The 115,343-nt window shown below is 34.3% G+C and carries 107 protein-coding genes (2 of these 107 cut by a window edge); 52 read left to right on the forward strand and 55 right to left on the reverse strand.

What is annotated here, in order from left to right; genetic code table 11:
* Positions 1-126, forward strand: the final stretch of a protein-coding gene (gene dcm, locus Y10_RS00455) for a DNA (cytosine-5-)-methyltransferase (protein ID WP_281763387.1). The gene continues 1,119 nt to the left of window position 1, outside the view; only the last 126 of its 1,245 coding nucleotides appear in the window; its start codon lies off the left edge, out of view; the stop codon is at positions 124-126.
* On the opposite strand, the gene Y10_RS00460 is transcribed toward dcm, so the two are convergent.
* The 6 genes from Y10_RS00460 to Y10_RS00485 form a co-directional block, all read right to left on the reverse strand.
* Complete coding sequence (locus Y10_RS00460; RefSeq protein WP_281763388.1) at positions 102-866, reverse strand: Eco47II family restriction endonuclease; 765 nt, start codon at positions 864-866, stop codon at positions 102-104. The two genes, dcm and Y10_RS00460, sit on opposite strands and share 25 nt — an antisense overlap.
* A 43-nt stretch (positions 867-909) precedes the next feature.
* Positions 910-1,092 (reverse strand): CPXCG motif-containing cysteine-rich protein, encoded by a 183-nt coding sequence (locus tag Y10_RS00465; protein ID WP_281763389.1) that lies wholly within the window; start codon positions 1,090-1,092, stop codon positions 910-912.
* 35 nt (positions 1,093-1,127) lie between these two features.
* On the reverse strand, positions 1,128-2,795 hold the full coding sequence (locus tag Y10_RS00470) for an MBOAT family O-acyltransferase (protein WP_281763390.1): 1,668 nt from the start codon (positions 2,793-2,795) through the stop codon (positions 1,128-1,130).
* Positions 2,788-4,080 (reverse strand): GDSL-type esterase/lipase family protein, encoded by a 1,293-nt coding sequence (locus Y10_RS00475; RefSeq protein WP_281763391.1) that lies wholly within the window; start codon positions 4,078-4,080, stop codon positions 2,788-2,790. The genes Y10_RS00470 and Y10_RS00475 overlap by 8 nt, the downstream gene beginning before the upstream one ends.
* A 3-nt stretch (positions 4,081-4,083) precedes the next feature.
* Positions 4,084-5,634 carry a GDSL-type esterase/lipase family protein gene (locus tag Y10_RS00480; RefSeq protein ID WP_281763392.1) on the reverse strand — a complete coding sequence of 517 codons (1,551 nt, stop codon included), beginning with the start codon at positions 5,632-5,634 and terminating at the stop codon, positions 4,084-4,086.
* A gap of 64 nt (positions 5,635-5,698) precedes the next feature.
* The gene (locus tag Y10_RS00485) at positions 5,699-7,615 is read right to left on the reverse strand and encodes an ABC-F family ATP-binding cassette domain-containing protein (RefSeq protein ID WP_281763393.1); all 1,917 of its coding nucleotides are present in this window, start codon (positions 7,613-7,615) and stop codon (positions 5,699-5,701) included.
* Positions 7,616-7,680: 65 nt separating this feature from the next.
* Between Y10_RS00485 and Y10_RS00490 the strand changes: the two genes are divergently transcribed.
* Positions 7,681-8,079: a DUF983 domain-containing protein gene (locus Y10_RS00490; RefSeq protein WP_281763394.1), complete on the forward strand. Its 399-nt coding sequence runs from the start codon at positions 7,681-7,683 to the stop codon at positions 8,077-8,079.
* Here Y10_RS00490 and Y10_RS00495 read toward each other — a convergent pair.
* The 10 genes from Y10_RS00495 to Y10_RS00540 form a co-directional block, all read right to left on the reverse strand.
* Positions 8,069-9,130, reverse strand: coding sequence for an NAD(P)/FAD-dependent oxidoreductase (locus Y10_RS00495; RefSeq protein ID WP_281763395.1), 1,062 nt, complete (start codon positions 9,128-9,130; stop codon positions 8,069-8,071). The genes Y10_RS00490 and Y10_RS00495 overlap by 11 nt on opposite strands.
* A gap of 70 nt (positions 9,131-9,200) precedes the next feature.
* On the reverse strand, positions 9,201-10,103 hold the full coding sequence (porN, locus tag Y10_RS00500; protein WP_309297811.1) for a type IX secretion system ring subunit PorN/GldN: 903 nt from the start codon (positions 10,101-10,103) through the stop codon (positions 9,201-9,203).
* Between the two features lie 31 nt (positions 10,104-10,134).
* Complete coding sequence (locus tag Y10_RS00505) at positions 10,135-10,713, reverse strand: GldM family protein (RefSeq protein ID WP_281763396.1); 579 nt, start codon at positions 10,711-10,713, stop codon at positions 10,135-10,137.
* A gap of 18 nt (positions 10,714-10,731) precedes the next feature.
* Positions 10,732-11,688 (reverse strand): type IX secretion system motor protein PorM/GldM, encoded by a 957-nt coding sequence (gene porM / locus Y10_RS00510; protein WP_281763397.1) that lies wholly within the window; start codon positions 11,686-11,688, stop codon positions 10,732-10,734.
* A gap of 64 nt (positions 11,689-11,752) precedes the next feature.
* Positions 11,753-12,409, reverse strand: a complete 657-nt coding sequence (gene porL, locus Y10_RS00515) for a type IX secretion system motor protein PorL/GldL (RefSeq protein ID WP_281763398.1) — start codon at positions 12,407-12,409, stop codon at positions 11,753-11,755.
* A gap of 50 nt (positions 12,410-12,459) precedes the next feature.
* Positions 12,460-13,815 (reverse strand): T9SS ring complex lipoprotein PorK/GldK, encoded by a 1,356-nt coding sequence (porK, locus tag Y10_RS00520; RefSeq protein WP_281763399.1) that lies wholly within the window; start codon positions 13,813-13,815, stop codon positions 12,460-12,462.
* 158 nt (positions 13,816-13,973) lie between these two features.
* Positions 13,974-15,131, reverse strand: coding sequence for a formimidoylglutamase (locus Y10_RS00525; protein ID WP_281763400.1), 1,158 nt, complete (start codon positions 15,129-15,131; stop codon positions 13,974-13,976).
* 3 nt (positions 15,132-15,134) lie between these two features.
* On the reverse strand, positions 15,135-17,639 hold the full coding sequence (gene topA / locus Y10_RS00530; protein WP_281763401.1) for a type I DNA topoisomerase: 2,505 nt from the start codon (positions 17,637-17,639) through the stop codon (positions 15,135-15,137).
* A gap of 86 nt (positions 17,640-17,725) precedes the next feature.
* Positions 17,726-18,487 (reverse strand): hypothetical protein, encoded by a 762-nt coding sequence (locus Y10_RS00535; RefSeq protein ID WP_281763402.1) that lies wholly within the window; start codon positions 18,485-18,487, stop codon positions 17,726-17,728.
* Between the two features lie 47 nt (positions 18,488-18,534).
* Positions 18,535-19,416, reverse strand: coding sequence for a lipid A-modifier LpxR family protein (locus Y10_RS00540; protein WP_281763403.1), 882 nt, complete (start codon positions 19,414-19,416; stop codon positions 18,535-18,537).
* A 111-nt stretch (positions 19,417-19,527) separates the two neighbouring features.
* Here Y10_RS00540 and miaB point away from each other — a divergent pair, with 111 nt between their 5' ends.
* The 8 genes from miaB (at position 19,528) to Y10_RS00580 (ending at position 27,658) form a co-directional block, all read left to right on the forward strand.
* Positions 19,528-20,973, forward strand: a complete 1,446-nt coding sequence (gene miaB / locus Y10_RS00545) for a tRNA (N6-isopentenyl adenosine(37)-C2)-methylthiotransferase MiaB (protein WP_281763404.1) — start codon at positions 19,528-19,530, stop codon at positions 20,971-20,973.
* 91 nt (positions 20,974-21,064) lie between these two features.
* The gene (locus Y10_RS00550) at positions 21,065-22,336 is read left to right on the forward strand and encodes a sigma-54 interaction domain-containing protein (protein ID WP_281763405.1); all 1,272 of its coding nucleotides are present in this window, start codon (positions 21,065-21,067) and stop codon (positions 22,334-22,336) included.
* 14 nt (positions 22,337-22,350) lie between these two features.
* Positions 22,351-22,851 (forward strand): LptE family protein, encoded by a 501-nt coding sequence (locus tag Y10_RS00555; protein WP_281763406.1) that lies wholly within the window; start codon positions 22,351-22,353, stop codon positions 22,849-22,851.
* 6 nt (positions 22,852-22,857) lie between these two features.
* The gene (locus Y10_RS00560) at positions 22,858-23,724 is read left to right on the forward strand and encodes a hypothetical protein (RefSeq protein WP_281763407.1); all 867 of its coding nucleotides are present in this window, start codon (positions 22,858-22,860) and stop codon (positions 23,722-23,724) included.
* An 11-nt stretch (positions 23,725-23,735) separates the two neighbouring features.
* Complete coding sequence (gene secG / locus Y10_RS00565; RefSeq protein WP_281763408.1) at positions 23,736-24,080, forward strand: preprotein translocase subunit SecG; 345 nt, start codon at positions 23,736-23,738, stop codon at positions 24,078-24,080.
* A gap of 158 nt (positions 24,081-24,238) precedes the next feature.
* Positions 24,239-24,517, forward strand: a complete 279-nt coding sequence (locus Y10_RS00570; RefSeq protein WP_281763409.1) for a co-chaperone GroES — start codon at positions 24,239-24,241, stop codon at positions 24,515-24,517.
* 23 nt (positions 24,518-24,540) lie between these two features.
* Entirely contained in the window at positions 24,541-26,172 is a 1,632-nt protein-coding gene (gene groL / locus Y10_RS00575; protein ID WP_281763410.1) for a chaperonin GroEL, read from the forward strand.
* A 685-nt stretch (positions 26,173-26,857) separates the two neighbouring features.
* Positions 26,858-27,658, forward strand: coding sequence for a 5'-nucleotidase, lipoprotein e(P4) family (locus Y10_RS00580; RefSeq protein ID WP_281763411.1), 801 nt, complete (start codon positions 26,858-26,860; stop codon positions 27,656-27,658).
* A gap of 539 nt (positions 27,659-28,197) precedes the next feature.
* On the opposite strand, the gene Y10_RS00585 is transcribed toward Y10_RS00580, so the two are convergent.
* The 13 genes from Y10_RS00585 to Y10_RS00645 all read right to left on the reverse strand — a co-directional run bounded on the left by Y10_RS00585 (position 28,198) and on the right by Y10_RS00645 (position 44,596).
* Complete coding sequence (locus Y10_RS00585) at positions 28,198-32,760, reverse strand: MG2 domain-containing protein (RefSeq protein WP_281763412.1); 4,563 nt, start codon at positions 32,758-32,760, stop codon at positions 28,198-28,200.
* Between the two features lie 4 nt (positions 32,761-32,764).
* Positions 32,765-35,491 (reverse strand): carboxypeptidase-like regulatory domain-containing protein, encoded by a 2,727-nt coding sequence (locus tag Y10_RS00590; RefSeq protein WP_281763413.1) that lies wholly within the window; start codon positions 35,489-35,491, stop codon positions 32,765-32,767.
* Between the two features lie 224 nt (positions 35,492-35,715).
* Complete coding sequence (locus Y10_RS00595) at positions 35,716-36,078, reverse strand: hypothetical protein (protein WP_281763414.1); 363 nt, start codon at positions 36,076-36,078, stop codon at positions 35,716-35,718.
* 273 nt (positions 36,079-36,351) lie between these two features.
* Entirely contained in the window at positions 36,352-36,777 is a 426-nt protein-coding gene (locus Y10_RS00600) for a DUF5675 family protein (protein WP_281763415.1), read from the reverse strand.
* Positions 36,764-37,201, reverse strand: a complete 438-nt coding sequence (locus Y10_RS00605) for a phage holin family protein (RefSeq protein ID WP_281763416.1) — start codon at positions 37,199-37,201, stop codon at positions 36,764-36,766. Before Y10_RS00605 ends, Y10_RS00600 begins: the two co-directional genes overlap by 14 nt.
* 40 nt (positions 37,202-37,241) lie before the next feature.
* On the reverse strand, positions 37,242-37,955 hold the full coding sequence (locus Y10_RS00610) for a LamG domain-containing protein (RefSeq protein ID WP_281763417.1): 714 nt from the start codon (positions 37,953-37,955) through the stop codon (positions 37,242-37,244).
* Positions 37,948-39,243 (reverse strand): hypothetical protein, encoded by a 1,296-nt coding sequence (locus Y10_RS00615; RefSeq protein ID WP_281763418.1) that lies wholly within the window; start codon positions 39,241-39,243, stop codon positions 37,948-37,950. The genes Y10_RS00610 and Y10_RS00615 overlap by 8 nt, the downstream gene beginning before the upstream one ends.
* Positions 39,240-39,758 carry a DUF6712 family protein gene (locus Y10_RS00620; RefSeq protein ID WP_281763419.1) on the reverse strand — a complete coding sequence of 173 codons (519 nt, stop codon included), beginning with the start codon at positions 39,756-39,758 and terminating at the stop codon, positions 39,240-39,242. Before Y10_RS00620 ends, Y10_RS00615 begins: the two co-directional genes overlap by 4 nt.
* Positions 39,739-40,884: a hypothetical protein gene (locus Y10_RS00625; protein ID WP_281763420.1), complete on the reverse strand. Its 1,146-nt coding sequence runs from the start codon at positions 40,882-40,884 to the stop codon at positions 39,739-39,741. Before Y10_RS00625 ends, Y10_RS00620 begins: the two co-directional genes overlap by 20 nt.
* 34 nt (positions 40,885-40,918) lie before the next feature.
* Complete coding sequence (locus Y10_RS00630; protein ID WP_281763421.1) at positions 40,919-41,440, reverse strand: hypothetical protein; 522 nt, start codon at positions 41,438-41,440, stop codon at positions 40,919-40,921.
* A complete protein-coding gene (locus Y10_RS00635; RefSeq protein WP_281763422.1) occupies positions 41,440-42,042 on the reverse strand; it encodes a hypothetical protein in 603 nt (200 codons plus the stop codon). The genes Y10_RS00630 and Y10_RS00635 overlap by 1 nt, the downstream gene beginning before the upstream one ends.
* Positions 42,043-42,152: 110 nt before the next feature.
* Positions 42,153-43,214, reverse strand: coding sequence for a hypothetical protein (locus Y10_RS00640; protein WP_281763423.1), 1,062 nt, complete (start codon positions 43,212-43,214; stop codon positions 42,153-42,155).
* A gap of 176 nt (positions 43,215-43,390) precedes the next feature.
* Positions 43,391-44,596: a hypothetical protein gene (locus Y10_RS00645; protein ID WP_281763424.1), complete on the reverse strand. Its 1,206-nt coding sequence runs from the start codon at positions 44,594-44,596 to the stop codon at positions 43,391-43,393.
* A 308-nt stretch (positions 44,597-44,904) separates the two neighbouring features.
* Here Y10_RS00645 and Y10_RS00650 point away from each other — a divergent pair, with 308 nt between their 5' ends.
* The gene (locus Y10_RS00650; RefSeq protein ID WP_281763425.1) at positions 44,905-45,672 is read left to right on the forward strand and encodes a hypothetical protein; all 768 of its coding nucleotides are present in this window, start codon (positions 44,905-44,907) and stop codon (positions 45,670-45,672) included.
* Positions 45,673-46,104: 432 nt separating this feature from the next.
* Here the strand turns inward: Y10_RS00650 and Y10_RS16925 are convergent, their stop codons facing one another.
* Positions 46,105-46,632, reverse strand: a complete 528-nt coding sequence (locus tag Y10_RS16925) for a GIY-YIG nuclease family protein (protein ID WP_309297812.1) — start codon at positions 46,630-46,632, stop codon at positions 46,105-46,107.
* 498 nt (positions 46,633-47,130) lie between these two features.
* Here Y10_RS16925 and Y10_RS00660 point away from each other — a divergent pair, with 498 nt between their 5' ends.
* The gene (locus Y10_RS00660) at positions 47,131-47,610 is read left to right on the forward strand and encodes a HEAT repeat domain-containing protein (RefSeq protein ID WP_281763426.1); all 480 of its coding nucleotides are present in this window, start codon (positions 47,131-47,133) and stop codon (positions 47,608-47,610) included.
* A gap of 97 nt (positions 47,611-47,707) precedes the next feature.
* Here Y10_RS00660 and Y10_RS00665 read toward each other — a convergent pair whose 3' ends face one another.
* From Y10_RS00665 to Y10_RS00720, 12 genes are all read right to left on the reverse strand, one after another.
* Positions 47,708-48,973 carry a porin family protein gene (locus tag Y10_RS00665; protein ID WP_281763427.1) on the reverse strand — a complete coding sequence of 422 codons (1,266 nt, stop codon included), beginning with the start codon at positions 48,971-48,973 and terminating at the stop codon, positions 47,708-47,710.
* A gap of 82 nt (positions 48,974-49,055) precedes the next feature.
* Positions 49,056-49,247: a hypothetical protein gene (locus Y10_RS00670; RefSeq protein WP_281763428.1), complete on the reverse strand. Its 192-nt coding sequence runs from the start codon at positions 49,245-49,247 to the stop codon at positions 49,056-49,058.
* Between the two features lie 29 nt (positions 49,248-49,276).
* Positions 49,277-49,534, reverse strand: coding sequence for a hypothetical protein (locus Y10_RS00675; protein WP_281763429.1), 258 nt, complete (start codon positions 49,532-49,534; stop codon positions 49,277-49,279).
* Positions 49,535-49,579: 45 nt separating this feature from the next.
* Positions 49,580-52,480, reverse strand: coding sequence for a hypothetical protein (locus tag Y10_RS00680; protein WP_281763430.1), 2,901 nt, complete (start codon positions 52,478-52,480; stop codon positions 49,580-49,582).
* A 2-nt stretch (positions 52,481-52,482) separates the two neighbouring features.
* The gene (locus tag Y10_RS00685; protein WP_281763431.1) at positions 52,483-53,058 is read right to left on the reverse strand and encodes a hypothetical protein; all 576 of its coding nucleotides are present in this window, start codon (positions 53,056-53,058) and stop codon (positions 52,483-52,485) included.
* Positions 53,059-53,085: 27 nt separating this feature from the next.
* Entirely contained in the window at positions 53,086-55,113 is a 2,028-nt protein-coding gene (locus Y10_RS00690; protein WP_281763432.1) for a hypothetical protein, read from the reverse strand.
* Complete coding sequence (locus Y10_RS00695; protein WP_281763433.1) at positions 55,091-56,212, reverse strand: hypothetical protein; 1,122 nt, start codon at positions 56,210-56,212, stop codon at positions 55,091-55,093. The genes Y10_RS00690 and Y10_RS00695 overlap by 23 nt, the downstream gene beginning before the upstream one ends.
* 998 nt (positions 56,213-57,210) lie before the next feature.
* Complete coding sequence (locus Y10_RS00700; RefSeq protein ID WP_281763434.1) at positions 57,211-57,690, reverse strand: hypothetical protein; 480 nt, start codon at positions 57,688-57,690, stop codon at positions 57,211-57,213.
* On the reverse strand, positions 57,683-58,117 hold the full coding sequence (locus tag Y10_RS00705; protein ID WP_281763435.1) for a hypothetical protein: 435 nt from the start codon (positions 58,115-58,117) through the stop codon (positions 57,683-57,685). Before Y10_RS00705 ends, Y10_RS00700 begins: the two co-directional genes overlap by 8 nt.
* Positions 58,086-58,724: a hypothetical protein gene (locus tag Y10_RS00710; protein ID WP_281763436.1), complete on the reverse strand. Its 639-nt coding sequence runs from the start codon at positions 58,722-58,724 to the stop codon at positions 58,086-58,088. The genes Y10_RS00705 and Y10_RS00710 overlap by 32 nt, the downstream gene beginning before the upstream one ends.
* Positions 58,725-58,819: 95 nt before the next feature.
* The gene (locus Y10_RS00715) at positions 58,820-60,037 is read right to left on the reverse strand and encodes a phage terminase large subunit (protein ID WP_281763437.1); all 1,218 of its coding nucleotides are present in this window, start codon (positions 60,035-60,037) and stop codon (positions 58,820-58,822) included.
* Positions 60,000-60,452: a hypothetical protein gene (locus Y10_RS00720; RefSeq protein ID WP_281763438.1), complete on the reverse strand. Its 453-nt coding sequence runs from the start codon at positions 60,450-60,452 to the stop codon at positions 60,000-60,002. The genes Y10_RS00715 and Y10_RS00720 overlap by 38 nt, the downstream gene beginning before the upstream one ends.
* A 491-nt stretch (positions 60,453-60,943) precedes the next feature.
* Here Y10_RS00720 and Y10_RS00725 point away from each other — a divergent pair, with 491 nt between their 5' ends.
* The 18 genes from Y10_RS00725 to Y10_RS00810 all read left to right on the forward strand — a co-directional run bounded on the left by Y10_RS00725 (position 60,944) and on the right by Y10_RS00810 (position 81,004).
* Positions 60,944-61,474, forward strand: a complete 531-nt coding sequence (locus tag Y10_RS00725; protein WP_281763439.1) for a hypothetical protein — start codon at positions 60,944-60,946, stop codon at positions 61,472-61,474.
* Positions 61,475-61,513: 39 nt separating this feature from the next.
* Positions 61,514-61,879 carry a hypothetical protein gene (locus tag Y10_RS00730; RefSeq protein ID WP_281763440.1) on the forward strand — a complete coding sequence of 122 codons (366 nt, stop codon included), beginning with the start codon at positions 61,514-61,516 and terminating at the stop codon, positions 61,877-61,879.
* A 104-nt stretch (positions 61,880-61,983) separates the two neighbouring features.
* A complete protein-coding gene (locus Y10_RS00735; RefSeq protein ID WP_281763441.1) occupies positions 61,984-62,787 on the forward strand; it encodes a hypothetical protein in 804 nt (267 codons plus the stop codon).
* Between the two features lie 48 nt (positions 62,788-62,835).
* Positions 62,836-63,471: a hypothetical protein gene (locus Y10_RS00740; protein ID WP_281763442.1), complete on the forward strand. Its 636-nt coding sequence runs from the start codon at positions 62,836-62,838 to the stop codon at positions 63,469-63,471.
* A 24-nt stretch (positions 63,472-63,495) separates the two neighbouring features.
* Positions 63,496-64,149 (forward strand): signal peptidase I, encoded by a 654-nt coding sequence (lepB, locus tag Y10_RS00745; RefSeq protein WP_281763443.1) that lies wholly within the window; start codon positions 63,496-63,498, stop codon positions 64,147-64,149.
* A 51-nt stretch (positions 64,150-64,200) separates the two neighbouring features.
* On the forward strand, positions 64,201-64,638 hold the full coding sequence (locus Y10_RS00750; RefSeq protein ID WP_281763444.1) for a hypothetical protein: 438 nt from the start codon (positions 64,201-64,203) through the stop codon (positions 64,636-64,638).
* 63 nt (positions 64,639-64,701) lie between these two features.
* Positions 64,702-65,481, forward strand: coding sequence for an enhanced serine sensitivity protein SseB (locus Y10_RS00755; protein WP_281763445.1), 780 nt, complete (start codon positions 64,702-64,704; stop codon positions 65,479-65,481).
* A 49-nt stretch (positions 65,482-65,530) separates the two neighbouring features.
* Entirely contained in the window at positions 65,531-66,160 is a 630-nt protein-coding gene (locus tag Y10_RS00760) for a hypothetical protein (protein WP_281763446.1), read from the forward strand.
* A 129-nt stretch (positions 66,161-66,289) separates the two neighbouring features.
* Positions 66,290-69,181 carry a sensor histidine kinase gene (locus Y10_RS00765; protein WP_281763447.1) on the forward strand — a complete coding sequence of 964 codons (2,892 nt, stop codon included), beginning with the start codon at positions 66,290-66,292 and terminating at the stop codon, positions 69,179-69,181.
* Positions 69,178-69,930, forward strand: coding sequence for a LytR/AlgR family response regulator transcription factor (locus Y10_RS00770; RefSeq protein WP_281763448.1), 753 nt, complete (start codon positions 69,178-69,180; stop codon positions 69,928-69,930). Before Y10_RS00765 ends, Y10_RS00770 begins: the two co-directional genes overlap by 4 nt.
* A 111-nt stretch (positions 69,931-70,041) precedes the next feature.
* Positions 70,042-70,623: a leucine-rich repeat domain-containing protein gene (locus Y10_RS00775; RefSeq protein ID WP_281763449.1), complete on the forward strand. Its 582-nt coding sequence runs from the start codon at positions 70,042-70,044 to the stop codon at positions 70,621-70,623.
* Positions 70,624-70,818: 195 nt separating this feature from the next.
* Entirely contained in the window at positions 70,819-74,229 is a 3,411-nt protein-coding gene (locus Y10_RS00780; protein WP_281763450.1) for a T9SS type A sorting domain-containing protein, read from the forward strand.
* A gap of 248 nt (positions 74,230-74,477) precedes the next feature.
* Entirely contained in the window at positions 74,478-76,691 is a 2,214-nt protein-coding gene (locus tag Y10_RS00785; RefSeq protein ID WP_281763451.1) for a BspA family leucine-rich repeat surface protein, read from the forward strand.
* Positions 76,692-76,872: 181 nt separating this feature from the next.
* The gene (locus tag Y10_RS00790) at positions 76,873-77,376 is read left to right on the forward strand and encodes a hypothetical protein (RefSeq protein ID WP_281763452.1); all 504 of its coding nucleotides are present in this window, start codon (positions 76,873-76,875) and stop codon (positions 77,374-77,376) included.
* A 66-nt stretch (positions 77,377-77,442) separates the two neighbouring features.
* Positions 77,443-78,102: a hypothetical protein gene (locus Y10_RS00795; protein ID WP_281763453.1), complete on the forward strand. Its 660-nt coding sequence runs from the start codon at positions 77,443-77,445 to the stop codon at positions 78,100-78,102.
* A gap of 107 nt (positions 78,103-78,209) precedes the next feature.
* Positions 78,210-78,644 (forward strand): hypothetical protein, encoded by a 435-nt coding sequence (locus Y10_RS00800; RefSeq protein ID WP_281763454.1) that lies wholly within the window; start codon positions 78,210-78,212, stop codon positions 78,642-78,644.
* Positions 78,645-78,680: 36 nt separating this feature from the next.
* A complete protein-coding gene (locus Y10_RS00805; RefSeq protein ID WP_281763455.1) occupies positions 78,681-80,420 on the forward strand; it encodes a VanW family protein in 1,740 nt (579 codons plus the stop codon).
* A gap of 122 nt (positions 80,421-80,542) precedes the next feature.
* Positions 80,543-81,004, forward strand: a complete 462-nt coding sequence (locus tag Y10_RS00810) for a hypothetical protein (RefSeq protein WP_281763456.1) — start codon at positions 80,543-80,545, stop codon at positions 81,002-81,004.
* 291 nt (positions 81,005-81,295) lie between these two features.
* On the opposite strand, the gene Y10_RS00815 is transcribed toward Y10_RS00810, so the two are convergent.
* A complete protein-coding gene (locus tag Y10_RS00815; protein ID WP_281763457.1) occupies positions 81,296-81,499 on the reverse strand; it encodes a hypothetical protein in 204 nt (67 codons plus the stop codon).
* A 225-nt stretch (positions 81,500-81,724) separates the two neighbouring features.
* On the opposite strand from Y10_RS00815, the gene lspA reads away from it, so the two are divergent.
* The 5 genes from lspA to Y10_RS00840 are packed head-to-tail and all read left to right on the forward strand — an operon-like array spanning position 81,725 to position 84,546.
* The gene (gene lspA / locus Y10_RS00820) at positions 81,725-82,228 is read left to right on the forward strand and encodes a signal peptidase II (protein ID WP_281763458.1); all 504 of its coding nucleotides are present in this window, start codon (positions 81,725-81,727) and stop codon (positions 82,226-82,228) included.
* Between the two features lie 60 nt (positions 82,229-82,288).
* The gene (locus Y10_RS00825) at positions 82,289-82,693 is read left to right on the forward strand and encodes a hypothetical protein (protein ID WP_281763459.1); all 405 of its coding nucleotides are present in this window, start codon (positions 82,289-82,291) and stop codon (positions 82,691-82,693) included.
* Entirely contained in the window at positions 82,693-83,346 is a 654-nt protein-coding gene (locus Y10_RS00830) for a hypothetical protein (protein ID WP_281763460.1), read from the forward strand. The genes Y10_RS00825 and Y10_RS00830 overlap by 1 nt, the downstream gene beginning before the upstream one ends.
* 59 nt (positions 83,347-83,405) lie before the next feature.
* Positions 83,406-83,939, forward strand: a complete 534-nt coding sequence (locus tag Y10_RS00835; RefSeq protein ID WP_281763461.1) for a hypothetical protein — start codon at positions 83,406-83,408, stop codon at positions 83,937-83,939.
* 55 nt (positions 83,940-83,994) lie between these two features.
* Complete coding sequence (locus Y10_RS00840; RefSeq protein WP_281763462.1) at positions 83,995-84,546, forward strand: hypothetical protein; 552 nt, start codon at positions 83,995-83,997, stop codon at positions 84,544-84,546.
* A gap of 214 nt (positions 84,547-84,760) precedes the next feature.
* On the opposite strand, the gene Y10_RS00845 is transcribed toward Y10_RS00840, so the two are convergent.
* A complete protein-coding gene (locus tag Y10_RS00845) occupies positions 84,761-85,627 on the reverse strand; it encodes a pseudouridine synthase (protein ID WP_281763463.1) in 867 nt (288 codons plus the stop codon).
* Between the two features lie 877 nt (positions 85,628-86,504).
* On the opposite strand from Y10_RS00845, the gene Y10_RS00850 reads away from it, so the two are divergent.
* The 3 genes from Y10_RS00850 (at position 86,505) to Y10_RS00860 (ending at position 91,256) form a co-directional block, all read left to right on the forward strand.
* Entirely contained in the window at positions 86,505-88,427 is a 1,923-nt protein-coding gene (locus tag Y10_RS00850; protein ID WP_281763464.1) for a transglutaminase-like domain-containing protein, read from the forward strand.
* 12 nt (positions 88,428-88,439) lie between these two features.
* On the forward strand, positions 88,440-90,608 hold the full coding sequence (locus Y10_RS00855) for a DUF3857 domain-containing protein (RefSeq protein ID WP_281763465.1): 2,169 nt from the start codon (positions 88,440-88,442) through the stop codon (positions 90,606-90,608).
* A gap of 150 nt (positions 90,609-90,758) precedes the next feature.
* Positions 90,759-91,256 carry a hypothetical protein gene (locus Y10_RS00860; RefSeq protein WP_281763466.1) on the forward strand — a complete coding sequence of 166 codons (498 nt, stop codon included), beginning with the start codon at positions 90,759-90,761 and terminating at the stop codon, positions 91,254-91,256.
* 50 nt (positions 91,257-91,306) lie between these two features.
* Here Y10_RS00860 and Y10_RS00865 read toward each other — a convergent pair whose 3' ends face one another.
* Together Y10_RS00865 and Y10_RS00870 are read right to left on the reverse strand one after the other, a co-directional pair.
* Positions 91,307-92,368, reverse strand: coding sequence for an LptM family lipoprotein (locus tag Y10_RS00865; RefSeq protein WP_281763467.1), 1,062 nt, complete (start codon positions 92,366-92,368; stop codon positions 91,307-91,309).
* A 56-nt stretch (positions 92,369-92,424) separates the two neighbouring features.
* The gene (locus Y10_RS00870; protein ID WP_281763468.1) at positions 92,425-93,000 is read right to left on the reverse strand and encodes a hypothetical protein; all 576 of its coding nucleotides are present in this window, start codon (positions 92,998-93,000) and stop codon (positions 92,425-92,427) included.
* A 329-nt stretch (positions 93,001-93,329) separates the two neighbouring features.
* Between Y10_RS00870 and Y10_RS00875 the strand changes: the two genes are divergently transcribed.
* The 6 genes from Y10_RS00875 to Y10_RS00900 all read left to right on the forward strand — a co-directional run bounded on the left by Y10_RS00875 (position 93,330) and on the right by Y10_RS00900 (position 99,804).
* Complete coding sequence (locus tag Y10_RS00875) at positions 93,330-95,081, forward strand: hypothetical protein (protein WP_281763469.1); 1,752 nt, start codon at positions 93,330-93,332, stop codon at positions 95,079-95,081.
* Positions 95,082-95,187: 106 nt separating this feature from the next.
* Positions 95,188-95,805, forward strand: coding sequence for a hypothetical protein (locus Y10_RS00880; protein WP_281763470.1), 618 nt, complete (start codon positions 95,188-95,190; stop codon positions 95,803-95,805).
* Positions 95,806-96,335: 530 nt separating this feature from the next.
* The gene (locus tag Y10_RS00885; RefSeq protein ID WP_281763471.1) at positions 96,336-96,755 is read left to right on the forward strand and encodes a hypothetical protein; all 420 of its coding nucleotides are present in this window, start codon (positions 96,336-96,338) and stop codon (positions 96,753-96,755) included.
* A gap of 164 nt (positions 96,756-96,919) precedes the next feature.
* Positions 96,920-98,383 (forward strand): sensor histidine kinase, encoded by a 1,464-nt coding sequence (locus tag Y10_RS00890; protein ID WP_281763472.1) that lies wholly within the window; start codon positions 96,920-96,922, stop codon positions 98,381-98,383.
* Positions 98,380-98,787, forward strand: a complete 408-nt coding sequence (locus Y10_RS00895; protein ID WP_281763473.1) for a response regulator — start codon at positions 98,380-98,382, stop codon at positions 98,785-98,787. Before Y10_RS00890 ends, Y10_RS00895 begins: the two co-directional genes overlap by 4 nt.
* A gap of 87 nt (positions 98,788-98,874) precedes the next feature.
* Complete coding sequence (locus Y10_RS00900; protein WP_281763474.1) at positions 98,875-99,804, forward strand: AraC family transcriptional regulator; 930 nt, start codon at positions 98,875-98,877, stop codon at positions 99,802-99,804.
* Positions 99,805-100,383: 579 nt separating this feature from the next.
* Here Y10_RS00900 and Y10_RS00905 read toward each other — a convergent pair.
* Positions 100,384-101,010: a HEAT repeat domain-containing protein gene (locus tag Y10_RS00905; RefSeq protein WP_281763475.1), complete on the reverse strand. Its 627-nt coding sequence runs from the start codon at positions 101,008-101,010 to the stop codon at positions 100,384-100,386.
* A gap of 542 nt (positions 101,011-101,552) precedes the next feature.
* Here Y10_RS00905 and Y10_RS00910 point away from each other — a divergent pair.
* The 3 genes from Y10_RS00910 to Y10_RS00920 all read left to right on the forward strand — a co-directional run bounded on the left by Y10_RS00910 (position 101,553) and on the right by Y10_RS00920 (position 103,745).
* Positions 101,553-101,957, forward strand: a complete 405-nt coding sequence (locus tag Y10_RS00910; protein WP_281763476.1) for a hypothetical protein — start codon at positions 101,553-101,555, stop codon at positions 101,955-101,957.
* A gap of 62 nt (positions 101,958-102,019) precedes the next feature.
* On the forward strand, positions 102,020-103,207 hold the full coding sequence (locus tag Y10_RS00915) for an erythromycin esterase family protein (RefSeq protein ID WP_281763477.1): 1,188 nt from the start codon (positions 102,020-102,022) through the stop codon (positions 103,205-103,207).
* A gap of 13 nt (positions 103,208-103,220) precedes the next feature.
* Complete coding sequence (locus tag Y10_RS00920; protein WP_281763478.1) at positions 103,221-103,745, forward strand: hypothetical protein; 525 nt, start codon at positions 103,221-103,223, stop codon at positions 103,743-103,745.
* Between the two features lie 13 nt (positions 103,746-103,758).
* Here Y10_RS00920 and Y10_RS00925 read toward each other — a convergent pair whose 3' ends face one another.
* The 4 genes from Y10_RS00925 to Y10_RS00940 form a co-directional block, all read right to left on the reverse strand.
* The gene (locus tag Y10_RS00925) at positions 103,759-104,949 is read right to left on the reverse strand and encodes an FtsX-like permease family protein (protein ID WP_281763479.1); all 1,191 of its coding nucleotides are present in this window, start codon (positions 104,947-104,949) and stop codon (positions 103,759-103,761) included.
* A 3-nt stretch (positions 104,950-104,952) separates the two neighbouring features.
* The gene (locus Y10_RS00930) at positions 104,953-105,549 is read right to left on the reverse strand and encodes an ABC transporter ATP-binding protein (protein WP_281763480.1); all 597 of its coding nucleotides are present in this window, start codon (positions 105,547-105,549) and stop codon (positions 104,953-104,955) included.
* A gap of 51 nt (positions 105,550-105,600) precedes the next feature.
* Complete coding sequence (locus Y10_RS00935) at positions 105,601-107,217, reverse strand: DUF4836 family protein (RefSeq protein ID WP_281763481.1); 1,617 nt, start codon at positions 107,215-107,217, stop codon at positions 105,601-105,603.
* A gap of 205 nt (positions 107,218-107,422) precedes the next feature.
* Positions 107,423-109,594: an erythromycin esterase family protein gene (locus Y10_RS00940; RefSeq protein WP_281763482.1), complete on the reverse strand. Its 2,172-nt coding sequence runs from the start codon at positions 109,592-109,594 to the stop codon at positions 107,423-107,425.
* A 189-nt stretch (positions 109,595-109,783) separates the two neighbouring features.
* Between Y10_RS00940 and Y10_RS00945 the strand changes: the two genes are divergently transcribed.
* Positions 109,784-110,410, forward strand: coding sequence for a rhomboid family intramembrane serine protease (locus tag Y10_RS00945; protein WP_281763483.1), 627 nt, complete (start codon positions 109,784-109,786; stop codon positions 110,408-110,410).
* A 3-nt stretch (positions 110,411-110,413) separates the two neighbouring features.
* Here Y10_RS00945 and Y10_RS00950 read toward each other — a convergent pair whose 3' ends face one another.
* The 3 genes from Y10_RS00950 to Y10_RS00960 form a co-directional block, all read right to left on the reverse strand.
* Positions 110,414-111,604 (reverse strand): hypothetical protein, encoded by a 1,191-nt coding sequence (locus Y10_RS00950; protein ID WP_281763484.1) that lies wholly within the window; start codon positions 111,602-111,604, stop codon positions 110,414-110,416.
* 63 nt (positions 111,605-111,667) lie between these two features.
* Positions 111,668-112,273 carry an outer membrane beta-barrel protein gene (locus tag Y10_RS00955; RefSeq protein WP_281763485.1) on the reverse strand — a complete coding sequence of 202 codons (606 nt, stop codon included), beginning with the start codon at positions 112,271-112,273 and terminating at the stop codon, positions 111,668-111,670.
* Positions 112,274-112,408: 135 nt separating this feature from the next.
* Positions 112,409-113,137, reverse strand: coding sequence for an XRE family transcriptional regulator (locus tag Y10_RS00960; protein WP_281763486.1), 729 nt, complete (start codon positions 113,135-113,137; stop codon positions 112,409-112,411).
* Between the two features lie 111 nt (positions 113,138-113,248).
* Here Y10_RS00960 and Y10_RS00965 point away from each other — a divergent pair, with 111 nt between their 5' ends.
* The 3 genes from Y10_RS00965 (at position 113,249) to Y10_RS00975 (ending at position 114,196) form a co-directional block, all read left to right on the forward strand.
* The gene (locus tag Y10_RS00965; RefSeq protein WP_281763487.1) at positions 113,249-113,632 is read left to right on the forward strand and encodes a hypothetical protein; all 384 of its coding nucleotides are present in this window, start codon (positions 113,249-113,251) and stop codon (positions 113,630-113,632) included.
* 2 nt (positions 113,633-113,634) lie between these two features.
* On the forward strand, positions 113,635-113,877 hold the full coding sequence (locus tag Y10_RS00970) for a hypothetical protein (RefSeq protein WP_281763488.1): 243 nt from the start codon (positions 113,635-113,637) through the stop codon (positions 113,875-113,877).
* 67 nt (positions 113,878-113,944) lie between these two features.
* Positions 113,945-114,196: a hypothetical protein gene (locus tag Y10_RS00975; protein WP_281763489.1), complete on the forward strand. Its 252-nt coding sequence runs from the start codon at positions 113,945-113,947 to the stop codon at positions 114,194-114,196.
* A 76-nt stretch (positions 114,197-114,272) separates the two neighbouring features.
* On the opposite strand, the gene Y10_RS00980 is transcribed toward Y10_RS00975, so the two are convergent.
* Complete coding sequence (locus tag Y10_RS00980) at positions 114,273-115,160, reverse strand: tetratricopeptide repeat protein (RefSeq protein ID WP_281763490.1); 888 nt, start codon at positions 115,158-115,160, stop codon at positions 114,273-114,275.
* A 145-nt stretch (positions 115,161-115,305) separates the two neighbouring features.
* Between Y10_RS00980 and Y10_RS16940 the strand changes: the two genes are divergently transcribed.
* A protein-coding gene (locus tag Y10_RS16940; protein ID WP_408733611.1) for a hypothetical protein crosses the window boundary here: on the forward strand, positions 115,306-115,343 show its 5' end (the start). It continues 91 nt past the right edge of the window; 38 of the gene's 129 nt are visible here — the first part of the coding sequence; it begins with the start codon at positions 115,306-115,308; its stop codon lies off the right edge, out of view.

Consider the following 115,343-nt stretch of genomic DNA (forward strand, 5'->3'; position numbering starts at 1 on the left):
TCGGGCTCAGTTGCTCAACAATACAAACAAATTGGCAATGCTGTTCCTGTTAACTTGGGCAAAGAAATAGGATATTCTATAATTAAATTTCTTAACGAATATTATAATTCATCAAAACCTAAATAATAACTATAATTTTCAAAAGTAATTTGGTCAAGAATAGTTCGCTCACTATTCTCTATACCTTCTTTGATTTCCGAAATAGCAGAATTATCATTATTCTGCTTATCGGTTTTTGCTGTTATCAAAAAATCATCAATTGCTATCGGCAAAGCCTTATATAGTTCATACAATGCTTTTTCTCTTCCCGTAAGCAATGAATAAAATTGATCTCCAGAAATTTTGAAAACTCTACTATGACTATATTCTTTACCATTGATATCACCCACCCAGTGTTCACTAAAACTATTTTTAGCTAAAATTTGCACCCAATAACATTTAGCCTTCTTATAATCATCTGCATATCTTGCAAGTTTTTGAAAAAGCGCCTCTGCAGAACTACTATTCATTGTATTATGCTTATTTTTTATATCAGCAAACAATGTATCATCATTCGCTTTTATATCAAAACCACTTAAATTACCTTTCTCATATCCAGATATCCCTCCCAAAACTTCTTCATGAAAAGTACCAATTGAATTATTAATCGACTTATCAACTTGTCTAAGTATTTCTGCTTCAATAATCTTTTCCTGATTAAGATTATTGAATTTTGAATCAAATGTCAATTTAATCGTATCTACTTTATTACTGTAAAGCTTCTTTTTGGATATCTTTTCCTTAGCTTTTACATACGATTTATGCAGATTTGATATACAATTAAGCAAATGTTCATCTGAGATAAACTCTACATATTTATTTTTCATACGGTAATATTAAGATTTCTCTTTATTTGTAAATATAAAAAAATTACTGTCCAATTTCTTGGGCATTGAACTCGGTTAACTCTCCATCCTCAAAACCGGCGGTAATTTCAATAGGGTTGCAACATACCTCACAGTCTTCTACGTAGGTTTGTTTGCGCACAGAAGTATCAAGCAACATTGATATTTCTTCCCAACAATAAGGACACTGAAAAAAATGTTCTTCCATGATAATTTTTATCGAAATATACAGAAATTAAACATTTAAAACTGGAAGTAAATAAACGGCTGAAAATCGGTAGAGAAAGCTTGGTAACAAATAACACCTACAACAGCTGCTAAGACAACCTTTACAGGTGCCGGACTTTTACCATACAACTCTTCAATTTTATCTTTTGTGCTATATGGCAACCAATGCGCTATATACCCCAACAGCATCACCCAAAACACCATCTGATAGTTTACTAGAATATCCCATGCATGTACCCAATCCATGTTATTGGCTACCTGGTGGTACCAACGCTGAATATGATCCATACTCTCCCCTCTAAAGTAAATACGTGTAAAGGTGATAAACAGAAAGGTAAAAAACACCTTCCAAGCATGTACTAACCAATGCTTACTGTTTTCATACGGACTAATCTTTCGCCAGAATTTATAGGTTACAATACCCACACCATTAAGGCCTCCCCATATTACAAACTTCCATGAGGCTCCGTGCCACAACCCACCTATAAGCATGGTAAGCATTACATTGATATTGGTATTAATATGATTTCTTATGACTGGTGAAACATACGCTGCAGCCACTGCAGCCAATACCAGGGTAGGAATCATTATATAAACAAACGTATTACCAAAAGCCAACATGACACCTCCTAGAATAATAGCTATAATAATGTACGTAGCAGTAGTTCCTTTTCGGTTTCCTCCCAAGGGTATGTACAAATAATCTCGTAACCAAGTAGAGAGTGATATATGCCAACGCCTCCAGAAATTACCAGCACTAGTAGCCTTATAAGGCGAATCGAAGTTTTTAGGTAATTCAAACCCCATTAACAATGCCAAACCAATGGCTATATCTGTATACCCAGAAAAATCACCATAAATCTGTAACGAATAGCCTATCATAGCCATTACATTGGCAAAACCAGAAAACATTTCCGGTGCATCAAACACACGGTCTAAAAAATGCATAGCTATAAAATCGGCAAAAATCATTTTTTTTATAAGCCCTTTTAAAATCATAAAAGTACCCCTATTAAAATCTGATACCGATACCTCTGTTGGCTTGGTTATTTGTGGTACAAAACTTTCTGCACGCACAATAGGCCCGGCTACTAACTGTGGAAAGAAACTCACAAAAAAGCCAAAATCTACAATAGATTTAAGCGGTTTTAAATTACCTCTGTAAATATCTACGCTATAACTTATGGTTTGAAATGTATAAAACGAAATACCTACTGGAAGAATTATTTTATCTACAGTAAAGTAACTTTGACTAGCAAAACCATTACCCCAATGTGCCAACCAATTAAACACCTTTAAATCACTATGAAATAGGTAATTGAAAGAATCGGTAAAAAAGTAAGCATACTTAAAATAGCAGAGTACCAGTAAATTTATACACACACTGGTTACCACCAACACCTTTCGCTTTACATTACTTTTACTGTTGTAGATGGTTCTACCTATAAAAAAATCTACTAGCGTACTAAAAATTAGAATACCAATAAACAACCCACTTGTCTTGTAATAAAAGAGCAAAGATATTGCAAACAAGTAAGCATTTCTGAGTGCTATTTTTTTATAAATACTAGCGAATATAACATACACCCCAGTAAAAAATAACCAGAAATCTACCTGCGTAAACATCAAGGGAGATTCCCCATAAAAATTGAAAAATTCAAGGAATCTTTGTAGTCTATTCATCTAAAGTTTTAAAATGAGTTAGTAAACTTTCTTCTGGTCGGTTGGTTGTTTTTTCCCATTGGCGCACCATAGCACTTAATAGTAAATCTGCTTTAATGCTATACCCCAAATGGGTGAAATGAATGCGGTCTCTAGGCATTAGGTGTTTTCTATACCAATTCTGAGAAGACCCTAAGCCTCCCATTACCGAATAAAAATCCCACACTGCCATCTGATATTGTTGTGCTAATTCTAAAATAATTTTCTGCTCTCTTTGCGTATTTTTATTAGCATACTTTCTTTTAAAATAAGAATCATTAGGTACCGTTAAAAGTATAGCACATTCTGGGTTTACGCGCTGAATCATTTGTATAAATGCTTCGTAGTTTTCACGAAACTTATCATCATCAAAATGATAGGTATACCCGTCATTTGTACCTAGAGAAATAATAAACAAATCTGGCTCATACAACTTCAGTTGCTGCTCAAAATAAGCACAACGGTTATACGATTTAAAGCTAGCCCCGTTAACGCCAATACTGGTATATTCTATACCTGGCTCATCATTCATAAACTCCATTCCCATTAAATGAAAACTGGTATGATTTTGCCCTACTCTATCTGGTTTTAAACGTACTTCTACAGCCACTGAGTCTATGTCTGTTTTAAAGTTAAACTGTGTGTAAGAATAGATGCTGTCGGTAAAGGATTCTTGCACCAAATTTTCTTCTATAATACGTACCTCATAATCATCATCCCAAGTATTATAAAAAACACGTAGTTTATCGTAGCAATAGTCTTTATCGGTATAATTTTTATAATTCGATTTTACAAAAATAGTATCTACTTCATCTTTAAAAACAGCCGTTATCCCTGCTAATCCCCAAGGCACACTATCTCTTCTAGAGCATCTGTATCCTTTCCATTTCTCATTATCGGCCTCTATACGGTAATTTGTTGGGTTATTAGTATGTGCTAAATGGTACGGAAATACAAACCCACGCTGACTAATACTTACATCATTCATATTTTGTAAATAGGTGCGCAGCTTATTAGAGTAAATGTCCGCTTGTATATGAGACCCCCCTATATGAAACACGTGTAGCTTCTTTTTATCTCCGCTATACAAACTATCTAATTGACTAAAAAAGTAAGCAAAATACGGTGAGTCATCTGCAAACTTTAGCGTATTTTCATTAAAATCTATAAGCTTAGGGTCTGCTTCTTTAATACTATCCAATACATAATGTTGTGCATAACTAAAGGTACATATACCCATAAGCAGCACTGCTAAAATCTTCTTCATATATTACGTTCCGTTTTCATTTATTTGCTCTTTCATTTCGCTAGCCTGTGGCTCACTGCCAGATAAGTCTAAATAGAGTGCTATAAAAAACAACTCCGATATAATTTTGGTCCCCTTAGGCGTAAAGTGGGTATAATCTGTTCCTGCCAAGCCTTGGTCTACCCAGTGCTCCATCGCATTTTCGCCACCCATGGCATGAAACATATCCCAATAGGCAATATCATTAGAAAGGCATGTTGCCTTTAATTTTTCATTTAGATAAGGTAACAATTCATAGGTGAAAAATTCTCCGTCTTTAGAGGTCGTCATATCAGAAGGCCCTATGAATAAAATACTAGCCTCGGGTGCTTTTCTTCGTACCCAGTTTACATTGGCTAATACATACCTACAATAATTAGTTACCCCAAGTGAATCTTTTAAATAAGGCACCGTATTTCCTCCGTATTGAAAAATAAATACATCCGGATTCAAATTGTTTACCATACTACTGTAGTTAGGCTCTGATAACTTTGTAAATACAGTACCAGAAGCACCTCGCATTGCTACATTATCTAACGTAACCCCTGTAGGACTATCTAAGGTTAATCCGTAAAAATCTGGACTAACCTTCCCAGTAAATTCAAATCGTAAATTGGTAGGTGTTTGTTTAAGGTTAATGGTTAACGCATGGTATAACGAATCTACTTTTAAAGAATCTTGTTTAATAAGTGTATCATTATTAAACACCTTTACACCTACTGGCATCACGGTATTTCCATAGTGCACTGTAACTTTAGAGAACTTTCTAAAATTAGCATACGTACGTTTAGAGTACCCTACTTTAAAAGAAGCCGCCACTACTGGCAAGCTATCTACATTAATACTATCTAAAGGAACTGTTAGCGGCTCTGTAAATCTAGATAAGGTAGTAAACACCCCGTACTTCTTATGCTCAAAACGAGATTGAGTGGGGTCAAAAGCTGCATAACGCAACCAATTATCGGTACATGTTACATCGGCACTTAATTGGTGATATACTTGTTTAATAGGAATAAACCCAGGACCATTACCGCCATAAATACCTTGTAAACGGTTACGCACGTAACCAGAAATACGGTCTCCTTCCAACTGCGAATCTCCATAATGAATTATACGCGTATGTGATTTTTTAAACTGTTCCTTTAGCTTCGCTAAAAACTCAGTCTTATTTTCAGGGTAGGCAATTCGCTGTATTTTAGAAGTATCTATTTTAGAAAAGTCGGGCACATTCACTTTTTGTACTGTAGTATCCACCACCACTTCTTCTGCTGTTTCTTCTTCCGGAAGGTCTTCTATATCGGCAACAATAGTTTCAATAGAGGTTACTATACTATCTATCTGCTTATTATCTTTCTTTTTCTTTGTTAACTTACGTTTGATATACGTTTCGGTAGTTGGATATTTAATGGTTACCCCCATTACTTGAAACCCTTCTGTCTCTTCTCCATTACTCATCACCTTTGTACTTAAAGCTGTAATGCCAAGCATTACCAGAAGTACAGCTACTACATAAAGGACTATTATTTTTGGTTTCATTGGTTTTCTTACGCTAAAAATCTAAAATACATTATTGCTAAAATACTAAGTAATTTTGAATGAATTATATAGATGCCTCTTCTATTTCTTCGTGTAGCGTTTCCCAGTCTACCATGAGTTGTTCCAAGGTATCTTTTTTCTTTTGATAGGTATCAAAAAAGCCAGGCTTAGAAACGGTTTCATCATAATTTACCGCTAGTTCTACATCTATTTCAGCTATTTCCTTTTCAAGGTCTGCAATAGAACTTTCTACCTTACTAAGTCTATTTTTTAGCGATTTTAATTTCTTCTGAGCTTCGTATGACAGAGCAGCTTTGGTTTCATCAGGTTTGCTTTCCTTTACTTCATCTTTCTTTTCTATAGCTCTAAAGTTTTCGGCATTACGTTGCTCTAAATAATCGTTTACATCGCCTAGGTACTCTCTTATCTTCTTATCCTTAAACTCATACACCTTATCCGTTAGTCCTTGTAAAAAGTCCCTGTCGTGAGACACTAATAATAAGGTACCTTCAAAATTCTGTAAAGCTTGCTTTAAAACATTCTTAGATTTAATATCTAAGTGGTTGGTAGGCTCATCCATTACCAACACATTAAAAGGCTGCAATAACATTTTTGCCAAGGCCAACCTGTTACGTTCCCCACCCGAAAGTACTTTCACTTTCTTATCTACATCATCACCCCTAAACAAAAACGAACCTAAAATATCTCTTACCTTCGTTCGGTTGGTATCATTAGCAGCATCTAGCATTGTATCTAAAATAGTAATTTCCCCATCCAGGTATTCCGCCTGATTTTGGGCAAAATATCCCAATTGTACATTATGCCCTAGTTTTATGCTACCCTTGTAATTTATTTCCCCTACTATCATTTTAGCAAGAGTGGTTTTACCTTGTCCGTTTTGCCCAACAAAGGCTACTTTACTTCCTCGCTCAACCAGTAAGCTCAATCGGTCTAAAATGTGTTTCTCTCCATAACTTTTAGAAGCTTCTTCAACTTCTAAAACCACTTTACCAGGTGTAATGGAAACAGGAAACTGAATATTCATTACCGCATTATCATCTTCATCTACTTCAATGCGGTCTATTCTATCTAACTTTTTAATTAGCGACTGCGCCATAGAAGCCTTAGATGCCTTTGCTCTAAACTTCTCTATCAGCTTTTCCGTTTGTTGAATTTGTTTCTCTTGATTTTTTTGCGCTGCCAATTGCTGCGTACGCATTTCTTCGCGCGTTACTAAATATTGAGAATAAGGTTTATTATAATCGTATATTTTACCTAATGATATTTCAATGGTACGATTGGTTACATTATCTAAAAACATCTTATCGTGCGAAACAATAACTACCACTCCTGTATACCCTTTTAGAAACTGCTCTAACCAAATAATAGATTCAATATCTAAGTGGTTGGTAGGCTCATCCAGTAACAAAACATCGTTATTTTGAAGTAACAACTTAGCCAACTCAATACGCATACGCCACCCACCAGAAAAGGTATCCGTTACACGCTCAAAATCTTCACGTTTAAAACCAAGCCCCAATAACACTTTCTCTGTTTCTCCCTGATAATTGTAACCTCCTAATATTTCATAACGGTGTGTAACATCGGTAAGCCTTACCATCAGTTCATGGTATTCTTCACTCTCATAATCGGTTCGGTTGGCTAACTGATGATTAATTTCATCCATAGCGAGTTCCAATGCCTTAATTTCTTCAAAGGCTTGATAGGCTTCTTCTAAAACGGTTCTTCCTCCTACAAAGTCAATATCCTGTTTTAAAAAACCAATTTGAACATCTTTATCTGAAGCTATCACCCCTGTGTCTGCCGACATTTCTTTAGACAACAGTTTTAGCATGGTTGATTTCCCAGCTCCATTTTTCCCTACCAATCCAATACGGTCTCCCGCATTTAACCTAAAAGAAACTTCTTCAAATAAATATACCCCACCAAAGGATACCGATAAATTATGTATGTTCAACATGATTTGTGACTATAGTTACATTATTCTATGTGCTTATTTTTTACTTTTACATAAAAATTTGAAGCATGTTTAGCAAAGGAACAAAATTAAATAGCATTTTTAAAGGTACTTGCCCAAGATGTCAGGAAGAATCTATGTACATTACTAAAAATCCGTACAATTTATCTAAGTCTTTAGAAATGCATGAGCATTGTTCTCATTGCGGGCAAAAATACAAAATTGAGCCTTCTTTTTTCTATGGGGCTATGTATGTAAGTTACGGGTTAAGTATTGCCTTTTCTGTAGCTGCATTTATCATCAGCTTTTTGTTTTTTGGCTCCACGTTATTAACAGCTTTTATTGCTATTGCTGCTACCTTGGTATTCTTTTTCCCTATAATCTTGAGGCTTTCCAGAAATATATGGATAAACTTTTTCGTGAAGTACGACCCTGAAGCTACTCAAAAGCACCAACTTAAGCATTAGCCTTTAGCCAACGTTTCTTAAATCTTTTAATATCTATTTCAGTATCTAGTGCTGTCTGGTGTTCTATATTCTGTATTAGCTTATCAGCTACGTACGGACCTATCATTACACCACGAGTACCTAAACCATTAAGGATATACATATTTTTATGAGCAGGATGCTCTCCTATTAGCGGCCGTCTGTCTGCTACTGTAGGTCTAACTCCGGCAAGCTGGTCTACAATTTCAAAATCGCACTCAATAAGACCTTTTATCTTATCTAAAAGCTCTGCCCTACCCTCTGGTGTAGGCGTGTTATTCTTATCGGTGTGTTCATAGGTAGCACCTATTTTGTAAAGATCGTTACCAATGGGTATCATAAACCCAGCAGACTTAATCACTTTATCTACTTGCAACTCTGGTGCTTTAATAACTAAAAGCTGTCCTTTGGTACCACGAAGCGGTAAATAATTAAAATAAGGGTTTTGCTCTAGCCCAAAACCTTCACAAAAAATTACCTTACCAACATGTATATCTTTATACGTATAGCCCTCCTCAAGAGCCTTTAATTCGTCATATTTAAAGCTATCAGAAAAGAACATACCCCTATTTAAGTAATATGCCTTAAAACTAGCTATAAGATCCCCTATAGCCACTCTACCGGTGTGTAATACTTCACCAAATTTAAAAGGTGCATTGATAGCATCATAGGTATTCTTCAACAATGCGGTACTCATATAAGTTGAAAGATTAGGCTTATCAGCAGCCTCAAACCACATATTTTGTTCTTCTATGCTAGCAAACTTACGTAACACGGGTTGCTCCTCTATTAGAGATATGTTGAAAAGATGCTCGTAAAAGGAAAAGGTACTATGCATTTTATCTAATTGCTCAGCTGCTTTCCAAACAGGTGTAAACCGTTTTAATATCACAGGATTATACAGGGCACCTGCTACCTCTGATGAACGTTGAGATTCATCGGAAATCATTACAAAACTCTTATTTCTTGCTAACAATTCTTTAGCAAAAGAAATACCTGCTAAACCGCATCCTACAATTAAATAATCTACCATAGGTCAAAAATAAAAAAAGCGTCTTTTACAAGACGCTTTTTAATATATTATTCTGAATTGGATGTAAAAACTAGTAGGTCCACATATCCTGCTCCATATCACGAATCTGTTCTTTAATTCTATCAGATTCTAATAATTGGAACAATGCGTTATCTTGAATATACTCCTCAATTTCTCTATCACCATATACGTTTTCTACTTTATAAATAGTAGCATTAAAACGTCTGGAGTTTAACAAGTGGTCAAAAGAAATTGGTGTTGCAGAGTTACGCTCATTAAAGGCCTTAGAGTCGTACATAATTTGTCTTGCTGTAGGATACCATACCCAGAACAACTCAACAAAAGTACCATCTTCAGCATCTAAGAAGTTAACGTCTCTAGATACAGGACAAATACCTTTTAAACGATATTTTAATTCACCTTGTTTTTTATCAAAATACCAAACACCCATGATTTTGTACCCTTGAATATCAGATGGCTTCACATTAGTTTCTACCACATATCCTTCAGGTAACGGCTCACCAGGATTCGCATTCATAAAATCGAAAGCAACATCAAGCGTATCTTTCTTTTTAAGTCTGTACTCTACTTCATTATAGTCTTCTAACTTAGTAGTAAAATAAGAATCATCATAAACATCTAGCTTACCTTCTTTAAACCCATTAACAAGCACGCTAAATAAAGCACGTCTGTTAGTACCAATTCTCATAGTATCGGTTGGGTAATATAAAGGAAAATTTACACGTTCATCTAAATCGATGAATTCCCAAACTCTTTTCTGCCAAAGTACATCTCTAGCACTAACATACCCATAAGGAATTGGCTTGTTAGAAGAAATACTATCTTCTGCAGACAATTTACCAAGATCCTCAGGCTTTTCAGCGTTTAAGATATTTATTTGTGCAGTAGCATATTGCGCTCCAAACGCAACAAACGCTAATACAGCTAAAACTGTTTTTTTCCAATTCATCATTATTCAGTAATTTATTAAGATTTAGGTTTTATTAATTTTGAACCTCAATTAAAATTGGCGATACTGTTTTAATTCTAACAGTAGAACCATTTGTAGGCTTCGCTTTGATGTCAAAAATTTGAATCATATCACCTCTTCTAGCCTTAGCAATAGCAGCTTTTGCTCTTGCATCCATTCTACTACCGTTAACGTTAACAGAAGCTTGACCTGGCACAGAAACTTTAAAAGATGTTACTCCTAATGGTAAATCAAAATCGAAATCTTCAAAAATAGCCTTTACTTCACCAACAGAAATGTTAGCTTTTGGTAATTTAATACCATCAGTTTTACCTAAGAACTCACCAGTAGGTTTTGGTAAATCTTTAATTCTAAACTTAGCTTGATCACTAACAGGCTGACCTCCAGGTAATGAACCATTAACTTTAATCACAACCTCGCTACCTGATGTAGGCTCCATAACGTATTTACCATTTCCTAATTTATTTAATCCAGGTGCACTAGCACTAATTTTATCAGATGATACACCTGCAAAGGTAATAGTCATAGGATTTTTAACCCCACGGTAAACAACATTCATTTTATCCGCTGCAATTGTAGCAGAATTAGGCATTGGAATTACAGTATATTTTTAATCTACTGCAACTATTTGCTCTTCACCATCTCTTAAGAACATTAATTCTCCTTCTATTTGGTGTTCTCCTACATTACCAGCAGTAACATTTAATTTAACCTTACCATCAATAATTTCATAATCTCCATCACTTAACGGCCTACCATCTAACTTAAGGGTTACTTTGTTTGGTTTGGTTTTAGCATCAGTTTTACCTAATACAATAGAACCATCAAACTTGTCAGATGAGAAATAAGCTGGTTTTGGAGTTTCCATGATTGTTGTAAAGTTATTCATGTTAGCCTCCATCTTTAACTGACCTTGTAACATTGCAGATAAAACCTCAGATTCTGTAGATTCAATATCAGCTTGTAACTGAGTTAATTTAGTCTCACTTGCTACCATTGGAACACCTTCATAATGATAGTTCATCCAATTTTGCTTAGTACCATCACTCAACTGAACCTTATCAGTATTAAACTTATGCTCAACACCTTCAGCAATAGTAGGATAATCAGTTTTGATTGCCTCAATTACAGATTCTCTATAACTTTCAATCATTTCTAAGAATTTCTTTCCTTCTGGTTTTAACCCAGCAGGACTAAAGAATTTTTGATCTAAGAAATCTGGCTTATCTTTTACTTCGTATTCTTTAGGGTTTTCAACAGTTGCATTCATTTCTGCTTTCAACTTAGTTATATAATCATATAACTCATCCCCATTATCCTTAATAACATGTGCTTTTGCTACTAAAGGCTTATATTTCTCAGGCTCTTCATCTACTTTCAACTCTAGACTAGCCATGAACTGATCATTTCTAACCTCAGCATCTTTATTTGAAGCCTCGATTTTTTCGGTCATTGCACCGAAAGCCACAAGTATTTCTTTACCTATATTAAGCGCCAACATAGCGATGAAAACTAAGTACATCAAGTTAATCATCCTTTGACGCGGTGACAATTTTCCTCCTGCCATTTTCTTCTAATTAATTTTAATATTAAATAATTGAATTAACAAATAACTGATTAGTATACACTAATTAGTTTCTGTTCATTGCAGAAAGCATTCCACCATAAACACTATTTAAAGAAGAAAGGTTAGATGTTAACGCAGACATTTGGTTTTTCAACTCACCAGCGTTAGCAGCAACTTCTTCGTTAATAGCAGCTTGCTTAGAAGCACTCTCTAACTGTACCTTGTAAAGACTATTTAAAGACTCTAATTGGTTAGCAGCAGTTTGCATTTCTTCGCTATATTTTTTAGTTGAAGAAACAGCATCTACAGTTGGAGCTATATTTTTAGCAGCACCTTCAAAGTTTTTAATGCTAGTTCCTAAGCTTTGCATTAATTGAGCATCAATCTTAGCTTCTTTCAACATATCATCTAATTTCTTAGATAAAGCTCCTTGAGCTTCTACAGCCTCAACTTCAGTAGTTTTAGCTTTTTTAGCAGTTGCTTGACCACCTGCTAATTCAGGATAAACTTTCGTCCAATCTAATTCGTCTTCTACTGGTTCAAACGCAGCGATGGCAAAAATAAGTGCCTCGGTAACTAATCCAATAGCTAACATTAAAGTACCATTGATTGGTCCAAACTCCCAGTGTGTAATTTTGAATAATGCACCAATAATTACAACTGAAGCTCCTAGTCCGTAGACCATGTTCATAATTTTCTTTCCTGCTTTAGACTTTGCCATAATAATAAAAATAATTTAGTTTAAGTAATAGTTGTTTTTTTCTAGATGGTTTAATTATAAACTACATCTGTTCCCATGTAATCTTGTACAGTTCTGAAACCAATGTAACTTCTTGCTGAATCTTGGTATTCCCAATCTCTGGTACTTACTTGTAACATATATGCTACATCTTTCCAAGACCCACCTCTAATTACCTTTTTACGGTTTGTACTATCAATTACGTTAGGACTCATTGTAGATTCGTATTGGTATGATTCAGGATCATAAGTAGAGTTAGTCCACTCTGCAACGTTACCTGACATGTTGTATAATCCAAAGTCGTTAGCCTCAAATGACTCAGCTTCTACAGTATATAATGCTTGGTCAGCAGCATAATCACCTCTTAAAGGCTTAAAGTTTGCTAAGAAACACCCTGTACTGTTCATCATGTAAGGACCACCCCATGGATACGTTCCAGACTCTAGACCTCCTCTAGCTGCATACTCCCATTCTGCTTCAGTTGGTAATCTGAATTTGTTAACAGGTTGCATACCTTTTTTCGCATTGTAGATATTCTTGTATAAGAATCTCCACTCACAAAAAGCTTTTGCTTGTTTCCATGTAACTCCTACTACAGGATACTCATCATAAGCAGAGTGCCAGAAGTATTCGTTATGCATAGGCTCGTTGTAAGCATACTCAAAATCTTTAACCCAAACTGTAGTATCAGGATATACATTTACAGTTTCAGTTTTTATAAAGTCTTTTCTTGTTTTATCCTTGTCTTTGTTTTTAGCAGCACCTTCAATATCCATCCAAGTATATCTAAAGTTTAAGATATCACTTTTCACAGTAGCCTGCCCATTGAAAGCTTCTTCAACTGGAATATAAACACTATCCACCATAATTTCAGTGTAGTATTCATCTGGATAGTCATTATGATCCCAAATAAGATCAACATCCCAATTCAATCTTCTTCCTGAATAATCATCGCTTAACATAGATTTCTCCATGATATACTTTTCATATTCATTTAAGTCAGTAGTATCTACGTCACTATACGCATAGTCACCAATACCACCTTCTTCAGGAGTTAATGAATTTAATTCTGCAAAATCTGCAAGTTTTACTCTTACAACAGAATCTCTAACCCATTCAACCATTTGACGGTACTCACTATTTGTGATTTCAGTCTCATCCATATAGAAAGAAGGCACAGTAACAGTTTTAGTTGGAGCATTCATTGTATTAGCTAAATCATCGTCAGACTTACCCATAATAAAAGACCCACCCGGAATTAGTGCCATTCCGTAAGGCTTCTCAGAAAACCATCTTTTCCCCTTGGATCCGACAAGCTCACCACGGTCATTTTTACCACAGCTACTTAAGAAGGTAATTGCAACTGCTAACAGCAATAGTTTTTTCATAAACTTGAGGTTAAATTTGTTGTAAATTTTAAGGTCGTAAACCTATCTAATTAATTTTAAAAAAACAATTTTTTATTGAAAATTCTATAAATATCAATCTTAAAAACGTTTTATTGTTGAGTTTTAAATAACTTTATGTTAACAAAGGTAAATTTTAATTAATTTACACTTTTTCGATAAATGCGCCACCATCGTTCTGGGATGTTTTGTTGCGTTGCATCTATATAATCTTGCTCCGTACACGGTATTAACGTCTCTTTAACAAAATTATTATACGAATTTCCAAAATTCGTAATTTCTATCCACCATCTTCCAGATACGTTACTTTTATAAAAAATAAGTTCAGTATCATCTACCGGAACTATATACTTTAAAAAGTCTTCTTTAGTACCAAAAGGATACTCATGAAACCTATAATTAACTCCCTCTATAAAGTACCAAATTACCTGAGCAGTTAATTGATAGCATTTTTCAGTTGACACCATATTATATATACCATAGCAACTTACTTTATCACTAATACCAGCATACCTAGCCAAACCACATATCTCTCTAGAGTTAAAACCATTAGGATATGTACCCGGCGCATTCCCCAAATCAGTTCCCTGCACCACTTTCATATCTACCGAAACTAAATCGGCATTTCTAAACACAGGCTCCATAGTGTTCATTGCATTGGTAGCTTCACCCAAACGGTAATATTCAAAAAACAATTTCTCCATCAAATCTACAGCCTCCTGAGAATTGTAGTACACCTGATACCCTATATTAGCATAATCACTAAGGTTAGGCGGATTTTCTTGTATTACACTATTCAAAAAAGACCTCTCATGCAACCCTTCATCATTAAACACTAAATCAAAAGAACTATCTATCGCTACCAAGTTCACCATCTGATCTAATTGATCATAAGCTCTATAAGTAGCATAGGTTAAATCTTGTGTTCCTCCTAGTACAATAGGTGTAATGTGTTGTTTTACCAAAGCAGCCGTTACTTCTTTCAAAGCAAAATAGGTATCCTGTACGCTAGCTCCTGGTTCAATATTCCCTAAGTCTGCTATCGTTACATTCCAGTTCCCTGGAAATAATTGATAAAATTGCCGTCTTAATTCTTCCAGATTAGAAGGATCTGAAATTGTATATTTTGCTCCTCTATATTCTGGCACCCCCACTAAAGCAACAGTAACCCCCTCTAAGTCAGGAATCCCGTGCTCTTGTGTATGCAATACCATTTTAGAACCTATAGTATAAACGTTTAATGCTGCCGCATATTGCACAACATCTTCATTTATAGGAGTTAAAAACTCGAGCCCCATTTTTTATTTTGATTTTGCCTTTGCTTTAGTTTTTGTTTTTGCAGTACTCTTTTTAGCCTTACTAGGATATTTCTGCTCTATCAACGCCTTCACCTCATCCAAACTTAAAGCAGCTGCATCTACATCTTTACTAAGCTCTACTTTTTTTGTTCCTTTTTTAATTACTGAACGCCCCCATCTTGCCTTTTCTACTCTAATATTCTCCTCCGGCCACTCGTTCAATAATTTCTCCGCTTCTTTTTTCAACTTATCTTCTATCAAGAAAGCCACATCTTCTTCCGATAAATTATCAAAATCGAACTTCTTATTTACATTAATAAATATTCCATCCCACTTAATAAACGGTCCAAATCTACCTTTTCCTTTGGTAACATCTTTTCCTTTATAAGTTGTAATAGGCGCATCTGCTTTTTCTTTAGCCTTCACTAATTCTATAGCACGTTCTTTGGTAACCCCCATTACATCTTCTCCTTTATCTAAAGAGATATATTTTTTACCATGCTTTACGTACGGACCAAAACGCCCTACGTTCACTTGCAATTCCTCACCTTCATAAGTCCCTACAGTACGTGGCAACTTAAACAAATCCATAGCCTCTTCAAAGGTAATCTTATCCAAAGACTGATCTGGTAATAAACTTGCAAACTTTGGCTTCTCCTCATCTTCAGAAGAACCTATTTGCACCATAGGACCGAAACGACCTAAACGTACACTCACCGGTTTACCTGTTTCAGGGTCCTCCCCTAAAATACGCTCTCCGGTTTCTCTACCAGCATTCTCCTCTACTTCTTTTACATGCGGATGAAAATCTTGATAAAAACCTTTCATCATGGCTTGCCAATCTTCCACACCCTCGGCTATATTATCAAAACTCTCCTCTACTTTTGCAGTAAAGTTATAATCTAATATATTTTCAAAATTATTTACTAAGAAATCATTTACAATCATTCCTATATCGGTAGGTACTAACTTCCCTTTATCCGCCCCAACAGTTTCTGTCAACTTCTCTTCTTTAACAGCCGCATCAGTCAAAGTTAACTTATAGTAAGAACGCTCCATTCCTTCTAACGCACTACGCTCTACATACCCCCTGTTTTGAATGGTAGAAATAGTAGGTGCATACGTAGACGGACGCCCAATACCAAGCTCTTCCAACTTCTTCACCAATGATGCTTCTGTATATCTGTATGGCGCTCTGGTAAAACGTTGCGTAGCATCCATTACCTTATTAGCTAAAGGCTGCCCCACTTTTAACGGTGGTAACATTCCTTCTTCTTGCTCTTCCTCGTCATCGGTTCCTTCCAAGTAAACTTTTAAGAAACCTTCAAACTTAATAATCTCTCCATTAGCACTAAACACCTCATCGTGAGTACTTGCTTCAATTTTCACATGTGTACGCTCCAACTCAGCCTCACTCATTTGCGATGCTAATGTACGTTTCCAAATAAGATCATATAATCTTGCTTGGTCACGCTCTATATTTACCGAATGTTTAGACATATCGGTAGGTCTAATTGCCTCGTGAGCTTCTTGTGCTCCTTTAGATTTTCCTGTAAAGTTTCTTGGCTGACTATATTCTTTACCGTAATAACTTTCAATTTCTTTTTGAGCCGCACTAATAGCCTCACCGGATAAGTTTACACTATCCGTTCTCATATATGTAATCAATCCTGCCTCATACAAACGTTGTGCAAGATTCATTGTTTTTGATACCGAAAAATATAACTTTCGAGACGCCTCCTGCTGCAAGGTAGACGTAGTAAATGGTGCCGATGGCGACTTTTTAGCAGGTTTTTTATCTAAATTACCCACCTTAAACTCAGCATTAGCATTTTCTTGTAAAAAGGCTTTAGCTTCTTCTAAAGTATTAAAACTCTTAGGCAGCTTAGCTTTTACCGCCACACCTTTATCGGTAGTAAATACAGCAGATACTTTAAACGATGCCTCAGGTTTAAACTCTTGAATCTCACGCTCTCTTTCAACAATTAAACGCACCGATACAGACTGTACTCTACCTGCAGACAAACCTCCTTTTACTTTTTTCCAAAGTACAGGAGAAAGCTCATACCCAACCAATCTATCTAACACTCTACGTGCCTGTTGGGCATTCACTAAATTATAATCTATAGTTCTTGGTGTTTCTATAGCTTTTAAAATAGCATTCTTAGTAATGGAGTTAAAAACTATACGTTTTGTTTTGTCTTTATCCAGTTTTAAAGTTTCCGCTAGGTGCCAAGCTATCGCCTCACCCTCGCGGTCTTCATCACTAGCTAACCAAACAACCTCTGCTTTTTTCGCAAGATCTTTAAGTTTCTTAACCAGTGTTTTTTTATCACTTCCCACTACATACTTCGCAGAAAAATCACCCTCAACATCAACCCCTAACTCCTTGGAAGGCAAGTCGGCAATGTGTCCAAAACTAGACTCTACCTTATAATCCTTTCCGAGAAATTTCTCAATGGTTTTTGCTTTTGCTGGTGACTCTACGATCACTAAATTTTTGGCCATAGTTATTTTTTAGATAAATGCAAAAGTATGAGTTTTTTTTAAATTCTTTTTTTCTTCAAAGTTATTAACACATAAATTACATAAAATTAAAACTTTTCTACCACTAGTTTTTCCTCATCAAAACCAACAGCATCTTTATATATATAGTATAAAGGTATAACTTGTAAACATGCTGTAAAGAAGATACCTATACCACATGCTAACGCCCCTAAACTAGCTATCATTCCTAAAACAAGGGTTAATCCAAAAATAAGAATCCAATATTTATTACCCAATTTAAAACTAATCTTAATAATTTCTGAAACACTTAATTCAGGATTAAAAGCAAAAATCACAAGAAATAAATTTATAGGAACCGCTACATAATACGCAGGTAAAATACACATCATCAAAGCTATCAAGGAAATCCCAGCTGCTGCAAGTCCTAATACAAAGGTTTTTCCAAAATACCTAGCCTTGCAATAATAAAACAAATCTGAGGTATCTGCATTCCCGTAATAATCAGCATTCTTACACACCCTCAAAAAACCAGCAATTAAGGCATAAGTTATAAAAGACATAAATATAACCATAGCTAACCCTGCTAAAAACGCCCAAGATAAAGTACTAAATATAGCTATAGGTTCTATCGCATCACCAACCTCTGAAGCCTCAGCAAAAGCACTTAACCCAGCCATAGGCAACATTACCACAACCATAAACGGAATCATAATTATAAATACACAGGCTATCATTAAAAAACCTTGCCACCAAACTTTTTTATACAAATCAAAAGTTCTTGAAAAAATATCGCCAAAATCTGGGCTTGCACTTCTTTCAATGCGAGAAGAAAGTTGAAAAAAATCCATAAAAGTTAAATTGGTTAGTTGAGTAAAAAACCAAATGTACATTTTTTCTACAAACGAAACTGAAAAATCAAGGTACCATACGTATGATTTTGCGCTTTTTCTGTTCGTTTAGTAGTTGTATTAAACACATACTGCATAGAAAACCCTTTACCTAACCAACCTACTCCCAACTTACAAAACAACATATTTCTACTAGGGTCGCGGGTTAATGGCGCATCATTATTCCACACACTCCCTTGCAACAAAGCATCGTACCCTACCAACCTATAATCTGCCCCTACCATTAAAAACCATTTAGGCGTAGTAGGCATCAAATATTCTTTATAACTTATATTATATAAACCCGTAAGTCCGGTTTCTAGATACACATCCTTTGTACCTACAACAGTTTTAGAAGTCCACAACACACTAGGATTCCACAAGTATCCATACCCAAACTCCACATTCCCCATCAACCCTGAAGGAATTTGATCTATCCATAACGGGTTTTCAGAAACCCCAGCAAAATCATGAAACCCTTGATGCAATTCCTTAGCCCTTGAAGCCTCACCTGTTACACCTAACGCTATCCCATATAACCAAACATTCTTTTCACTTATCTTATTAATTTTCAAACCTGTAGCCAACCATCCAGCAAACGGACGATCATACCCTCTCAGGTATTCGCTGTTAGGATATAGTGGCACATACATCTGATGTTTAATATCTGCATTTATAAATAAATTTTCTCCGGGTTGTGCGTGCCACCATAAAAAATTAGAAGCACTTTGTCTGTAGGCTAAAAAAAGTCCGGATGTGTAATAATTATCCTCATCATAAGGTGCTAACACATCATTATCTATTTGTAACTGAATAAGTCTGGTATCATTTGTTGTTTGTGCATTCAAAATGTAAACAGACAAACAAAAGACCACTATGATTGATCTCAAAACATTCTTTTGTGTAAATATATCAAAATAAAAACGTTATATACCGCAACTGACACCTTGTCACATCACAAATTTAAACCTATATTTGCGTTTTATTTTGTGCGCATTTATATGGAGAAGATTATTGACGAAAACAAGCAAGGAAACAGTTTGGTACTAGACCAAAACACAGGTAACAGCCGTAAACTATACATTGAAAGTTATGGTTGCCAAATGAACTTTTCAGATAGCGAAATTGTAGCATCAATTTTATCTAAAGAAGGCTTCAACACCACTCAGAACATGGAAGAAGCCGATCTTGTATTGGTAAACACCTGCTCTATTAGAGAAAAAGCTGAGCAAACTGTTAGAAAAAGACTTGAAAAATTTAATGCCGTTAAACGCATTAACCCAAATATGAAAGTTGGTGTTTTAGGCTGTATGGCAGAACGCCTTAAAAGTAAATTTCTTGAAGAAGAAAAAATTGTAGATATGGTTGTAGGCCCAGATGCCTATAAAGATTTACCTAACCTTATTCAAGAAATAGAAGATGGTAGAAATGCTGTTAACGTAATTCTTTCTAAAGAAGAAACCTACGGAGACATTGCACCCGTACGTTTAAATAGTAATGGGGTTACTGCTTTTGTTTCTATTACCAGAGGGTGCGATAATATGTGTACGTTTTGCGTGGTACCTTTTACTAGAGGACGTGAGCGTAGCCGTGATCCGCATTCTATTTTAGAAGAAGTAAAAGAACTAGTAGACAAAGGGTTTAAAGAAATTACGTTACTAGGTCAAAATGTAGATAGTTACCTTTGGTATGGTGGCGGACTTAAAAAAGATTTTGAAAAAGCTACCGATATGCAAAAGGCTACTGCAGTTAATTTTGCAAACCTTCTTGAAATGGTAGCCACGGCACACCCTAAATTACGTATTCGTTTCTCTACCTCTAACCCACAAGACATGACATTAGATGTTATTGAAGCTATGGCTAAACACAATAACATTTGTAAATACATACACTTACCGGTACAAAGTGGTAGTAACCGAATCTTAAAAGAGATGAACCGTTTACATACACGTGAGGAATATTTTGAGCTTATTGATAACATTAAAAAAATTATTCCTGAATGTGCTATCTCTCAAGATATGATTGCCGGTTTCCCTACAGAAACGGAAGAAGATCACCAAGACACCTTAAGCTTAATGGAATATGTAAAGTACGACTTTGGTTTTATGTTTGCCTATTCTGAAAGACCAGGTACTCTTGCAGAACGTAAAATGGAAGATGATGTACCAGAAGATGTAAAGAAAAGACGTCTTACTGAAATCATCAACTTACAACAAAACCATGCCTTGTTGCGTACCCAAGCGCACGTGGGTAAAACAGAAGAAGTTTTAATTGAAGGAACTTCTAAAAAATCGGAAGATCATTGGATGGGTAGAAATACACAAAACACTGTAGTTGTTTTCCCTAAAGAACACTATAAAATAGGCGATTTTGTAAACGTTAAAATTAATGATTGTACTGCTGCCACCTTAATTGGTGAAGCAGTTGGGTATTCTGAAAGCAATTAAATAAATTTATAGAAGCAGCTTTAAATTTAAGCAGAGAAGAAAAAATGGAATTGAATAAAGCTTAAAGAACACAAAAAAAGAAAAAGAAAAAATGGAATCAGTTCAAGCTATAAAACAACGTTTCGGTATTATCGGTAACGACCTAAAACTAAACAGGGCTCTTGAAAAAGCAATTCAAGTAGCCCCTACAGATATTTCGGTATTGGTAACAGGAGAAAGTGGAGTTGGTAAAGAAGCGGTTCCTAAAATTATACACTCGTTATCGCACCGTAAACATGGTAAATTTATTGCCGTTAACTGTGGTGCTATTCCAGAGGGTACTATTGACTCAGAATTATTCGGACACGAAAAAGGCGCTTTTACAGGTGCCACACAAACCCGTAGTGGATACTTTGAAGAAGCCGATGGTGGTACCATATTTTTAGATGAAGTAGGTGAATTACCTTTAACTACCCAAGTACGTTTATTAAGAGTTTTAGAAAATGGAGAATTCATTAAAGTAGGTTCTTCTAAAGTTCAAAAAACCAATGTACGTATTGTTGCTGCTACCAATGTAAAAATGATAGAAGCCATAGAAAAAGGGAAGTTTAGAGAAGATTTATACTACCGTCTTAGTACCGTAGAAATACATTTGCCGCCTTTAAGAGACCGAGCAGAAGATATTCATTTATTATTTAGAAAGTTTGCAGCAGATTTTGCTCAAAAATATAAAATGCCTACCATTAGGCTTACTCCAGATGCGGTACAGTTATTGTTAAAGTACCGATGGAGCGGAAATATTAGACAATTAAGAAATATTGCTGAACAAATTTCTGTTTTAGAACAAGAACGTACCATTTCAGCAGAAACATTACGTTCTTATTTACCAGATGCTACCAGTAATTTACCTGCCGTAGTAGGAAACAAGAAAGCAGAAAGTGATTTTAGCAATGAACGTGAAATATTATATAAGGTGTTGTTTGATATGAAAAGCGACCTTAACGACCTTAAAAAGCTAACCATGGAGCTTATGCAAAATGGCAATAGCCAAAAGGTACAAGAGGAAAATCAATCCCTTATTAACAAGATTTACAGAGAAGAACCAACAGACGCAGAGTTTACAGAAGACAACAATGAGGTAGAGGAAGATTATGGATATTTACAATTGCCATCTCACCAACATGTTACTCCTGCAACAGCAGAAGACAAGTATCACTTTGCAGAAGAAATTGAAGAAGAAGAAACGCTTTCGCTACAAGACAAAGAACTAGAGTTAATTAAAAAAGCTCTAGAACGCAATAATGGAAAACGAAAAAATGCCGCAGCAGAATTAGGGATCTCTGAGAGAACATTATACAGAAAAATTAAACAATACAATCTTTAGGAAAAGTTTATATCATGAAAAAATTAAGCGCTATTCTAAGCATTTGCATATTAGCCATAACCTTTACAGGCTGTGGCCCATATAGTTTTACAGGAATTAGCACCAATGCAGAAAGTTTTCAGGTAAACTTTTTTCAAAATGTGGCTCCTATTATTGTACCAGGACTAGATAGAGATTTTACCAATGCATTGCAAGACTTGATTATGAACCAAACCAGTCTTGAATTAAAATCGCAAAATGCACAATTAATATATGAAGGTGAAATAACAGAATGGAGCGTAACACCTATGAGTGCCACCGCCAACCAAACGGCTGCTCAAAACCGATTAACGGTGGGTGTAAACGTACGATTTATAAACACGCTAGACTCTGAGAAAGATTTTGAACGAAAGTTCTCTTTCTACTACGATTTTCCGGCTACAACACAGGTTAACGCCGTGGAAGATGCAGCTTACGAAGAAATTTTTGAACGTATAACGCAAGATATTATTAATGCCTCTTTAGCAGACTGGTAATAGATTATGAATGTAACCAACTTTACATACCTATTAAAAAATCCGGATACTATTACTACTGAACAAACCAAAGAGTTAGACAGTATTATAAAAGAGCATCCGTATTTTCAGGCAGCAAGAGTTCTACAATTATATGGGTTATACAAACAGAATAGTTTATACTACAATAAAAACCTGAAACTAGCCGCAGCGGCTACAACCGACAGGCAAATTCTTTTTGAATTTATAAATACACCTCAGTTCTCGCAACATTCAGTTTCTAAAGAAATTACGCAACAACAATCTAAACTAAAGGAGATCAGTGTAATTGCCGATGAAATAAGGGCACATAAAGAAACTTTTACGAATAAAGATTATGAGGATGCTGAGCTCATTTTAAATGAAGATACATTTCAGCCAAAAGAGCAAACAGAAACTGTTGCTGAAGAAGTGTACCCACATCAAGAAGCACACAAACCCGCTAGTATTTCAGAAATGCACTCGTTTGCAGAATGGTTACGCCTTACCAGCGTTAAAGTTATAGACAGGTCTGCAGAAGATTCTGTTGTAAAAAGCATAGAACACGCGGAAGAAGAAACGCAACAGCTACCAGACGATAAAAAAGAAAAATTTGATTTAATAGATAAGTTTTTAGAGACTTCACCTAAGATTGTACCGGTGAGAGACCCTATAAACACTAAGAATTTAGCCAAAGATGCTACCTCCGAAACACCACAGTTAATGACCGAAACATTAGCTAAGGTATACGTTACTCAAAAGAAATATAAAAAAGCCTTGAAAGCTTATGAGATTTTAATTTTGAAATATCCGGAAAAAAGTAGTTTATTTGCACACCAAATCGAAGAGATAAAGAAATTAAAACAAAATAATTAATTCATTTTAATATGGATCCGTACGTAATATATTTAACAGGTATTCTTTTAGTTAGCTTTTTACTAATTATAGTAGTAATGGTACAAAACCCAAAAGGTGGCGGATTATCTTCTACTTTTGGTGGTGGTGCCAACCAAATTGGTGGTGTTAAGAAAACTGGAGATTTCTTAGAAAAAAGTACCTGGTTTTTAGCAACTGTATTAGTAGCTTTAATTTTATTAGCAAACACTACATTAGGAGGAAGCTCTACTGATGCTAAAATTTTACAAGGAACAGAACAACAAGACAACTTACCTGCAGATGGTGGTTTACCAGCAGATACACCTGCTACTACTCCTACTGACAACGCTCAGTAAGTAATTGTTAAAAATACATATCAAAAAATGCCAGCTTGTCATAAAGCTGGCATTTTTTTTGGCTCCTTGACATAATTACCCCTGTTGGCATAATTTCTGTCTATTAGAGAGCAATGAATTTTTCAAATAAAAACTAAAAATTAAATAGTATTATAAAAATGGCTAACGTAAACATTAAACCGCTTGCAGACCGTGTTCTGGTTGAGCCGGCTCCTGCTGAAACAACTACCGCTTCAGGTATTATTATTCCAGACACTGCAAAAGAGAAACCTCAAAAAGGTACAGTAGTAGCAGTTGGTCCTGGTAAAACCGACGAACCTATGACAGTTAAAGTTGGTGATACGGTTTTATATGGTAAGTATTCTGGCACTGAGCTAAAGTTAGAAGGTACAGATTACCTTATCATGCGCGAAAGTGACATTTTAGCAATTATTTAATTAACCAAAAAGAAAAAAGAAAAATGGCAAAAGACATTAAATTTGATATTGAAGCTAGAGACGGACTAAAACGTGGTGTAGACGCCTTAGCAAATGCTGTAAAAGTAACTTTAGGTCCTAAAGGGCGTAATGTTATTATTGGAAAATCTTTCGGTGCTCCTCATGTAACTAAAGATGGGGTTTCTGTTGCTAAAGAAATTGAATTAGAAGATGCCCTTGAAAACATGGGTGCACAAATGGTAAAAGAAGTTGCTTCTAAAACCAACGATCTTGCTGGTGACGGTACTACTACAGCTACTGTTTTAGCACAAGCCATTGTAAAAGAAGGTTTGAAAAACGTTGCTGCAGGTGCTAACCCAATGGACCTTAAAAGAGGTATAGATAAAGCCGTAGAAGCTATTGTAGCCGACTTACAATCACAAGCTGAAAAAGTAGGTGATAGCTCTGAAAAAATTAAGCAAGTTGCTTCTATTTCTGCGAATAACGATATAACTATTGGTGAGTTAATTGCTACTGCTTTTGGTAAAGTAGGCAAAGAAGGAGTTATTACCGTTGAAGAAGCAAAAGGTACAGATACATATGTAGATGTAGTAGAAGGTATGCAGTTTGATAGAGGTTACCTTTCTCCTTACTTTGTTACAGATACAGATAAGATGATTGCTGAATTAGACAGCCCTTATATCTTATTATTTGATAAAAAAATATCTAATCTTCAAGAGATTCTTCCAATCTTAGAGCCAGTTGCTCAATCTGGAAGACCTTTATTAATTATTGCTGAAGACGTAGACGGACAAGCATTAGCTACGTTAGTAGTAAACAAACTTAGAGGTGGATTAAAAATTGCTGCTGTGAAAGCTCCTGGTTTTGGAGACAGAAGAAAAGCAATGTTAGAAGATATTGCTATTTTAACTGGTGGTACTGTAATCTCTGAAGAAAGAGGATTCTCTTTAGAAAATGCTTCTTTAGATATGCTTGGTACTGCAGAAACTGTTACCATTGATAAAGACAATACTACTATTGTAAATGGTAGCGGAGATGCTGATAATATTAAAGCAAGAGTAGCACAAATTAAATCTCAGATTGAAACAACTACTTCTGAGTACGATAAAGAAAAACTTCAAGAACGTTTAGCTAAATTAGCTGGTGGTGTTGCTGTATTATATGTAGGAGCACCCTCTGAAGTAGAAATGAAAGAGAAAAAAGACCGTGTAGATGATGCTTTACACGCAACAAGAGCTGCTGTAGAAGAAGGTATTGTTGCTGGTGGTGGTGTTGCTTTAGTGAGAGCTAAAGCTGCTTTAAACACTGTTGAAGGTGCAAATGCTGATGAGGCAACTGGTATTCAGATTGTAAATAAAGCTATTGAATCTCCACTTAGAACGATTGTAGAAAATGCAGGTGGTGAAGGTTCTGTAGTTATTTCTAAAGTATTAGAGGGTGAAAAAGACTTCGGATACGATGCGAAATCATCTGAATATGTAGATATGCTTAAAGCAGGTATTATTGACCCTAAAAAAGTAACACGTGTTGCTTTAGAAAATGCAGCTTCAGTATCAGGAATGATCTTAACTACTGAATGCTCATTAACAGATATTAAAGAAGAAGGCGGAATGCAAGCACCTCCAATGGGTGGTGGTATGCCTGGAATGATGTAATCATTCTCCTAAAAATACTAAAAAGGGAACCAAATGGTTCCCTTTTTTTATGGACTCCAATTTTTTCGTTGACTTCATTATGATAATAAACCCTCCGTAAGCCATTAGTGAGTTGCTGAATCTAGTTCAGCATGACGAAGAGAACAATCATGTTAACTGAATTACCAGATGAACGTCACCCTGAACGTGATTCAGGGTCTCATAGGAGTAAGTTAAACTAGCCTAGCCGTCAGGTAGAGTGATTTAACGTGGGGAAACTATATTGAGACCAAAGGCGGTGGGGTTAGGGACTTTAAGCCACTTGTGAGTTGCTGAAATCGAAGATTCAACGTAGTTAATCCAGTTCAGTAAAACGAAGAGAAAAATCATGTTAACTGAATTACCAGATACACGTCACCCTAAACTGGATTCAGGGTCTCATATGAGTGAGTTAAACTAGCCTAACCGTCAGGTAGAGTGATTTAATTTAGGTAAACTCTATCGAGACCAAAGGCGATGGGGTTACACAAACCACACCAGCGAAAAGTAACATCTTTCAACTACATAATTCATAAGAGTGAGCATTCCCTTTTAAGGGTTAAAAGGCCTTGAGCCACTTGTGAGTTGCTGAATCCAGTTCAGCATGACGAAGAGAACAATTCAGAAACATATTTCATACATTTACTATATTAAACACAAACACATTATGAAACATATAATAATAGCAGCGTGTTTAGCTGTTGCACTATCCGGATGTAAACAAGAAACCATTGTAAAGGAAATAGAGGTAGAACAAAACAAAAATGAATATAACGTTCAAGCCGTATTGTGGCAGCAGCATGCAGCAGAAAACGATGCATTATACTACCAAGGCTACAACACAGCCAAACTACAACTAGATGCCGCTTTAGAAAATATTCTTTCTTATAAAAAAACACTTGCCATTATTACCGACATTGATGAAACCGTGTTAGATAATAGTCCGTACAACGCTAAATTAATCAAAGACGACCTTAGCTATACCAAGGAAAGCTGGAATGAGTGGTGCCAGCTTGCACAAGCAAAACCCCTACCTGGTGCTGTTTCTTTTTTAAACTATGCAGCATCTAAAGGAGTAGTTATTTTTTATATTACCAATAGAAGCACCGAAGTAAAAGAGGTTACGCTTAAAAACCTTCAAAAATATAATTTTCCCTTTGCAGATGCTTCTCACATACAACTTAAAGAAGATATGAGCAACAAAGAACCTCGTAGACAAAAGATACTGGACGATTATGAAGTAATACTATATATGGGAGATAATCTTGCAGATTTTGCGGATGTTTTTGATGGGAATGATAGAAACCTAAAAGCAGCAGAGTTAGCGGCTAATTTTGGAACAAAATTTATCGTTTTTCCCAATCCAATGTATGGTGACTGGGAAAGTAAAGGAATCTTTGAAGGTAACATGGGTGGTACACCAATGGTCATAGATTCTGTTAGAAAATCTAAATTGGAGGGATACTAATATCCCTCCATAAAATCTATTTAAAACCTCAGTAGAAGTAGCACTTCCCTTCGGGATCAAGGCAACACTCAGCTACTAATGAGATGCTGAAATCGGAGATTCAACGTAGTTAAACAAGTTCAGAATGACGAAGTTTACAATTATGTTCATAGAATCACCAAAACCGCGTCACCCTGAACTTGATTCAGGGTCTCATCCGAGTAAGCCATAACCAAAACCTCAAACTAATATAACCATTCAAGTGAGAGTTCTCCTCATCGGGGGTTAGGGACTTTGAGCTACTTGTGCGATTCTGAAACAAGTTCAGAATGACGAAGTTTACAATTATGTTCATAGAATCACCAAAACCACGTCACCCTGAACTTGATTCAGGGTCACATCCCAGTAAGCCACAATCAAAACTTAAAACCAAATAAAACCATTAGAGTGAGAGTTCCCCCTTGGGAGTTAGGAGCTTTGAGCCACTTGTGAGATGCTAAATCGGAGATTCAACGGAGTTAATCAAGTTCAGCATGACGGAACAAGCTACATAAAATTCACTATTGGGCTTTTATTTCCAATTGCGTACCCTTAACCCAATGCTTATGCTCACTTTCATAATATACATAAGCAGAACTAGCAGGTGCATTATAACTTCCTGGCACCAAAGTTTTAAGATCTAACGATACCTGCTTTATTTCAGCACTACCAAACTCCTTCCAATACAACACTAAATAGTTATCAAAAACCTCTACATAATCTGCCTTTTGTTTTTCTGTAAGTTCTCTCAATTGCCATGGTTCTATTTGAGTTCCACTAGGTATACCTATCATAGCGGTCACCATAGGCAACGGTTCTTTCGTTGTATTTTCAACAGCGACCTCCATACGCACACTTTCCCCTATTTTACTAACTTCACTTGCCAAAGTTGTAGTTACTGCTACTTTACATTGGTTAGCACTATCTGGCACCGTTGTATCCCATCGTACTAACAATTGATAAGGAAATACCTGAGTAGTATCTGCAAAGCTTACCTTTACATCTTGCTTACCAGCCAATATATATTCTTCTAAATTTTCAATTACTATTTTACCGTTATTATTAGCTTTTAACGTTCTGGTAAAACTAGCACCATTGATTAAAAGTGTAACCGCATTAGCTGTAAGTAGTTTTTCTTTTTGAGTTTTAGTGTATGCAATCAGCGCCTTTAATGCCATACTAGTAGCTTGAGTAGATCCAAAACCACCATAGGAACGTTTGGAAGCAATGTAATTAACCCCATCACTTACTAAATATTCATTCCCTTCTTCTTTCAACAACGCCATTACCATAAAAGCAGCTGTTTCAACATTTTTACTTTTACCATAAGAACGTGTTATAGTACTTTCTACAGGTAATTTTTCAAAACCATACGTAGCAACCATATCTTTCAATCGTTTCATTAATAGCTTATGATGTGTTGCTTTATGTAAATTACCACTAGCACAAACTAGTAAGGCTAAACGGTAAGCATCATTACTATCTATTACTTCTTGTACTGCCGTATTATATTGTAACTCATAAGCTGAAAGTGGCACTCCACTTTCACTTAACGCATAGACTATATAGGCATTATTCACAAGGTACGGAGCTGCCGAGAAACCATATTTTCCTTTGTTTTGTTCAAAGCCTCCCATTTCATCTTTTCTACTTAGTAAAAATTTCTTGGTACGCTCTAACATTCTAGCATCAACCCCATCATACACATTTTGCATTTCTGTAAACTCCATCAATCCGTAAGCTGAAAGTGCCTCATGCGGAGGTGTATGTCCGAACCACTCAAAACCATTTTCAGCAGTTTCATAACCCGCCAGTTTCTTGTATCCTTGTTTGATATACTTCATGGCTTTCTTTTCAAGATCAGGGTTACTCTTGCCTGTTTCTCTTAAATATTGTAACACCAACACATTAGGGTACGTACTTGCTGAAACCTGTTCAAAACAGCCGTGAGGTTCTCTTATAATATTATCTATACCATCCATTACAGTACCAACCACATCAGTATATAAAGAAAACTCTGCCAAAACGCTTCCTTCAACAACATTCTGCATGTCGAATTGAAAATGCTTATTATCACTACCGGCTAACGTTGCATGTTTAGGGAAATAAGAACTTATAGTAGTAAATTCTTCTTTTACAAGGTCAGTATATCCATTAGCTTCTACAGCAACTTCAATAGTTTGTTTGTAAGCCCTTTTAGTAGGTACTACAGGAAGGTTTGTAATCACATACCCATTTGCAGGTATGGTAATTACTTCTTCCGGACAATTAAACGAGGCTAAAGAATGAGGTAGCATAAAACTAACATTGGCTTTCATAATACTATCAGTATTATTGACTATGGTAATAGGAATTTGCACTGTATCATTTACAGCCATATAGTTAGGCACCGTGAGTGTTGTTTGTAACGTATTCTTTGTAGCAAATTCTGCAATATTTCTAACAGGTATACCATTATACGCCATGCCTTCGGCTGTAATTACAAAAGAAGAGATTGCATCAGAAGTATAAAACTCAAAAGAAGCATTTCCATTTTCATCGGTTTGCACCACCGGATTCCAATATAGCGTATTTCTAAAATCGGTACGTGTGTTAGGTAACTCATCATCTACATAGTGCGGTGCCTCAAAATATTTTGGTTGGTACAGTTGTGGCTGCTGAAAGTAAAAGGTACTTGCAGTATAGTTTTTATAGCGTTTGCTATGAAACCTTTTACGATTATAATACCCTGTATTTCCTTTTAAGGATATATTCACCACACCGCCACCGGCTTGAGAACCATATAGTCGAACCGCTTCTGAGCCTTTAATAATTGTTATAGATTTAATAGCATCTGGATCAATATCATTTAACCCTGAAATATTATTATAAACAACCCCGTCCACAACAAATAAAGTTGGTGAATTTAAAGACATACTTTGGTTCCCTCTGATAGCTATCATCTTTTTAGAGTTTACATCACCAAGCGCACCACTAATTTGTAAACCAGCAACTTTACCTTGTAGTAAAGAAGTTAGCTCGCTAGAAGTATTACTAACCCCATATCCTACAACAACTACAGAGGATGCTGTTAATTCACCTCTACTTATTCCCATTGCTCCCGTAACTACTACCTCATCCAAACTTTTACCATCTGTCTCTAATGCACCTATTAATTTTCCATTTGAGAGAGTTACCTCTTCTTTTATAGATGATTTATTAGGTTTCAAAGCACTTTTATATTTAACGGACTCATATTTTAAGTTGCTACTATCTGGTACTATTTGTGTATCGTTTCCCTTTATAAACTTACCTCTTTTTATAAAAACCTTCACTCCTTTGTCTGTATACGCTAATAGTATCATCTTACCAGTAGCATTAGGTTTCAACTGAAAACTACCATCTACATTCGTTTTCATTTTTATTACCTTTTCTTGGGAAGCATCAAACAATAAAAGATGACTTTCTACTCCGTTTCCTTTTTTGTCAACCACTTTTCCATACTGTACATCTTTTGTAACTGGTTTAAACGCTGCAGAACTAATATGAATACTATTTTGAATATAACTACGCCATCCATGCGTTAACATTACATAATTTAACGCCTTATGTGCTTTTAGCTCTTGAGCATCAAAATAGAAAGAAGGTTTATATATTTTACCTTGTAATTCTGATGAGAGTAAGAGATATGAAGCTATATTATCTTGCTTATCATCGGCATAAGATACTAGTTTATTATCTGCTACACTTACTGATAAATTAGATGGAATTGGATTATTTAAACTATCGGCGGTATGAATTTTAACCAACACTTTTTCACGTGTTTTATAAATCCTTTTTTGAAGCGAAACGCTCACCTTTATTTGGTTAGGTTTGTTGTTAAAAAGCAAGCGCTCCGCAACTATATTTTCATTAACATCCTTTAGCGATATTTTTATGATGCCTTCTGGTAATTCATTCTTTTTAATATGATATACCGCTCTATTTCTATTTAACTTGATCTTTTTTGTTTGCAAATCTTCATAAGACGAAGCTACAGCCACAACCAGTTGTTTATCTAGATTAGAATACACTTCCATTTCATACTTTTCATCAGTTTCTGTTATGTGAAATTTGGTTCCACTGACCAAGATATTAGGTAATGCTATCAACGAATCTGACTGAAATGGAGCCGTTATTTTTGCATAGTATGCGGTTGTTTTTGAAGTTAAGTCAAAACTCCCCATACCATCATGAAAACTTTCAAATTGAGTTACTACGTTACCTGCACTATCTAGTATACTTCCCGAAACATCTGCTGGTTTACCAAACTCATTTACAGCTTTAAACGCAATAGTATTCTTTACACCTACGATGGCATTACCACTTTCGGGCATAAATTGTATATCTATATTGTTCAATGTAACAGGCACACTACGGTTAATAGCTTCTACTTTTCCATTATGCAGCAATTGCACATTTAGTAAAACATCAGTAGTATTTAAACCTTCAGGTAAATTAAATGTAATAGATGCTTCTCCTTTTAAATTTGTTTTTACCGCACCCTTATAATGAGACTGTCCTGCTACGTTTATACTATAAGACACATCTGCTTGAGATAACACCTTGTTTTCTAAATCTTTTGCTTCAAAATCAGCCGTTACCTCTTGCCCTTTTCCATAGGCTTTTTTCTCAAACTCTAGCTTTAATAATACATTAGGACTTACCACTTTCTGAATTACAATTTCCTTTTCAAAAAAAGAATCCTTACCATAATTACGCATCCAATTAGTGTACATTCGAACTTTGTAAACTCCACCAACAAAATTTGGACTAATATAGAAATCACCATAAGTGTATCCTTGTTGAATTCCTAATTCTAGTCTTTGAACAACGTTACCCTTAGGGGAAATTAACTCTGCCGTCATTTGATCGCTCAACGTGGTTATAGTACCCTTAGCATTGGTTACATAAGACTTAAACCAAATAGTCTCACCAGGAAAATATAAAGGTCTATCTGTTTGCGTATATATCTTTTCTAATAAATTATGAGGTTTTGGGTCGTTATTCTTAAAAGCACAAATAAAAACCACTAAAAGGGCTATGGCGAATTTTTTGATTGACATGATACTAAATTTTAAGGTTAAGTTTTAATCCTACTTCTTTTAGCAAGGGCATATTAAAATAATGCAAACCACTACCAGAGGCAGTATTAAATAGTGAGGTATATGGCGCTACTCCTTTGGTTTTGGTAACACACCAGATATTATGGGCATAAACACTTATTTCTAAATCTCTAAACAAACTATCTGTTTTATTATCAAACATTCTATAAGTAAAACTAACTGCCTTAAGGTTTAAAAAAGAAGCATCTTTAATAGCATCCTCTGCTACACCTGAATAGCCATAACGTACCCAACGATTCTCATATAAATTATCATTCGCACTAGCAAAAGAAACTGCTGTGGTATTTAAATCTCCAGCTGTTGTTACTCCAGGAAATACGTAATTATGTACTCCTCTTAAATCTCCAGACTCCCTAGATCTACCTAAATAGTTAAGCATATTATTAGTACCATTCCAGACATCGCCTCCTTGTTGCCAATCGAACAAGACATTAAGCGTAAACTTATTGCTACTTATTTCTAGAGTACTTTCAAAAGCTACATTAAAATCTGGTGTAGTATTTCCTATAATAGTAGGCTCTTGCGCTACTATAGGGTAACCACTATCTCCTATTATTAAACTACCCGATGTATCACGTACATATGAAGATCCTACAATACTACCAATTTGTTCTCCCTCAATTAAGTTCTTAGACACATCTGAAAATCCTGCGATTGCAACTGACTTTTGAGTGCCATATAATTGCTCTACTATCGCCTTCTGTTTAGAAAAAATGAACTTGGGTACATACAACACAGAACTATAATCCCCTATAGATCCTTGCAATGCAATTTCAAAACCTCTATTATTAATATCCGCAATATTTTGTAATTGAAAACCTTCGGTAGTAGCAATGGGAAATACAACGTCTTTGTTATGCTCTTTATAATATGTAAAATCAAGATTTATTTTGTTGTTAAATAAGTCTACTGACATACCAAAATCTGTTCTTAAGTTAGTTTCAAAATCAATAGCTTCATTCAAGAACAAATCATTAACAGCCTTATAGGAAGTAGCTTCTTCTACAGAAAGGTTTAGACTATTATGACTCTGATTGCCATAATACAAGGGCATTTCTGAAACACCTTTACTGGCTGCAACTTCAACTCTTATACTATTAATCCAATCCCAATAATCAAAGTATCTTTTTTCAAATACAATTTTACCAAATGGTAAAAATACTTCAGTGCCTTGATAAGCTGACCATGTTGCATTATTCCCTAATCTGAAAGAAAGGTCTATTTCTCTTAATTCTAAACCAACTTCATTTCTAAACCTCAATACACTATTTTGCAAATCTTCAACGGCTACTATAGATATAACATCATAGATTTCATTTCTTAAGTAGTTGAGTTTGTTAAAGCTATAATCCAGTTCAGAAATCACATTAAGTCGATTCCAATCGATTCCAACTTCTGTCTCTAAATCAAATAAAAAGTTTGCTCTAAAATCTTTTGTTTTAAATCTTTTATCATATTGGTAGCCTTCTAGATACCCTATTGTTTGAAGAGGCAAACCAAATTGCTCTTTATAGTCTCCTTGCTGATAAGACACTTGCCCCGTTAACTTTATATTTTGTATGCTGTTGTATGTACCCTTTGAACTTAAAACAGCAGAAGTATTAGATACCCCATTACTATTTTGATGCAATAACCATAAAGGATTATTAAAATTTTCAGGACTAAAACTTCGTTGCGCTCCATTTAATAGATATCCTTGATTATTCTGAAAAGTAACGGGTGTTGCAGCATTGGAAAACAGTACATTATTGTAAAACCCATTAATATCTGGTTGATTTAACCTTTCATTGTAGAGCTTTGCAAATACTTCTAAATGATTTTTATAATTATACCTTATTTCTCCATCTTGTATTCGTGATTTTTCAATATCAAATAGATCCTTGTGACTTTTGTTTCTGTACTTAAATCCTAAAGTATTATCATAATTCCCTACAATAAAATGAATACTATTACTAACCACCTTAGTAGTATTTAAAATTTCGTTTTGATAAGGTAAGTGGTTACTACCAGTGCCTAAAGCTATCTGTCCATTAACATCATAAGGATTAGCCTCGTTAGTGAATGTTAAATTAGCTACTGGCGCACCAAAAGAAAAAATCTCATTAGTTTCAGGTCCGTAATACTGATTAACACCGTTTGAAGGTCTCCCTTGTCCATACCGGTTCTGAACCTGTGGTAAGGAGTTCTTATTGGCAAACAACCAAGAAATAGTACCACTATATTCTATCTCATAAGCAAAATCCTCCTTAAAATAATCAAGCAACAGAGAGTCATTCTCCTGATCGATATCTTTAATTTTAGTATACTGAAAATAGTATTGTTTCTTCTTAAAATTAAGTTTCTCCAAACTCTTAGTGTAGTAAATCTCAGAAGAGTCTAACTCCTTCTCTAATGCTTTTGCATAAGCATCTGTTTGAATAAGAACCACAGGTAATTTTATAATACTATATGTACCATTATCAAACATATCTTCAGTTACCGTAACTTCCCATGATTTAAAACCTACATAAGAAAAAACCAATACATCGCCTACATTACATATAATAGAATACTTTCCATCAAAATCAGTCTGGGTTCCTGTTGATTTTCCACTAATCTGAATAGTTGTACCCGGTAAGGGCAAACCATCCGGATCGTTTATAATACCCGAAACTTCTCCGGTTTGTGCCATGGCTTTCAATCCTATCAAAAAAAACAAAAAGCATATCAGGTAATTTATCTTATTGCGCTTCATGAGTTGGTTATTTTCCATAAACCTACTTCAAAAACACATTTATCTCAAGAAGCAGTGAGTAAACACATCATTTCATTTAGTGAAACTATCTATTTCGTAATTAAAATTACTTTTACGGTTATAGACTAAAAAAGGTCCTCAAAGAATGAGAACCTTTTAAATTATAAACTTCCAATTATATATCCCGTACTAAACGCACCAATAAAGATTAAGACTTTATGAAACCATTTATTCTTTTTATCAACCTCACTTTTAGTTTCTAAACCAACTGATAGGTATTCAATATTTGATTCTAAAATTTGGAATCGGAGTTCCTCCAAACGTAACCGTTCTTCTAAAGAATCTATAACAACATCCTGATATTTAATTAATACTGTTTGTACATTACACTGTAATGATAATACATCTACCTTCTGGGCATTCCTAATCGCTTGTTTAGCCTGACTAATTGTTACTGGGATAGTATCTTGTGAATAAGCTTTGTATGCTATCAACATCATGAAGCTTAGTAACCATACTTTCATTATAGCTCTCCAACTTTTGTAAGGAATCTATCTTTAACTCCTGAAATCTGATATTCTCCTTTATACAGGTTACAACAGAATCTTTACGCTTCGCTAGGATATTTAAACTATCCAACTCAGCGTTATTTGACTGTACTTGAGTTTTGATTAATTCATTTAGTTTTTCATTCTTTAACTCAAGACTAGACTTATCCGTAAATAATTGAATGTTAAGTAATACTGATATAACCAGCAATACTAATCCTAGTATCAAAAACTTACTTTCTTTATTCATCAATATACATCAAATATCTCTATGGTAGTTTCCGAAATACCTTCTAAAGAAGCATGAAATGAACCTAATGTATTTCTACTATTGGTTACATCAAAATAACCATCACTATTAATATCCGCTAAATACTCTCCAGGAGCAATACAGCCGTTTAATTGACTCCAATAGTTAGCAGCATGAATTTTACATTCCGACCTATTAGGTACATCCTTTAATTCCCAAAGATCCATATCAAACCTATTGGAATATTCTAATTTTAAAGGATAAACTCCAGTAGGAACACAGCTTATATTCTGCTGGTTGTCTTGCCAACCTCTCTCAATACAAGGATTAATAAATATAGGTTGATTCTCATTATTAAATACAACCAATGTACCTGTTGACTGGTTGGAATCTGACCAGAACCGAAATAGTTTAACTTTTTTCATTTTTTAGCTGTTTTTTAGTGGTTTTAAACTTTTGAACTATATTAAGTGTTTTTTCAATCACATCAAACCCCATGCGCTTAAAATTCTCAAAAACAACCGAATAAAACTCAACAACAATCCAAAAACCAGTCACTATTATCGATAATGAAAATGTTGCACTAGAAAAACTAAAGGTAAAAGATTTAATAAGAAATATCTTTTCTATATAGTATGCCAACAAAATGGTGGCTCCATATAAAAAGAATTTAACACCTGTCATTCTAAGCTTTTCAGAACTTAAGAGTATCTCATTTTTTAACTCTGGATTTAATCTTTGAGCTCTCTTCTTTTCAATAAAACTGGCACATATTCCAGTTATAAAATCTAAAACTATTAAAACCAACAGTAGATGTATGGTTTTTGTGGGAGTTATAAAGTTTGGCATTTCAAAATAATAATTAGAATAAGAATTATAATTTACTTTACTAAGGCTTTCTCCCTATACCATTATTAAAAATAAAATTTACATCTTCTTGATTAAAAATTCTGTGTTTCCAAAATCCTAACTCATCGATATTACCATCTAAATAATTCACAGAACCTCCAATACCTATTTTTAAACCATATTCAGTACTAATTACGCCAGAAAAAGAGTTTGAGTCTAAATAGAATGTAGATAAATCCATTTTTAAGGAATCTATATAAAGCGAAATACCGTTCGGATGTATACTACCATCATAAGTTAAGACCAAATGATACCATTGAGATAAATTTAAAGAAAAGGGAAAGTTAAATCCTATATAATGATTTACATCCATACTCCATAATCGAAATCTCAATTCTCCAGACGACATATAAGAAAACTGAAATTCTAAATTAGTGGTGGTCGTTTGCCTTTTGGAAATTATTTCAAAATTATTTAATGATGATAATCTAATCCAGAAAGATATAGTATATTCTGAGTTTAAAGTAAAATCAGATGACTGGCTCAGTTCTAGATATGATGAGCTATTTCTATTAAAACTCGCAGATTTTCCAGTTCCGACATGATTCAAATCATCAATCATTACATTATTATTAACCTTAACCTCATGATTACCAGTAAAATCTTTAATTAAATTATCATCAAAGCTTAAATAAGCAACTAAATTTCTTTGATATTTACCATTAGCCCTTGCGAAAATATAATTATTAAGCATTATCATCACTTAGTTCTCCTTCCAATATATAAATGTTATCAGTTCCATCCTTAAACAGAGTAGCCATTGCCGTTTCTTTCAGAAATATTCCTTTTGGAGCATCTAACGTGGTTCCACTTGGAGTAAAAAATGCTGAACAACTTGGAAACGACCTAAAAACACAATTAAAATTATCTCTCAAATTATTTGATATTATAATATTTACATTATCCTTAATCTTAACAATACATCCATCATAATTATCTGTTAAAGTAATATCACTTACAATAGTTTTTTGCATAGAATATGATACAAACCCAACCCCATCCTCAGACTCATTAACGGCCAAAATTTTCCCAGCATTACCAGTAAAACTAGTAGGTGTATCATTCAAGGCAGTAAATGATGAATTTGCATTTTCAGTTCTACTTTTTATCCAAAAATTAAACTCATAAATCGTACCGTTCAAATAATCAGGATTATCAATATTTATTGACCATGCCTTAAAATCATTTGAAACTATTTCCGGTGACTCTAAATCAAAATGCTTATTTTCTTCATGTATATAGATTCTATTTCCTATGAAGTTTTCTTCATTGCTTATCGCACTGACAAAGTAATATTGATTTGCATTTGTACACCCTAAAGCAAAATTTGATAGTAACACCAAATCAGATAAATCGGTTGCTAGTTTATCTACAAACATAAACCGATCATAAAATGTTTCTCTAGCTTTTACTGGTGTAGTCGACAAAATAGTACCATTACTATTTTTTAAGTATAAGATCCCATCTTCAAATACTACAGACACACCTTGCCTAACAAAATTATGAGCGTCAATAGTTAGAACTTGATTACCACTAACATCAAAAAATTTGATGCTATCTCCTTCAACATAACCATTAGCTATATTACCAGCAGTATTTATTTCTGTTATTAAAGCATCAACTTGAGCTTGTGTATAATACCGGCTATCATGATTATGCGTACCATTGGCTTTAGTATTTTGTAAATCAATAATTGCTAATCGATTCAACTCTATCTGCTCAGTCGTCAACTCTTCACTGGTACCTTTGGTAAATAATACCTCATGTATCGCATTTATGAGTTCTGTAGCTGTTGCATACACCACACCATCTACAGTTATATCAGACACATGAGTAGTATTAATTAAAAATAATTTACTGTCGTAAATATTGTAAATTCTAATGTGACTATTATCTATGTAAAATGGTAAAAACGTTTTAAAAAAGGTATTACCATTCAAGCTAAACTTACTTGACGAAACATTAATAAAGGTATGTGTCATTTTATAATATAACTTTTAAGACATGCATTCTCTGGTTTACCTTTCACCTCTCTTCCATAACTCGGATAATCTTCCAAGTTTCGTTCAATAAACCTTTCTACATCGTTTAGAAGTATGTGTGCTTCCTTTTGATATTTGTAGTATAAATTTTTCCGTTCCTCAAGAGATACGGGTTCAGAATAATTAGTTTTCTTGATTGTAAAACCATGTGAAGTACTCACGTAATTACATTTAAGTATAAACCGAGCATATACAAAATAGGCTAACACATCTTGAAATCCTCTGAAATAACCAGTATTTCCTTTATACTCATACGCTCCTCCCTCTAATAGCAATTGCCATTGACCTTCATCATTCTTATTCGATATAAGGTCAAAATAAAAAGATTCATCCAACAAAGGTTTTAAATCAAAATCTTGGGCTTCTCTTATAAATACTTCAAATTCCTTTTCTCCATATCCTAATGACACCTGAAGTACTTCCGCTACTTTAGATTTATTGGTTAATAGTTCCATCCTTTAACAATGCGTACTGTTTTATCTTCCAATTATGAGTTGGATTCATATCTTTTTCATAATTGTGAAATAGCTCTGTAAACAGGCGTTCTAATTTCAATCTATCTTTAGCTACTAAAGCATTATAAACAGACTGTGCTTTAACCAGGTCCTCCCCAGAAGTATTTCCTAGTTTACCCGCAACATAATCAATTAATTGAGGTGGAATATTTCTAAAGGCTTTACGAATAAAGTTGCTACTACTACTCTCAAAATGAGCATATTTTTCAGCATTTACGTCGTTCTTTATAGTATCAAACTTAAAATTCCCTATACTCTCTTTTTCATCGTCCCAATCATCTTTTATAATAAGTTTAGAACTGGAATTTTCTACTCCTGACAGCTCTTCTATATTCTTGATAAAAGTACGTTCATCTTCTTCATTTGGAAACTCTCGATGTCGTATATAGGTAATATCTTCAAAACTTCGCTGAACAGTCCCCTTGTAATAAAGCCCCATGTGATATTCTACCTCAGCAAAACTTAAAGCTCTATCTATTAAAGGAACAGGATAGGTGTACTTATGGTTCATTTTAAAAAACCATACTTGTCCTTTGTAATGCTCCCAGCCTCCATCTCTTTCTACTTGAGTTTGTATTATAACTGCATTCGGGTTATAACTATCATACACATCTACCTCATCTGCTTTTAAATATTTCCCCCAACCATTAGGACTTACAACTATTTTTCCGCTATAGTTATCATCATCCTTCTTTCCTACCCTACACAGCTCATAGGGTAACACCTTAAACGAATACTTCTGAAAATTGGCATTATAACCTACCCAAATAAAAGCTCCTTGATGCCTAGCTACACTCTCTCCTATTTGCTCTAACAAATCATTCGGAGTCCTTTTTTCCCAACGTACATCGCTAAGATTCTCGGTTTCTAAATCTTCCTCGAACCCGCTACCTACTAAAAACGATTGATACGTATCTGCACATTGGGCAGCTGTTGGTGACAAATCAATGATATTCTCGGTCATCAATGGTTTTAGATTGTCTTCTCCATTAAAGATAATACCAAACCGTTTGTTATAAATATCTTGCTTTTCCTTTTTGTAAGCCCTTGGTATTCTCGACTTCATAGTTAAGCATTTTTAATGTTGAACTATCACAGATTTATATATTTTCTATATAGCTATCTTGTAACAATGCTATACTAGCTATTAAATCTTTTTTACTCCTTCCTTTTGCTTCGGGAAACAATGCTCTTAACTCAGTCATAGTATAATCTTCCAATACCAAATCATCCTTTGTTCTCGGATCATTATCCTTCTTCTCTTTTAACAAGGTTTCAAGATGATTAGGTAATTTGCTAAAAAGCACCTTTCTATTCGGGTTCTTACGTAAAAAAGCAATTGCTACTTCGTCGGTTAAGTTAGCATTACTATATACTTCATTACTTCCAGGTTTCATTATTATAGACCGTTCCTTTAACAAAAAGCTACAAGTTAAAGTCTGCCCAATACCAGCATTCTTCCTCCCATGTTTTTTAATACGCTTTATATAGCCTGATATTTTTGCCGGACAATTAGTGCATACCTCCCCAAATAAACTTTGGTAGGTTTCAAACACCAACTTCAGGTGCTGTTTTACCAGCACCTCTGAAGTGGTTTGTTGTATAAAGGTTACCGCATCCATTACGGTTCTACATATTCATTAGCGGTTATCCAAGCTTCTGTTTCTTCCAAGGCGGTATCTGCTGTAGCAACAGGCATCATGAAAATCTTTTTACCTGTACTCTCCTCTTCTCCTTCTTGAGTGGCTACAGTAAGTGTTGTAGTTCCACTATTTTCAGAGGCATTCCACGTATCTTCCGTCACTAACATACCCGATTCTAAGCCCAAAATATGATAGCTAAGTTCACCACTTTCTCCAGAATCTACTGTTTTTATAAGTGTACACACTCTACCACCCCCAACTAACTCTTGTATACGATGAGATTCTTCTTCTCCACGATACATTACTGTAAATCCGTCTGTATGAATATATCCATTTCCAAAATCTAAAACAGATAAAGCATGGTTAGCAGTACTAGTTTTATTATTTCCTTCGGCAGGGTATAAATAAGACCCAGCCTTTAATACCAATGCCTCTACTTTGGTTCCTGAGTTTACGGTGGTGGTTGCCACTTTATCTACATCTTCCCAATTGAAGTACCATTTTTTTACAATTCCTTGTTTAGGTTTATGTGCGCATTTGCGCGCAAACATACCCGATAATTTAGCATCACATGTTGCCATTATGTTATATCATTTTTAAAGCCAATCACTATTATTTGAAGTTCAATAGTGCTGGATGAAAAGAATTTTATTCTAAGAAGTATCGGTATGGCCTATGTAGGCATCACAATTTAAAAAGCTGCTTTTAATGCGTACGGATTTACCATTTTAAAATCTAACATATAGTTCCCTTTAATCCAGAAGGTTTCTTCACTTCCACCTATATACTCAAAGGTTAAATTTTCTAATGCGGAAGCATCATCAATACCTACCTGTAAATACTCTTTTTTGGTAAATAAAGCAAAGTGTGGTAAATGAATAGCTGCCGGGTCGCCTACCGTAAAATCGCTCGCTCTCCAACGGTCATAATTCACTAATGGTAAAATCTGTTCTCCATCAATTGATGCCTCTTTAATGCCTTTTAAAGTATCATCTATATTACTTTGAACCCCATAACCATTGGCACGCTTAATCCACTTCGTATAGTTTTTAAACAATCGGTTAGAAGACAGTAGCACATCGCCCTCAAAATCGTACTGATCTGTTATTGCCTCATAAATATCTAAGGCATACTCCGAAGATAGGTTATACTGTTCAGTGACTGTAGCCGCTGCATTTTTATCTAACGATACAAACTTATCAGCAAACTCAGGCAATGTTTTTAAATACTGAAGCGTAGGCAAAAGTCCTTTATCTATGGTATTGTAAAAAGGAGCATAGGTAGCCTCATCAGTTAGTATATCCTGATTTTCAATATCTGCATCGGCCATTAACACCATACGCTGTAAATCTAGTTGCATTGCTTTTACTATTAAATCTTGTAAAAACAAAGCCAACTCGGTTTGCCCTAAATCTTTAACCGCATATCCGTTAGCCAAAGCCCATTGTGTAAAATGCCCCATAAAATCATCGTAACAATAGGATACCTTTACTTCTTGAAGCTTAGGATTCCAAGTTTGTGAAAAAGCAGGAAAGCTAGGCGAAATACCGTCACCTCCACAGCCTTGAGAAGCTGTAGTGATATATTCGAACCCTTTCATGGCAGCAACTTGCTGTCCGCCTTTAATACCTGGTACAATCGTAAAAAAGGAATCTGTTGGCTGATAAAACAAATCGTTTTTTATAATATCTCTAGAATCCTGAATAAATCGTTCATCTGTTGCCAATTCCTGAAACGCGCTCTTTAATTCCATATACGTATTTTAATATTGTCTTGTAAAGACTCCTAAGAAGTATGATAGTATTGAATCTTGGGATTTATTGGTTGCACTAGTAACTCACGTACTGATTAACTCACTCTGATGAGACCCTGAGTCTAGTTCAGGGTGACGTTCTAACAACTGGCAACCATCAACTTTTGACCAGTACTCTAACTCTCTTTCTGGTCTCTAATTTCTTTGACTCTATCTGGGTCATATCTAGAACCGAATTTTGATTTTTTACCTTTATTCGCATCTGAGACATAATTAGGGGCAGTTGTTTTTACCGTTTTGGCTAGATTATTAAACCGTTTTTCAAAAGATGAAGCTACCAATTGCAAAGCATCCTCATGTACTTTTAAATCTTTACGATATTGCTTCTGAAAATTACGTAAAGAAGTAGTCAACTTATTTACACTTTGCATCACCTGTTCAATAGTAGCATCGTCATCAATTGGGTCTTCTTCGGCATCCTTAATTGCCGTAATAACACCTTCTTCAATTACCCAAATACTACCATCTTTTAAGGTAAGTTCTCCATCTGCTATGGGGTTACCAGTTTCGTCAATAACTGCATCTCCTTCTGCTGGTGATTCGGCATCGGTAACCACGGTTACCACCTCGCCAGTAGCAGTAGTTACATCCATGTCAAACTGATGGGTTTTCCCAAATTGTTTTCGCATTTTCTCTAAAAAATTCATGTCAATTCGCTGTTTATATTGCTTAAGATAATCGGCATACCTGCTAAAAAAATCATTTACTATAGCAGGATGGCGTTGAATTACTGAGAATACTGCTGGGTGTTCATCTAAAAACTGAGTCACAGCCACGCCTAAATCGCTTGAATTACTAAAAAGGGTTTCTGTAGCTGCGGGGTCATCTACCAGGTCGCTTGCCAAAAAACTTTGTAATAGGTGTGAGTTATAAGTTTTCCCTTTTACTACCTCCTCAACTTCTTCACTCATTACCACAATAGAGTTACCAAACATATCTGGGTTGTCTGATGCCATATCTAATACATACTCCCACATGCTAATGCCCTTGCCCTCTACAGCTGTCTTCTGGGCTATAGTGTCTAAATGTAAATTGGCTAATACCCTGGCTCCTTTTAATTTAAAACTGTGATACCTACCAATAAAACTACCTAAAGATGTGGCACACATATTAGGATGTCCAAACCTGCATTTTACGCCTTGCTGTTGTGCATTTCCCTGAACTACTAAATCTTTTAAAAACTGTGTATTGAAATAACTACCGTTCTTGTTAGGTCCTTGTTGTACAATGACAACATTTTTAATAATTCCGTTGGTTCTATCTACATTCAAATGAGATTTCCCCGATCTTGTTACGTGTGATTTAAAATGTTGTTTAGGCATTCTTGTTCTTTTTTGATACCCCAAAAATACCACGAGATGTTACCATGTTGTAGGTTGTAAAAACAACCTAAAATCTCTCTACCCGAAAATGTGAATACTTACTCAAATGAGACCCTGAATAAATTTCAGGGTGACGGTATGCGCTTCCGCTCGTCATGCTGAACTTGTTTCAGCATCTCACTAGTAGCTCACGAACGATTATTATTTTAAATATTAATAATACCTTTACCACTAGAATTTACATTGTACTCTACAATCAATATATAATACTTGGTGGTACCCACCTCAAAGTAGTTTATTATAAGCGCATGAAAAACTTATTTTTATTGTTAGTATTACTTCCTATACTTGTTTTTTCTCAGGAAAATGAACCTGTTGTTTTTGTAGGTTTTATAAATAAAGAACCTGTATTTGATAATTATAAAAAGCATAAACTGTATAATCCTGATGATCTTTTTGAAGATTCTATTTTAGTATATCCTGAAACCTATGCTCTAGTCAAAGTACAAGACAGCACCATAGTATATACCACAAATGACCAAACTATTGTCTCTGTTAATGGCAAAGAAACTACTTACAACTTATATTCTGCATTTATAGCCATTGATTCACTTGGTAGTGTTTACGTTACAGATTATGATGATGCGCTTAAAGTAAAGAAATTGACTTCGGGAAAGATTGTTGATACTGGTATAAAAGGATATGTTGTTTCTATTTTGGATACCGATTTGTACGTAACTAGAGAACATGACCCTAATATAATTCATACCAATGCAGACCTTTTCAAAATTAATCTCGAAACAAAACTAACTACGAAAGTAGCTACAAATATCTCGGGAGAAGATACCATTGTATTTAATTCTGGATTATACATTTATGATACAATTCTTAAAGATGGAACTTTTCAGCCTGCTGTATACGATGTAAAAAAAGATAAATATATAATGCTAGAGCTTTCAGATACTTTTTCCAATAGTTTGGTTTACGACAACTATATAGATAGAAAACTGGTATTTTATAAGAACATAAAGCATCCCAAGACTACTCAATTTAGCACTTACGGAATATCCTATTAAACGTTACTTTTTAGTGAAGTTGTAGAAATAGATGGAAAAACAATAGTTGCTCACTTTTTCATAACTAATTCGATTCAGCATCGCACTAGTAGCTTACAGCCTACTAATCCCTAAAGAGGGAATACTTACTCAAATGAGACCCTGAATAAATTTCAGGGTAACGGTACGCGCTTCCGCTCGTCATGCTGAACTTGATTCAGCATCTCACTAGTAGCTCACGCACTGCTATTATTTTAAATGTATTTAGTTGAAAATGCTAATTATCAGTTAATCCAGAAAACCCCGTCAATTCGAGTGCTTGCACAGCAAGTGTATCGAGAATAGGGAGTTTTCACTGGTATGGCTTGTATACCCCACCGCCACTGGTCTCGATACAATTTTGTTTCGTTTCACTACACAAAACCACTCGACCTGACGGCTTGTTACTTTACCTTAAAAATGTTTTTTTGCAAGATTCGGAAGCTCCTCAAAATCTCCTTGAATCAAAGCTTCTTTTTTAACTCTTGACCATTTTTTTATTTGCTTCTCTTTAGAGATTGCCATGGTTATATCTGAAAACTCACAATAGAAAACCAGTTGTAAAGGTCTTCTCTTAAAAGTATAACAATCTTTAAAATAACCCGATTCGTGCTGAAACAAGCGTTGTTCCAAATTAGCAGTTACACCGGTATAATAGCTTTTATCAGCACATAACAAAATGTAAACATAAGAAACCATAACTAAATGTATAAAAAAACACCTAGCCCCCCCGTCAATTCGAGTGAATTTCGATAGAAATTTGTATCGAAAACAGGGAGTTTTCTTTGGTAAGGATTGCGCTTGCCCCACCGCCTTTGGATCTCGATACAATTTACCTACGGTAAACCACTCGACCTGACGGCTAGGCTTGTTCAAGGTTGCCTCACTCAAATGAGACCCTGAACAAATTTCAGGGTGACGGTACACGCTTCTCCTCGTCATGCTGAACTTGATTCAGCATCGCACTAGTAGCTCATGCGCTTCCTAATCCCAAATAAGGAATGCTTACTCAGATGAGACCCTGAATAAATTTCAGGGTGACAATATGCGGTTATGCTCGTCATGCTGAACTCGATTCAGCATCTCACTAGTAGCTTAAAGCCCCCTAACCCCCGAAGGGGGAATGCTTACTCAGATGAATTATTTAGTTGACGGTTTTTGGAAAACCCCGTCAATTCGAGTGCTTGCACAGCAAGTGTATCAAGAATAGGGAGTTTTCACTGGTATGGCTTGTGTAAAACCCATCGCCTCTGGGTCTCGATACAATTTTGTTTCGTTTCACTACACAAAACCACTCGACCTGACGGCTAGGATTGTTCAAGGTTCACTCACTCAAATGAGACCCTGAATAAATTTCAGGGTGACGATATGCGGTTACTTGCAATTAGTTTTAAAAACTCATATCCTATTTTTATATACATTTGTTATAAACTTTGTCTTATGAAAATGCATAACATACTAATGGTGTTTGTTCTTATGATTAGTAGTTTGTGCTCTGCACAAGAAACTGTTGCTACACCGGTTAGTACACTGGTGAATAAATTAGCCAAAGAAAATATAGTAATGGGAAGCGCTATAGGAGATGGTGGTAGCACACCTACACAATATAAAACCTATACAAAACTTAAAGCCGCAGCTACTCCAAACGAGCTAGTAATGCTCACTAACCATACCAACGGAGTAGTAAGATGCTATGCTTTTTGGGCTTTATACGAAACTAATTATACAGCTATCATTCCACAATTAAAAGCACATTTGAATGATGATGAAATTATTAAAACACAATTTGGCTGTATGATTGAAAGAGAAACGGTAGCTAATTTTATTTTACGTAGAGCAAAAAGTTATATAACGTATGAAGATTGTACGCTACCCAATAACACTAAAGAAGCTATCAAATTGTTACAATTACCGGAGTAACTATTTTCAACTATAACAAACAAAACATTTATACTCCATTATCAAATAAAAAAGCAGTGTTTTCACACTGCTTTCAAAAACTAATATTTTTTAATTGCTATTTTCTTGAACTAGAGAAAATGTTATATCCATAGATTAAAGAAATAGATGAAAATTTTCCATTTAAAGATGGAAATTCACCTAATAATTCTCTACCTCCTTTGTAATTAATTTCTAAACTATGTCTATTGTTAAATCTAACACCTACTCCTAAGCCAACATTTGTACCTGTAGAAGTATTTAATGAATCTCCATTAGCATAATTAAACCCTCCTCCGTAAGTAAGCTCATTTTTTAACGCTAAATCTACAGTAAACACAGCGTTATAGAATAATTGTGTTTTGTCTGATAAAAAAGAATAATAACGTATTCCTACTGGTAATTCTATAGATGCATAGTCCAATTCCATTTCATACTCTGTAACCATGGTGCTACTGCCGTAGTAAGTAATTGTTTGCTCATCTTTGTAAAATTGATATGTTGGCTCTACTATAATGCTCCATTTATTTTTATTAAACGGCAGTACAAACTCAAGTTCTACACCCAAACGCGGACCTATTTTTGATTCAAAATCTACTTCAGGTAAACTATTCTGTCCTTCTCTTTCTGTGCTAAAAGAGCTATACATAGCTCCAGGACGCACATTTAATAAGAAAGTAAACTCAGAAGAATTCTTTTTCTTGTAAGATGTTTTCTTCTTTCCTTTTTCCGTTGCTTCATTACTATTGTTATACAATTCAAAAATTTCAATCAGCTCCTTTTTCTTATAATCGGTACCTTTTATTTTTTTTAAGGTAATCTGACTACTTTTAAGATTTCTGTATAACTGATTTCTAAAAGCATTATTTTGTCTTAAATTCTGACTATCATCTACATATTCTTTAAACACTAATTCTTCAATAGCGCCACTACCTTTGCTGAAGAAAAAAGACTCTGCATTCTTATCTAAAAAATAGTAAAGGGTAGCTTCACCCTCTGTTAATACTTTTAAAAACACTGTTCTATCTACCAAGACAGGCTGACTATTATGATCCATATTTTGTATGGTTCTTGTAGACATATCTATGGTACCTGAATATTTAACATACTTAGATATACCATCAATCCCAAACTCCTTTACGGTATTTATAGATAACTCTTTTTCCTCTCCATTTAAAGTACTTGAAAACACAAATGATTCAGGGTTAAAACGCCAATCGAGATTTTTTATATACCCTGTTACTTTGTCGTTGGTTTCAGTTATATAATAGCCTTTTTCAAATTCAATTTGGGCACATACAGGTAAAGTTGTTAGCAAAACTAACAAAGCGAGTAGTTTTTTCATTTAATTTTTATTATTTATTGGTTGGGAGTAAAAATAGTACTATTACCTACATAAAAAAAGATATTATGCTATTTATGTATTACTAACGTCCCAATTTCAATACAATATGTTTTACTCTTTCTGAACTAATTCCCTCACGGTCTGCTATTACCTCATACTTACAATACACGCACAAATCTGAAGGTAAAGAATGAAACAATTCAAAGATTCTTATATCACGTAACCAATTAGGAGAAACTACTCCTAAATAGGTTAATTCTTTAATAATTTTCACTCGGTGTTTAAGCTTTGTATATAACATATTTACCATTTGTTTTTTGGGCATTCATACCCCGAACTTCTAACTGCTGTACTTAACGGACATTTACAAACACCACAATAATACCCTTGTATATTTCCTATTTGAGCATCGGGTAATATGGCGGCATGCTTACCGTATTTTGCATATTCACAAGTGCTACATATTACCGCTCTTTCTTGGGCTAATGTTAAACCTACAGAACTACTCCCCTGAAAGTAATTGCGCCACCCATCTATAATTGCTTTGATCTCTTTTTGCACGGTTTTTAAATTAAAACAACACAGAACTCTTTAAAATAAAAACCACTAAATATTGGCTCCATTTACTACGCTAGCATACCTATTCTGACTCGTATTGATATCTTCTACCGTTACAACCGGACTTGGTAAACTTTGATTTGCCATAGCTACTTGGTCTCCTATTTTTGAAGCCAAGGTTTCATAATCTATACTAGTTCCTCTACTTACCGCATTGTTCTCTCTAAGTATTTGTCCGCCTGCCGCTAGGTAATTAGATCCACTTGCCAAGGATACTCCACCATGACGTTGATTAATGCTACTCAACAACGGACCCACAGCCGCAGATGCTCTTCTATTCAGTACAAACATTTTTTCTCCTTGCTCTGCTTCAAATGTGGTTCCATCCTCCCCATAAAACTTAGTTCCTCCACTACTATGGCGTTTACCTCCAATATCAAAAACAGCTCCGTGTTCTGCCTTAGTTATTTCATTTATGGCTTGTTTACCAGAGGCTATTGTTTTTGCTACCCCTATACCTGCTTTTACAGTATTAATTGTTACCCAAGGTTGCCCAGCAGTTAAGGGAAACATTGAAGCAGCTTTGGCATTGGCTTCCATCGTATTACTTACAATACTTGCTATAGAAGATGCTTTCTCCGCCACTACTCCTGCAATAGCCGCTGCCTTACCCACTTTAGATTCCTTCCCCAACAAATCTGATATTTGACCGAATACTGAGGTAGCCATTTCAAGCTTTGCCTTGCGTACTTCTGCTTCAATATCTTTACGTTGTTTGGCATATTTGTCATTAATCAAGGTTACATCAGCACCCACTTTTTCAGCGGCAGCAACTTCTACTAAGCGTTGCTGCTCTAAATCATCTAACCGTGCTTGTAAATTTAGGTTATACATTTCCCCTTGTAATACACGCTCATTCTCTAGGTCTATGGCTTCTTTCTCCTTTCTGCCTTCCTCACGCTGTTGTTCTGCTGCTTCTTTATTTAATCGGTTTTCTTCATCTATAGCATCTATAGCCGCATTATACTCTTGTTGGGTTAGTTCTCCCTCCTTTAAACGTAACGCTTGAAAATCTCTTTCCTTTTGCGCTAAATCGTCAAAACGTTGCTGCTCCTGTGCTAATAATTCATCGGAATAAATTTTATTACTGGTTAATTTAGATTGATGTGTTTCTTTAAACTTTTCTAGCTCTGCTTCCGCTCGCTCTATTGTTAAGTCGGCATGCTTTTGGTTATAAGCATTTTTAAGTTCTAACTTTTCAGCTTCTAACCTATCTACAGACCAGTTTTCCTTTTGTCCCATTTGCTGTATAAGTTCTAAACGCTTTTCTAGTACCTGTTTTTCATAATCAATAGTTTCATCTACTGTCTTGCGTTTTGCTCCTTCTTTGGCAATGAAAAGTTGTAAAGCGTCTTCGTTAGCTTTTATTTCTGCATCTAATTGTTTGCTCAGTTGTTCTTCTTTATCTAATTTTATTTCGGCCAATACTTGTTGCCTATCTTGCTCTAACCCCAACAACTGATCTCCTAGCACTAACTCTTGCGCTTTTAACTGATTTAATTCTCCCTGCGCAGTTCTATTATCTCCATTTAATTGATTCTCTAGCTCTTTTTTTTCGATTTTAACAGCTAATAATGATTTCTCTTCCATCACCAGTTCTTTAGAAAGCTGATAGGCATTTTCAGCAGCTGCCTTTCTTGCTGCTTCCGTAGCATTAATATCATTAGCAATACGTTGCTGTTCTGCTAACTTCTTATTAATCTGTGCCTTTTTTAGAATTAAGGCATTTTCACTATTCTCAATATCTGTACTTAACTTGAGAATCTTCTCTTGAGCTTTGCTGGCATCATCAATCATGGTTGCATACCCCTTTAATCCCTCCACAAGGGCTTTATTTCGTTGCACAGTTCGCTTCATAGCATCGTTAATTTCTTCTTGCCTCGCCTTCATCTCTGCCTGTATTTTAGTTACCTCTTCTTGGTCGCCCGTAAGCTTATTCCACCCCAAACGCATGAGGTCTACTCCATTTAAAAACGTGTTTTTTAGAATAATGAAATGATCCTTAAACTGACCAAAGGCACCTTGAGCAATATCTGTAATATGCGAAGCCAAATCTTGTATCACCAATACCATACCCTTAAGAGCGCCTTGTAAAGGAGCCATTACTTTACTTAAAGCATCTGTAAATTTTTCTGAGGTTGAAAGTGCAGCAACTAATAATCCTAAGGCCACTACTAAAGCCCCTACTCCTGTAGATATAAAAGCCGCTCTAAGTACTTTCATTCCTTTGGCTGTTCCATTGGTGGCGCTCACGACTTCCCATTGTTTTTTTATATATTTTATTAATTTATCAGTACTCAATTTAATGGTAGTATTGAATCCTGGTATAATTTGTAAATCTTTAAAAAAGCTATCTTGTAAAGTACTCTTGACACTAATTACCGATTTTAAAGCCTCTAAAAATCCTTTATTCTTCTTTTTAGCCTTATCAACCTTAACAGCCATAGCTTCATAAGAGGTAGCTACTTTAGTTATGGCTTGTTCTTGGGTTTTAAAGCTTGCCGAAGTTTTACCAACTTCAGCCCCTTGTGTTTTTACCGAATTGGTATATACGGTTACTTGTTTACTCAGAGCTACAAACCTATCTTCTTCTAATGTTAAGGCTTTCTGCAGTTCTTTACATGTTGCTATCTGTTTTTTGTACAACTTTTCTAAATCTGCTAATTCCGATTGTGTTTTCTTAAACTGTTTGCTATTAGCTTCCCCTCTGTTTTTTAATTCTTCTAAAGCGTTTTTATAAGCAATAATATATTGACTGCTACTTTGCAATTCTTTACCCAAAGCAGCTACTTCTTCCCGTAAACTTACCATTTGCAGTTCGGCAGTTTTTGCCTTAGCAGTAAGTTTATCAATATCTATATCTAAGGAAATTAATTTTACCTGTTCCATAACTATGTAGTACTAACTGTAAATGCGAAAACCTCTATGCGAAGATCTTGATGATTTGAATCGAGCTCTTTTAGACCTATATGTAGTTTGTTAGCGGTTTCAAGAAAAATAATAGGGCTACAAATGTCATTACTATTGTTCATTGTGGCATCTGTATAATCTTGGGTATGTATTTGCACCATAAATTTCCGATTACTATCAGTAAGGTTTAAATCTATCTCTACCCTACCATCTTTAGAGGTAGAACTTCCTATTCTATGGTACGTAGCTCCTGTAACAATACCACTACCGCCAGAATAGGCCGGTATATCAAACGAAGTTTCACTATTCGTAATATTAAAAAAACCTGTTGAACCCCATTTTGGAGGTATGTTAGCCGAAGCCGCGAACATTTGTGCTAATGTTGTAGTATTATTGTATTGTTGATTTTCGAGTGTATCGTCTAATAAATTAAAATAAGAGTCTTTAAAGTCTACCAATACCTCGCGTACCATGGCTGCTAAAATCTCTTTATTGTTGTTATCAAAAATATTATTGTTTATATGGGCTTGTATGCCATCTCTAGTTTCTACTGACATGATAATTACGTGTTACCTAAAAGAAATCTAAATACTAAAGTCGTCACCAAAGTCATCACTAAACTGGCGTAACCGTTCTCTGCTACGCACCTGTATAAGCTCTACTTTAGTAAACCCATCACCAGAATAATTGCTAATTTTATTAATGTAAAACAAACTCCCTAGTTGTTTTAAATACACTAGTTTAAAAAAGTCTAACATGTGAATATCAGCACTGTTTAACAATAACTCTACCACATACTTTTTACCATAACTAAGCATATTCGCAAAAGCCGCATACTTTTCTGGAAGTATAAAATTCCAATCAAGCTCATCAAAAGTAGCATACGGTATTTGGGTGGTAATGGAATAATAATTCTCCGCCCCCGCTTGTTTATACAACAATGTACCTTGCTTCTTTTTAATTCTCACCAAATAAGGCTTCGACTTTATTTTCTTAACACTTTTCAATGTGCCATCGTCTTCAAGTTCTTTCTCATATACCGTACACTTCCGTAATCGAACCCCGTTCATTACTTTAGACGAACTTTCAGAGGCATTATATATACGTTTAATGAGCACTTTTTCGGTATCTAAAGTAGCATCATGTACTGGTAATGTGGCATCGGCAAAACTTACATTGGAATTAGCATATTGGTATGAAAAAATATTCTTTTGTGCGTATCCGCCTATTCGGGTATCTAAAGAATTTATACTGTGTAGCTTGTCCGACCAATCTTTGTAAATAGCATTTGCGGTAAGGGTATAACCGCTATAATAAGCATTGGGCGATAACAATTCTTCTATAGCTATAAACTCATAGGTTTGTCCGCTTCTTCTACACAACAACCCAAAATGCCACATGATATCTTTTAAAAAATCTTTCTGACTAATACTTTGAAAATAAGAACCAAAGTTGACTGCTATATCTGTGTTATCTGTAAAAAAGTTAAGGTTTACATTGTAGCCGTAGTACAGTTCTTTTTCTTTAGCTACTGCTACAATTTTAATAAATAGCTCATCTCCCTGTTGTAAATACAATCGCTCTGAAAAACCTATTGTTGCGGTAGCATCTGTTACATCAGCTATTACGGTGCATATATTAATACCATTTTGCTCTACGTACATAGCCATGCCATCAGTATGGGTATTGTAAAGCATTCCGTCTATTTCAATTTTATAAAAACCATCTTGCTGAATACGTATTCTAGAACGGTTGTATTGTTCTGAATTGGTATACTGATGCAAACCTTGCACATCTGTACCTGTAGTAAATTGCAAATACTTGCTTACCTCCCCTTCAGGATATTGGACTAAGGCTAGATAACCAAAAAATGTAGGCATATAAACGCCAAAATCTTCTACCGAATCTACCCTATATAAGTTCAAAATGTGCTGTGCATCTCCATCTAAATCATTTGAAAAACCTTCATCTAAGGTAATAGCCAACTGTTGCCATTCTTCTGTAATAAACGGATTAAAAGGATTGTTATTTTCAGGTACTCTACCTTTATACTCATATTGAAATCCGGCTTCCTGAAAAATCTTATCCCATAAGCTCTTTATAAAAACAGCGGGTACTGTGTAGTTCCATTCTACTATACCGTTATCTAACTTTCCATAATCTGCCATCGGGTAGATGTATCCGCTAGTACGCTGAAAAGAATCTAAAAACGTACTTTGTGTAAGCGTATGGTTATACATGGATAAGTTAAGATCCGCCAATTTTTTATCAGCAACGGTATCAAATAAATCCACCACATCACTATACACATACAAACTATATGCATCGGTAGTTTCTTTTAAATACCCTAACCCATTTTGTATGGTAGGTATTCCGTTTCGGCACACACTCACCTTGTGCAATTGGTACGGCGTTAATGAGGTAATACCCGGAATACTATGTCCGCTAAAAATCGTAGTATTTCTAGCTGTTTTAGGTAATTTAAACGTATTGGTATAACTGGTTTGTCGGTCACTAATTTCAAAAAAATCGTTGATCTGTTTGGTTTCTGAAATTTTGGTAGCATCGTCTACATCCAGCTTTTGCTCGTTAAAAAATACTTCTACCTGCATATGTTTGGGCATATTGCATAGGCAACTCAATAACCGGCCTGAACTCTACTTTTTGCAATCGGGTATTATTGACAGCATAGGAACCTGATTTTACATTTACCTCTTTCCAATCGGTAAGTGCAAAAGGTTGCATCGGTTCTTGATGATAATAATATACTTTAGGAGCAGCAAACAATTCTGACACCAATAACTTTTCTTCTTTATTCAGAAATCCGGAACTTAATTTCAGCGAGCGTTCCGTCTCCTTTCCTCTCGATAATTGCCCGCTTTGGGCTTCTTCCAAATTAAAAAAGTCATTATTAATGGTATCTAAATCACTTGTTTTTAACGACTCCTCATAGTACTTATGAAAACGCCAGTACGACCATCCGCCTGAAGCGTTCAACCATTTTAGATAAACACCACAATCCGTTTCTCTTTTCGTAATAAAAAGAGAACTGCTATGGGTAGTATCAACAGTAATGGTTATTTCATTTAAACCTACAAATAGCGGCATTTGTGCTTCAAAACCTTGCCCTGTTTCCCCATTCGAAAGAAACAAGCGGTTAACGCCTTTTAATATATTAACGCTTACCGTGGTACCCGTAGCTACATGCGTTAATTGCACTGTCCGTACACTATTAGAATATAGTGCCACATCCATGGGCAATCCTTCAAAATAAGTTACCTGCTTGGTGCTACTATCTGATGGAACCAATACCCGAAGTAAATTATTCTGAGTAAACAGAGGTAGCAATTGTTGTGCTACTGCTTTCACAAAAGAAAATGTTTGGGTAAACGTTTCTACCTGTCCGTCATACAGTATTACCTCTAAGATTACTTCTTGCTCCAGATACAAATTAGCATCTGGGTACAAAAAGGTACTTGGTACTGGAACAGAAACGGTATCGGCAAATGCATTCTGATTAAATAAGAGCGTTATTACATCTTTCAAATTGATATAAAATACACCTTGATTGGGTGTAAGCTCAAACGTAAATGTTCCTACCTTAACTAAGGCTCTTGCTGCCATTGCGGTATCGGAACCAAATTCTATTATTGCATTATTATATGCTGGCAACAAGGTTCCTTCTGGTTGTTTATAGATGATTACGGCCATCTTGTATTTGTTTTTTAGAAATATGAAGTCCCTAGAATTCTTACTCATATGAGCCCCTGAATCAAGTTCAGGATGACGTGCTTTCCCTTTTCGTCATGTTGAAATTGATTAACTACGTTGAATCTGCGATTTCAACATCGCACTGGTAGCTCACGTACTGGTTGACTTTACAGATAACAAACAATAGCGTATCATTCTCACTCTGATGAGACCCTGAATCGAGTTCAGGGTGACGTACTTTACCTTTTCGTCATGTTGAACTCGATTCAACATCACACTAGTAGCTCACGTACTGGTTAACTTTACAGATAACAAACAATAGCGTATCATTCTCACTCTGATGAGCCCCTGAATCAACTTCAGGGTGACGTGCTTTACCTTCTCGTCATGTTGAACTTGATTAACTACGTTGAATCTGCGATTTCAACATCACACTAGTAGCTCACGTACTGGTTGACTTTTCAGGCAACAAACAACAGTGCATCATACGCACTCATATGAGCCCCTGAATCAAGTTCAGGGTGACGTACTTTACCTTTTCGTCATGTTGAACTTGATTAACTACGCTGAATCTGCGATTTCAACATCGCATTAGTAGCTCACGTACTGGTTGACTTTACAGATAACAAACAATAGCGTATCATTCTCACTCTGATGAGACCCTGAATCAAGTTCAGGGTGACGTACTTTACCTTTTCGTCATGTTGAACTCGATTCAACATCACACTAGTAGCTCACGTACTGGTTGACTTTTCAGGCAACAAACAATAGCGTATCATTCTCACTCTGATGAGCCCCTGAATCAACTTCAGGGTGACGTGCTTTACCTTCTCGTCATGTTGAAATTGATTAACTACGTTGAATCTGCGATTTCAACATCGCACTGGTAGCTCACGTACTGGTTGACTTTTCAGGCAACAAACAATAGCGTATCATTCTCACTCTGATGAGACCCTGAATCGAGTTCAGGGTGACGTGTGGAGCATCTTCGATTTCGGTTAGTAGCGTCCTGTAACGGCGCCCTTCATCCTGTATTGTAATTGTTTTTTATAATACACTTCTAACTCTCCTAAAAGTTCATACACATCTGTTGCTAAAAAATCATTTACCACGTTAGTTATCAATCGTCCTGAATTGTATTGATTCGGAACTTTAATACCTTCTCTCGCTATTTTATTGGCAATAGCAAAAGCCGTTTGTCGTTTATCCCGTAACATACTTGGTGGTAATCCTTTTTTGTTTTCTAACCACCGCATAATACTTGGTATAGATGGTCTTTTACCAGCACCTCTTCCATTATCAATTACCTTCCCGTAAATAGCATGCTTTATGATAAAACCAGTTTCCGCAACCTCTGGTAGTAAACTTTTTCCATAATCTCCTGTAGCAATAATATTATTGGCTACATACACTTCTTGTAACTGGTCTATAAATCGTTGCGCATATTTATGGTATAATGCCTGTATAGTGCTATCCATTGTATTCCACAGTTATATGCACTTCTACACAATCTAGATTTGCATCTAAGTAATTCTCTCGCCACCCTTCAATGCTATAGTTATTCAATTTTAAGTCGCTACAATTACCAAAATCACGCTGTTCAATACTCTTGGCTACCAACTTTAAAGGCTTTATATAAGCATCGTACTTATAATTAAAATCAGGATCCATTATTTTACTTTTCACAGCTAAAAGAAATACCGCCGTGTATGTTTCCTTTTCTGGTCCAAAATTACTGTACGAAGTAGCCTCCTTCTCTGAGAATAACAGCATATGAACCCTTTTATCTGCAAAAGTCTTATCGGCATCATCTGCAACATCTAACAAATTTTGCCAATGTTCATCACCTACTTGAAAGCTCATGCCTCGGGCATTAGCTATTTCTTTTAGTTTTTCTACTAACATACTCCAGATACCTTTTATGTATATCTTGTTTTACTTTTTCCATATACAGCTTTCTAAAAATTACTGCATATGGCTTTAGAAGTATTGCATCGTATTTTAAAATATCACCCCCAGCAAGCATGTCTAAACTGTTGGCATAGCCAAACTGTTCCAACTCCTCTACTCCTGCATTTTTTTGTTCTATAGAAGGTTCATCGCCTAAACATTCTTTTTCTACCTTGTTTATCTCTAGTAACTGATCGGTAACCCATTGGTAACACGCAAAACAATTGAACAACTCCATGTGATTTAGCTCCTTTTCGGTAATACCATACACCAAAGTAAACACCGTTTCTAAATCCATATTTTCTACAGCTGTTCTTAACTGTACAATGGTTTCGTATGACAATTGCCAAAAATCTTGCTGTAGAGGTACCTTTGTAGCACGCTTTACCCTTGCATTTTTGTTACTTTTTAAACCACTGGTAATTACAGTCTCTACAAAAGTTTTTACGTCGGTTGGTAATAAATGATACTCTGAAACCTTAGGAATATTAGTAAATATATTAGCAACGGTAAACGGCTGTTTACGTTGTAATTTTTTTAGTACGTCTTTTAGTAAAGACATGATAATGATTTTTAAAACTTGAAATATGAGGTTGCTGTCTGCAACAAATTATATATCCTAATGGTTATGCAACTCCTCATGAGCTATCAGGAAAACTACACCGCCCTACTACCACCCCATTGGCGTTTGGGTTTTAAACGGATAATTACCTTATCGGCTGCGTAAAGAGTAGCGTCCATGCCATGGTCGTCATATTCTACCGGACTATCTTCGTACCCGGTTTCTCCTTTGTTTTTCCATACGTAATTATCCTTTTCTTTTATTAATTGTACCGAGCTACGGGTTACCCAAATAGTTTGTGCTGATAACAATAAAATTCGATCATTCTTATTACGCTTGTCTACCGATTCAATGGAAAGTCCGGCTTTTTTGAGTGTGGCTATCAATTCTGGTCGGGCTCCATCCGCTTTTATAGCAATGGTACGTTTGAGATGTAGTTTTAGTACCTCTTGTTTTAAGGTATCTGAATCTAATTTCTCTTTCCATAGCCGTTGGTTTACAATATACCCCTCATTCCATTTATACAACTCTACCAACACAGTAGGGTCGTTATACCCAAAATCGAGTCCATAACTCAACAGTTCCGCCTCTGGTGGCAATCCATCAATAACCTTCCATTGGTAAATTTGTCCTTCTAAAATACCCGTTTCCCCCAAACCATACACCCGCCATTTATTAGCCCAATATGCCGACCTGATATTGCTAGTAATATCATAGTCTACTAGGTTAGGCTCTACAAATCCCTTTACTTTATACCCTAAAATATTAGCGCGTTCCTGTGGGTCTATTGCCTCATTATCCATAAAGGTAAGTTGTAGGTATTCGGCATCTTCATAGGGTAATACCTCTTTATGCACCCAAAACTCACGGTCGGGATTAAAATCTATAAATATCAGTTTGGCTCTTGAAGCAATTTGTTGATATGCCTCAAAGGTAATGCCGCGATTTGCCTCGTTAAAATAGACCATATCTCTACGGAAACCTTTTCCTATATCCGATTCCTTCAATCCCATAAACTCCAGGTAACTCCCGTTACTAAAACTATAAGTAGCGGTACTACTATTCCACTCTTGTTTAGACCAGTTACCTGTAGCTCTCATAATACTCATAAAATCACGTATTACAGTACGTTTCATTTTTGTAAGTTCTGCCTGAAATACCGTAGCTGAAGTACCCGATCTACTAATACATTGGTCTATCAGCTTCAACAATACGGTAAAGGTTTTACTAGCCCCTTGTCCGCCCTGCAATACCCTAATACGGAGGGTCATACCATCAATCTTCTTGGCTGCTGTGGTTTGTTGTATCTTCATCTAAAATAGGATCTACAGTGCCCCAAATAGGCATATATTGTACACTTTTACCATTACTAGTTACATCTACTTTTTGTACATCTAGGCCACTTAACCGCATTATTTCCTTTTCTATAGAAAGTATGGCACGAATACCATTGGGGGTACCGGCATACTCCTCTTTCATGGTATATTTTAGCTGTTGCAATTCGGCAATTTTAGCATTGCGTCGGTTTTCTAATTCAATTTCCTTATCAGTTTTCCATTGCTGATATGCCTGCCGTACATATGCCTTTGCTGTAGCCCTATTAATACTCCATTGCTGCATGGCACGTTGCATCAGCTCAAAATCTGGCATCCCTTCTATGATCCATTCCTGTAGGGTAAGAATTTTATCGGGGTTACCGGTTACTACTTCTTTTTTATTGTTATGCATTAAAAGTGATGTAGTTTTTTTGCTAAGAAATCTCATCCGTAAACGGAATTCAAGGTTTAAATTTCAACATTTCTATCTCTTAAAAGCTCATGAAAACCCCGTCAGTTCGAGTGAATTTCGATAGAAATTTGTATCGAGAACAAGGAGTTTTCTCTGTAAAGTCTTGCGCCAAACCTAACGCCTCTGGATCACGAACTAATTGGCGCACTCTAATGAGACCCTGAAATAAATTCAGGGTGACGATGGTATTTGTTATGATAAAGGGTAGCTTGTAAAAGCGAAATATATTTTCTGTTAGGTATCTGTAGTAGATAGAAATATTAAAATCTTATGCTACAAAGATAACACTTTTTTCAAAATACGAAATATTTTTTCGTGTTTTGTTATTTATCATCCTCCTCAAGGATAATTTTTATCCTAACAAATAAATACCTACCTTTAAATAAGCCAACTAATTAAACATACCCTTGAAAAAGCGTTACATAGTACTATTGATTATTTTAGTCATTCTCATAGCAAGAGAGTTTGTACCTTTTCAGGTCAATATTTATAAATCATATAATTCATACAGTACCTCGGAGAATACAGATTTCACAAATACAGGATTGGGAACCTCAGCAGAAATGCTAACAGATGAAAATTTATTAAATCTTGATATAGATCCAACATACCATATGAATATAGAAGGTATTGATAACGGGACTTTTTTTAAGGATGGCACCAAAAACCTTCTTACCATAAGTGCTAACCAAGAGAAAAAAATAAGTGCTTTTCGTTTTATTCCACTAATAAAATACATTCCGTATTCAATAGAAACCCATTATAATTATTATTCTGACGTGTACTACCAAGGAAAAGGTACACTTATTAAGTGTTCAGGAAACATAAGGGTTAATGGAACTTTAAAAATATTTGGTATTTGTTCTGGAAAAACAGCAAAACAACTGTTAGAAAATGAAATTAATGAACACGTAAAAGATATTATCTATACCAAAACTAAAGAACATATAAACGCCATGTAATTCATCATTTCGTTGTCTATATATTTAAACATCCATTTTATGAAACCTTACCAATTATTACTTGCTCTATGTAGTATATTATTAACCTCTTGCACCTCTAAACTAGAAAAAACAGTAGCAGAGCTTAATGCCACCTTAGAAAAAAATAATGCTGTAATGGTAGATAGCGTTACTATTACTGGCGATAAAGAGGTTACGTATCACCTCCACATAGAAGTTTTAAAAAAAGTAATTAACCTACCCCACTTTGAACAAATGATGGAACAAGAGTTTTACCATAAAGATGAAGACAATCCAGACACCCAAGTTTTTAAAGACTTTGAAGAGCTAACCTTAAAATACACGTTTTACGATCGTGTTGGCGAACATATTTATACCCTTACCTTAGCTCCGGGGGAATATTAAATAGCCAACAACTATTTTTTAACTTTCATTATTGGGTAAGGTTACGGTTTACCATAGAACGAAAATCATTTTGCATACTACTTTCGTACTATAAAATGTATCTCATGAAAAATTTAGTACTTGTTTGCTTGTTATTTGTATCGGTAATGTCTTGGGCACAGTTTCCAGGAGAGAATGTAACCCTATTTGAAGGTGCTACCGTAACCCCAAAACAGTTATCTGAAAGTTTTCAGCGCTTTGGTTATGATAATTTTTATTCAGCATTGAAAGAAGACTCTAAAGATGTTGATAGGTTAAAAGAAGTTTATAAACCTGGGGTTAGAAAGTATGATTTATTATATGGAAAAAAATTTACAGTAGCTAGCTATTACCCGTTTAAAGACTATTATATATTGGTATTAACAAATGAAGAACTTGGTACCGTATATTATAAATATTCACCAGAATACGAAAGCTCTTTTGAGCTAGATTTTATAGACGTACCCAATTTGCCTGCCGACTTTTATTGTCAATACATTACCTATCAAGAGTTTCCTAAGCACCAAGCGGTAGATTATTCTACCGAGCAACAAGACCGTATGTATTTTAGTCGTACAGAAACAAAAAAATACGGAACCATGTACACTGTTAACTTAAACCAAGCTACGCAAGAACTTGAAGTTAACAAAAAAGGTGCTTGGCTACTGTTAGATGATGGTACTAAAATTGAACACACTACCTGCCCTATTGAAGTAAAGGTAAACTCTGCTGCAGAATATGTGTACTACACTTACTTTGAATTAACCGAAGCTCAAATGAAAAAAATAAGTGAACACCCAATTGTACAAACTTCAGTGTATACCTTTACACATACCGTAGCACAAGGAGCCAAGATTAGTAAAATGGTAGCTTGCTTATTAAAAAAATAAAAGTTTATCTTAGCATATATATCTAACACATTTTCAAACACATACCACATGAAACCTACCTTTAGCAATCAATTATTCAACTGGCTTTTATTAGGAAGTTCATTTGTTATGTGCGCCACTACGGCTCAGCAGCTTGCTGCACCTTTTGAATTTTTAAGTGTTTATATTATCTATCTTGCTTTTGCAACAGCCTCTGTGTTAGCTTTGCTGGGACTCATCATTCCAAAAATGAACGGAGAACGTTTTGCCCGTTTCTTTATTCTAACCATGTTTATTTTACCGCCTGTATTACTAGGTTACAGATGGCTTATTAATTGGGCTATTTATGGTATTAATTTGATAAGCACCTCGCTAACACCTGCTGCCCTAGTAAAACTGGTATTAGGTATTGTTTTTATGTGGCTAACTACTAAATTTTCTAAGCAAACAGCCGAAAAACGCCAGCGAGATTATGGTATTTACATTATACTTATAGGAGCTTTTCTTATCATTAGGTTACTGGTTTTAATAGGGGAAGCCTTTACTAATGATGCTATTGAAATAATGTCTGTTACCGAACTCATTTTTAAGTTAGCAGTTGCAGGATCCTTAATTGGCATTGGTGAACGTATACGTACGGTTGAACCTAACTTAGCGAAGGTATTTTTAGCCCTTCCTATTTTTTTCCTATACGGATTATTTTAACCTATGGTGTTTTATTAAAACAGTATGAAAAAAAATAAAACCTACTTGTTCGTCTTTATAATGCTATTAGTATTTGTGGCAGTCTATTACTTTTTAGGTTCTTCATATATACTAAAAGCCTATACTATAAGTAGTCTAAGCAGTTCGCCTACTTTAGAACCTGGGCAAGTTATAGTTGCTAGTGCATTAAAAAAGCCTAAACGCTACAGCCACATTGTGTACCATTTACCCGATTCTTCTACAACCTTAACACATAGGCTATGCGGGTTACCGGGAGACACCATTTTTATAACAAATGGCAACCTTTACGTAAATAGTCAGAATACCAATAAACTATTCCCTACTAAACAACGTTATTCCATTGGCAAAAATATGCTAAGCTATCTACCAGAAAGTGAGCAAAAATATGGTATCCTATATGCAAGAGATTCTATACTGATAGACCTAACCAAAAGTGAGTCTAAAATTGTAGGTTCTCCTGAGGCATTGACTTCCAAAACTCCCGATTCTTATATTCAGGAAGTATATCAAAAACCTTGGTCTTCTACCTATTTTGGTCCGTATGTTGTACCGCAAGATTCAGTTTTTGTGTTGGGAGATAACCGATCTAATTCTTATGATTCAAGATTCTTTGGGTGCATTCCTATCAAGAATATTAATGCTACGTTGTTATTTTAAAAACAGAATACTTTTATACCTTTGAGCAGCACTTAAATGTTAGCTGTTATTATGATTGAACAAACACAAGCCAAAAGAAACAAACTCATTAATATAGTCATATTTGCCATATTTTTTGCCCTAGCATATTTAGGAGTTCAACAATTTTCTGGCGGTTCTGACTCTCCAGAAGATGTATTACCCCCATTAGCAGAAGAACTTAATAGTAAAACACCCTTTATGGTAGATGAGTTTATTAGAGCCGATAGTGCTAGTACTAAGGGTAATAGTTTTACCTATTACTACACCATAACCAATGCTCAAAAAAATGACATTGATGAAGCTATGGTAGTTAACACTGTAAAGCCTTTAATGATAGAAGAAATTAGAACTAATGAAGACATGGCGCTCTATAAAAAACTTAAAACCACTATTGTTTATAGTTACTACGATGCTAATGGCGAATCGTTCACCAACATTACCATAAGTCCAGATGACTATTTAGAATAGGAAATCCCCCCCTAAACTCTAGCAAGTTTTAACTACTTTTGTAGATATCATATATAACAACGTATGGGTTTATTTGACTTTTTTAAAAAGAAACCAATAGCACCAAAGTTTCCATTAAATCCATTAGAAAAGGCTTTAATGGATGCTTCTTCTAACATTGAGGCGCGTGCTCATTTCTACCACTTATTGTTGCAAGATAACGTGTTTACAATTACGGATGGCCCCATTGCTGACGAGGATCTCAAAAAAGGAGCTCCATTGTCTATACTTGCACTTAAAAAAGGAAAACTCCCTGTATTTACAGCTAAAGAACGTATTTTTGACAACGGTTATTTCAATAAAAAAGTAAGTTATGCTCAGCTAAAAGGGCAAGACTTATTTGAAAACACCCGAGGTGCTGCATTTATCTTAAACCCGTTTTCTGATTACGGTAAAGAACTACTAGCCACAGAAATTGAAACCATGCTAGATGGTAGCATTTTTGAAAGCTTAAAAGGTAAATCAAAAAAAATAGTTATTAAAGAAGAAACCAAGGTACAGCTATTTAAACCAAAAGAAATACCTGCCCCCTTACAAAATGCTATTTGTACAGAATTAAAAAAGCTACCTGAAGTAAAGGCAGCATATTTAGCTGGTATAGCTGAGAAAAAAGGTGAAGAACCCCATTGGATTTTAGGCATTGATACCGATGGTGATATTACCACCGCCTCACAAGCAGTAGGGCCAGCAACGGTACCCTTCTTAGATGGACGTTTTATAGACATTATTGCTATTAACCCTACCAATGAGGTAAGTGATTTTTTTGCAAGTCAAACCGACCCTATTTATACGAGAGAAACTTAACTCTGTTGTTTCTTATTTTTTTGTACCTTAATACTTGAATTTCAACCCAATGAAAGTATTTAAGAAATCTTACTTACCTCATATTTTTGAAGCCGCTATGGTAACCTTTGGTGTACTACTTGCGTTGTTTGTAAATGAATGTAATGAACAACGAAAAATTGACAATAACACCGAACAAACACTAGAATTTATTATTGCGGAACTACATACCAACATCACAAAATTTGAAAATAGCGTTGCTTACCATACCCAATTAAAAAAGGAAATAGACAGTACTTCACAACATATTACAGAGACAGATTTACAAGCTATCTATTACTCCAATACTAAATTTAAACACTTTCAACTGCCCTCATGGAAAGGTATAGGTATTGTAGAACCAGATAATATTGTTTTTGAAAGTGCTAAGATGAATGGTGTTTTTCAGGAAATAAATATACCCACCACTCAACTTATATCTGAAGCCTATCAAAAAATGAAGGCGTATGACTATTTAAGTGAAAATGCTCTAGAAGCTTTTTTAAACATTAACTCGGAGACCAAAACATTAGATGTTTTTAGAATATTAGAATTAATGAAATACGATATTCTAAACTTTGAAGAATACCTTCAAAACCATCTTGAACAAACGAAAGAAGAACTACAAAGAGTATTGGATGAAAAACGTTACAAAAAATAATATACACGTATGCGGTAGTTGCTTTACAAAATACTTTATCATGAAATTTGAACACTTAAAAAGAAATTAGCTTACTTTCATAAAAACAAAAAGGTGCTAAGAGCAAAAACTGCTATATTTAGAACCCTTATGAAAAGAATCATACTTTTTATTTTTTGTTGTACTGTTTTACTTGTTAAAGCACAAACTCCTATAACATACTCATTTAGAACCGAAACGGGTCTATCAGACAATGAAGTATATGATTTGGAGCAAGATGGCCGTGGTTTTATTTGGGTAGCTGCTAACAATGGTTTGCTACGTTACAACGGTACTGAATTTGAAAAAAAAGAAATTCCTAACCAAAAAGGAATAGCGGTTTTTTGCCTTACCAAAGACTCTGATAATAACCTTTGGTTTACCAATGTGTATGGTCAGTTTTTTAAAATTAACAAACAAAACATAGAGCTAAAATATGATGTTTCTAAAATTTTAAATGGTAACCTACCAGAATTTAGAGTTTTAGACAACAACCAGTTATTGCTATTTAGTAATAAAGGGCTATTAAAAGTAAGTGATACAGAAACTACCGTATTAATTGACACCCCAATACTAAAAGGTTTTGAAACTAAGCAACACTATTTAGTAATAGACCAACAACAACACTTACTTTATATAAATAAAAATACACTTCAAAAAGAAAAGGAAATTTCGCTTCCATACGCTGATATAAACAACCCGAAGTTTTTAACGTATCACAACACTACGTATATATTTTTTAAAAATCACCAAGAGAGTGTTCTTATTAAGCTAGAAAATAAGGAAATATCCCCTATAAAAACTCCTAAGGACTTTTCATTTTCAAGGCTTATCAACATCTTTAAAGTAAATGACAATATCTGGATATCAGATAACAACCATGTTCAGGTTTGTAAGCTGACCAATTCTGAACTAACAGTAGAAAAGACCATTTTTGAAAGTGAAAAAATTAGCGATGTTTTAATTGACATTCATCAAAACACTTGGCTAGCCACCTTACAAAATGGTATTAGTGTATCACCTAATAATAGCATATCTCAACTACCATATAACCCCATTGAAACGGGTTACATTGTAGGGTCTGAAAAAATTAGCGACACCCAAATTGTATATTATACAGACAAGGCAAACTTAGTATTTACCAACCTAAAAACAGGTGTTAGTAAGGTTGTTACTATTCCTACGAAAAGTACCATAAGTACCATGACTGTAGACCCTAACAACAAATGCCTTTATATTGGAATAAATGATAATGAAAGTTTTAAATACAATTTAAAAACTCAACAGTTTACAAAAATTAACACCCTCAACGTTTCCAAAGCTATTGAAATTATAGACAATGATATATTGTATTTGACATTTGATAAATCTATCCTCTATAAAAACTTTGGAAAACCCACGCAAACAAAACATCTTATAGAGAATGTACGTGCCTATACAGCCCATTATAGTAGAAGAAACAACTGCATTATATTAAGTAGTGCATCTGGTATTAAAAAGTTCAATAAAGAAGCTACCACATACCAAGAACTCACCTATAACGGAGAAAAGCTTTTTAGTACCTCTATGGCTGAAACAGATGATGGAACTTTATTTATTGCTAGCAAAACAAAAGGTTTATTTTATCTATCAAACAACCAATTAACTCCATACCCTTTAGAGTTAAATAACACCAACATTCAGTTTATAAAGAGCTATAAAAATAAACTTTGGATTGTTACAGATAAAAGTATTGACGTAATTACTCCTAAAACTAAAGAGCACTGCAAATACGGACTTAGATTTGGTGTAGTATACCCTGTAAAAGCATTAGAAATTACCGAAAATCAACTTTTTTACACCACCAATAAGGAGGTATTTAAAACCAATAAAAAAGACTTTTTAGGAGTAAAAGATAATAAGCCAACTATGTTTTTTACATCGGTTAGTTTTATGGACAAGGATACCACTCTACAAAAAAATTATACACTACCCTATTCCACTAACAATCTTAAATTCTCCTTTAGTACAAATCATTTTAACAGTACCGATTTTATACAATATAAATATCGATTAAAAGGTTTAGAAGATAATTGGCAAACCACTGCCCCTGGGCAAAATAGTATAAAGTACCAAGCAGTACCTTCTGGTACGTATTCCTTTCAGATAAAACCCTTCTTTATAGACACCTTAAAAGAAGGAGCCACAGAAAATATAGGGATAGCTATTAATAAACCAATATGGTTACAATGGTGGTTTAGCATAGCGTGTTTGTTGCTTATAGGCTTTATTGCATTTGGTATTTTAAAATACCGAAACAACCAAAGAATTAGAAAAAAGAACGAAGAGATTTCAAACCTTATTACAGAAAAAAGAATGGCAGCGCTTCAGTTAGAAAACCTACGTTCGCAAATGAATCCGCATTTTTTATTTAATGCTTTAAATTCCATTCAAGAATACATAGTAAATAACGAGAAAAAATTAGCAAGTGCTTATTTGGTAAAATTCTCTCGTTTAATGCGTTTATACCTAGAACATAGTAAGGTAAATGAAATTTCATTAGAAGAAGAACTAAAAACAATAGACCTGTATTTAACCCTAGAACAAAATAGATTTGATGGTAGCTTTACCTACCATATAAAGGTAGATGCTGCTATACAGCCTACACACTTGCTAGTACCTTCTTTATTATTACAACCCTACATAGAAAATGCTATTAAGCATGGGTTATCTCATAAAAAAGGAAAGAAAGAATTAACGCTAACCGTTATAACCAAAGACAACTATTTAGAGGTATGCATTGATGATAATGGTATTGGAAGAAAAGCTGCTCAAGCCATAAACCGCAGAAGCCGCCCCAATCATAAATCGTTTGCCACACAAGCCTCTGATAAGCGTATTGAAATTTTAAATGCACAACAACAACAGCAAACTCGTGTAACCTATACCGACAAAGAAGAAGATGGAACCCCTACAGGAACAAAAGTTTGCATTACCATACCAACAAAAACCCTACGTAGATGAATTTTTTAATAGTAGATGATGAACGTGGAGCCAGAAAACTATTGCATACTTTTCTGAGCGATTATTATACCGATTGTACCATTCATGAAGCTGCCAATTTACAAACCGCGGTAAACCTTTTAAAAACTAATGATATAGATGTAGTTTTTCTAGATATTGAAATGCCAGAAGAAAACGGCTTAGAGATTACCCGATACTTTGAACCAGCTCAAATAAATTTTGAAATCATTTTTACCACGGCATATCATCAATTTGCTATTGATGCTTTTAAGCTACATGCCATTGCCTACCTGCTAAAACCTATTGATGAAGACGAACTTATAAAGGCTACGCAAAAAGCTTTATCACAAAGAGACCAGCAACGTTTAAGCGCCAAAATAGAAAATTTAAAAACTGCCCTACAACAGCTATCTGTTAGTAAAATAGCTCTTGAGGTTCCTAAAGGAATTCTGTTTATGGAACTTGAAGATATTATTTATTTTGAAGCAGATGGTATGTACACCAACGTACATTTAAGCAATAACGAAACGAAACTAGTTTGCAAACCTCTAAAGTTTTTTACCGATCAATTAGAAACCAAACCCATGTTTTTTAAATGTCACCGTAGCTACCTTATCAACTTACACTACGTAAAAGAACTGGTAAAAAATGAAGGAGACTATTTAATATTGCCCCACCAAACACACATTCCTATAGCCAAATCTAAAAAAGAACAATTACTTGCGGTTATAAAAGACATCTTTTTATAAGATTGTTTTACGCTTTAGAAAGAAAAACCACCCATTCGGAAAGTAGCAGCATCTTTAGTCTTTTTTTACTTTTTTTTTGCCCCACAAATTAAAATTTACAAAAAGACAATTATGAGAAAAACTATTTTAGGCGCGCTACTTTTAGCTGCTGTATTTATTGGGTGTAGCGATGATGAAGAAACCACTATCACAGATTTTGGCGAAGCACTTTATTTTCCGGATGAGGCATTTAAAGCTGCCTTGGTTGAAAACCCTGCAATTAATACCAACGGTAATACAGAGATAGAAGAACTAGAAGCTGAAAACTTTACAGGCAGTATTGTTGCACCATCAAAAGGCATACAAGATGCTACTGGGATAGCGTATTTTGTTAACGCTACAGGTATTTCTTTATACAACAACAACTTAACAACTATAGATGTTTCTAATAACACAAAAGTTACTCAACTTTTATTGGAACAGAATAGCTTAACAAGCATTGATGTTTCTAACTTAACCGAACTTACCGATTTCAAATGTCATTCTAATGCATTAACAGAAGCTAATTTAGCAAACGGAAACAATGCTAACATGACACGTATGGAGATACAAACAAACATCTACTTACCTTGTATAAAAGTAGATGCTTTACCAGTACCTACAACAGGATGGAATAAAGACAGTGATGCTACTTATGGTACAGATTGTTTTTAATACACTTACATAACATGTTTGTCTGCAGAATTAAGCAGAGCAAAAAATATATCAATTTACAAACTCGTCTTATTTCAAGACGAGTTTTTTATTTCATTCAGAAGAAAAATCAAGGTATTCAGAAAGTCACTCTTATTTATAATAGGTGTTGTGTGTTGTTTTGCAGTATAAAATCAATTATACAAAAAGAGAATTATGAAAAAACTTTTACTCGTATTGCTTTTAGTTCTTACAGGAACTTCGGTAAGCTTACAAGCGCAAAGTACTTATTATGTAAAGCAAGATGCTACAGGTACTGCCAATGGTACTAGCTGGGCAAATGCTTATACAACTTTACAGCAGGCAGAGGACAATGCGCCTGACGGAGCTGATATATGGATTGCCGCAGGCACCTATATAGCAAATGCCAGCGACCGTAATGAACGTATCTTAGAAATTAGCAACTCCCATAACTGGTATGGTGGTTTCAACGGTACCGAAACTCAATTAAGCCAGCGCGACCCAGAAACTAACGTAACTATTATTTCTGGTGATGCTTTAGGGAATGGTAGTGCCGATGCTAGTGCAGTAGCAGATAATGCGTACAACTTAGTACGTGTAAATGCTTCTGTTGATTTATTATTTGACGGACTGACATTTAAAGAAGCACACACTAATAGTGGTGGTGGATTAAACGGAAATGGTGGTGTAATCCAATTTGCTGGCGTTGAGAATTCAATAGAGATGAATACAAATGCCGTATTTAATAACTGTATTATTCAAAATAACTACTCCAATAACAATACGCTGTACTATATACAGGAAAATGCAACCTATTACGGTAGTGTAGATGTGCAATTTAATGCTTGTAGCATTGTAAACAACCGTTCTTACTACCTATTTCAGGCTATTTATGACAGTTGGGATAATTCAAATTCTAGTTATGATACAAAACACATTTACTTTACAAGTTGTTTAATAGCTGAAAATACATCTAGTACCCGTGGTATTTTTTTAATAGACCTAGCACTACCTTGTGACGTTCGTTTAATAAACAACACTATTGTTAATAATACATATGCTTCTCCTCACTATTTAATTGAAAACGCTTGGGGAATAATGTCTACATTTCAGAACTCGGTTCAGTTATACAATAACATTATTAACAAACCTTCAGGTTTAGATTTAACCAATAACGCAACTGCTATACCTAATGCTGCTAACAACATGGGTAACCACAGCTATTTTGGTGCAAATAATGAGACGAATAGCAGTCTTTTTGAAGATTATAATAATGGAGATTATCATCTAGCTACTAATTCACCTGCAATTAGTGCGGCAAATAGCGCTTATTTATTAACAAACATGAGTACCGATGCCGATAACAACCCTAGAGAATTAGGTAGTTTAGATATTGGAGCATATGAATATTCTAGTTGTGACATAGACAATATAGTAGTTACACCATTGAATACAACTAACTTAAATGTAAATTGGCAAGGAAGTCCAGAAGTTACTGCCCCTTACGAGTTAACTATTGTACCAACAGGTCAACCAATATCTAGTGGTACAACTGTTACCGGAGTTACAAATACTTCTTATTTATTTTCAGGATTAACGCAAAATACAACTTACGATATTTACATTAACTACAATTGTCCTAGTTACAACATACAAAATGTAGAAATGATTACAGCTACAACAGGAGTTGCATTTTTTGTAGATGCCAATGCTACCGGAAATAATGATGGAACTACTTGGGCTGATGCATTTACAACCATAGATGCAGCTATTGCTCAAATAGTAGCAAGTACTACTTATTCAGTAATATATGTTGCTAAGGGAACCTATACTCCACATGCTACAGACCCTAGTATACCTTTAACTATTAACTTAGATAACCTTACTATACTTGGAGGTTTTGCAGGAACAGAGTCTTCTCTAAACGACAGAGATAATAGCTTAATATTTACTACCAATGCCACAGTAATAACTGGGGATCTTTTAGGCAATGATATTACAGGAGACTTTACTAATAATAGAACTGATAACTCTGCTAATCTGCTTAATATTACTGCTAATGATGTTAGAATAGAAGGATTTATATTTTCTGGAGCACATGCCGATGGTACTAATAACCCTATTATTAACACTAACAATAACAGTACTACCATTTCAGATTTAACGCTTAGATATTGTAAAATTACCGATAATTACTCATCAGGAGTTTTTATTGACTTCCGTAACTTTACAAATACTATTGAGATGGAAAATATTGATATAGATTCAAATCTTTCAGAAAATGGATTAATGCTTTTACAAAGTTCTGGAAATGAAGAAATACAAGTATCACTTACTAATTTTAAATTTACTAATAATACATATAGTTCTGATTGGGGTGGTATTTGGTTTAGAAGAGGTAACTCATCTAGTATAACAACTACCCTAACCAACGGAACACTGGTTGATAATTTAAATAGTTACAACGGTTCTGTTCCTAACCTTATCACGCAAAGCTCACCAATTGCTGAAGATAATGTATTAACAATTTTAAATACCATTTTTTGGAATAATCAATATACAAGTAATGGTAATGTTCTTGTTAGTGATACCGATATCAGTAATCCTAAAAGTAATGAAGGTAATAGTCAATGGTTAATACTAAACAGAGATATTATTAATCTTGTTAATCCTAATTTTTCTCCGTACTCTACTATTTTATTAAGTGACAGCAATCCTAATTTAGATGCAGCATATATGCCTACTACTAATTCTGTAGATGTACTAGACATGGGAGTTAACAGCTGGAACAACTTAAATTTAGATCTTGCAGGAAACCCGCGTATTTCTAACGGAACCATTGATTTAGGTGCTTATGAGTATGCTACTGCTCCGGCAGATATCAATGCCCCTACCTTAGCGGTACAAGATATTACAGTATACTTAGATGCTAACGGGCAAGCTACTATTACAGCACAAGATATTGATAATGGTACTACAGATAACACAACTGCTACAACAGATTTAACGTTAGCATTAGACATTACAAGTTTTGACTGTGATGATCTAGGTACCAATACAGTAGTTTTCACTGCAACAGATGAGGCTGGTAATTCAGACAGTACAAATGCTACAGTAACAGTGGTAGATAACTTAGCACCTACTGTAACTACCTATGATGTAACGTTTGATTTAGCAGGAAACTCTTCTTTTACTATACCACCACAAGCTGTTCTTGATGCAGCTATAGACAACTGTTCTGTTAGTAGTATCACAATAGACCAAGATACCTTTACTACAATTGGTACTTACACCGTTACCTTAACAGTAACCGACAGTAGTAATAATCAATCTACTGCAACAGCTATTGTAACTATACAAGACACAATGGGATTAGAAGATGAAGAGTTAGAAACTTTAAAAGTGTACCCTAACCCAGCTACCACTGCAGTAACTGTTACGGGAAGCGTGGAAATTGAAAAGTTACAACTTTTCAATTTACAAGGGCAATTAATAAACACTTCTTTCTCTAACAATATAGCAACTAACAATATAGCCCCTGGTATATATTTATTAAAAATACACGGAAACAATAAAGTAGTTACTAAAAGAATTATAAAGCAGTAGTAATGTAAGTAAGTGCAGAACTTTATAAGTTCTACACACCGAGGAGCCTAAGTTGGGGGGATTACAAGGTTTGGGCTTCTCACAAATTAAAGAGCCGGTAATAGTATTACCGGCTTTTTTATGACTGTTACTCTCAGTTCTTTACATCAAAAAAAGCTCAAAATCAACACTTTAAAGATAAAATATCGTATCTTTATTATAGTATATAATCCCAAGTAAACAGAATAATAACATTTAAACTTACTGTTATGAAAAAGTTTTACTTGATACTATTTATAGCCTTAGCCAATTTGTTTATAGCTAATGCTCAAGCTCCTTTTATTACCACATGGACTCCAAATTCAGCTGACGGACTGGTAATCACAATCCCTACGCATCCTGCTTATACTTATAATTTTACCATTGATTTTGGTGATGGTACTATAGAGAATGCAACAAGTACCATATCTCATACGTATAGTACCCCAGGTACTTACACAGTAAGTATTTCTGGAGATTTTCCCTCACTATATTTTGAGTATCAAGGTATACCCTTATCCAACAATGAATTGAAATCTGTTGAACAATGGGGAGATATACAATGGGCTACTATGGATAATATGTTTAGAGGTTGCTACCAGTTGAAATTAAATGCAACCGATTCACCAGATTTAAGCAACGTAACTAGTCTTAGACATATGTTCTTAGCAACAGGTATAGAAGATGGTGGTAATTTGAACTCATGGGATGTTTCTACTATTACCAATATGCAAGGATTGTTTAGAAACTCTTCACATTTTAATCAACCTTTGGATAATTGGGATGTTTCCAATGTAACTAATATGAATGGTATTTTTTATCATACAAGAATGAATTACCCGCTAGACATGTGGAATATTTCTAATGTAACGGATTTAAGTTATTCATTTTATAACGCCATTTTCTTTAATCAATCCCTAGACAATTGGGATACATCTAACGTAACTAATATGGAATATATGTTTGCAGATACCCACTATAACCTACCGCTGAATAACTGGGATGTGGCTAACGTAACCAATATGGAAGGTATGTTTATGGATATAGATGAATTTAACCAGCCACTTAACAATTGGAATGTTTCTAGTGTTATAAATTTTCGAAGAACTTTTAAAGGCTGTAAACAGTTTAATCAACCTTTAGATAGTTGGGATGTTTCCAATGTGGTTGATTTCTCTGAAATTTTTTGGAAAGCAGAAAACTTTAACCAACCCTTAAATATGTGGATTATTAGCAGCGCTAATTCACTAATGGGAATGTTTAGAGATACAAACTTTAATCAACCTTTGGATAATTGGGACATTACTACGGTTACAGACATTTCATATATGTTTTGTGAAAATCCAAGTTTTAATCAACCGCTTAACATGTGGAATACTTCTAACATAACTAACATTAGTCACATGTTTTATGAAGCTACTAGCTTTGCACAACCTCTAGATAATTGGGATACTTCGCAGGTTACAGATATGTCATATCTTTTTTGCAAAGCTTCAAACTTTAATCAACCTATTAATAATTGGGACACTTCACAAGTTACCAATCTAAGCGCTACATTCTATGTCAACACAAGTTTTAACCAGCCGCTAAATAATTGGGATACCTCTCAAGTTACAAATATGTCTTTAACATTTGCTAGTGCCAAAAATTTTAATCAGCCACTAGACAATTGGGACACCTCAAATGTAACTACAATAGAACGTTTATTTTCTAGTGCCACAAACTTTAACCAAAATATAAATTCTTGGAATGTAAGCAACGTTTCTGTCATGAGAGGTACCTTTGCTAATACTTCAAACTTTAATCAACCTTTAGACAATTGGGACACTTCACAGGTAATTTGGTCGAATAGTATGTTTAATGAAGCTTTAAGTTTTAACCAACCGCTAGATGATTGGGACGTTTCTAATATATCATCTATGACTTCTATGTTCGAAGGTGCATTATCATTTAACCAATCATTTGCTAATTGGTCTTTTAACACATCTATTAATTCTATGGGACGTTTTGTAGAAAACACAGCCATTAGTATAGCTAATTATGATAGTTTATTAGAAAACTTAGCCACTCATAATATACCTGGCACATTACTTTTTTCTAATGGACTTGAGTATTGTGACATTAATTCCAGAGACTACTTAGTAAATTCACTTGGCTGGACCATTACGGGAGATACAGTAGCCACAAATTGTAATTTAGCCACTGATAATTTTGAACTAGAAGAAGACATACACATATACCCTAACCCAGTAAACAATGAATTGTTTATTACTAGCCAGAACAGGTTACAGATAAAACAAGTTACCATATATAATCTGCAAGGACAACGCGTGCTAAACACAAAAGCAAGTACCATGAATGTGAATACTTTGGCAACAGGAATTTATATGGTGCAAATAACCACTAATAAAGGTATTGTAACTAAAAAATTAGTAAAGAAATAAACTATAATAACTAACAAATTAGCCTTTCAATTAGATTATACTTTACGAATCAAAAAAATCCGGTAACTAGCTTATCGGATTTTTTTATACAAAATAGTCAAAAACACTATTATATTTAACACGGTAAGCTATAAAAATAAAAGTTAATTACTTAACTTTAAACTACTTAAAACTATTCATCATGAAAAAACTACTCATCTTTTCCTTTCTATTGGTTGCCAAATCCATTGTGTATGGGCAAGAAATAGAAGTACCTGTAAATCCTGTTTTTGAGTCTGAAGCTGATTATAAAGCCTATGAAACCAAAGTTTTAGAAGCTATAGATTGGGCTGCCTATACCCCAGTAAATACCGAAACCGACAAACGCAAAAAAGTAAATGCTTTTTTATTAGAATGGATGAGTGGTACCCCGTACATAGATATTGTTGTGTCAGACGGATTAGTACCCTACATGGAGCATCCCGAATGCTTTATGGTATTTATGAGTGGATGGACCAAGTATAGCTTAACCCATAATTATACCAATAATGAGCTAGATTGTGCGCTTGCCGGCACAGAACATGTGATTATATTCTACGAAAAAAATAAAAGCGCTTTAGGTAAAATAGGCTCCATTGAAAAACTTATAAAGCTGCAGAAAAAAGGAAAGCTTAAAAATTATATTGAAAAACAACTTGAGGGGTAACTTTTAAAGATTACAACTTTAAGTGGCATAGTATTTGGAATGTTCAGGGTACCTAATCAGTAATCTATGAGACCACTATACCTGTATACAACCCTACTTTTAGTTGTATTGGTGTCTTGTAGTACCCAAAAGGAATGGAGTACTGTAAAAAACACAACTGAATATAGGGATATAGCCAGATACTTAATAGAAAATGAGCATCCTTCTCACGTTAAAAAAGCTTGGAATACTTATTTTACTTTACGAGAACAAGAATGGAGTCAAAGTCCACCAGCTTGTTTTTTGAATACTATAGACATTTCAACAGATAGTGTAGCTCAGCTTTTTTTAGAATACAACACTATAAAGATTAATACTTTAAAAGACAGCCTACTAACAAAATTAATAAAAAGAGATACATCTCGTATTCACTTAAGAAGCTATAAAGACCCCGATAACATGCTCAGAAAAGCTTCAAACTTTATGATAGCCATAAATATAGCTCCCAACACTCCACTTACATTACATAAAACAATTTTATCTAATGTACACCAAGCGCTAGATAGCTATAAAAATGGTCTTTGCATTCAATGGTTCGGGGCTTCTTATAACCAAACAGCTACCTACAAAAGAGCATGGATAGATAACTTTGTATATAACAAAATAACCTTCTTTAAAATGGGTAGAATACCACCGCCTCCGCCCCCACCTTTTAATCCTGATTATTCTTTGAAGCATTCTGAATAAGTACTCTTTGAAAATTAGAAATAATGAAATGAAAGATTTTATTAAAACTTGTAACATTTTTACTACATTATCGTTTAATAAGTAGACCATCATATTTTAAACCTACCATGAAAAAAACACTCCTACTATGCATTTCCCTCATAAGTATTGCAACCTTAACTACTAGTTGTGCCGAATTTTTTGAAGATTGTTTGTTCTGGCCAGCAAAACCCAATATTAAAACAGCTAGTATACCACAAGGTAACGTTAACACTTATTACTATACTGAAATAGAAGCTGAAATTGAAAATGACCCCGACGATTTAAACTATTACTACGATTTTGATGTAGAAGGTGAATTACCTTATGGATTGGAATATTGGACCTATGACAATATTTTAATTATTGAAGGCACCCCACAAGAAACAGGTACGTTTAGTTTTACTGTAGAGCTATATGTAGAGGCGCCATACCGTGGTAACGATGATGAATCGGACGATAACAATATCTGTTTAGGAAATGATATTACACATAAAACTTTTACACTTCGTGTTCCTAATTAATTTTACGGAATTACTACCTTAGTTTTTATTTTGTGTATGCAACCTGAAAAGTCAGACAGAGAAGTATTAACCGAAAAGCACAGCTTTAAAAATGACCTTATTTTTAAAACTAAAATAAGTGTACTTACAGCAAAACGTTATTGGGCAAATACTTTACACAAAACTGTAGAATTTCCTTTTACAAATGCATTAGTAAATCAACCCGTGATTGCTTTTTCTGAAAGCGATTTATGGAATCCTAACGACACTAATGACAACTGGATTTTAACAGCAGGCAAAATTGAGAACTTACGGGTTGCCGCTAAAAAACTTAACGGACTTGAGGTACCTGCCAATGAAATATTTAGTTTTTGGCAACACATTGGGAAACCTACCAAAAGAAAAGGTTATGTAGTAGGCCGTGAAATACGAGAAGGCTGTATAGTACCAACCATTGCAGGAGGCTTGTGCCAATTATCTAATGCCTTATACGATACAGCTCTTAAAGCAGATTTTGAAATTATTGAAAGGCACCGACATACCAAAGTAGTAAAAGGTTCTTTGGCAGAACAAGACAGAGATGCCACTGTAAAATGGAATTACATCGATCTTAGATTTGTTGCCACTACCCCTTTTAGAATAGAAGTATTACTTACCAGCAACAAGCTAGTAGTTACCTTTAAAAGTACTGCTAAAGATACTAACCGTGTAATTCCTAGAATGGGGTCGCGTACATCGGTTTCACTTAACGATTGTTTTTCTTGCGGCAATACGGCTTGCTTTAAACACCCTAATAGAGTTGGTAACAAGCAAAAAAGCGGCATTACTACATATGTACTAGATGAGTACTGGGAAGAGTTTAACAACTACTTAAAAGAAAATGCAACTACTACTGACTTTTACTTGCAACCCTTACCCGATAAAAAATATATTAAAACAAACCGATACCGTTGGAGTACACCAAATCATAAAAACACAAAAGCACTTACTTTTCAGGGGATTAACCGTGCTTTAAAAATGCGAAAAGGACTCAAGAAAAAACTAAACCCTTTTGAGCTTAGCTTAGATTTAGATAAAAAACTTGCAGAAGCAGCAGCAAAACGCATACCCATAGAAAGTACGCATTTAGTAATACAACAAAACCTATTACCTTTTGTGTATGCTTCAGGTGCTTTAGGAGGTAGAACCTTTGATGTACTTATGACACGCTTACCTATGGAGTACCTACAAGAGCAGCTAGACAAGGCATTTGCTTTATACCCTAACAGTGAAACTCTGAAAGACTTTAGGGCACCCCATACGCTTATTGAACTAGAAAATAAAGCACTTACACAAGCCCAAACTATTATAACTCCTCACACAGGTATAGCTGCTTTATTTACCCATAAAACAAAATTAATTCCGTGGGTAAATCCTGCTAGTGTACTTAATACCCCAATAGGCAAACAAATACTTTTACCTGCTTCTGGTGTAGGCAGAAAAGGAGCTTATGAAGTAAAACAATTAGCAAAAGAGTTAGGTTTTGCCATTACCATAACGGGCAAAGCTACGGAGTATACAAACTTCTGGGAAGATATTGAGGTTTCTTATTTTGATGGTGATTTTAGTACTATCGGCTTAGTCATATATCCTGCTTATGTAGAGCATCAACCTAGGCAACTTCTTAAGGCATTGGCGTATAACATACCAGTAGTTGCCACGCCTGTTTGCGGATTACCACCAAATAAAAACTTGCATATTGTTTCTATTGGAGATTATAATGCTTTAAAAGCAACGGTAACTACATTATTACCTTAATTTTTTATTTTTTAGGGGTTTCCCTATAACGTTTCTAGTGATTCCCCTCTACAGTAAGCCCAGAATACCCACTACTTTTGGAAAGTAAATACAATCAATTTCACTCACTTAAAGTTTTAATTATGAAAAAATTTATTCTATTATGTGTATGCATAATTGGTACCGCTACATTATTTGCCCAAGGGGAAGGTTCTAAAACAAAGTATAACCTAGCTTTTGGTAATGCAGATATATCTTCAGTTACTGCAAAATGGCGTTTTAGTATCTTATTAGGAGAACCTATTATTAACGGAAGTTACAAATGGGAAGGAACCGGGAAATTACATGCCAACGATTTCATTATTTTAAAAGTTCAAGCTAATGGAGACCCAGACATTTATGCTTGGGTAAAAATAGACCCTGCAATACCGGAAGCCGATGGAGATTACGGTTACAATATGGCACGATCTCCGAACTGGGATGAAACATTTTGTGGATATGATGAAAATGGGAGAGTAATAAGATGCTGGTCTGCAGAGAATGCTAAACATTTTTGGAAAAATGGATTTACTGTAATTGACTTCAAATTCAAAAGAAAGCAATAATTACTTTCCATCAGTTTTACATAAATAGAAGGCATATTAAACATAAATAACACCGAATCAAAAATGCTAATATCCCTTCACTAATTATGAACTTCAATCTTACAAAAGTTTCAATATGTTTTTAAGAAAGGCAAAAGATAAATTTAATAGCAATTTTTAATAACTCTTTTACAATTATTGAGTTTTAGAACTTCATGTGTTTTAATGAAGTACCTTACTTACTAAAAAAAGCTCCCTCACGGGAGCTTTCTTTTCATAGCAGCTTTTTTATAATTCTAAAAAATGTTTTATTTAATTTCTGTTTTCAGCTTGTACTACATCGGTATCTTTTCTATATTTTAGTAGAGATATTCCTGAAATAAAAAAGATAAAACCAAGTATACTTAAGGCCCAAGGACTCACCCACAAACTCATACTACCAAAAATACCCATGATGCCCATTACTAAACTTATTGCACCTCCTATGGCCATTATTATTCCAAATATTTTAATCATAACTTTTAGTTTTTCTGGTTTGTTTACCAAATATATAAATCTAAAAAACACATTTTCAACAAATTAACACCACATTACCAATCATTAGCATAATTTTATTAGTTTCCCACAAAAAACCTTTCCTCTTTAACAATTTATTGCAACTAACGTAATAATTAAGCGGATTTAACTTATTTTCGTAACCAAAACCCTATTGTGCTTATCTATAGCACGTGATAAACTAATATGAAAAGAGCAGTATACTTAAAATTATTTGTTGGCTTAGCACTTGTACTAGCTAATGTAAGTTGTGACCAATTAACAAAAAAAGAAGTTAGAAGAAGTATTGATAGTCATGAGTATATTGAAGTTATAAGCACCAATTTTATACTCACTAAAGTAGAAAATACAGGAGCAGCACTAAGTTTTGGTCAAAACTTCGCACCTTTTGTTAAGCTCATTATATTTCAAATACTTCCTATTTTAGTTTTGATTTATATGTTTTACTATGCCATTCATAAAACCGATACCAACTTAAAATTTATAGCCATTACATTTATTGTAGGTGGTGGTATAGGCAATATTATAGATCGTATTAGGTATGATTCGGTAACCGATTTTATGTATATGGAATTAGGACCTTTGCACACAGGTGTATTTAATATGGCAGATGTATCTGTTACCTTAGGAGGATTATTGCTTTTATCGCAATGGATTTTTAGACCAAAACATGAATTAGCGCAATCATAATATAATAAGGCATACGCAACCTATTTTTAGAATTTGTATCTACTTAAAAAGTAACATTTAATGAAAAAAATAACCACCCTACTTTTAATAATACTTGTATTTATAAGCTGCTCAAATGATGGTGAAGATACCCTTCTACTAGACTCTAGTTCGCTTGTAGGCACTTATGAGTGGATAGTAACCCAAGGTGGTTCGGGCTATATATATAACACTCCAGATAATTCTAATTCTACAGGTAGCTTAACCATTACTAGTAATACTGTTACATTTATTTTTAACGGTGAAGTTACCATACAAGGTAATTACCATTTAGAAGTTAAAAATTCTGATTTATTAAACGAAGCTATGAGTGCTATGGTACTAGATAATGGCACCTATTATTTAATAGATTATGATGAAAATAGTATTATACTTATAGAAGATGTACCTAACGGTTTTTCTTATGGATACGTGAAGCTATTATAATGAGATACCGAAAAATAAGAGGACATAGAAAAAAATGGAAACGTATAGATGACTGGGTAGAAAGCAATAAAGACCTAGATATAAATTACCTCAAAACTGTTCAACGTTCATATTGCAAAATATGGGTAGCTCCTTGGTACAGTATTCCCATTACCAACAGTGCTGTGCCACAACCTAACGGAGTAACAAAGGCTAAAATGCTAGAAGGCCTACTTACTATACACGACAGCTGGAAGCAAACACTTAATGAATTAGGCCAACCGTATTACTTAAAAATATGGTTATACGAACCAAGATTTTTCCTATCACAAGTAGTTTGTTCCATTGGCGATATGCAACATTTTTACAACCAAACCTTTTATAAACCTACCATAAATAAAGCATTTCCATTAGTAAATTACGGAAAGTTAGCTGATACCTTAGCTAATTTCGACTGGGAACATTGCTGGGATGAAGATTTCTTAACAGACAGTGACTTAGGTAGCCAAGATAGTTGGGGAATGACTACAGAAGAGTTTGCATCTCACAAATCATGGTTTACAAGTGAATTAAAAAAAACACATAGATTAACTCGCATTAATACGGCATATAACAATCAAATTAATTCATATGCCTTTAAAAAAGGGGATGTTTATATAGGCGGCATTCCTTAACACCTTTATAACTATTTGCCATTTAATTATTTAGTACCTTGGTAAGCAAACATTACCACATGGAAGCTTTAAACAACCAATACAATACCCTTAACAGGCTTACTACCAACAAGCTGATAGATGTGGTTAAAAATTACCATCAGTACGGGTACACAGAAGAATTAAGAGAACTAGCTCTCAATATATTAGAAGATAGAGGTATTACTAAAATAGATTTGCAATTAACTGGCAACTTAGAAAACAGAACTTACCAAAAAGCCAACGAGCAGTATCAAGCTTATAGAAAAAACTCTAAAGTTGCTTTTGTTAGCTATATATTGGTATTTGCATTTAAAATTATAACCCGTTTTTCTTATTCAATATCCGACAGTTTGGTGTCCTTATTTCTAGTACTTACTATATTTTTTCTAGCATTGTATTTTATTTATATAATTCTGTCATTTATAAATCAACGACAATTTTTTAAAATATTAGGAGATAGCTATGGTCCTGAAGGAGCTTTGGTCTATCTACTCATTGGAATGCCTTTTTACTTTTTTATGTATTTTTACTTTCGTAAACAAATGAAAGAGAAGATCAAAGAAATAAGATAGACAATTTTAAGCTCTACGCTTCTATTTCAGTAAAAACTATTCCTATTAAAATATTATGAAAAAACTAATCATTTTTTTTACGATTCTAACTGCTATTTCATGTTCTAAAACTACTGGTGAAGAAGTACAAACTATTACCATTAAAGACAAATATTCATTAACCATTCCTAAGTTTTTAAAGGAAAGTTTTATGCTCAATCAAGATGCTTCATTGTCTTATGAAAATCAGTTTAAAGAATTATATGTTATTGTTTTAGACGAAGACAAGCAGGAACTAAAAGACCTTTTAGAACAAAACAATGCATTAGAGTTATACCCTGAAGATTTAGAAGCCTACCATGAGCTTTGCTCTGTAACATTTAAAGATGCCTTGGCAGAATATAAAGAAATAGCCATTTCAACTACAGAAGTAAACAATTTACCAGCTATCATTCAGTCATTTTCAGCTACTGAAGAAGGCAATGAAATCTATTATTATTTGGGCACTTATGAGAGTAAAAACACCTATTACCAAGTTCTTACCTGGACATTACTAAGCAGTAAAGAAAAACACAAAGCACAAATGGAGGCCATGTTAATGTCTTTAAAAGACCTGCAGAAAATATAGGTAGAAATTCCTTAGCAAATAAAGGAAGCATTATACTATGTAAGGTATAACCCTAGTAACTAAATAGGGGTTTTACTATTTACATTTCTAAGACTTTATGCAACTTGTAAAAGAATAATTAAATCATAATTAAGTGAACAACTCTTTAATAGAGTTTTACAAGTGTTTAAGTGAAGCAAATAAAAACCCCTGATACATATCAGGGGTTTTTCTATTATTTTAAATTCTTAAGATTTATAACTTCTTGCTTAGTTAAGAAGCGCCAATGTCCTCTAGGTAAATCTTTCTTGGTAAGGTTAGCAAACAGTACTCGGTCTAACATTACAACTTCATACCCTAGATGAGCAAAAATTCGTCTAATAATACGGTTTCGTCCGCTATGTATACGTACACCAACTTCACGTTTACCTGCATTATCTATATAACTAATTTCATCAACCTCAATTGGCCCATCGTCTAAAGTAAGTCCGTTTCTAATTTTATTCATATCTGCCATGGTTAAATTTTTATCTAACCCCACATGATATAATTTAGACACCCCTGATGCTGGGTGCGTTAATTTCTTAGCCAAATCGCCATCATTTGTTAATAGCAACAACCCAGTTGTAGGTCTATCCAATCTACCCACTGGTACAATACGAGATCTGGTTGCATTTGCAACCAAGTCCATAACTGTTTTTCTACCCTTCTCATCTGCAGTGGTAGTAATAAACCCTTTTGGTTTGTTAAGCAACACATATTCTATAGGCTCTGCCACAATACGTTTACCATCAAACCTTACCTCATCGGTTGGTTGTACTTTATACCCCATCTCCGTTACCAATTTACCATTAACGGTAACGTTTCCGGCTGCTATAAGTACATCTGCCTCTCTACGGCTGCAAATACCCGCATTAGCAATAAATTTATTTAAACGAATTCCGTCACTATCTTTCTTAGGCGTTTGCTTGGGTGCTCCTTTTGGTCTTGTGCGATCCCAACTTTTTTTCATTGGTGCATTTCCCCTAGCAAAGCTCTTTTTCTTGGCTCCTCCACCCTGTCTGCCAGACTTATTTCCTGACGACTTATCATTTCTACTCATATATTCTATTTTGTGCAAAGATACATAGAAGTTATACTCAATAGTGACCTATTAGCTAAAAATACGACAACACACCTTTTTAACCAGATTTTTTGATAACAAATACTGTTGAAAAACCCAATAACTACCATACTTTTTTATAAACACAAAAAAAATATTTTTTTTAACGCAACCATTTTAAACATATACCATCTTATAATAAACTCATGTACTTTTTAAGTACAAAAGTTCATTAAATTAATTTTTGTTTCCGCTTAAGCTAATGCTGAACATTTGTGATAGAGGAAATATATGAGTTTATAAAAGCAGTTTGCAAATACAGCTGTGTTACAAATAATATAAATTATAAGTGCACCTTAAAAACAATTACCTAGGGTTGTGGGGACAATAAGGGTTTATGGTATAAAGGCGCAAAAACTATGGTTTATATTTAATTTGTGCACAGCTTTTTTTTCTTTTAAACTGTAAGCAAAATATACCATTTTACACCTCATTTTGTTTTAAATATAACGAAGTTGTATATAATAAAATTTTTTAATTTTATACTGCTATATTTGTAGAAGAGTAGAGACATTAAGACTGCTTTGCTAGTTTTAATGCATTTTTTTAAATAAGGTAGTTTTTTTCATGCTGCGTAGGAACTGTACCGTATAAAGCTTCTTGTTAACTGTATTTACACAAGAGGTAATTTTTCAATTTATCATCCAACATGAACTGCGCAGCTTTTACCCTACTTACATAAAAAACATAAAATTCTTCCATTTTACTTTACATATTCACACCTAAGGAATATTAATTATCAATATTTTATAAAATATGGTGCAACAATTATCGTTTTTCATAGAAAATATTATTTTTGTTGAAAACCTACCACACAATGAATAAAACACTTATATTTTTATCAATTTTTTCGCTCTTTTACATTCAAACTAACGCACAAAAAAAATTAAAGATAAAAGAAGAACAGATTGTAGAGGCTAACGATTTAAAAGCAAAGTTCCCCGATGATGATCTTGCTATTAATTATTACGAAAACCATGTTACCTTTGACTTTGACAATTCCAATAATTTAGTAACTGTAAAAAATGATGTACAGTACTCTATACTAAATATTGGTACTAGAGCAGATATTCCTATCTACGAATTTTACGATGGTAAATCAGAAATCACTAAACTAACTGCCACCCGATCTAACCGCAAAAACAACTTCTTTTTAAACGTAAATGACCAAGCTTATAGTAGTAATGGCATTTTTCATAACGATGTTAGGGTAAAACTTTTTAGTATAGATTTTCCTATGTTTGGTTCTAAATATAACATTGAAATTACCAAAGAGTTTAAAGATATTAAGTACTTCACTACTTTACCTTTTTCTGACCAATACCCTGTTGCCAACCGAAAAATTGTAATTGAAGTTCCGTCTTGGCTTTCTATTGAGTTTAAAGAAGTAAACTTTGGTGACTATGGTATTGAAAAAACAGTTACTGAAGAAGGTGACAATACCATATATACTTTCATTGCTAAAAATTTACCATCTCAATACAAAGAGAATCGCATGCCAGGCTTTAGTTATGTATATCCGCATTTATTGGTATTGGCAAAATCACATACTAAAAAGGGTACTAAAGAGCAGTTATTTGAGTCTACTGCAGACCAATATGCTTGGTACAAATCTTTAACAGAGGAATTGGCAAACAACCATACCGATTTTAAAGACAAAGTTGCAGAACTTACCAAAGATGCTCAAAACGATGAGGAAAAAATTAAAAACATTTTTTATTGGGTTCAAGACAATATTAGGTACATAGCTTTTGAAGATGGTATTGCAGGCTTTAAACCAGACGAAGCGGCTAATGTATATAATAACCGTTACGGAGATTGTAAAGGAATGGCTAACCTAACCAAAAACATGCTTACAGAAGCTGGGTATGATGCTCGTTTATGCTGGATAGGAACCAACCATATTGCCTATGATTATAGCACTCCAAACCTAGCGGTAGATAACCATATGATTTGTGCGGTTAACTTAAATGGTAAGTTTATCTTTTTAGATGGTACAGAAGATTACAATGCCTTTGGAGAATATGCAAACCGTATACAAAACAGACAGGTTTTAATTGAAAATGGTGATTCTTATATCTTAGAAAGAATTCCTGTAACTAACTCAATTCAAAACCAAGTTACTACAAACATGGAGCTAGCCTTAGAAGGTGAAACCCTAAAAGGAAAAGTACACCGTGTAATGAAAGGAGAAAGCCGTACGAGCTTACTTCAATTTTATCATACGCTGGAAAATACCGATAAAGAAGATTTTTTAAAAAGCTATTTATCTTACCAAGACAATGATAATGTAAAGGTTATAAACCCTACTACTTCAGATTTTACAGATAGAGATGCTGAAATAACTATGGATTATGATGTTACATTGCAAAATTACACCATGGCTTACGGTAATGAAATGTACATTGGTTTAGAATTTGCAAACCCTTATGAATCTATGGATTTTTCTGAAAGAAAAACAGACTATTGTTTTTACTATAAAAAAGAAATTGATGATGCTGTGGTGTTTACTATACCCGAAGGTTATAAGGCTACTTACCTACCTAGTGATTTAACTGTAGACACACCCGAATTCTCGGCATCCCTTACCTATAAGCAAGAAGGAAACACAATTTTCTACAACAAAAAATTCAACTTCAAGAAAGATAAAATAACAAAAGACCATTTTACTGAATGGAATGACTTTCATAAAAAGCTAACTACTTTCTATCAAGAACAAATAACCTTAACTAAAATATAAATAAACATACTCATGAAATTAAAACATTTACTAGTACTGGCATGGCTTATGCCCTGTGTACTAATGGCTCAGAAAACACCTGAAAAAGTGAAGCAAGAAGCTAAAGACTACTTTTGGGGAGCAAATGATGCTTATAAAGATGTGGTAGATATTCCTGAAAAATGGAACAATGAATCTGCCGTTATTCTTTATAAGAATCAGAATTACGACTACCACAAATATGCTAAGAATGTAACATTTACTACCTCTATAAGAAAGCGTATTAAACTATTAGATGCAGCAGCAGTAGAAAATTATTCAGAGTTTTCATATAACAAATTCTTTAGATCTTCTAAAGGTAAACGTTCTAAAAAGAGCTACCGTGTAGTGGCCGTTAAAATAATTAAACCAGACGGAACTGTAGAATTTATTGATGTAGATGAAGAAGCAATTAAACAAGACGACAAATACAAAGTAGCTATACGTAACTTAGAAATAGGGGATGTTTTAGATTTTTATGTATACGTAGTAGAATCATTTGTTTCTAAAGAGGCTGTGAAATTTACCCCAGAAGAAGAAACCTTAGCCGATGACTACCCTGTTGTAGATTATAAACTAACACTAAAAACAGAGAACGACTTCTTTATTACATTCAAGAACTTTAATGGCGCACCAGAACTAAAACAAATACCTAACAACGAACGTAACTTACGTGAGTACGAGCTAGTGGCGCACGATATTCCTAAGTTTGAATCTGAACGCTATATTTTTCCGTTAGTACAAATGCCAACCTATAAATTTCAGGCTGTTTTTGCTCGTAGCGGTAAATTTGAAGACCGAACCTATGCTTTTTTACCAGAAGACGAAAAAGTTATTAAAAGCACTGTTAGCAAGCAAGAAGTAATTAACCTTTATGATGACTGGTTAGATGTTGGCAAATGGAAATATGACAGGTATAAGAATCTATTTTTTGAAAACAAAGCAGATCAAGTAGTAGACTTATATTACTTCATGAGACATCACTACCTTACCAATAATATAATGGCATTTTATGCCTACGATAAACAATTGGTAGAAGTAGAAAAACTAATGAGTAAGTGGACTCCAACAATGATTAATAACGACCGCCATTTTATTAATATGTTCGCCTCTAACTTAGAGAAAATGGATATTGGTTATGATATTATTGTAGCTAAAAAGCGTTATGATGGAGATATAAAAGAGCTATTGTTTACAGAAAATGTAAACTTAATTATTAAAACACATACAACACCAACTTTATACTTCACCAATCCTGAACTAAATTCTGATGCCGGACAAATTTCTCCGCTTTTAGAGGGTACAGAGGTATACTTTTTAAAATTTGACAACAAGCGTTTAAAAGATATTGAATTACAAACCCTACCAGTATCTACTGCAGAAGATAATGTAACAGATTATACTATTGAAGCTTCTTTAACTGACGATTTTAAAGGACTTCAACTTAAAACAAAACGTAGTGCAATTGGACATAGAAAATCTAGTTGGCAATCATATTACTTTATTTACCCAGATTATGTTTATGAGGATTATGAGTATTTTAAATCTACTCCGTTTATTGAATTCTTTAGTTCTAAAAAAAGACAACAGCGTTTAAGAGATGCGTTTGATGCTATTGAAGCCGACCATAAAGACAAACAGAAAAAATGGTTTGAAGCGGGTGCTAAAGAATTTTATGAACTAGAAGATGAACTTACTAATTATGAGTATAAAATAGATAGTACCGGACGCTACGGATTAAAAGACCCTATGGTGTATTCCGAAAGTTTTGACATCAATAACAAGTTTGTTAAAAAAGCAGGACCAAACCTAATTGTTGAAATTGGAAAATTAATGGGTAACCAAATACTTATTAAAGAAGAAGATCAAGAGCGTACCTTAGATGTATATCAACAATATGCTAAAAAATTAATTACTGAAGTTCGCTTTACAGTTCCAGAAGGTTATGTAGCCAAACCAGTTGACAACTTAAATAAATCTTTTGAAAACGAAGCTGGTTCTTTTACATGCGAAGCTAAAATAGAAGGCAACCAAGTAATAATGACAGTAACCGAGATACACGCTCATAATTTTGAAAAAGCAGAAGACTGGCCAAAATTAGTAGCAATCTTAAATGCTGCTAATGAAGCGTCTAACAACAAAGTATTACTATCTAAAAAGTAATTTATACGTTGGCACACCTATAGAATATGATATTTAAATCAATATTATCAAATAATAGCCGCTTAGTAGCGGCTATTATTTTTACCAGCTATTTCGGTAGCAACTCTAAAAATACTTACTTATATTGCCGCAAATTACGAAAGGATTATTATGGTAGCTTTTACCTCTAAAATTGAATTTAAAGATTACATAAAACTAATTTTTAAGATTTTGTATCGTAAAACTTCTATGCGACTTATAACCTTAGGAGGTATTGGTACTTTTATCTATGCTCTTATTAATTATTTAGGACTAGTACAACCAGAAGACCCTGCAGCAACGCGGTTTTTATTTATTGGTATAGCCATAGTAGTGGTAATGCCCGCTTTTTTATATTACAACCATCGTAAAGGGTTTTACAAACGCAATGGACTGCACCAAACAATTTCCTTTGAGTTTGACGAGGTTAGTGTTAAATCGGCTTCTGAAGTAAGTAGTTTCGAAGAAAATTACGATCCATCCTATATTGTAGAAGAATTTGATAATTGGTTTGTAATTTTTAGAGAAAAAACTGCTTTATACATCATACCTAAAGAGGCTCTAGGCAATCAATTACCAGCTTTTAGAACCCTTATGGAAGATAGTGGTATGTACCTAAAATTACAGTAACCAACTTCAAGAAAAGTACACCAAACAGGTAATCTCATAATCAAAGATTATTATTTAGTATAAGTAGTCTCAAATACATATAAGGCATCTCCTGTACCCGGTTGCATATCTTCCTCTTGTAAGCTTTTTACAATTGTTTTTATGTTTACTATATCCTTTGCTGTGTTTAAGGGCTCATCATATTTGTTTACAACAAAACCACCTAATTCTTGTTGCGTATACAAGACAATATTGTGCATGGCATTATATATTTCTAAAGGCGCCATAGAGCGAGGAATACTAAAACCAAAAACAAGTTCTGTTACTGCCCCCTTATTATCTATAGATTGTTCCGGTGTCCAAACCGTCATATAATTAGTATCTGCATTTTCAAAATCAGTATTCCTCCAAAAAAACTGATGAGCATTAAAACCCTTAACCAATCCTAAAGATTCCATTGTACGCCTTACATCGGTGTCACTAAAACCACCATCCGCTTTTAATTTTATAACAGCCCACTGCTGATTTTTAGCTACAAACCAAGCTATCTTATGCGATACATCTACGGCTTGAGTTACTGTATAATTATACTTTTTGTGCTTAAAACTTAGCTTACTCAAATTTGCCTCTATAAACAATTTATAAGCTTCTAAAATGGCTTGCGTATACCCTTCAGGCTGCAACGGTGAATACAACTTATGCGCTATAGCCACTTTACCATATAACTCATCTGTTTTCTTAACCTGGTATGTCTTCCAACGTGTATCCCCAATGTAAGTTATGTATACGTTAGAATCATTCGCTAACAATCGCGTCATAGCATTAACCTGAGCCACTGTAAAAGGTTTATCTTCCAAAGCTTCAATAGTTACAATCCAATCATACTTAGAATTAGGTAACTCTAAAGGCATCTGTAAACCTATGCTCGAGGCAATACCAGTGAAATTCAAAAAACTATCTGCTGTAACCATGGAAGTATAAGAGAGGGAATTTCCCTTATTAAGTTCACTGCTAAATTGTTGTTTTTGATTGTTTGATGTAGAAGGAGCTGGTAATTGAATACTACCACAACCACTTAATAAACTAAGTATACCAACCAACACAAAAAAACTTAAAAACTTTGTAACCTTCATTTCTTTAATCACTATGGTACCCTAACCCTATTTATTAATCGCTGTTTGCCTTTTGTTCAAAGTGGCATCAACCGTTTCATCCAGTTTTTCTTCACCATTTTTTGACCGGGATGAGTAACCTCATTTTCATGCATTTCTAACAACTCTTGATCATGCATACATAACGGCGTTACCACCACATCCCGTTTCTGAGCACGTAAACACAAAGCTAACATATTCCGCTCATTATTTTCTTCTCCCCAAATACCGTTCCAGACTATTTCAAAAATATCTTTCTCAACCTTTTTAAAGCTAATGGTACTATGCCCTATTGGTTCACCATCTAAAATACTAAGCATGGTAAAAGTTTCATGGTTTGTCCATCCATGTTTAATTGTAACAACTTGCCCATCTAACTCCTTCAAAGTTGCATAATTAACTGGGTAATTAGTTAACATCACTTCTACTAATTGCTCCACACTACTGTTTATATCATTACCTGTATCTTGTAGTTGTAAGCCAGTGAAATAAATTTTTAAAACCGTAAGGTCTTCAGAAATTTTATGCAAGGCTATTTGCCCAAGCTCCTTAAAAGAATACTGAATTTCAGGATACTTCTCTGAAAAAAAAATGGTTAGTTGTTGCGCTGCCATTATAGAAGATTTAAAGGTTTAAGTATTCCTCTAAAATACTTAAATCAGAACTCTATACATACGTTTTAACCATTATATTATTAACAGTACTACACTATAAATCAACAAATAACAGCCTTCATTTCTCAATTAAAACTTACTGTAAGTATTACTTTAAATAATAGTTATAATTAAGAATACCCCTAGAAAGCATCGTCAAAAATGCAAAAATGTTAATTCTTCCGTATTGATAATCAGTAAATTTTGACAATCAACTTTTATTTGTATTTTTCAGGGCCCAAATGAATACACTATTATTACAAAATTACAGTTGTTAACTGATTCATATTATGAAGAATAACTTGCTATTTTCCCTACTATGTTGTTTACTTACATTTTATCTACAAGCCCAAAAAGGCTTTCTAACTTCTACAGAATTAGAGAGTTGGCCTCCAAAAGAACATAGAATAGAAGTTCCGGAAAATCATAACAGAGTTTCTTCATACCTATTCCTACTTAACAAGAACAAGTACTTAGAGCTTTTTAATATGGTTAACTTTAACCGTAAGTTGGCTAAAAAGGCAGGATTAAGTAAAGACGACCAATTACAATACTTATACATGGAAGTAGATTTTGCACTACCAGAAAGTGATAGTATTAGTGTACCTCTATTTTTATTTGACGTTAAAAACCCAGCAAGTGTAAAGAAATTTGAAAACTACGATGGGAAGTTATTAGACAATATAAACACCAATAATATGCGTGCCAACCTAAACGGTAAGTTTAAGGTTAAAGCCATGCTTAGCAGAGAGTCTAGCGGATTTTGGAAAGAGTTAGTTACCATTACCACAGATATAGCAAAATCGGCATCGCAATTAATGTTAGGGAATCCTTTTGGTGCTTCTGAATTGCTAACCTGTTTCCAAGGCCGAGTAAGCAGCGGTTTAGATGAATTAGGAACACTTTCTGATGCTGACAAAAATAAGGGCACCAATGGCAATACCATTACCCAAGAGCATAGTTTTTTAATAAACCTGATAGAATATAACAAAGACCCTGACTATAGAGAGGTAGTAACTGGGGTACGCTTATACCGCGTACATTGGTCTTTTGACCATAACCGAGGTAAGTCTAAATTTTTTAAAGGAATTGACAATAAAGATTTCCCTGGTCCGGAGAGTTTTCAAAATGCTGTTAAAAACCATACTTATCCTATGATTTTGGTTGTGGAAACTCGTTTTATGCCTAAAATTAATTCTGAAGAACCTGCGTTTACCGATGCTTATCAAACTAAAATTGCGGAGGAATATTTGACCTTTTCTGAAGGAGAACAACCAATGTTTAAGCATTATGTAAGAAATTTTGCAAACGCTTATAACATTCAAAAAAACTTAGATAATTACCTTAAAAATATACACTCTACTAATGAAAGCTTAAAAGCTTCTTTATTAATAGAAACTATCGAAGAAAGCTATTTATACAAGCAAAATGTAGCGGAAGAGCATAAGCGTTACAATTATATTTCTGAAGAAGAAAATAAAGATGATCGATACGCACTTGTAGCCAACCGATACAATGAAATAGATAGACAACTGAACAATTTCTATGAAGAAAACAAGTACATTGACAACCTTGCTAAAAGCCATCAACTACTAACTGCCTTATTAAACCCTTTAGAAGGTAAAGAAACTAGTAGCGAAGCCCTATACAACCAAATAAGCACCCTAAAATATTTTGATGAAATATTAGCTAGCGTAACCCAAGAAAGCTACGAAAACAAAAAGAGTTATATACGCTACAGGGCACTTCTAAAAACCTATGAGGCTGCTTTATTTGAAAAACTTACAGGAGCTCCGGAAGCTGAAAAAGAATTGGCTTTTTACCAAGAAGTTATGGAAAACTATGCACAATGTGATTTATGCGTAGCAGAATGCCAAAAACAAATAACAGCTATGGAAGAGGCAGCGGCAGCTAAAGCCGAAGCTGAAAAAATTGCAGCTGAAAAAGCAGCACAAGAAGAGGCTATTAAAAAAGAGGAAACACCTGAAACTATAGAAGTTTCTGCAGAACCAGAAGTTATAGAAACTACAGAAAAGCCTTAAAACATATCACAAATTGGTTTAGAATTGTAGGAGTTTTTTTTATAACTTTAACGGAGTTTGAAAATTTCAATTGAAAAAAACTGAATTTTAGCCCTTTAAAACTGTCATGAAAAACAGTAAATTTAATATCACCCAACACATTAAATCGCTATATAGTAGTAAGTACACAACTACGCCTATACCTGCTCCTTTAGCATTACATGGTGATATTAAAAAACTATCTCCGCAAGAGCTAAAAGAACTATTAGAGTTTGCCAAATTAGAAGAGACTAATTTAAAACCTAAAGTAACCATGCTCTTGGCAATGATGTTTATGGTTGGGGTTATTATTTTTGTTTCGCAGATTACAGGCATTGATGAGATGCACCAAAAAAACACCACCCGAAATACTTATAAACAACATATTACACATAAAGAGAATGAACTGATTGCCCTTTACCGCAAAAAGAAGATATTCAATCAGCATTTAGAAAAGGGAGATAAAATGGCCAATAAAAAACAGCTACACAACGCCTTGGTAGAATACACATTGGCTAAAGTTATTTTTCCGAACGCATACAAGGTTAACTACCGTATTGCTAGAACTTATGTGAAAATGTGTAAAAATAATAAAAGAAACTGCGAAGAAGCCACCAACCAAGTTAACCAACTTTTAAAAAACTATGCTAATAAGGCAGAAGTAGTTGCGCTAAAAACAACTTTAGAAACTTACACTAATAAATAATATTAGAATTTTTAAGCGTTTATAGAATACGCTATTCCCTAAAGAATAACAAAAACTTTTACAATTTAGAAAAGGCTCTCTTAACAAGTAATCAGATTCATTATACCGTAAAAATGTAAACTACAGTACCCACAAATTAAAATTTAAAAATCCGCCGTGGGGCAATGCCGGCGGATTTAAGAAAAACAAAGTTCAAAAACTAATTCATGTAAATTAAGTAATCTACTTAAAACAAGCCCTATAAGCCTTGTAAATGAATTATTTTTAAATTAAAAAACAAGGAAAAAACCTTCTAAGAGCTTATTCAAAAATTACTCTTTTTATGCATTTTGATAAATTCATAAAAATCACCCAAATACTTACAAGCAATTTAAATAAAACACATAATTTTAACAGTAATTTTTTTATAAAAAAATAGCTTTTTTATTTAAACATTCTTATTTTCATCTATAGAAAAATCTTAATGTACCAAGTCGGGAACATTTTTATACGAAATATAAAATTTAGCAAATACCAATAAATACACGTCTATGAAATCTTTATCACTACTTTTAATCGCATTTGTTATTTCTTTAACCACTTTATCATGTAATACGGAGACAGATGATGATGGACAGCCTATTTCTATGCAACCAGAAATTGTTTATGATACCATTTCATACGAAGCCAATAGTTTAGATTACACCAATGAAAATAACTTAACAATTAATAGTATTTGGTATAACAATGATTTAGTGATGCCTTGGAGTGATACTGAGTCTACCACCCTTACAAATAAAGATCCATTCATTTTAAACCAACCTGAGTTTAATTTTGAATATACGCAAGATCAAAAAATTCACGTTGAAATGATGGAAAACACAAACTCAGTTGGCCGATCATTCACTATTACCTTTTTGTCACCATCATCTTACGAAATTCAAATCTATCAGAAAGGAATAGGTGAATAATCTAGTCACCTATCTCTTTTTATACTCTGAGCCTTTAATTACCGAAAGGCTCTTTTCGCTTTATCTTTAAATATCTTCCATTCATCTACGGATTCATCCTCATCGTATGAAATCACGATAAAAGAGTCAATTTTATCGTTCATTTGTATGAAAAGAGGAGGATTATGGAAGCGATTCAGAATTGTACAAAATTACAACACACCTTAGAAATAGCAGAAATAGGTCAGGCCTATTTTAATAACGAAACCAAAGTAATGTACTTTGATACTGTTTCATGTAAAATACATGAAACACTAAAAAACAGATTCTCATTTATTGATTTAATGAGAATGTACAGTACTAGTTCTGCTAAAAAATATATAGAAACAGTTAGACAAGGAGCACTCACAAAACAAAGCAGATTTGATAGTATTCTAGAAATTGTTACAGATAGTGGAGCTAAAAAATGGATTCATTTAGTAGGCGTACCTGAATATACTAAGGATATTTGTCTTGGAATTCAATTTCTTTATAAAGACGTTGACCAAGAGACCCGCGAAAAAATGAATTTAAACCTGCAGTCATACACCCTAGACAGCAGTTTTAAAAATGCTACAGAAGGTATTGCTATGGTTACCATTGGAGGAAGGTTTATAAAAGCCAACCCTGTTCTAAGTGCAATGCTAGGATATACTGAAGAAGAATTAGTAAACAAGCCTTTAATAGATTTTGTACCCACCGAAGATTTAGAAGAACTTGAAACGGTATTAGCTAAATTTTTAATGGGAACTATTTCTCAATATCAAGGAGAAAAGCAATACATTAATAGATTAGGACAAAGAATAAGAGTCAAATTAACCATTTCTATCATAAGAGATGAAGATATGATTCCGTTAATGTTTGTAATTCAATTAACCGATTTAACAGACATCTATCAAACAGAAGATAAAATAAAGAATCTTTTATACTTGGTAACAGATCAAAATCAACGACTGCTAGATTTTGCTTATATCATATCTCACAACCTGAGATCACATTCTAGCAATTTATCCATGATAATAGATTTGGTAAAGAGAGAATTTCCAAAAGATGTTAGTAACTATTATTTTCCAATGCTGAATGCCACCTCAAAGGGGTTATCGCAAACCATGGATGATTTAAACAAGGCTATTAACAGTTATTCTCATAACCAAGAAGATGTAACCGAAGTAAATATTCTTGAACATTTTAATATTGCTTTAAACAATAAATCTGAAGAAATAGCAACTATTAAAGCACAGATAGTAAACACCATACCAGATCAAGTGTCTATTATCCATATTCCTGAATATGTAATAAACATATTTGGTAATATCATAGATAATGCAATTAAGTTTAGAAACCCTGATTGTAGCTTAAAACTAGAAATTTCACATACCGAATTAGATGATTATGAAGTAATAGCTATTAAAGACAACGGTTTAGGCATGAAACAACAGGCACCTTCCAATAAACTATTTGGTATGTACAAAACGTTTCACAAAAATCTATCTGATAGAGGTATTGGCTTGTTTATTGTTAAAAATCAGCTTGAAGCTTTAAAAGGTAAATGTGTATTTGAAAGTGAAGAAGGCGTAGGTTCAACATTTAAAATATATTTCAAAAAATGATGGAAAGAGATATGAATATATGCATAGTAGAAGACTCTACCTTAACGGTATTGTTGTTGAAAAAGACGTTGGCTATCTTTAACAAAGACATTAAACTTGTTAGTTTTACAGATGCCATGAATGCCTTAAAGTGGTTTGAGAAAGATTACCTTAAACAAAAACCAGAATTCTTATTAATAGACATTAATATGCCTTTAATGAACGGTTGGGAGTTTATTGATAACTTACATAGAACACACCCCAATTTTAAAATTCCTATTTATATGCTTTCGGCAAGTTGTGACCCAGCTGATAGAGAAAAGGCAGCGGCATACCCATTGGTAAAAGGCTTTATAGCCAAACCCATAAGAATAGAAACTATTAATGCCTTATTATTGGCAGAAACCACCATTAGCAGAAATTAAGAAGTAAAATATCATTATGCTTGAGCAACCCAAGAGTGTATTCTTAAGGTACTTTATTGCCTAAAATATAGTTGTATATTAGCCCTTATGGCAAACTTACAACACCTTACTACCGAATACCAAAACAGAATGAATGCAGTATTTAAATATATAGATACACATTTAAACACCGCATTAACCTTAGAGGTTGTAGCAGAAATTGCCATATACTCACCTTATCATTTCCATCGTATTTTTAAGGTGATTACTGGCGAGCCTCTTACAGTTTATATCAATAGAAGACGCCTAGAAAAAGCTGCAGCAGATTTAATGCACAAGCCCGATATTGCTATAACAGAATTGGCGCTACAATATGGCTTTAGTAGTAATTCATCATTTACCCGCGCTTTTAAAAAATTCTATGGAGTGAGTCCTTCTACTTTTAGAGTAGAACTACCAGGAAAATTTAGCAAGATTCGCCAACCGAAAAGCAAGAATGGTCAACCCAATTTTTTATTTGAAAGATACCTTTGGAGTATTCAAGAACTTAAAAACTGGATAGACATGAATGCACACATCACTACCGTAGAATTGCCCGAGTTACAAATTGCTTACGTAACCGCTATTGGCCACACCAAGGTTAAAGAGGCGTACCAACAATTAATACATTGGGCCACCCCAAGAGAGTTGATGCAACAACCAGAAACTAAAATGATAACTGTATATCATGATAGTTTTAAAGTTACCGACCCAGATAAAGTACGCATAAGTGCAGGTATCAAGGTTCCTAAAAATACTAAAACAGAAGGAGCTGTTGCTACTACTACGTTACCCGCTAACAAATACATTAAAGGATGCTTTACCATTACCTTAGCAGAATTTGAAAAAGCATGGAGCAGCTTATTTATCTGGATGAATGAGAAAGGCTATAAGAAAGCAGATGCCAATCCTTTTGAAATTTACCATAACGATTTTAGAACACATCCTGAACAAAAATGTATTGTAGACCTATACATACCTATTCAAAAGGCAATATAGCATGTAAGTATACGTTTTAAAATAACAAACAGTGAAAACTGAAAAATTAAAATCATATTTCATAGTAGCAAACCTAATTTTATTTGGTTTGTTACTATTTTTTTTAATACTACACAGCTTTAAACATTTTTCCGGAGGGGCAGAAAATTTTATGATAGTAAGTTTAGTATTATTTTTTAGTTTACCGTTATACTATCTATCGCTAAGACCTAAGAATTACTATTTTGGACTCTTCGGACTATTTTTTATTTTATCGGTTTTAAACTTTGTAGAAATTTGTGGGTACTATAATTGTTTCCCTAAGTTCTTATACTCATATTTAGAAGTAACAATATACATTTTCTTCTTTACAATAGGCATCATCTTTCTAATACAAATAATTGGCTTCATACTCATTTTAATAACTAACAAGAACAACCAATAATAACCTTAGTAAACAAACCCTAGAAATATTTAATCTTGATGATAGCTTAATACCTCAAAAAACAAAATGACCCTCTGCAACAACTTTATGGTTTTACAAACGGTCATTTTACAAAATTTAAAATATCACATAGCAACAATTCCCCCTCCCCTAAATTAGGCGATGGCTTTTTTCTTTCGTGCATCCTTCGTTACGTAATTATACGTAAACCGTGTGTTTGGGGTATCTATGTTCCAGCTACTAATTTCCGTAGCTATTGCTTGGGGGTATTTTTTGTTTATATCTCTTAATGCGTTTCCAACAGATTTACGCACATAAGCACTATCATTATTTTTTTGGCTACTAAGTAACTGAATAGCCACTTCAGGATGCTGTGCAAAATAAGATCTGCCTGTCCAGATACGTAATCCTTCTGTTGCAGCTCTACATACATTTGGGTTGGTATCCTGTAACCAATCTTTTATAGTTGGTAGCGCATTCTCATAACCAACATCTTTACAATATTGATCAAATGCTTTAGCCAAAGTTTCTTGTACTTGCCAACTAGGGTCGTTACTTACCTCTAATTGTAATATTTGTAATGCCCTAGGATTTTTAGCAGCAATTTTGCCCAAAATAAAAACACCTAAGCAGCGTATTTGATAACTATTATATTTTAAAAAACCATATGCATATGCAAAACAATCATCGGTAGTTTTGCATTCAAAAATCCTTTTTGCTGCTCCTTCAATTGGTTTAAAACCATGAGCAATAGTTTGTAATTTAGCAATAGTAGCTTCCATAGTAGTGATGTTTAGTAACACACACTTGCTCTTACCTATTACTAAAAGTAAACTATTTACAGCATAAAATAAATGTCAAACACCATAAATCTAATAGATGAATGTAAGAAATATACATCTACAAATATAAATAACATAAAATTATTTAACCTACATAAAAGAGCCCCATTAATTACCAATTCGGCAAACAAAATTAAGTACTTAACAGATAGCAACCATAAATCTAACAAAAAGATGTTATTTTATTACAAAACACCACAACACACTGTAAAACAACATTTTAAATGTTAATTTTTAGGTTTTACCATTATAATTCAATATCTTCATACCACTACCATATTAAACACAATTCCCCTATTAATATTTAAGTAACACCAGTTTTATTTGTGCTTACCGGCCACTAAAACTTTGATGATATACAGTAATTAGCTTTTCCCACTACAAATACTGAAAGCTCTCTTTGTAACAAAAGAGAGCTTTCTTACGTATAACTATGAACCACGTATATTTTCAATACCTTAACAACACTTAATTTAACCTCTATGAAAAAGATTTTACTCATCCTTTGTTTGTTATCTACTGCTTATATAAGTACTGCGCAAACGAGCCCTGAAGAACTTACAAAAGTATTTTTTGAAAAATATAAAAAGTCGCCGTCCGAGGCTTTGGACTATCTTTTTGGCACCAACCCTTATATGACCAAGAACAAAGATGCTGTTACCAATCTAAAAGAACAGCTACAACAAAGCATTCCTCTTTTTGGAAAATACGTTGGTTATGAAAAATTAAAAGAAAAAAACATAGGTACCTTTTTTAAAACCTATACGTATGCAGCAAAATATCAGCGTCAACCTCTCAGATTCATCTTTCAGTATTATAAAGCAGAAAACAAATGGGTATTATTCAATTTTAAATTTGACGACCAGATAACCAAAGAACTAGACTAATCATTATTATAAACTAATTACTATTTAAGTAGTTGCACCAAGCAATTACACAAAACACCCTCATGGTAAAATTTATAACACTTATTCCCCTCTTCTTTTATTTTAATAGCGCTAAAGCTCAAGATACTAAAGCAGTAGCACAAGCCTTAAGTGATAAGGTTAGCATTCTTGCCTTAGGAGACCCTACCCATTTAGAAGGTACTATAACCACCCAGCGTATAGAATTAATTAAAGCGCTACACTCAGAAAAGCACTTTTCAGTAATAGCCTTTGAATCTAATTTGTTTGAAATGTATTATGGCTATACTCAATTTTTAAAAGATGGTGCTTCTAAACATATATACGATGGCATGTATGGAATATTTCCTTGCCAAGAATTAAACCAACTAATGGATTGGGTAAAAGTCTGCAATTCCAAACAAGATTCGATTATGATTATTGGTGTAGAATCTAAGTTTACAGGAAACAATACATTAGCACACCTTAAAGACTTTCTTACCGAAGAAATTAATTCTTTAGACAATATTTTAGAAGATAATTTACCCTTATACTACGAAACCTTAGGAACCCTAATAGAAAGTAGCTTTTATTCAAGAAAGATTGATGATACCGAAAAACAAATTATTATTACTGAAACCGAAAAACTTTTATACCATGTTGAAAGTAGAAAATCGGATGACTTTAAAACCTTAGTTTTAAAACAAACGCTTATTAATATTATAGCAGAAGCCAATAGGTTACACAATTCTAATTCAGCCGATAAAAACAATGATAGGGATTTTGAAATGGCAAAGAATGTAAAGTTCTTACACCCACTTGGTAAAATGGTTTTATGGGGTTCTTCCACTCATTACCTTAAAGAGCCAAAGGCAATTCAGACACATTACTTTCAAAAAAACAATCGAATAACCTTTGGAAAACTACTGAAACGAGATTTCCCTGAGGCTTACTTTTTTATAGCTTATAGTTCTTTAGAAGGTAAAAAAACTAATCTTCTTTTTAACTCTAAAGTAAAACCTCCTAAACAAGGCTCTATTGAATTTGAAGCTATGCAATTAAAAACTCCAGGGAAAGCAAGTTATTTTATGAGTTTAAACCCTTTAAACACTTTACATTTATACACTGGCGAACATCAGTTAGATTGTAGAATGCTAGGTCACTCGTATGCAGAAATGGAAGTATCTGAGGTTTGCGATGCCATTTATTTTATAGATGATACACAGCCTTATACCAAATTAAAAGCTGACTAAACCAATAAATATAATGACCTACTATAGCTTACTACCACTATTATTACTGAAAGACTATATTGTATTTATATGCCTGCTTACTCTTTTTGGTATCCCTTTACTTATATTGGGCTTGTATACCATGTATATACACCTTGTTATTTTTTATAAAGGAACTGCTACAACTGCCGAGGTAATAGATTTTAAAATAGCTAGGGTTCAAGTAAATAGTAGAGATGCAGCTTATCCTCAAACCAAATTGGAATTTACACCTATAGTAAAGTTTACCAACCAACAAGGGGTTGACGTTATAGATGAAATGGATTATGCTAAAAAAGGCCATCCTGTTAATGGCGAAATCTTAAACATAGTATACCGTCGTCAAGGTGATTTCTACAATATTTTAGAAAACACCAATTACTACCGCATCTATAAATGGCTTGTACCCACAATTATTGGGTTCGTACTAATTATTGGAGCACTAAGCATATTCCTAACCTATCAGGAGTATATTATTGAGTATTGGTATATGCACAATCCACCAGAAAACAACTGGTAAGCTGCTGATAAATTTAGCTTTTAGGAACTACTAATTTTTTAATACTTCTGGCTAGTAATACATAATACAACCCTACCAATACTAGTAAAATAAAAACACCTATAGGCACTATATAATTAGGGTTATTAGTTGCCTCAAACATATTAGAAAACTTATCTAAATAATAACCGCGCACTAATGTACAGCAAATCAATGCTAATACTATGGCTACAAAAGTAACACCAGCGGTAAGCATTTGGTAAAACTTACCAATCTGTTTTGGGCTATACCCTATGTAATATAAATTAAGTATGGTAGTTGCATTCTTCTGTAAAATAAGATTCTTACTCATTAGAATAAATGCTACTGAAAGCACTATTATAATTACAGCCACTAACAACACAAATAACAAGCCTGTTTTAAAAAAGAAAATAACCTTTGTAAACTCTAAATCTTGCTTGTTTATATTATAGTTATGTGCATTAAAAAACTGCAATATGGCTTTATCTGATGGATCTTTAAAATCAACTAACAACCTACTAACCTTACGCTTCTCTGTGTCGCTATAGTTAGCATTAGCCCATGTTAAAAAATCCATAGGCACCAAAATAGAATTAATCTTATCAGAAAAACCTACGATATTACTTTTAAACACTTTACGCTTACCATTTCCGGCAATTTGAATATTAAACTGAATTTTGGTGATAGTGTTTTTAGATAACACCGGTAAGCCTTGGCTTTCTGCAAAACCAAAATTGTAAAGATTTAAATAATTTTCTGGTATAATAATAGGTATAAAGTCTGAATCGGGCTCCCACTTCCAATCATCCGTAGTTACATCTAAATAAGCATCTGGTACGCTTTCAAAAAACAGATCGGTATAAAACATAGGTACGTTGCCACTCTTATCTGTAAAAGCACTTACCTCAAACCCTGCATTGGTAAACGTTGACACCTCTTCTACAAAAGGCTGACTACGTAATTCTTCAATCTCTTCTGCATCAAAATACACCCCGTCTTTATTGAACGTTTTAAATAACGATACTTGCTTGCTAACAATGACCGACTTTTTGCTAAACACATCGGTTTGCTCAGACAATAACGAGCGTACATCTACAAAAAACTGAAGGGTAGCTATAAGAATGCTCACCCCAATAAATAGGGTTATTAAATACCCTATAATTTGCACGGGCACTAAGGTTTTGCGCTGTAATTTATAAAGCATAGGCTACAGACTTAAAACTTTATCGTAATTAAAAAATGTATCCCCATCTAAAGAGGTGTGAATCAATCCTGCATTATTTGCTTTTAATTCATCTGTAATAAGGTTGGCAACTAAGTGAATATTTTCAGTATCTAAATGACTAAATGGTTCATCCAGTAATATAAAATCAAAAGGCTGACAAAGTGCTCTAACAATAGCTACACGTTGGCGCTGCCCTAAAGATAAATTCTTTACCAGTGCATCTTTTTTATGCAATAACTGCACCTTATCTATAAGCTCCTCTATCTCTGCTTTGGTTTTATGGTGTGTGAGTACATTCTTTAACCAAATGTTTTCAAACAAGCTTAAATCTGTAAACAATTTAAAATCTTGAAATACGTAACTTAAATGCGATTTACGAACCTCAAACGGACTTTTTAATGGTGGGGTGGTTACATAATTAACAGCACCCTGGTAGGCAGTATTACTACCGTAAATAATATTTAAAATAGATGTTTTCCCATGACCCGAATGTGCCACTACCAAGTATTGTTGTCCTTTTTCAAAAAGCACTTCCTCCTTTAAAAATATGTCAGAAACCTGTACTTCGGTTTCCGACATATATAAAGGCTTAATATGTTGTAATTGAATATTCAAGAGCTACCAGATTGATTATAAGTCTTGAACCATAGTGTCCATCAATTTAAAAATAGCAAACAAGCTATTGTTATTTTCATCTTTCAGACGGAAAGTACCCTGAACCGTAAAATCACCTTGATACTTAACCTCTACACCATCAGCAAACTCATTCCAGGTTTTGATGTACCCAGCAGCCACAGGATTATTTGTTACACTTGAAGACTCTACCATTTCTTGTGGATAACGTGAAAAATCTAAATCTAGATACATGTAGAACGGATTTTCACTTATTTGTTCTCCTACTACAGTATCTCCTAAGTTAGCATCTAAACCTCCTTTACCAAAAGCCTTCGCTGCGTCTAAACTTGTGGTTACCAGTACAGCATCACTGTTATAGTTTAAATAACACTTATAACTACTATCTAATCTAATCTCATAATAACTTCCATTGTTAGAAATCATTTCTGGCGGAAACTTCTTTAGCAACATAGGTACCAAATCTTTATTTGTAATATCTAAGACAAGATTTACCTCAGGCAGTGGCTTTTCCTCCATCTCCATACTTCCAGGATAGTAAGGTACCTCAATCACTGTAAAATCAGATAAGGTTATCACAAAACTACCTCCAAAACTTCTGTATAATTCATCTAAGGATATCCCTAATTGACCTTCTACCATTCCAGTCATCATGTCATAACTAGGGTTTCCTTTCACCGCCTCAGCAAATAAAGGCATATCAGCTGCACCACTCATTGCTATTAACGACTTTTTAGGTAAGTATTTCACCAAATCTTTATTAAAACTAGCAACTTGAGAACCATCTGTACCCAATTCTTCTATAAGTTCTTCACTTGGCTTAAACTTAGCTGTTACAGATATTTCCCCTTCCTCAAAATTAAGGTATGTATATAAATAGCTTCCTTCTAACTTATCTAAAGGCAAACTTGCAGCACGCGGATTCATACTCATAGCCTCAGCAATTAAATCGCCCGAATACCACATACTAACATCTTCTTTATTGCTATAAAACTCATTAAAACTATCATTGGCTACCAAACCGCCTTCGTTACCTTCAAAAAGTTCATTCATGGTAAACTCTAGGTTACGTTTTGCTCGGTAGGTTAGTCCGCTCAAAAAAATAGCCTTATGATCATCCCACGCCACTAAAGCTTCATCTGCAATCCAAACGGTATTAAAACCGTATTCTTTAGATACTCCTAAATCATAATTTTGGTCAGCTGCTTTAAATACTTTCTTTAAAAACTCCTTAAAGTTATCACCATCATTCAATGCTAGTAAAAGTCCCATATACTTTTCTGAGGCAGTTTCATTTATTAAGCATACAAAAGCATCAGAGTTTAGCTTAATACCGCTACTTGCTGGGTCATCCATAAACCCATCAAACAATTCTGCTAATTCTTTACTCTCTGTTTTAAGCTCACTAGAAGCCATCTTAAAAGATTTGAATTCTTTTACTTCATCAAAGTTTCCTTTTTCAGCTATAGCTGGAATATTCAAAACGGTTACAAACTGTGTAGTTGCGGGTAAGCTCTCTACCGTATCTGGCACATTGCTACAAGACGCAAAAAAACTAATAGCTAAAAGAAAGGCACTAACTTTTAAATAGCCCATTTTAAAAAAAGATTGCATGACTTTATGTATTTTGATTGATATTCATGTATAACACTTCTCAATATAAAATTACGGAAATTTCTACCTCTTGAGAACAGTACTTCACAAGCAAGATTTAACTTCTATTTTATTAAGATATTCTATAGGCATAAAGGTACAAAAATATTGACACCCCTTACATGAACCTATCCAATTAAACGTTAAAATTGAGGTTGAAAAAGCACTATTCAAGCACTATATTCGGACGTTTATAATGGTCCCAAAAGTCCTTATGAAATTTTACTTTATCAAAAAGAGTTTGCTCTTTTCTGTATGATATTTTATCCTCACCTACATTAAATTTGCTCCAAGTTCCTTGAATACTAAGCGTAAAGTTTTTGATATCTCCTGCTTCATTTTTCACATTCCCTTCTACCCTATTCTCCACATCTGCTATATAATAAACACCTTGATATTTTTTAAATCTAGTGGAGCTTTGCTCTACTGTATACATTTTAGAAGTATATGCTTTAAGCTCTTTTTTAAAGGCATAACCTTCTTTAAAATGGTCCGGAAAGTTAGTCACATCCCAACGTTCATCTATCTTTAAAAAAGCATAATCATCTGTAGTAATATATACATAGCCCGAGTATTTACTCTCAAATGTTCTACCCGTATAGGTAGCATGGTTTCTAGGAGAACTAAACTCAATTTTATATACTTCTCTTCCCCACAAACTATCTTTCTTAATAATGTAAATATCCATCTTTTTGAATTTCCGAGCTTCTAATATAGGGGCATACTGTATAGGATTTACATACGCAAAACCATAGTAAGACCTTAAATTAGCAGGCTTAAACTCCACATCTTTTTTATAATGTACTTCTTCAATATTCACGGTATTTCTGTTGCTACTATTTACATACCCCCTATCAAACTGACTTGCAGTAAACTCATAATCTAACACCAGAGTATCATCTACCTTCATTGTAGAAGTTGCGTATAAATAAGAACCAAAAGAGTTCTTAGGGTAGTTTTCAGGAATTCTATTGATAGCTTCTCTCATTACCTGATATGCCGTTCTTTTTTCATAAATAACTACCTCTTCTAACCATGTTGCTGGCATAATGGTATCAAAATCCTTTTCACCTCTAACCAAATCTTTGCTCGTATTTTCTTCTGGAGCAACTACTGTAACCACAGAATCTTTAATGGGAGTTGAAGGAACCGATTTATCAAAATACAAATACCCATCATGCAGCTCACTTAAATTAGCTTCCACAAAAGTTACAGGACTAAAAAGTCGTTGTGCAACCATTGTATCCATAGCCTTCTGATGCCCTGAAACGTACACCATAGAAGCTTTTGTATTTTTTAAAAAAGACTCAAATGAGTTTTTCTTAATAGGCGTTTTATTCCATTTACCTTGAATGTACAAAGAGTCTTCTGCTGTTACACAAGCCAAACTAAACACATCATCTTTCAGTTTACTTTTTACATAAGACCCCATTGGTACAAAGTTTGCCAACGCTGTTTTTTCAACAGAACTTACATTATTTGCAAAATGCTGATTGGCACCCCAACAGATCACCTTTTCATCTGGATGCGCCTCTAAGTACGCCAATAAATTTTCAGCCATTTGAGCATCCCGAATGTTATCATTAGCAGTCGTATTAAAACTAGACAACAACAATTCACGGTTCTTAGCATCTTTGCCTAATGTTAACAAACCACGGACAATCTGTTTCCAATAAAAAACTTCTTCACTATCAGTAAGAGTTGTTATTTTAGCTACTAATTTCTTTAATTTTAGCTCAAACTCATCATAACTAATATCCGCTTCATCAAAAAGCCCTGACCTACTTATAGATTCTAACAGCAATATGAAATCGTCGGTATTCAGTTTCAACTTAATGTCATGCTTATGACAAAAGTCTTGTAACGCATTTACTAAATTCTCATTACCATGTACCCCTGTTATCTGATGATCAAACCCTACTACTTTTAAAACGTCTCTTCGATTCTCAAAAAACTGAACAAAATCTTGAAACTCCTTGCGTTTACCCCATACCGAAAAAAGTGATTTACGAAACGCCTCTGCTACATTGGCTCCGTGATCAATCTCTTGCTGGGCTGCATACAAATCATACATACCTGATTCAAAAGCAATGGTTGTAAATCCCATTTCAGTAATTAAATACTCCGCTATTCTTCCTTTTGTAGCAATTATGTTTCCGTCATAATGACTAATTTCACCCAACATCACAACCCTGGCATCTTTAATCTCATCTTTTAGAAATTCAAAATCATTGCTACTAGTTCCTTCAGAACACACCTTAAACTTAGGTTGAAAGTTCTGAGAATTTACAGTACTCACTATGATGAATAGTAAAAACAAGGTATATATATATTTCATTAAAAAGGTTGTTTTATGTTCTATATACTGAAGATTTAATACTTCTAGAATCGGTTTTCAATATTACAATAGAAGTATTTTACTTACACAAAGTAACAAAAAACCTGTATACTTTACCAAATCTTTAAAACTACTCATAAACCATAAAAATTGATTCTTCGTTATATTTGTAACGTAATATGATGTGCGATGACAAATCATCAACAGAAAATAACATTCCGCTACCTATTTAAAACCTTACTTAGTAACTTAAATCCAAGTACCGCAGGGATAGGCATTATTAGTTTATTTATACTAAATACATTGGTATTTTCGGCTATGGTATGGAATGGAGCCCATATAATTTTCACCACCAACCACACCTTACTTACTTTTGGTGGCATGCGCTACCAAGAAGTTACAAACGGACAATATTGGCGCATGGCATCTGCAATGTTTGTACACAATGGCATACTACATTATTGCTACAATATGGGCGGACTCTTACTAGCAGGTAATCTTTTACAAAAGGTATTACCTACTTATAAAATACTCATATTATATTTAGTTACTGGTATCATAGCCGCCTTTTTTACACTTTATTTTAATAGTTACTCTGTTAGTGTGGGAGCTTCGGGTGCCATATTTGGGTTATATGGGTATATAATTGCTTACAAATTAGAGACCTCTAACCTTACTGCTTGGTGGTTGATATTACTATTTCCAATAGCAAGTTTGCTTATAGGCTTTACCCTGCCAGGGGTAGATAATGCTGCTCATTTTGGCGGACTCATAGCTGGTTTTACAATAGGTGTTATAGGACACAAAAAAACATAAAAGCTACTCTACTACTTTACGTATATAATACCACGGTATATCAAACAACCCTTCATGAAGATAAATATACATAACATCTTGCTCTTTTGTGCTATTATATACCGTAGCACCCACACTTGTTTCTTTGGGCTCTGTAAGCGTACCCCAAGCATTCAACGTTATATAATAAGATGTTCCTCCCTTTGAAGATGTATGCTTACGTTTAGAAACTACTTTTGCACTAAACCTTTCAGGTATATGATTATCAAACAAACAGTTGGTTAACACTAGAGTACCATAACTATATGCGGTAAGCGACATAAGCACCCCAATAAGCATACTTAGCCGTTTCACCTGTTTAGTAGATTGCTTTATTACAAGTATAACAATAGCCAATAAAACTACGGTTAACAATACCAATGGCCCCCATAAGCTATTATAATCAAAAATATCAAAAGATTGTAATGCTACAATTGCTAACGCTATGGAGGGCAACATAAGTCCTAAATGTATAGAAGCATATGCACTTCCTTGTTTTTCTTCTATGCGTAAGGCTCCCTTAAAAACAACAATTACAATTAAAATTATGGGAATAAATACAATAGTTAAACAGCAGGTAATGAAATAAAATGGCCCCTCAAAGAAAAGCAATGCTGCTAAAATACTACCAAACCAATTGAGAATGTTTGCCGCCAACTTCGCTTTCTTTAAATAAGCCTGGCGTTCTTGAACAGTAACACCGTAGTCATGATTACTCATAATATCTGTGTACTCACCCTCAAAAACTTGTGCCTCTATATCTACAAAGTTACTAGTTATCCATTCTTGTAATTCAGTAGCATTAGCTACATACTTATAATTACTTAAGGTAATCTTTTTATGTATCTCTGGTCGTTTCGGGTATATTTTTAAAGATCGGTCAGTCACCTCATACCCTTTAACATCTTCTATGCGTAATGCATTTACACCCAGAGGGTGTATATGCACAATACCCTTATCGCCAACTTGTATAGCTCCTTTAAAAGTATCTACCAATGCATACACCAAAAATGCTAACATACCCAAAGACAAAGGAGTCATAAAATACATAAGAACATCAGCAACATCTTCTAATACAAACGGCATTATCAATATCCAAACAAACAATGCTATTAATAGGAAGAGCACTATAAGCGCAAAAATTCGCCAACCTTTGGCAAGTTTATAAGTCTTCATAAAACAAAAATTCCTGACACCAACAAATGGCATCAGGAACAAAAATATCTATTCTTTGGTTATTTAAAAAATGTAACCAAAACCAATTTGAAACACTACTAGGTTATATTCACCAGCATCTTGTGTAAGCGAATAATTAGCACGAGCATCAACCAAAATATTGGTTCCAAACATATTATAAGTTAATCCTCCAGTAAGAAAAAGAGCAGTATCATCTTCTTCAATTTCTTCACTAACTAAACTAGATCTATGTCCAAAAGTTCTATAGGTTAAGTACGTAAACTGCGGGCCTGCAAGGGCACTAAAATTTTCTACAATTTCATAAGAAACCAATCCTGCCACAGAAAAACCAAACTGATCTAGTTCAAACTCATCCACATAGTAATGAACACCGTCATCTCCATAGGTCATTCCCTCAAAGTCCATTTCACTTGTTAGGTAATCCATAGATACCTCCGGATGAATTTTCCATCTTTCAGCCATTGGAATCTCAAGGAATGCTCCACCATAAAATCCTACCTCGTAACCAAACTCTATAGGATAATTATCTGGCGCCCCTGTATAGCTAGAGATGTTGGTTCCTGAACGTACCCCAAACTTAACTTGTGAAAAGGCTACTGAAGTAACCAAAGTACAAAGTACAGTGAAGAAAAAAATAGATTTTTTCATTATAAATTTATTGATTAGGTTGTTGGCTCAAAAGTAGACGCTTCATCTTTTTAATCCATACGGTAATCCGTAAACAAAAAAAAAGCGACCCTTTTTATGAGTCGCTTTTATCTATAGTAATATACTATCAACATTTTATCTTCTTCTACGTGAACGCTTTACATCAATTACGTTAAACACAGCAATTAAATCGTCCATATATACTTTTTGATCAGGAAATCTCGGATTTAAACTACGCAACACTAATTTCCCGGTAGATAAGTCTTGCGCTACAATACGCTTTACCAACAAACCATCTGTTTTGTGCGCAATTACAAAATCCCACTTGTGAATATGCAATCCGCTCTGCCATAAATGGCGTTGTACCTCTCTACATAAAATCAAGTCGCCCTCAAACAAACTATCGTAGGGTTCGTCTTCACTCTCCATACTTTCACCAGTTACCTCAAATGTAAGATAGCGACCTTTATATTCCTTATCAACCTCCCACGGCACCTTTGGTAATACCTCTTCAAAAGTATCTCTATCTGTATCCCAATTCGATAGAAAACCAGCTTGCACACGCTTACCCACTAATGGCACCAGCATAAAAGTTTCGTAATCTGTCCAAATTAACTCATGGTGTGCTTTGCGTACATCGGTAGTTTCGCCCACACCCGCAATGGCTTTCTCTTCTTGTTCATTGGTAAAAAACTGAGCCACCGTAACTCCATAATGCTGTGCTATAAGCTCTAAGTTTTTATAAGGCACTGCCACTTTACCTGCCTCGTAATTTTGAATGGTACGTAAACTTACACCAAGTACCTCAGCAAGGTCAGATTGACTTTCTTTTTTTTCTTTTCGTAACTCCTTTATTTTCAACATAAAACAGAAATATTCAAACAAAATAAGAATATTTATTTCATATTTAATTTGCTTATATGAAATTATATTGCGTAAATTTGTTTCGTAATCAACTCAAAGATACGAAAAAAAATGACCACTTCTACAAATAACATACTTAAAGACACCGTTTTTAAGAAACTGGTACAAGCACTATCCCCTACCGATAGTACCTTGGAAAACGTATTTCTAGAAGCTGAATGGGGCAAACACAGACTCTCTTGCTATGCGTTACCAGAAGATAATTACACGTTAATGGTAGAAGACTTTGGGTTTGAAAGTAAAGGCGTTTGGTATCAAGCAAACCCTACCGACAATCAATTAAAAACATTAGAAGACCTACTAGAAAAAGAACTTGATCGACTTTATAAGTCAACAGAACAAACTCTTGACTATGAAAGGGATATTGACGATATGGAGCAAGAAATGCAACATACCTACAACCACATAAATAATAACTTTTATACTGGCTATTGAACATGAAATTATGGATTCAAAACTTTACAGGGGTACTACCCAATGGCAACCGATACAAAATTGTAGTAACTAATACCAATGGATTTATTAATGCCTATATGTATGAGGAAATAGAGGGGATATTTTGGGTTGATAGTGTAGCACAAGCATTATGGAAAGAAGGATACCAATCCTACTTACAGGCACTTAAAAAAGTATTAAGTGCATTACAAAACACCTACCCCATTCAACTTATAAAAACATAAATACGCAAAATTATTGCACAAAAATAGAGTATTCGCCCTAGTGGCTTTATAAAATATATTTTCAGACATGGAATTAACAGGAAAAATTGATTGTATTGCAGTAGAAAACAACAACGGAAACGACAAAAAAATGCTAACCCTTGTAAATGGCAGAGAGGTTCTATTTGTAGAGTTTCAAGGAAAGAATATCCATCTATTAGACACTTTTGAAAAAGGTGATGAAGTGAGTATTCAAGCCCGATTTAACGGTAAAATTTCTGGCCTTGGTAGAAAGTACAACAACATTATAGGTAAGCGTATAGACCTGCAACCAATGTAACACCACCTTATTAATTCAGCATTACCAAGCATATCTCTGGTGATGCTGAATTACTTTTGGGGTACCCCTCTTAAAACTAATCCATCGTAGATAAGTAAGATCTTGCATACTCCTTTTCAGCTTCAGTACCGACGGTTTCAATCTTTTCATAAACCTTTTTAGCCTTATCTGTTTGATCTGTTAAATTATAAGATTGCCCTAGTAACTTTAATATGCTTATATTCTCAGGTAAAACTTTTGCCCCTTGCTCCAAAATTTTGATAGCCTCTTCCTTTTGATCATAAACTAAATAAGACATCCCTAGCACAGTATATCCTTTAGCATAATTAGGAAACAATTGAATAGCGGTTTGTGCTGTTTGCTTCAAGTAAGGTATATTATGAGTACTCATAAAATCTGCATTACTAAACATCTTATCAAACACTTCAAAAACCAGATTTTCACTTACCACCTCCTCATTGGCTGGCAAATGCCACTCCATGTGATTTACAGCACCTTGCTTAATCATATCTTCCAAAGCCTCTAATGCCATCTTATAGAAAAACAAACTAGCCGTCGTTTCAATTTTGTAAACCCGTAAATCTAATCTATTTGGCGCTAAAGCTATTGCCTTATCTAGTGCAGCATATGCCTTATCTATTTCAGTGTGTTTTGCAAAAAAACGCTCAGATAAATAACTAAAAGAAATGGTATCAGAAGTTCTTTCTGCGTTGTTTTCATAAAGCTTATCTACTCCGCCAGCCTCAAATTTTCCATTTGCTTTTAAATAATAATACAAAAAGTAACTGTAAAACAATTCCGGATCTTGGGGCGCATCTTTCTCCCAATCTCTCAGTATTTCGTACTGCTTAATGGTATCGCCTACCTCAGCATAATTTTCAAATTCTGTGTAATATGAGTTTTGGGAAAAACCTGTTTGTGCTGTCACTAACAGCATCAATAACACTATTTTATGTAGTTTCATATATGGGGTTTGGTTTTATAAATCTACATAATTTTTAAATTACTTTCAATAGAAAGTTTATTAACCTTTAAAACTGTCCTGAAAAATAAAGCTATGTGTATTTAGCTAACATCCTCAAATTTCATGAACAAAAGGGAAATACAACCTGCAAGGCCAAAAGGTAAAAGAGTTTACCAAACCACA

The sequence above is a fragment of the Neptunitalea lumnitzerae genome (genome assembly GCF_027924185.1).
GTDB classification, from domain to species: domain Bacteria; phylum Bacteroidota; class Bacteroidia; order Flavobacteriales; family Flavobacteriaceae; genus Neptunitalea; species Neptunitalea lumnitzerae.

Coding starts and splice junctions, on each gene's coding strand:
- Y10_RS00460 (WP_281763388.1), bottom strand. CDS start 866: ATGAAAAATAAATATGTAGAGTTTATCTCAGATGAACATTTGCTTAAT.
- Y10_RS00465 (WP_281763389.1), bottom strand. CDS start 1,092: ATGGAAGAACATTTTTTTCAGTGTCCTTATTGTTGGGAAGAAATATCA.
- Y10_RS00470 (WP_281763390.1), bottom strand. CDS start 2,795: ATGAATAGACTACAAAGATTCCTTGAATTTTTCAATTTTTATGGGGAA.
- Y10_RS00475 (WP_281763391.1), bottom strand. CDS start 4,080: ATGAAGAAGATTTTAGCAGTGCTGCTTATGGGTATATGTACCTTTAGT.
- Y10_RS00480 (WP_281763392.1), bottom strand. CDS start 5,634: ATGAAACCAAAAATAATAGTCCTTTATGTAGTAGCTGTACTTCTGGTA.
- Y10_RS00485 (WP_281763393.1), bottom strand. CDS start 7,615: ATGTTGAACATACATAATTTATCGGTATCCTTTGGTGGGGTATATTTA.
- Y10_RS00490 (WP_281763394.1), top strand. CDS start 7,681: ATGTTTAGCAAAGGAACAAAATTAAATAGCATTTTTAAAGGTACTTGC.
- Y10_RS00495 (WP_281763395.1), bottom strand. CDS start 9,130: ATGGTAGATTATTTAATTGTAGGATGCGGTTTAGCAGGTATTTCTTTT.
- porN (WP_309297811.1), bottom strand. CDS start 10,103: ATGATGAATTGGAAAAAAACAGTTTTAGCTGTATTAGCGTTTGTTGCG.
- Y10_RS00505 (WP_281763396.1), bottom strand. CDS start 10,713: ATGCCTAATTCTGCTACAATTGCAGCGGATAAAATGAATGTTGTTTAC.
- porM (WP_281763397.1), bottom strand. CDS start 11,688: ATGGCAGGAGGAAAATTGTCACCGCGTCAAAGGATGATTAACTTGATG.
- porL (WP_281763398.1), bottom strand. CDS start 12,409: ATGGCAAAGTCTAAAGCAGGAAAGAAAATTATGAACATGGTCTACGGA.
- porK (WP_281763399.1), bottom strand. CDS start 13,815: ATGAAAAAACTATTGCTGTTAGCAGTTGCAATTACCTTCTTAAGTAGC.
- Y10_RS00525 (WP_281763400.1), bottom strand. CDS start 15,131: ATGGGGCTCGAGTTTTTAACTCCTATAAATGAAGATGTTGTGCAATAT.
- topA (WP_281763401.1), bottom strand. CDS start 17,639: ATGGCCAAAAATTTAGTGATCGTAGAGTCACCAGCAAAAGCAAAAACC.
- Y10_RS00535 (WP_281763402.1), bottom strand. CDS start 18,487: ATGGATTTTTTTCAACTTTCTTCTCGCATTGAAAGAAGTGCAAGCCCA.
- miaB (WP_281763404.1), top strand. CDS start 19,528: ATGGAGAAGATTATTGACGAAAACAAGCAAGGAAACAGTTTGGTACTA.
- Y10_RS00550 (WP_281763405.1), top strand. CDS start 21,065: ATGGAATCAGTTCAAGCTATAAAACAACGTTTCGGTATTATCGGTAAC.
- Y10_RS00555 (WP_281763406.1), top strand. CDS start 22,351: ATGAAAAAATTAAGCGCTATTCTAAGCATTTGCATATTAGCCATAACC.
- Y10_RS00560 (WP_281763407.1), top strand. CDS start 22,858: ATGAATGTAACCAACTTTACATACCTATTAAAAAATCCGGATACTATT.
- secG (WP_281763408.1), top strand. CDS start 23,736: ATGGATCCGTACGTAATATATTTAACAGGTATTCTTTTAGTTAGCTTT.
- Y10_RS00570 (WP_281763409.1), top strand. CDS start 24,239: ATGGCTAACGTAAACATTAAACCGCTTGCAGACCGTGTTCTGGTTGAG.
- groL (WP_281763410.1), top strand. CDS start 24,541: ATGGCAAAAGACATTAAATTTGATATTGAAGCTAGAGACGGACTAAAA.
- Y10_RS00580 (WP_281763411.1), top strand. CDS start 26,858: ATGAAACATATAATAATAGCAGCGTGTTTAGCTGTTGCACTATCCGGA.
- Y10_RS00585 (WP_281763412.1), bottom strand. CDS start 32,760: ATGTCAATCAAAAAATTCGCCATAGCCCTTTTAGTGGTTTTTATTTGT.
- Y10_RS00590 (WP_281763413.1), bottom strand. CDS start 35,491: ATGGCACAAACCGGAGAAGTTTCGGGTATTATAAACGATCCGGATGGT.
- Y10_RS00595 (WP_281763414.1), bottom strand. CDS start 36,078: ATGAAAGTATGGTTACTAAGCTTCATGATGTTGATAGCATACAAAGCT.
- Y10_RS00600 (WP_281763415.1), bottom strand. CDS start 36,777: ATGAAAAAAGTTAAACTATTTCGGTTCTGGTCAGATTCCAACCAGTCA.
- Y10_RS00605 (WP_281763416.1), bottom strand. CDS start 37,201: ATGCCAAACTTTATAACTCCCACAAAAACCATACATCTACTGTTGGTT.
- Y10_RS00610 (WP_281763417.1), bottom strand. CDS start 37,955: ATGCTTAATAATTATATTTTCGCAAGGGCTAATGGTAAATATCAAAGA.
- Y10_RS00615 (WP_281763418.1), bottom strand. CDS start 39,243: ATGACACATACCTTTATTAATGTTTCGTCAAGTAAGTTTAGCTTGAAT.
- Y10_RS00620 (WP_281763419.1), bottom strand. CDS start 39,758: ATGGAACTATTAACCAATAAATCTAAAGTAGCGGAAGTACTTCAGGTG.
- Y10_RS00625 (WP_281763420.1), bottom strand. CDS start 40,884: ATGAAGTCGAGAATACCAAGGGCTTACAAAAAGGAAAAGCAAGATATT.
- Y10_RS00630 (WP_281763421.1), bottom strand. CDS start 41,440: ATGGATGCGGTAACCTTTATACAACAAACCACTTCAGAGGTGCTGGTA.
- Y10_RS00635 (WP_281763422.1), bottom strand. CDS start 42,042: ATGGCAACATGTGATGCTAAATTATCGGGTATGTTTGCGCGCAAATGC.
- Y10_RS00640 (WP_281763423.1), bottom strand. CDS start 43,214: ATGGAATTAAAGAGCGCGTTTCAGGAATTGGCAACAGATGAACGATTT.
- Y10_RS00645 (WP_281763424.1), bottom strand. CDS start 44,596: ATGCCTAAACAACATTTTAAATCACACGTAACAAGATCGGGGAAATCT.
- Y10_RS00650 (WP_281763425.1), top strand. CDS start 44,905: ATGAAAAACTTATTTTTATTGTTAGTATTACTTCCTATACTTGTTTTT.
- Y10_RS16925 (WP_309297812.1), bottom strand. CDS start 46,632: ATGACGAGGAGAAGCGTGTACCGTCACCCTGAAATTTGTTCAGGGTCT.
- Y10_RS00660 (WP_281763426.1), top strand. CDS start 47,131: ATGAAAATGCATAACATACTAATGGTGTTTGTTCTTATGATTAGTAGT.
- Y10_RS00665 (WP_281763427.1), bottom strand. CDS start 48,973: ATGAAAAAACTACTCGCTTTGTTAGTTTTGCTAACAACTTTACCTGTA.
- Y10_RS00680 (WP_281763430.1), bottom strand. CDS start 52,480: ATGGAACAGGTAAAATTAATTTCCTTAGATATAGATATTGATAAACTT.
- Y10_RS00685 (WP_281763431.1), bottom strand. CDS start 53,058: ATGTCAGTAGAAACTAGAGATGGCATACAAGCCCATATAAACAATAAT.
- Y10_RS00690 (WP_281763432.1), bottom strand. CDS start 55,113: ATGCAGGTAGAAGTATTTTTTAACGAGCAAAAGCTGGATGTAGACGAT.
- Y10_RS00695 (WP_281763433.1), bottom strand. CDS start 56,212: ATGGCCGTAATCATCTATAAACAACCAGAAGGAACCTTGTTGCCAGCA.
- Y10_RS00700 (WP_281763434.1), bottom strand. CDS start 57,690: ATGGATAGCACTATACAGGCATTATACCATAAATATGCGCAACGATTT.
- Y10_RS00705 (WP_281763435.1), bottom strand. CDS start 58,117: ATGTTAGTAGAAAAACTAAAAGAAATAGCTAATGCCCGAGGCATGAGC.
- Y10_RS00710 (WP_281763436.1), bottom strand. CDS start 58,724: ATGTCTTTACTAAAAGACGTACTAAAAAAATTACAACGTAAACAGCCG.
- Y10_RS00715 (WP_281763437.1), bottom strand. CDS start 60,037: ATGAAGATACAACAAACCACAGCAGCCAAGAAGATTGATGGTATGACC.
- Y10_RS00720 (WP_281763438.1), bottom strand. CDS start 60,452: ATGCATAACAATAAAAAAGAAGTAGTAACCGGTAACCCCGATAAAATT.
- Y10_RS00730 (WP_281763440.1), top strand. CDS start 61,514: ATGAAACCTTACCAATTATTACTTGCTCTATGTAGTATATTATTAACC.
- Y10_RS00735 (WP_281763441.1), top strand. CDS start 61,984: ATGAAAAATTTAGTACTTGTTTGCTTGTTATTTGTATCGGTAATGTCT.
- Y10_RS00740 (WP_281763442.1), top strand. CDS start 62,836: ATGAAACCTACCTTTAGCAATCAATTATTCAACTGGCTTTTATTAGGA.
- lepB (WP_281763443.1), top strand. CDS start 63,496: ATGAAAAAAAATAAAACCTACTTGTTCGTCTTTATAATGCTATTAGTA.
- Y10_RS00750 (WP_281763444.1), top strand. CDS start 64,201: ATGATTGAACAAACACAAGCCAAAAGAAACAAACTCATTAATATAGTC.
- Y10_RS00755 (WP_281763445.1), top strand. CDS start 64,702: ATGGGTTTATTTGACTTTTTTAAAAAGAAACCAATAGCACCAAAGTTT.
- Y10_RS00760 (WP_281763446.1), top strand. CDS start 65,531: ATGAAAGTATTTAAGAAATCTTACTTACCTCATATTTTTGAAGCCGCT.
- Y10_RS00765 (WP_281763447.1), top strand. CDS start 66,290: ATGAAAAGAATCATACTTTTTATTTTTTGTTGTACTGTTTTACTTGTT.
- Y10_RS00770 (WP_281763448.1), top strand. CDS start 69,178: ATGAATTTTTTAATAGTAGATGATGAACGTGGAGCCAGAAAACTATTG.
- Y10_RS00775 (WP_281763449.1), top strand. CDS start 70,042: ATGAGAAAAACTATTTTAGGCGCGCTACTTTTAGCTGCTGTATTTATT.
- Y10_RS00780 (WP_281763450.1), top strand. CDS start 70,819: ATGAAAAAACTTTTACTCGTATTGCTTTTAGTTCTTACAGGAACTTCG.
- Y10_RS00785 (WP_281763451.1), top strand. CDS start 74,478: ATGAAAAAGTTTTACTTGATACTATTTATAGCCTTAGCCAATTTGTTT.
- Y10_RS00790 (WP_281763452.1), top strand. CDS start 76,873: ATGAAAAAACTACTCATCTTTTCCTTTCTATTGGTTGCCAAATCCATT.
- Y10_RS00795 (WP_281763453.1), top strand. CDS start 77,443: ATGAGACCACTATACCTGTATACAACCCTACTTTTAGTTGTATTGGTG.
- Y10_RS00800 (WP_281763454.1), top strand. CDS start 78,210: ATGAAAAAAACACTCCTACTATGCATTTCCCTCATAAGTATTGCAACC.
- Y10_RS00805 (WP_281763455.1), top strand. CDS start 78,681: ATGCAACCTGAAAAGTCAGACAGAGAAGTATTAACCGAAAAGCACAGC.
- Y10_RS00810 (WP_281763456.1), top strand. CDS start 80,543: ATGAAAAAATTTATTCTATTATGTGTATGCATAATTGGTACCGCTACA.
- Y10_RS00815 (WP_281763457.1), bottom strand. CDS start 81,499: ATGATTAAAATATTTGGAATAATAATGGCCATAGGAGGTGCAATAAGT.
- lspA (WP_281763458.1), top strand. CDS start 81,725: ATGAAAAGAGCAGTATACTTAAAATTATTTGTTGGCTTAGCACTTGTA.
- Y10_RS00825 (WP_281763459.1), top strand. CDS start 82,289: ATGAAAAAAATAACCACCCTACTTTTAATAATACTTGTATTTATAAGC.
- Y10_RS00830 (WP_281763460.1), top strand. CDS start 82,693: ATGAGATACCGAAAAATAAGAGGACATAGAAAAAAATGGAAACGTATA.
- Y10_RS00835 (WP_281763461.1), top strand. CDS start 83,406: ATGGAAGCTTTAAACAACCAATACAATACCCTTAACAGGCTTACTACC.
- Y10_RS00840 (WP_281763462.1), top strand. CDS start 83,995: ATGAAAAAACTAATCATTTTTTTTACGATTCTAACTGCTATTTCATGT.
- Y10_RS00845 (WP_281763463.1), bottom strand. CDS start 85,627: ATGAGTAGAAATGATAAGTCGTCAGGAAATAAGTCTGGCAGACAGGGT.
- Y10_RS00850 (WP_281763464.1), top strand. CDS start 86,505: ATGAATAAAACACTTATATTTTTATCAATTTTTTCGCTCTTTTACATT.
- Y10_RS00855 (WP_281763465.1), top strand. CDS start 88,440: ATGAAATTAAAACATTTACTAGTACTGGCATGGCTTATGCCCTGTGTA.
- Y10_RS00860 (WP_281763466.1), top strand. CDS start 90,759: ATGGTAGCTTTTACCTCTAAAATTGAATTTAAAGATTACATAAAACTA.
- Y10_RS00865 (WP_281763467.1), bottom strand. CDS start 92,368: ATGAAGGTTACAAAGTTTTTAAGTTTTTTTGTGTTGGTTGGTATACTT.
- Y10_RS00870 (WP_281763468.1), bottom strand. CDS start 93,000: ATGGCAGCGCAACAACTAACCATTTTTTTTTCAGAGAAGTATCCTGAA.
- Y10_RS00875 (WP_281763469.1), top strand. CDS start 93,330: ATGAAGAATAACTTGCTATTTTCCCTACTATGTTGTTTACTTACATTT.
- Y10_RS00880 (WP_281763470.1), top strand. CDS start 95,188: ATGAAAAACAGTAAATTTAATATCACCCAACACATTAAATCGCTATAT.
- Y10_RS00885 (WP_281763471.1), top strand. CDS start 96,336: ATGAAATCTTTATCACTACTTTTAATCGCATTTGTTATTTCTTTAACC.
- Y10_RS00890 (WP_281763472.1), top strand. CDS start 96,920: ATGGAAGCGATTCAGAATTGTACAAAATTACAACACACCTTAGAAATA.
- Y10_RS00895 (WP_281763473.1), top strand. CDS start 98,380: ATGATGGAAAGAGATATGAATATATGCATAGTAGAAGACTCTACCTTA.
- Y10_RS00900 (WP_281763474.1), top strand. CDS start 98,875: ATGGCAAACTTACAACACCTTACTACCGAATACCAAAACAGAATGAAT.
- Y10_RS00905 (WP_281763475.1), bottom strand. CDS start 101,010: ATGGAAGCTACTATTGCTAAATTACAAACTATTGCTCATGGTTTTAAA.
- Y10_RS00910 (WP_281763476.1), top strand. CDS start 101,553: ATGAAAAAGATTTTACTCATCCTTTGTTTGTTATCTACTGCTTATATA.
- Y10_RS00915 (WP_281763477.1), top strand. CDS start 102,020: ATGGTAAAATTTATAACACTTATTCCCCTCTTCTTTTATTTTAATAGC.
- Y10_RS00920 (WP_281763478.1), top strand. CDS start 103,221: ATGACCTACTATAGCTTACTACCACTATTATTACTGAAAGACTATATT.
- Y10_RS00925 (WP_281763479.1), bottom strand. CDS start 104,949: ATGCTTTATAAATTACAGCGCAAAACCTTAGTGCCCGTGCAAATTATA.
- Y10_RS00930 (WP_281763480.1), bottom strand. CDS start 105,549: ATGTCGGAAACCGAAGTACAGGTTTCTGACATATTTTTAAAGGAGGAA.
- Y10_RS00935 (WP_281763481.1), bottom strand. CDS start 107,217: ATGCAATCTTTTTTTAAAATGGGCTATTTAAAAGTTAGTGCCTTTCTT.
- Y10_RS00940 (WP_281763482.1), bottom strand. CDS start 109,594: ATGAAATATATATATACCTTGTTTTTACTATTCATCATAGTGAGTACT.
- Y10_RS00945 (WP_281763483.1), top strand. CDS start 109,784: ATGACAAATCATCAACAGAAAATAACATTCCGCTACCTATTTAAAACC.
- Y10_RS00950 (WP_281763484.1), bottom strand. CDS start 111,604: ATGAAGACTTATAAACTTGCCAAAGGTTGGCGAATTTTTGCGCTTATA.
- Y10_RS00955 (WP_281763485.1), bottom strand. CDS start 112,273: ATGAAAAAATCTATTTTTTTCTTCACTGTACTTTGTACTTTGGTTACT.
- Y10_RS00960 (WP_281763486.1), bottom strand. CDS start 113,137: ATGTTGAAAATAAAGGAGTTACGAAAAGAAAAAAAAGAAAGTCAATCT.
- Y10_RS00965 (WP_281763487.1), top strand. CDS start 113,249: ATGACCACTTCTACAAATAACATACTTAAAGACACCGTTTTTAAGAAA.
- Y10_RS00970 (WP_281763488.1), top strand. CDS start 113,635: ATGAAATTATGGATTCAAAACTTTACAGGGGTACTACCCAATGGCAAC.
- Y10_RS00975 (WP_281763489.1), top strand. CDS start 113,945: ATGGAATTAACAGGAAAAATTGATTGTATTGCAGTAGAAAACAACAAC.
- Y10_RS00980 (WP_281763490.1), bottom strand. CDS start 115,160: ATGAAACTACATAAAATAGTGTTATTGATGCTGTTAGTGACAGCACAA.